Annotated in this window: 103 protein-coding genes and 3 pseudogenes (1 of these 106 running past the window's edge); 43 read left to right on the top strand and 63 right to left on the bottom strand. The window is 38.2% G+C overall.

The genetic code is table 11. From position 1 onward, the window contains the following. Together ilvN and ilvB are read right to left on the bottom strand one after the other, a co-directional pair. Window positions 1-130: the 5' portion of an acetolactate synthase small subunit gene (gene ilvN, locus J2Z32_RS09105; RefSeq protein ID WP_210088943.1), read on the bottom strand. It extends 353 nt beyond the left edge of the window; the window shows 130 of its 483 coding nt (coding positions 1-130); it begins with the start codon at window positions 128-130; its stop codon lies off the left edge, out of view. Next, window positions 130-1,875: a biosynthetic-type acetolactate synthase large subunit gene (gene ilvB / locus J2Z32_RS09100; RefSeq protein WP_210088848.1), complete on the bottom strand. Its 1,746-nt coding sequence runs from the start codon at window positions 1,873-1,875 to the stop codon at window positions 130-132. Before ilvB ends, ilvN begins: the two co-directional genes overlap by 1 nt. A 633-nt stretch (window positions 1,876-2,508) precedes the next feature. Between ilvB and J2Z32_RS09095 the strand changes: the two genes are divergently transcribed. Next, window positions 2,509-2,964 carry a GNAT family N-acetyltransferase gene (locus J2Z32_RS09095; protein ID WP_210088847.1) on the top strand — a complete coding sequence of 152 codons (456 nt, stop codon included), beginning with the start codon at window positions 2,509-2,511 and terminating at the stop codon, window positions 2,962-2,964. A gap of 110 nt (window positions 2,965-3,074) precedes the next feature. Here the strand turns inward: J2Z32_RS09095 and J2Z32_RS09090 are convergent, their stop codons facing one another. The 5 genes from J2Z32_RS09090 to J2Z32_RS09070 all read right to left on the bottom strand — a co-directional run bounded on the left by J2Z32_RS09090 (window position 3,075) and on the right by J2Z32_RS09070 (window position 6,940). After that, complete coding sequence (locus tag J2Z32_RS09090; protein WP_210088846.1) at window positions 3,075-4,112, bottom strand: serine hydrolase domain-containing protein; 1,038 nt, start codon at window positions 4,110-4,112, stop codon at window positions 3,075-3,077. Window positions 4,113-4,258: 146 nt separating this feature from the next. Next, window positions 4,259-4,618, bottom strand: coding sequence for a 50S ribosomal protein L20 (gene rplT, locus J2Z32_RS09085; RefSeq protein ID WP_210088845.1), 360 nt, complete (start codon window positions 4,616-4,618; stop codon window positions 4,259-4,261). A 43-nt stretch (window positions 4,619-4,661) separates the two neighbouring features. Continuing rightward, window positions 4,662-4,862 carry a 50S ribosomal protein L35 gene (rpmI, locus tag J2Z32_RS09080; protein WP_210088844.1) on the bottom strand — a complete coding sequence of 67 codons (201 nt, stop codon included), beginning with the start codon at window positions 4,860-4,862 and terminating at the stop codon, window positions 4,662-4,664. Between the two features lie 44 nt (window positions 4,863-4,906). Continuing rightward, window positions 4,907-5,401, bottom strand: a complete 495-nt coding sequence (gene infC / locus J2Z32_RS09075) for a translation initiation factor IF-3 (protein ID WP_210088942.1) — start codon at window positions 5,399-5,401, stop codon at window positions 4,907-4,909. 300 nt (window positions 5,402-5,701) lie between these two features. Continuing rightward, on the bottom strand, window positions 5,702-6,940 hold the full coding sequence (locus tag J2Z32_RS09070; RefSeq protein WP_210088843.1) for a glycosyltransferase family 2 protein: 1,239 nt from the start codon (window positions 6,938-6,940) through the stop codon (window positions 5,702-5,704). A gap of 590 nt (window positions 6,941-7,530) precedes the next feature. Between J2Z32_RS09070 and J2Z32_RS09065 the strand changes: the two genes are divergently transcribed. Together J2Z32_RS09065 and J2Z32_RS09060 are read left to right on the top strand one after the other, a co-directional pair. Continuing rightward, window positions 7,531-8,058, top strand: a complete 528-nt coding sequence (locus J2Z32_RS09065) for a phosphatase PAP2 family protein (RefSeq protein WP_210088842.1) — start codon at window positions 7,531-7,533, stop codon at window positions 8,056-8,058. Between the two features lie 51 nt (window positions 8,059-8,109). Continuing rightward, complete coding sequence (locus tag J2Z32_RS09060; RefSeq protein ID WP_210088841.1) at window positions 8,110-9,249, top strand: MGDG synthase family glycosyltransferase; 1,140 nt, start codon at window positions 8,110-8,112, stop codon at window positions 9,247-9,249. Between the two features lie 63 nt (window positions 9,250-9,312). On the opposite strand, the gene J2Z32_RS09055 is transcribed toward J2Z32_RS09060, so the two are convergent. Next, window positions 9,313-9,915 (bottom strand): TetR/AcrR family transcriptional regulator, encoded by a 603-nt coding sequence (locus J2Z32_RS09055; protein WP_210088840.1) that lies wholly within the window; start codon window positions 9,913-9,915, stop codon window positions 9,313-9,315. A 202-nt stretch (window positions 9,916-10,117) separates the two neighbouring features. Between J2Z32_RS09055 and J2Z32_RS09050 the strand changes: the two genes are divergently transcribed. Beyond that, window positions 10,118-11,329, top strand: a complete 1,212-nt coding sequence (locus J2Z32_RS09050) for an MFS transporter (RefSeq protein WP_210088941.1) — start codon at window positions 10,118-10,120, stop codon at window positions 11,327-11,329. 104 nt (window positions 11,330-11,433) lie between these two features. Here the strand turns inward: J2Z32_RS09050 and trmB are convergent, their stop codons facing one another. Beyond that, on the bottom strand, window positions 11,434-12,138 hold the full coding sequence (gene trmB, locus J2Z32_RS09045) for a tRNA (guanosine(46)-N7)-methyltransferase TrmB (RefSeq protein WP_210088839.1): 705 nt from the start codon (window positions 12,136-12,138) through the stop codon (window positions 11,434-11,436). A 486-nt stretch (window positions 12,139-12,624) separates the two neighbouring features. Between trmB and mnmL the strand changes: the two genes are divergently transcribed. The 4 genes from mnmL to J2Z32_RS09025 all read left to right on the top strand — a co-directional run bounded on the left by mnmL (window position 12,625) and on the right by J2Z32_RS09025 (window position 15,737). Further along, window positions 12,625-13,578 carry a tRNA modification radical SAM protein MnmL/YtqA gene (mnmL, locus tag J2Z32_RS09040; RefSeq protein WP_210088838.1) on the top strand — a complete coding sequence of 318 codons (954 nt, stop codon included), beginning with the start codon at window positions 12,625-12,627 and terminating at the stop codon, window positions 13,576-13,578. Then, window positions 13,578-14,159, top strand: a complete 582-nt coding sequence (gene mnmM / locus J2Z32_RS09035; protein ID WP_210088837.1) for a tRNA 5-(aminomethyl)-2-thiouridylate-methyltransferase MnmM — start codon at window positions 13,578-13,580, stop codon at window positions 14,157-14,159. The genes mnmL and mnmM overlap by 1 nt, the downstream gene beginning before the upstream one ends. Before the next feature lie 29 nt (window positions 14,160-14,188). After that, window positions 14,189-14,587: a VOC family protein gene (locus J2Z32_RS09030; RefSeq protein ID WP_342453939.1), complete on the top strand. Its 399-nt coding sequence runs from the start codon at window positions 14,189-14,191 to the stop codon at window positions 14,585-14,587. A gap of 220 nt (window positions 14,588-14,807) precedes the next feature. After that, on the top strand, window positions 14,808-15,737 hold the full coding sequence (locus tag J2Z32_RS09025; RefSeq protein WP_210088835.1) for an alpha/beta fold hydrolase: 930 nt from the start codon (window positions 14,808-14,810) through the stop codon (window positions 15,735-15,737). 120 nt (window positions 15,738-15,857) lie between these two features. On the opposite strand, the gene recQ is transcribed toward J2Z32_RS09025, so the two are convergent. Further along, window positions 15,858-17,684: a DNA helicase RecQ gene (gene recQ, locus J2Z32_RS09020; protein ID WP_210088834.1), complete on the bottom strand. Its 1,827-nt coding sequence runs from the start codon at window positions 17,682-17,684 to the stop codon at window positions 15,858-15,860. 180 nt (window positions 17,685-17,864) lie between these two features. On the opposite strand from recQ, the gene rlmD reads away from it, so the two are divergent. After that, entirely contained in the window at window positions 17,865-19,391 is a 1,527-nt protein-coding gene (gene rlmD, locus J2Z32_RS09015) for a 23S rRNA (uracil(1939)-C(5))-methyltransferase RlmD (protein ID WP_245251339.1), read from the top strand. 15 nt (window positions 19,392-19,406) lie between these two features. Here rlmD and J2Z32_RS09010 read toward each other — a convergent pair whose 3' ends face one another. Then, window positions 19,407-20,252, bottom strand: coding sequence for an ornithine carbamoyltransferase (locus tag J2Z32_RS09010; protein WP_210088832.1), 846 nt, complete (start codon window positions 20,250-20,252; stop codon window positions 19,407-19,409). 293 nt (window positions 20,253-20,545) lie between these two features. Between J2Z32_RS09010 and J2Z32_RS09005 the strand changes: the two genes are divergently transcribed. Then, window positions 20,546-20,893: a TIGR04076 family protein gene (locus J2Z32_RS09005; protein WP_210088831.1), complete on the top strand. Its 348-nt coding sequence runs from the start codon at window positions 20,546-20,548 to the stop codon at window positions 20,891-20,893. Window positions 20,894-20,989: 96 nt separating this feature from the next. Next, on the top strand, window positions 20,990-21,619 hold the full coding sequence (locus tag J2Z32_RS09000) for a hypothetical protein (protein WP_210088830.1): 630 nt from the start codon (window positions 20,990-20,992) through the stop codon (window positions 21,617-21,619). Window positions 21,620-21,692: 73 nt separating this feature from the next. Here J2Z32_RS09000 and J2Z32_RS08995 read toward each other — a convergent pair whose 3' ends face one another. Next, a complete protein-coding gene (locus tag J2Z32_RS08995) occupies window positions 21,693-22,322 on the bottom strand; it encodes a flavin reductase family protein (RefSeq protein WP_245251338.1) in 630 nt (209 codons plus the stop codon). Window positions 22,323-22,464: 142 nt separating this feature from the next. On the opposite strand from J2Z32_RS08995, the gene J2Z32_RS08990 reads away from it, so the two are divergent. Continuing rightward, on the top strand, window positions 22,465-22,785 hold the full coding sequence (locus J2Z32_RS08990) for a winged helix-turn-helix transcriptional regulator (RefSeq protein WP_210088829.1): 321 nt from the start codon (window positions 22,465-22,467) through the stop codon (window positions 22,783-22,785). Between the two features lie 37 nt (window positions 22,786-22,822). Here the strand turns inward: J2Z32_RS08990 and J2Z32_RS08985 are convergent, their stop codons facing one another. Next, window positions 22,823-23,674: a helix-turn-helix transcriptional regulator gene (locus tag J2Z32_RS08985; protein WP_210088828.1), complete on the bottom strand. Its 852-nt coding sequence runs from the start codon at window positions 23,672-23,674 to the stop codon at window positions 22,823-22,825. 162 nt (window positions 23,675-23,836) lie between these two features. Between J2Z32_RS08985 and J2Z32_RS08980 the strand changes: the two genes are divergently transcribed. Together J2Z32_RS08980 and J2Z32_RS08975 are read left to right on the top strand one after the other, a co-directional pair. Beyond that, window positions 23,837-24,970 carry a Gfo/Idh/MocA family protein gene (locus tag J2Z32_RS08980; protein ID WP_210088827.1) on the top strand — a complete coding sequence of 378 codons (1,134 nt, stop codon included), beginning with the start codon at window positions 23,837-23,839 and terminating at the stop codon, window positions 24,968-24,970. Beyond that, window positions 24,970-25,933: pseudogene (locus J2Z32_RS08975) on the top strand (Gfo/Idh/MocA family protein). The gene J2Z32_RS08980 and the pseudogene J2Z32_RS08975 overlap by 1 nt, the downstream one beginning before the upstream one ends. A gap of 103 nt (window positions 25,934-26,036) precedes the next feature. Here the strand turns inward: J2Z32_RS08975 and J2Z32_RS08970 are convergent. Next, window positions 26,037-26,909 (bottom strand): SPL family radical SAM protein, encoded by an 873-nt coding sequence (locus J2Z32_RS08970; RefSeq protein ID WP_210088826.1) that lies wholly within the window; start codon window positions 26,907-26,909, stop codon window positions 26,037-26,039. A 111-nt stretch (window positions 26,910-27,020) separates the two neighbouring features. Here J2Z32_RS08970 and J2Z32_RS08965 point away from each other — a divergent pair, with 111 nt between their 5' ends. Further along, window positions 27,021-27,668 carry a Vat family streptogramin A O-acetyltransferase gene (locus tag J2Z32_RS08965; protein WP_210088825.1) on the top strand — a complete coding sequence of 216 codons (648 nt, stop codon included), beginning with the start codon at window positions 27,021-27,023 and terminating at the stop codon, window positions 27,666-27,668. A gap of 30 nt (window positions 27,669-27,698) precedes the next feature. On the opposite strand, the gene J2Z32_RS08960 is transcribed toward J2Z32_RS08965, so the two are convergent. Together J2Z32_RS08960 and J2Z32_RS08955 are read right to left on the bottom strand one after the other, a co-directional pair. Continuing rightward, window positions 27,699-28,157: a DinB family protein gene (locus J2Z32_RS08960; protein ID WP_210088824.1), complete on the bottom strand. Its 459-nt coding sequence runs from the start codon at window positions 28,155-28,157 to the stop codon at window positions 27,699-27,701. Then, window positions 28,135-29,064, bottom strand: a complete 930-nt coding sequence (locus tag J2Z32_RS08955; RefSeq protein WP_210088823.1) for a LysR family transcriptional regulator — start codon at window positions 29,062-29,064, stop codon at window positions 28,135-28,137. The genes J2Z32_RS08960 and J2Z32_RS08955 overlap by 23 nt, the downstream gene beginning before the upstream one ends. 145 nt (window positions 29,065-29,209) lie before the next feature. Here J2Z32_RS08955 and J2Z32_RS08950 point away from each other — a divergent pair, with 145 nt between their 5' ends. Continuing rightward, window positions 29,210-30,097: an alpha/beta hydrolase fold domain-containing protein gene (locus tag J2Z32_RS08950; RefSeq protein WP_210088822.1), complete on the top strand. Its 888-nt coding sequence runs from the start codon at window positions 29,210-29,212 to the stop codon at window positions 30,095-30,097. 83 nt (window positions 30,098-30,180) lie between these two features. On the opposite strand, the gene J2Z32_RS08945 is transcribed toward J2Z32_RS08950, so the two are convergent. The 6 genes and pseudogenes from J2Z32_RS08945 to J2Z32_RS08925 form a co-directional block, all read right to left on the bottom strand. Beyond that, window positions 30,181-32,790, bottom strand: coding sequence for an ABC transporter permease (locus J2Z32_RS08945; protein ID WP_210088821.1), 2,610 nt, complete (start codon window positions 32,788-32,790; stop codon window positions 30,181-30,183). Further along, entirely contained in the window at window positions 32,787-33,470 is a 684-nt protein-coding gene (locus tag J2Z32_RS08940) for an ABC transporter ATP-binding protein (RefSeq protein ID WP_210088820.1), read from the bottom strand. Before J2Z32_RS08940 ends, J2Z32_RS08945 begins: the two co-directional genes overlap by 4 nt. A 101-nt stretch (window positions 33,471-33,571) precedes the next feature. After that, entirely contained in the window at window positions 33,572-34,561 is a 990-nt protein-coding gene (locus J2Z32_RS08935; protein ID WP_210088819.1) for a sensor histidine kinase, read from the bottom strand. A gap of 3 nt (window positions 34,562-34,564) precedes the next feature. Then, the gene (locus tag J2Z32_RS08930; protein WP_210088818.1) at window positions 34,565-35,239 is read right to left on the bottom strand and encodes a response regulator transcription factor; all 675 of its coding nucleotides are present in this window, start codon (window positions 35,237-35,239) and stop codon (window positions 34,565-34,567) included. A 107-nt stretch (window positions 35,240-35,346) separates the two neighbouring features. Then, a pseudogene (locus tag J2Z32_RS22705) lies at window positions 35,347-35,502 on the bottom strand (Rrf2 family transcriptional regulator); the annotation flags it as partial. Beyond that, window positions 35,479-35,883 (bottom strand): annotated as a pseudogene (locus J2Z32_RS08925) (RrF2 family transcriptional regulator); the annotation flags it as partial. The pseudogenes J2Z32_RS22705 and J2Z32_RS08925, both read right to left, overlap by 24 nt. Window positions 35,884-36,122: 239 nt before the next feature. Between J2Z32_RS08925 and J2Z32_RS08920 the strand changes: the two are divergent. After that, a complete protein-coding gene (locus tag J2Z32_RS08920) occupies window positions 36,123-36,764 on the top strand; it encodes an FMN-dependent NADH-azoreductase (protein ID WP_210088816.1) in 642 nt (213 codons plus the stop codon). Window positions 36,765-36,900: 136 nt separating this feature from the next. Here the strand turns inward: J2Z32_RS08920 and J2Z32_RS08915 are convergent, their stop codons facing one another. Beyond that, window positions 36,901-37,401: a hypothetical protein gene (locus J2Z32_RS08915; protein ID WP_210088815.1), complete on the bottom strand. Its 501-nt coding sequence runs from the start codon at window positions 37,399-37,401 to the stop codon at window positions 36,901-36,903. A gap of 242 nt (window positions 37,402-37,643) precedes the next feature. Here J2Z32_RS08915 and J2Z32_RS08910 point away from each other — a divergent pair, with 242 nt between their 5' ends. Continuing rightward, on the top strand, window positions 37,644-38,003 hold the full coding sequence (locus J2Z32_RS08910; RefSeq protein WP_210088814.1) for a cupin domain-containing protein: 360 nt from the start codon (window positions 37,644-37,646) through the stop codon (window positions 38,001-38,003). Between the two features lie 85 nt (window positions 38,004-38,088). Here the strand turns inward: J2Z32_RS08910 and J2Z32_RS08905 are convergent, their stop codons facing one another. Genes J2Z32_RS08905 through J2Z32_RS08890 form a run of 4 tightly spaced genes read right to left on the bottom strand, consistent with a single transcriptional unit; the run spans window position 38,089 to window position 40,281 of the window. Continuing rightward, window positions 38,089-38,856, bottom strand: a complete 768-nt coding sequence (locus J2Z32_RS08905) for a class I SAM-dependent methyltransferase (RefSeq protein WP_210088813.1) — start codon at window positions 38,854-38,856, stop codon at window positions 38,089-38,091. Window positions 38,857-38,895: 39 nt separating this feature from the next. Further along, window positions 38,896-39,666 (bottom strand): prolipoprotein diacylglyceryl transferase, encoded by a 771-nt coding sequence (locus tag J2Z32_RS08900; RefSeq protein ID WP_210088812.1) that lies wholly within the window; start codon window positions 39,664-39,666, stop codon window positions 38,896-38,898. 56 nt (window positions 39,667-39,722) lie between these two features. Next, the gene (locus J2Z32_RS08895; protein WP_210088939.1) at window positions 39,723-40,052 is read right to left on the bottom strand and encodes a 6-aminohexanoate hydrolase; all 330 of its coding nucleotides are present in this window, start codon (window positions 40,050-40,052) and stop codon (window positions 39,723-39,725) included. Further along, complete coding sequence (locus J2Z32_RS08890; protein ID WP_210088811.1) at window positions 40,045-40,281, bottom strand: helix-turn-helix transcriptional regulator; 237 nt, start codon at window positions 40,279-40,281, stop codon at window positions 40,045-40,047. Before J2Z32_RS08890 ends, J2Z32_RS08895 begins: the two co-directional genes overlap by 8 nt. A gap of 222 nt (window positions 40,282-40,503) precedes the next feature. Here J2Z32_RS08890 and J2Z32_RS08885 point away from each other — a divergent pair, with 222 nt between their 5' ends. From J2Z32_RS08885 to J2Z32_RS08850, 8 genes are all read left to right on the top strand, one after another. Further along, complete coding sequence (locus J2Z32_RS08885) at window positions 40,504-41,082, top strand: DUF4256 domain-containing protein (protein ID WP_245251335.1); 579 nt, start codon at window positions 40,504-40,506, stop codon at window positions 41,080-41,082. Window positions 41,083-41,246: 164 nt separating this feature from the next. Further along, a complete protein-coding gene (locus tag J2Z32_RS08880; RefSeq protein ID WP_210088809.1) occupies window positions 41,247-42,152 on the top strand; it encodes an aminoglycoside phosphotransferase family protein in 906 nt (301 codons plus the stop codon). A 45-nt stretch (window positions 42,153-42,197) separates the two neighbouring features. Next, window positions 42,198-42,719 carry a hypothetical protein gene (locus J2Z32_RS08875; RefSeq protein WP_210088808.1) on the top strand — a complete coding sequence of 174 codons (522 nt, stop codon included), beginning with the start codon at window positions 42,198-42,200 and terminating at the stop codon, window positions 42,717-42,719. A 10-nt stretch (window positions 42,720-42,729) separates the two neighbouring features. Continuing rightward, window positions 42,730-43,545, top strand: a complete 816-nt coding sequence (locus J2Z32_RS08870) for a helix-turn-helix transcriptional regulator (RefSeq protein WP_210088807.1) — start codon at window positions 42,730-42,732, stop codon at window positions 43,543-43,545. Window positions 43,546-43,574: 29 nt separating this feature from the next. Next, complete coding sequence (locus J2Z32_RS08865) at window positions 43,575-44,273, top strand: transglutaminase-like domain-containing protein (protein WP_210088806.1); 699 nt, start codon at window positions 43,575-43,577, stop codon at window positions 44,271-44,273. A gap of 69 nt (window positions 44,274-44,342) precedes the next feature. Then, window positions 44,343-44,897: a cupin domain-containing protein gene (locus tag J2Z32_RS08860; RefSeq protein ID WP_210088805.1), complete on the top strand. Its 555-nt coding sequence runs from the start codon at window positions 44,343-44,345 to the stop codon at window positions 44,895-44,897. 487 nt (window positions 44,898-45,384) lie between these two features. Continuing rightward, window positions 45,385-46,089 (top strand): ABC transporter ATP-binding protein, encoded by a 705-nt coding sequence (locus J2Z32_RS08855; protein WP_210088804.1) that lies wholly within the window; start codon window positions 45,385-45,387, stop codon window positions 46,087-46,089. 1 nt (window position 46,090) lies between these two features. Then, complete coding sequence (locus tag J2Z32_RS08850) at window positions 46,091-47,905, top strand: ABC transporter permease (protein ID WP_210088803.1); 1,815 nt, start codon at window positions 46,091-46,093, stop codon at window positions 47,903-47,905. A gap of 193 nt (window positions 47,906-48,098) precedes the next feature. On the opposite strand, the gene J2Z32_RS08845 is transcribed toward J2Z32_RS08850, so the two are convergent. From J2Z32_RS08845 to J2Z32_RS08830, 4 genes are all read right to left on the bottom strand, one after another. Then, entirely contained in the window at window positions 48,099-50,015 is a 1,917-nt protein-coding gene (locus J2Z32_RS08845; RefSeq protein WP_210088802.1) for a beta-glucoside-specific PTS transporter subunit IIABC, read from the bottom strand. Between the two features lie 269 nt (window positions 50,016-50,284). After that, the gene (gene licT / locus J2Z32_RS08840) at window positions 50,285-51,115 is read right to left on the bottom strand and encodes a BglG family transcription antiterminator LicT (protein ID WP_210088801.1); all 831 of its coding nucleotides are present in this window, start codon (window positions 51,113-51,115) and stop codon (window positions 50,285-50,287) included. Between the two features lie 205 nt (window positions 51,116-51,320). Next, on the bottom strand, window positions 51,321-52,760 hold the full coding sequence (locus J2Z32_RS08835; RefSeq protein WP_210088800.1) for a 6-phospho-beta-glucosidase: 1,440 nt from the start codon (window positions 52,758-52,760) through the stop codon (window positions 51,321-51,323). Between the two features lie 187 nt (window positions 52,761-52,947). After that, window positions 52,948-53,613 (bottom strand): hypothetical protein, encoded by a 666-nt coding sequence (locus tag J2Z32_RS08830; RefSeq protein WP_210088799.1) that lies wholly within the window; start codon window positions 53,611-53,613, stop codon window positions 52,948-52,950. Window positions 53,614-53,678: 65 nt separating this feature from the next. Between J2Z32_RS08830 and J2Z32_RS08825 the strand changes: the two genes are divergently transcribed. Then, complete coding sequence (locus J2Z32_RS08825) at window positions 53,679-54,479, top strand: phosphotransferase family protein (protein WP_210088798.1); 801 nt, start codon at window positions 53,679-53,681, stop codon at window positions 54,477-54,479. Window positions 54,480-54,733: 254 nt separating this feature from the next. On the opposite strand, the gene J2Z32_RS08820 is transcribed toward J2Z32_RS08825, so the two are convergent. Continuing rightward, window positions 54,734-55,318: a GNAT family N-acetyltransferase gene (locus tag J2Z32_RS08820; protein WP_210088797.1), complete on the bottom strand. Its 585-nt coding sequence runs from the start codon at window positions 55,316-55,318 to the stop codon at window positions 54,734-54,736. 187 nt (window positions 55,319-55,505) lie between these two features. Between J2Z32_RS08820 and J2Z32_RS08815 the strand changes: the two genes are divergently transcribed. Next, window positions 55,506-56,057, top strand: a complete 552-nt coding sequence (locus tag J2Z32_RS08815) for a GNAT family N-acetyltransferase (protein ID WP_210088796.1) — start codon at window positions 55,506-55,508, stop codon at window positions 56,055-56,057. A 34-nt stretch (window positions 56,058-56,091) separates the two neighbouring features. On the opposite strand, the gene J2Z32_RS08810 is transcribed toward J2Z32_RS08815, so the two are convergent. Together J2Z32_RS08810 and J2Z32_RS08805 are read right to left on the bottom strand one after the other, a co-directional pair. Beyond that, window positions 56,092-56,511 (bottom strand): hypothetical protein, encoded by a 420-nt coding sequence (locus J2Z32_RS08810; protein WP_210088795.1) that lies wholly within the window; start codon window positions 56,509-56,511, stop codon window positions 56,092-56,094. After that, window positions 56,498-56,716, bottom strand: coding sequence for a helix-turn-helix transcriptional regulator (locus J2Z32_RS08805; protein ID WP_210088794.1), 219 nt, complete (start codon window positions 56,714-56,716; stop codon window positions 56,498-56,500). The genes J2Z32_RS08810 and J2Z32_RS08805 overlap by 14 nt, the downstream gene beginning before the upstream one ends. A 154-nt stretch (window positions 56,717-56,870) precedes the next feature. Between J2Z32_RS08805 and J2Z32_RS08800 the strand changes: the two genes are divergently transcribed. After that, a complete protein-coding gene (locus J2Z32_RS08800) occupies window positions 56,871-58,184 on the top strand; it encodes a hypothetical protein (protein ID WP_210088793.1) in 1,314 nt (437 codons plus the stop codon). Window positions 58,185-58,190: 6 nt separating this feature from the next. Here J2Z32_RS08800 and J2Z32_RS08795 read toward each other — a convergent pair whose 3' ends face one another. Next, window positions 58,191-58,742: an HXXEE domain-containing protein gene (locus J2Z32_RS08795; RefSeq protein ID WP_210088792.1), complete on the bottom strand. Its 552-nt coding sequence runs from the start codon at window positions 58,740-58,742 to the stop codon at window positions 58,191-58,193. A 27-nt stretch (window positions 58,743-58,769) separates the two neighbouring features. After that, window positions 58,770-59,342 (bottom strand): histidine phosphatase family protein, encoded by a 573-nt coding sequence (locus J2Z32_RS08790; protein ID WP_210088791.1) that lies wholly within the window; start codon window positions 59,340-59,342, stop codon window positions 58,770-58,772. Between the two features lie 238 nt (window positions 59,343-59,580). Here J2Z32_RS08790 and J2Z32_RS08785 point away from each other — a divergent pair, with 238 nt between their 5' ends. The 4 genes from J2Z32_RS08785 to J2Z32_RS08770 all read left to right on the top strand — a co-directional run bounded on the left by J2Z32_RS08785 (window position 59,581) and on the right by J2Z32_RS08770 (window position 62,754). Then, window positions 59,581-59,925: a PadR family transcriptional regulator gene (locus tag J2Z32_RS08785; protein WP_210088790.1), complete on the top strand. Its 345-nt coding sequence runs from the start codon at window positions 59,581-59,583 to the stop codon at window positions 59,923-59,925. Beyond that, complete coding sequence (locus J2Z32_RS08780; RefSeq protein WP_483414184.1) at window positions 59,925-60,947, top strand: HAAS signaling domain-containing protein; 1,023 nt, start codon at window positions 59,925-59,927, stop codon at window positions 60,945-60,947. Before J2Z32_RS08785 ends, J2Z32_RS08780 begins: the two co-directional genes overlap by 1 nt. Before the next feature lie 244 nt (window positions 60,948-61,191). Beyond that, the gene (locus J2Z32_RS08775) at window positions 61,192-61,797 is read left to right on the top strand and encodes a DUF2087 domain-containing protein (protein WP_210088788.1); all 606 of its coding nucleotides are present in this window, start codon (window positions 61,192-61,194) and stop codon (window positions 61,795-61,797) included. 117 nt (window positions 61,798-61,914) lie between these two features. Beyond that, window positions 61,915-62,754, top strand: coding sequence for an AraC family transcriptional regulator (locus J2Z32_RS08770; RefSeq protein ID WP_210088787.1), 840 nt, complete (start codon window positions 61,915-61,917; stop codon window positions 62,752-62,754). 255 nt (window positions 62,755-63,009) lie between these two features. Here J2Z32_RS08770 and J2Z32_RS08765 read toward each other — a convergent pair whose 3' ends face one another. Both J2Z32_RS08765 and J2Z32_RS08760 read right to left on the bottom strand, forming a co-directional pair. Further along, window positions 63,010-64,149 carry an SMI1/KNR4 family protein gene (locus J2Z32_RS08765; protein WP_210088786.1) on the bottom strand — a complete coding sequence of 380 codons (1,140 nt, stop codon included), beginning with the start codon at window positions 64,147-64,149 and terminating at the stop codon, window positions 63,010-63,012. A gap of 32 nt (window positions 64,150-64,181) precedes the next feature. Continuing rightward, complete coding sequence (locus J2Z32_RS08760) at window positions 64,182-65,027, bottom strand: AraC family transcriptional regulator (protein WP_342453938.1); 846 nt, start codon at window positions 65,025-65,027, stop codon at window positions 64,182-64,184. 147 nt (window positions 65,028-65,174) lie between these two features. Here J2Z32_RS08760 and J2Z32_RS08755 point away from each other — a divergent pair, with 147 nt between their 5' ends. Together J2Z32_RS08755 and J2Z32_RS08750 are read left to right on the top strand one after the other, a co-directional pair. Beyond that, complete coding sequence (locus tag J2Z32_RS08755; RefSeq protein ID WP_210088785.1) at window positions 65,175-66,635, top strand: alpha-L-fucosidase; 1,461 nt, start codon at window positions 65,175-65,177, stop codon at window positions 66,633-66,635. A gap of 106 nt (window positions 66,636-66,741) precedes the next feature. Further along, window positions 66,742-67,521, top strand: a complete 780-nt coding sequence (locus J2Z32_RS08750; RefSeq protein ID WP_210088784.1) for a sulfite exporter TauE/SafE family protein — start codon at window positions 66,742-66,744, stop codon at window positions 67,519-67,521. A gap of 174 nt (window positions 67,522-67,695) precedes the next feature. Here the strand turns inward: J2Z32_RS08750 and J2Z32_RS08745 are convergent, their stop codons facing one another. From J2Z32_RS08745 to J2Z32_RS08725, 5 genes are all read right to left on the bottom strand, one after another. Continuing rightward, window positions 67,696-68,616 (bottom strand): carbohydrate ABC transporter permease, encoded by a 921-nt coding sequence (locus J2Z32_RS08745; protein ID WP_210088783.1) that lies wholly within the window; start codon window positions 68,614-68,616, stop codon window positions 67,696-67,698. A gap of 17 nt (window positions 68,617-68,633) precedes the next feature. Further along, a complete protein-coding gene (locus tag J2Z32_RS08740) occupies window positions 68,634-69,605 on the bottom strand; it encodes an ABC transporter permease (RefSeq protein WP_210088782.1) in 972 nt (323 codons plus the stop codon). Between the two features lie 33 nt (window positions 69,606-69,638). Next, a complete protein-coding gene (locus J2Z32_RS08735; protein WP_210088781.1) occupies window positions 69,639-71,306 on the bottom strand; it encodes an ABC transporter substrate-binding protein in 1,668 nt (555 codons plus the stop codon). A 119-nt stretch (window positions 71,307-71,425) separates the two neighbouring features. Next, window positions 71,426-73,168 (bottom strand): sensor histidine kinase, encoded by a 1,743-nt coding sequence (locus J2Z32_RS08730; RefSeq protein ID WP_210088780.1) that lies wholly within the window; start codon window positions 73,166-73,168, stop codon window positions 71,426-71,428. A 9-nt stretch (window positions 73,169-73,177) separates the two neighbouring features. Next, entirely contained in the window at window positions 73,178-74,767 is a 1,590-nt protein-coding gene (locus tag J2Z32_RS08725; protein WP_210088779.1) for a response regulator transcription factor, read from the bottom strand. 151 nt (window positions 74,768-74,918) lie between these two features. Between J2Z32_RS08725 and J2Z32_RS08720 the strand changes: the two genes are divergently transcribed. Then, window positions 74,919-76,187, top strand: coding sequence for a mechanosensitive ion channel family protein (locus tag J2Z32_RS08720; RefSeq protein ID WP_210088778.1), 1,269 nt, complete (start codon window positions 74,919-74,921; stop codon window positions 76,185-76,187). 156 nt (window positions 76,188-76,343) lie between these two features. Here the strand turns inward: J2Z32_RS08720 and asd are convergent, their stop codons facing one another. After that, window positions 76,344-77,432, bottom strand: a complete 1,089-nt coding sequence (asd, locus tag J2Z32_RS08715; protein WP_210088777.1) for an aspartate-semialdehyde dehydrogenase — start codon at window positions 77,430-77,432, stop codon at window positions 76,344-76,346. Between the two features lie 652 nt (window positions 77,433-78,084). On the opposite strand from asd, the gene htpG reads away from it, so the two are divergent. From htpG to J2Z32_RS08700, 3 genes are all read left to right on the top strand, one after another. After that, complete coding sequence (gene htpG, locus J2Z32_RS08710; protein WP_210088776.1) at window positions 78,085-79,965, top strand: molecular chaperone HtpG; 1,881 nt, start codon at window positions 78,085-78,087, stop codon at window positions 79,963-79,965. Window positions 79,966-80,468: 503 nt separating this feature from the next. Beyond that, the gene (locus J2Z32_RS08705; protein ID WP_210088775.1) at window positions 80,469-83,201 is read left to right on the top strand and encodes a glycoside hydrolase family 9 protein; all 2,733 of its coding nucleotides are present in this window, start codon (window positions 80,469-80,471) and stop codon (window positions 83,199-83,201) included. A gap of 27 nt (window positions 83,202-83,228) precedes the next feature. After that, complete coding sequence (locus J2Z32_RS08700) at window positions 83,229-86,213, top strand: glycoside hydrolase family 48 protein (RefSeq protein ID WP_210088774.1); 2,985 nt, start codon at window positions 83,229-83,231, stop codon at window positions 86,211-86,213. Between the two features lie 115 nt (window positions 86,214-86,328). Here the strand turns inward: J2Z32_RS08700 and J2Z32_RS08695 are convergent, their stop codons facing one another. The 7 genes from J2Z32_RS08695 to J2Z32_RS08665 form a co-directional block, all read right to left on the bottom strand. Continuing rightward, complete coding sequence (locus tag J2Z32_RS08695) at window positions 86,329-88,059, bottom strand: ABC transporter ATP-binding protein (protein WP_210088773.1); 1,731 nt, start codon at window positions 88,057-88,059, stop codon at window positions 86,329-86,331. Continuing rightward, entirely contained in the window at window positions 88,052-89,818 is a 1,767-nt protein-coding gene (locus J2Z32_RS08690) for an ABC transporter ATP-binding protein (RefSeq protein ID WP_245251333.1), read from the bottom strand. The genes J2Z32_RS08695 and J2Z32_RS08690 overlap by 8 nt, the downstream gene beginning before the upstream one ends. Before the next feature lie 54 nt (window positions 89,819-89,872). Next, the gene (locus tag J2Z32_RS08685; RefSeq protein WP_210088772.1) at window positions 89,873-90,844 is read right to left on the bottom strand and encodes an ABC transporter substrate-binding protein; all 972 of its coding nucleotides are present in this window, start codon (window positions 90,842-90,844) and stop codon (window positions 89,873-89,875) included. Window positions 90,845-91,081: 237 nt separating this feature from the next. Then, complete coding sequence (locus J2Z32_RS08680) at window positions 91,082-92,080, bottom strand: helix-turn-helix transcriptional regulator (RefSeq protein WP_210088771.1); 999 nt, start codon at window positions 92,078-92,080, stop codon at window positions 91,082-91,084. A gap of 45 nt (window positions 92,081-92,125) precedes the next feature. After that, a complete protein-coding gene (locus J2Z32_RS08675; protein ID WP_210088770.1) occupies window positions 92,126-93,124 on the bottom strand; it encodes an ABC transporter substrate-binding protein in 999 nt (332 codons plus the stop codon). A 150-nt stretch (window positions 93,125-93,274) separates the two neighbouring features. Then, window positions 93,275-94,255, bottom strand: a complete 981-nt coding sequence (locus J2Z32_RS08670; RefSeq protein WP_210088769.1) for a helix-turn-helix domain-containing protein — start codon at window positions 94,253-94,255, stop codon at window positions 93,275-93,277. 388 nt (window positions 94,256-94,643) lie between these two features. Then, window positions 94,644-95,060, bottom strand: a complete 417-nt coding sequence (locus J2Z32_RS08665) for a NusG domain II-containing protein (RefSeq protein WP_210088768.1) — start codon at window positions 95,058-95,060, stop codon at window positions 94,644-94,646. Between the two features lie 288 nt (window positions 95,061-95,348). Here J2Z32_RS08665 and J2Z32_RS08660 point away from each other — a divergent pair, with 288 nt between their 5' ends. Beyond that, window positions 95,349-95,873: a shikimate kinase gene (locus J2Z32_RS08660; protein ID WP_210088767.1), complete on the top strand. Its 525-nt coding sequence runs from the start codon at window positions 95,349-95,351 to the stop codon at window positions 95,871-95,873. A 73-nt stretch (window positions 95,874-95,946) separates the two neighbouring features. Here J2Z32_RS08660 and rpmG read toward each other — a convergent pair whose 3' ends face one another. Beyond that, complete coding sequence (rpmG, locus tag J2Z32_RS08655; protein WP_210088766.1) at window positions 95,947-96,096, bottom strand: 50S ribosomal protein L33; 150 nt, start codon at window positions 96,094-96,096, stop codon at window positions 95,947-95,949. 185 nt (window positions 96,097-96,281) lie between these two features. After that, window positions 96,282-97,778, bottom strand: a complete 1,497-nt coding sequence (locus tag J2Z32_RS08650) for a copper amine oxidase N-terminal domain-containing protein (protein WP_210088765.1) — start codon at window positions 97,776-97,778, stop codon at window positions 96,282-96,284. Between the two features lie 282 nt (window positions 97,779-98,060). On the opposite strand from J2Z32_RS08650, the gene J2Z32_RS08645 reads away from it, so the two are divergent. Beyond that, window positions 98,061-99,047 carry a 2-hydroxyacid dehydrogenase gene (locus J2Z32_RS08645; protein ID WP_210088764.1) on the top strand — a complete coding sequence of 329 codons (987 nt, stop codon included), beginning with the start codon at window positions 98,061-98,063 and terminating at the stop codon, window positions 99,045-99,047. A gap of 70 nt (window positions 99,048-99,117) precedes the next feature. Continuing rightward, a complete protein-coding gene (locus J2Z32_RS08640; protein WP_210088763.1) occupies window positions 99,118-100,203 on the top strand; it encodes a M24 family metallopeptidase in 1,086 nt (361 codons plus the stop codon). A gap of 102 nt (window positions 100,204-100,305) precedes the next feature. Here J2Z32_RS08640 and J2Z32_RS08635 read toward each other — a convergent pair whose 3' ends face one another. Next, window positions 100,306-100,998, bottom strand: coding sequence for a queuosine precursor transporter (locus J2Z32_RS08635; RefSeq protein WP_210088762.1), 693 nt, complete (start codon window positions 100,996-100,998; stop codon window positions 100,306-100,308). Between the two features lie 229 nt (window positions 100,999-101,227). Between J2Z32_RS08635 and J2Z32_RS08630 the strand changes: the two genes are divergently transcribed. Then, complete coding sequence (locus J2Z32_RS08630) at window positions 101,228-102,964, top strand: methyl-accepting chemotaxis protein (RefSeq protein ID WP_210088761.1); 1,737 nt, start codon at window positions 101,228-101,230, stop codon at window positions 102,962-102,964. A gap of 102 nt (window positions 102,965-103,066) precedes the next feature. Here J2Z32_RS08630 and J2Z32_RS08625 read toward each other — a convergent pair whose 3' ends face one another. From J2Z32_RS08625 to J2Z32_RS08585, 9 genes are all read right to left on the bottom strand, one after another. Beyond that, window positions 103,067-103,894, bottom strand: a complete 828-nt coding sequence (locus tag J2Z32_RS08625; RefSeq protein WP_210088760.1) for an ABC transporter ATP-binding protein — start codon at window positions 103,892-103,894, stop codon at window positions 103,067-103,069. 2 nt (window positions 103,895-103,896) lie between these two features. Continuing rightward, on the bottom strand, window positions 103,897-104,937 hold the full coding sequence (locus J2Z32_RS08620; RefSeq protein WP_210088936.1) for a FecCD family ABC transporter permease: 1,041 nt from the start codon (window positions 104,935-104,937) through the stop codon (window positions 103,897-103,899). 44 nt (window positions 104,938-104,981) lie between these two features. Then, window positions 104,982-106,004 (bottom strand): ABC transporter substrate-binding protein, encoded by a 1,023-nt coding sequence (locus J2Z32_RS08615; RefSeq protein WP_210088759.1) that lies wholly within the window; start codon window positions 106,002-106,004, stop codon window positions 104,982-104,984. Between the two features lie 81 nt (window positions 106,005-106,085). Then, the gene (locus tag J2Z32_RS08610; RefSeq protein ID WP_210088758.1) at window positions 106,086-107,090 is read right to left on the bottom strand and encodes a TRM11 family SAM-dependent methyltransferase; all 1,005 of its coding nucleotides are present in this window, start codon (window positions 107,088-107,090) and stop codon (window positions 106,086-106,088) included. Next, a complete protein-coding gene (locus J2Z32_RS08605) occupies window positions 107,056-108,462 on the bottom strand; it encodes an MFS transporter (RefSeq protein ID WP_210088757.1) in 1,407 nt (468 codons plus the stop codon). The genes J2Z32_RS08610 and J2Z32_RS08605 overlap by 35 nt, the downstream gene beginning before the upstream one ends. A gap of 69 nt (window positions 108,463-108,531) precedes the next feature. Continuing rightward, entirely contained in the window at window positions 108,532-109,689 is a 1,158-nt protein-coding gene (locus tag J2Z32_RS08600) for a winged helix-turn-helix domain-containing protein (protein ID WP_210088756.1), read from the bottom strand. Between the two features lie 241 nt (window positions 109,690-109,930). Next, entirely contained in the window at window positions 109,931-113,275 is a 3,345-nt protein-coding gene (locus J2Z32_RS08595) for a DUF5704 domain-containing protein (RefSeq protein WP_210088755.1), read from the bottom strand. Between the two features lie 35 nt (window positions 113,276-113,310). Further along, window positions 113,311-114,636 carry an S-layer homology domain-containing protein gene (locus J2Z32_RS08590; protein ID WP_210088754.1) on the bottom strand — a complete coding sequence of 442 codons (1,326 nt, stop codon included), beginning with the start codon at window positions 114,634-114,636 and terminating at the stop codon, window positions 113,311-113,313. Between the two features lie 326 nt (window positions 114,637-114,962). Then, a complete protein-coding gene (locus tag J2Z32_RS08585; protein ID WP_210088753.1) occupies window positions 114,963-115,172 on the bottom strand; it encodes a hypothetical protein in 210 nt (69 codons plus the stop codon). Between the last annotated feature and the right edge of the window lie 171 nt (window positions 115,173-115,343).

Below are 115,343 nucleotides of genomic sequence, written 5' to 3'. Positions count from 1 at the left end.
ATCCCTTTTCTTCAGATTGCCCAACGGTAATACTTTCAATGTTGTACCCACGTCGACCAAACATACCTGATACTCGCTGTAAAACACCTGGCTGATCATTTACCAATACTGCAATCGCATGACTTTTCATCACTCATCGTCCCCCATCAACATTTGATCAATGGTAGAACCTTGGGTAACCATTGGATATACATTTTCTTCCTTGCTGACTATGAATTCTACCAGCACAGGACCTGGTGTGTCCAAGGCTTCCTGCCAAACTTTTTTAGCGTCCTCTTTGTTAGTTGCTCTTAAACCTTTTACACCATATGCTTCAGCCAGCTTGACGAAATCAGGGCTTCCCGCAAGATCAACGTGGCTATATCGCTTGTCATAAATAAGCTCTTGCCACTGTTTTACCATCCCTAACACTTGGTTATTAATAACTACCACTTTAACAGGAATGTTATTAATGGCACAGATCGCTAACTCCTGTGCACACATTTGCATACCGCCGTCGCCATTTATTGAAATAACAAGGCGATCAGGATGTGCCATTTGAGCACCTATTGCAGAAGGAAAACCAAATCCCATTGTACCAAGACCACCTGAAGTGATCCATGAACGAGGGTGGTTAAACTTATAATATTGAGCTGCCCACATTTGATGTTGACCTACATCTGTAGATACAATGGCATCCCCATTTGTCGTTTCATTTAATAACTCAATTACCCATTGTGGCTTAAGTACGGTATCTGAGTCCTTGTACTTCAGAGGCTTATCTTGCTTCATTTGCACAATTTCCTTGCGCCAAGCATCTGCCAATTCTGCACTTGAAATCATTGGGTTTAGCTGCTGTAGTACAGTTTTCACATCACCTACGATTGGAATATCTGTTTTTACGTTTTTACCAATCTCCGCAGGATCAATATCAATATGAACAATTTTGGCATGTGGCGCAAATCCGTCTAGCTTTCCAGTTACTCGGTCATCAAACCGAGCGCCAATGCTGATCAACAAATCTGCACGTTGGATTGCTTGGTTGGCTGTGTACGTACCATGCATACCAGGCATGCCCATCCATAAATCATTACCTGTTGGGAAAGCGCCTAATCCAAGCAAGGTTGTAGTTACTGGAATTTGTGCTTTTGTAATAAATTCATATAACTCCTCATGTGCACCGGAGTATATTACACCGCCACCTGCAATTACGACGGGTTGCTTCGCTTCCTTAATTGCTGCTGCCAGCTTATCCAACTGTAACCGATTCGGAACAACGGTTGGGTTATACCCTCTTAAACTGACGGATTGCACGGGGTTAAATAAAGTTGTCTGATTCGATACATCCTTCGGAATGTCAATTAATACTGGACCTTTACGTCCGGTATTTGCAATATGAAACGCTTCGTGAATAATACGTGGTAAATCCGCTACATCACGTACAAGATAACTATGCTTTGTAATTGGCATCGTAATTCCTGTAATATCTGCTTCTTGGAATGCATCTGTCCCAATTAAGCTTGAAGCAACATTCCCTGTAATAATTACCAACGGTACTGAATCCATAAATGCAGTTGCAATTCCTGTCACCGTATTGGTTGCTCCAGGTCCTGAGGTTACAATACACACGCCAACTTTTCCACTTGCTCTTGCATATCCGTCAGCAGCATGAATTGCACCTTGCTCATGTCTCGTTAATAAATGGTTAAAGTCACTAAATCCATGCATAGCATCATAAATGTATAATACTGCACCGCCAGGATAACCAAAGACGCATTCAGCACCTTCCAAAAGCAAACTTCGAAGTAAAATTTCAGAACCAGTAATGACCTCTGGCTTCATCCATTTCTCACGCAACTGTTCTTTAGACTTTTCTACTGGAATTTGTGTACTCATCAGTTATCCTCCCTCCAAAATTAGGTGGTTTATTTTAACCACACTATCCTTAACCTTGTTAATTGGCGATAAACAAAAAAACCTTCCATCCCGATCAGAGCAGACTTCTGCTACTGAGGGACGAAAGGTTATTATCTTCCGTGGTACCACCCATATTTACCTAGTATCTCACAATACTAAGCCTTAACGAGTAAAATGAAAGTCAAGCGAACAAAAAACACCTATTCACAATACTCGTGGTCTTATAACGTAGACCTAACGATTTCCCCTAATACGCTAACACCATACTTCTTAAACGTGTTAAAGCTTTTCAGGAAAACAGCTCCGAGGTGAGCTCGTAATTAAGGGATTATGGTGATTGGTCTCAGCTATTCCATCACTCTCTGAACAAAGAGCCCTTAAAACTTCGTCCTCATCATCGCCGATGAACTATAACGTAAAATGTTTAGGAACATTATATGATTAGTTTACATGGAGAGTCAATACCTAATCTAAACAATTTAATTTACCACTGTTTGATTGTCACTCCATTGCCCATACTTTCATAGAATAATAAATAATTATTATTTTATGCATAATGCAACAAAATGCTTTTAAAAAAATGAATTTAGGCTAGGAAGGACTCTGAGTCATATGATTCGTTATCGAAGACCCAAACAGGATGATCCCATTATTTATCAATTAATTAAACAAGAACTTGTACCTTACTCTCATCTGTCTCCACAAGAATTAAATCAGGTTATATCAGATCTCCCTAAACGAATGTCCCGTGGTACTACGCTAGTCAGCTCTCTTCAATACGAAAGTGATCCTATTGCGTTTATTCATTTTATGATTCATGACCAACTGTTATACATTGATATGATCGCTGTATCAGCCCAACACCGTAGACGGCAAATCGGAAAGGCACTTATCGCACATGCCGAGCATTTTGCTGCTTCAAGAGGGTGCACATCATCTAAATTAACCGTAGAGCAAGGAAATACAAGAGCAGAGCGTTTTTATACCAATTTCGGCTATAGTCGGACGAAAAACTTACCTCACATACAATGCTTTGAGATGAAAAAAAAATTAGATTATCGTTTTTAAAATTGTTCATATTGTTCATGCTAGATAAAATGGAACTTAAATAATGCCAAAAAACTAGTTATTCTTAGCTAACTTTTGTAGCACTGTTATACTAGTTATTTAAATGTGTTCTATTCTATAGTACCATTTTTCACTAAATGGTCTTTAATCTTTCTGTGCATATCCCACACATCATTCCCTGTATTACTTACGATCGTAATGCTGATATCGTTAGCAATATCGTAGCTTGATTTAAAGCTTACTCCTGGATCACAGCCCTCAAAATGAGGGATAAAAGTAACCTCTTCTACCTTCGCATTACTGAAATCACGCTTAGTTAGCCATACGCCATACCCATAGCAGCTATGTTCATCCTCACCTTGCAATGACAACATCTGTTGTAGCATATCTAAAGAAATTAGATCACCTGCAAGTAGCTTCCCCCAAAACTTATCAATATCTAAAACGGTTGTAAACACTCCCCCTGCACCCGTTCCCTTTACATCAATACTATAAATGTTCGTATAATACTCGTCATGCTCCTCATCATAAATGTATGCATTAGCAGTACGTGCAGGAAGGCGATCTAGCTCAAAATATCCGGTATCATTCATACCTGAGGGTTGAAATACGTTATCTTTTAAGTATTCATCAAATGGCTTTCCTGACACTTGTTCAATGATTAGACCTAACACAACATAACCGGTGTTGTTATATTGGAACTTCTCACCTCGTGGATACATCATTTCTTTATTTATAAACAGTGGGAGCAAATCGGCTGAAGTTCTTATTTTATAGTTCGGATAATCCCTCCACAATTCAGCATATTCCTCCATCACACTTTCATCAAAATAATCCGGTATACCTGAGGTATGATTAAGTAATTGTCTAACTGTAATGTCTGTATCAATGAGCTTCCAATCAATATGGGATAGAAGTTGTCCAAGCGTATGTTCAAAGCTCAATTTTTGTTGTTCTATTAACTGTAAAATAGCTGTAGCCACAAACACCTTCCCTGCTGATGCCGTCGGAAACTTTGTTTCTAATGAATTAGGTACCTTATTTGGCATATCTGCATAACCAAATGCTTCTTGGAAAATGATATCCTTTGATGTTCTTATAGATATACAACCAGAAAAGTCTGTATCTATCCACTTTTTTATTGTCAAAGTAAACCCTCCTCAAAATTCATTAGTTCTAGGTCGTTTCTCCCTAATATAACATAAAAATACACCCTTAAAATATGTAAAAAACAAATTAAAAAAGAGATTACCATGACTAATGTCAATAGTAATCTCTTTTAAAGTTATTAATTCTATGCGTTCAATTTTTCTTTAGCAACGTTAGCCAAAGAATTGAATGCTTGAATGTCATTTACAGCTAAGTCAGCAAGGATTTTACGGTTGATGTTAATCTCAGCCAATCTCAAGCCATGTACCAATTTGCTGTAAGACAAACCGTTCATACGAGCCGCAGCGTTAATACGTACGATCCACAATTTGCGGAAATCACGTTTTTTCTGACGACGGTCACGGTATGCATAAAGCATAGATTTCATTACTTGCTCATTTGCAGTTTTGAAAATACGGTGTTTAGAACCAAAATAACCTTTAGCAAGCTTTAATACTTTTTTATGACGACGACGAACAACGAATCCGCCTTTTACTCTTGCCATATCAATAGACCTCCTAATAATTCAAAAAATAATGTGTGATTAATTACTTCAAGTTAGCTAATTGTTGTTTCAAACGTCTTACATCACCAGCATACATTACAGGACTATTCGCTAATACACGTTTAGCACGTTTAGTTCTGTGGGAAAGCAAGTGGTTACGGTTAGCTTTGTAACGTCTTACTTTACCTGTTCCAGTAATTTTGAAGCGGCCTTTTAGACTGCTGTGAGTTTTCATTTTAGGCATTGTACTTCCTCCTCAATGTTTATGAGCAATACTTGAAACTTGACTTAGTTTTTAGGCGCAAGAATCATAATCATACTGCGACCTTCCAACTTAGGAATTCGTTCCACTGTACAAAGATCAGCAACTTCATCTTTTACGCGGTCCAGAATTTTTTTCCCGATGTCGGCGTGTGTAATCTCACGTCCACGGAAACGGACAGAGCATTTTACTTTGTCGCCATCCTTCAAAAATTTGATCACGTTACGAAGTTTCGTCTGGAAATCATGCTCCTCAATATTTGCACGGAACCATACTTCCTTGATGTCCACTATCTTTTGATTTTTACGAGCTTCTTTTTCTTTCTTCTGGTTTTCGTAACGGAATTTACCGTAGTCCATAATACGACACACTGGCGGTTTTGCCGTTGGCGCAACATTGACTAAATCCAGATTCAGATCAATCGCCATCTGTAGTGCTTCACGTATAGGTTTAATTCCTATTTGTTCACCTTCAGCGCCTACTAAACGAACTTCTTTTGCTCGTATTTCATCATTGATCAAATGTTCCTTACTGATAATTATCCACCTCCAAAAAAGTTTAAACCACATTATAAAAGCAAATTAAAAAGGGATGCAGATTATCGGCTGCATCCCAAATTGATCAATTCATCATGAACTTACATTCATAAATCATTGGATCAAAACCAGTCAACTAAAAGCTGAACAGGTGAGAAGTCAACGCCTTCTACTTACAATCCATTTTTCGTTAAAACATCACCAAAACAATATATCACATATAAAACATTTTTGTCAAACTATTCTTAAAATTAATTTTAGATCTAGTTTTTATGTTTAAAGTGATTATCCTTGTTTGCTTTGAACCTCATCTAAACGTACAACACGTGTATGCTTGGTGTGGCTCCATTGCTTGTTGTTTTGTGTGAAAAATGCATAAAACGTAATTGGCCACCATGAAATAAGGTAAATCGGAAACAAAACAAGGTAAGCATATACTTTCTTATAAGTAACTTTTTCAAGTGCCATCGCCGCTAAGAAAATAAATACGTTGGCAGCTATTGCAATAAAGGAAATCCATAACGGGAAGTAACTATACAACGTACTGAAGTGAGGGCCTTCCAAAATGGACTGATCCACCCAAATAAATGCACTCAGTAAAAATGTAATCAATACGATATATACGTTAACACCATATAAAGCCATGTCTAACTTAATAAAGTTACGTTCCTTAATACTTTGCCATAGCAATTTAAAAAAGTAACGACGTGCGACGGTAAAGTGTCCTTGCATCCAACGTAGACGTTGACGTGCAGAAGCCTTAAACGTTAATGGCTTCTCATCAAATAACTTAGCATCATAGTTAAAAACAGGGTTAATTCCTTTTTCTACACAACGCATCGTAAACTCAAGGTCTTCTACAAGACTAGTAGCTCCCCAACCAATTTCCTTAAGAAGCTCGGTTTCAAAGCACATGCCTGTGCCTCCAAGGAAGTTAGCCATCTTCAAGTTGTGACGAGAAAGCTGCCACAAACGGTTGCAATACCAATAGGAAATACCATAGGCTGCAGTGATCCAAGAGTCCTCTGGATTTTTTGTATCGATGTAGCCTTGAATAACACGAGCCCCTTCACAAAGATCATTATTCATCTCACGAAGGAAATCAGGATGTGCCAAGTTATCAGCATCAAACATAACAACAGCATCATATTGTCTAGGCATTTTCCATAGCTCTTTAAGCATCCATTCAATCGCATAACCTTTACCACGAAGGTTAGGATTCGTACGTACACAAGCATTCATCCCATGACTACGCACGATTTCTACTGTACGGTCGGTACAGTTGTCACAGATAACAAATACATCGTACAGCTCCTTCGGATAATTTAGGTGCTTAAGGTTCTCCATCAGCGCACCTACAACTTCTTCCTCATTGTGTGCTGCAACTAGAACAGCAAATGATTTATTTGGTTCATATTGTTTTTTATTTTTCTTTTTATACATGCCAAATAAAGCTAATCCAAATTGATACACACCAACCACTGCTAAAATAATTTGCAGAGATATCAGTATAGTGTCGACCATAATTCACTGCCCCCCTTTAAACCTCATTTTATTTTTTCTCTAACAGCTGAGGTTTTAATAATGACCCTGTTTTTGTTTTACATTTGATTTTACATTAGCGATGAACTGCCAACACTAAGATATTGTAAACAAAATTACTGGCTAAGTAAAATTTCTCTATTTTTAGCACAGTAATATTATTAATGCATTACGATTTTCCACGACTTTGACAACTTTGTCAAAGGGGATTTTAGGCTCTATTCTTCAAAAAAAGCGCAAACATAGTGTTTTCCGAGCGTAACTTGGGGTCACCTCCTGCTTTTTTATAAGTATAGGTCTTATTTTCATCAGTTTAGTCACTTTTTATTTCATTCTCGTTAACAAAACTATGTCGCTTATCTATACAAACGTAAAAAAAGCAAAAAAGTTTACCAAATCGCACAGTTTCCTTTAAACTAATTTGATATCATTTGAATCAGATGTTCTTTGATTTATTGATATATAATTGTTGAAAACACCCACAAATCAAAATATGATAAATGTAAGGGGATTATGAAATACTTATAATAAAGAAGCTTATTCGTTGGTGAAAATAGAAGTGGAGGCATTCAATGCGTCATTGGCTGCAAAGTTTAGTGGATCTTGATCGAAAATTATTTATTGCTATTAATGTAAAGTTTCATCGCAAATTTTTGAATTTTTGGGTGTTTAATCTTACGCGCTTAGGTGGTGCAACATTTACCATTGCCATCACATTATTGATCTGGAGATTGGCTTCTCCAGCATGGAGCAAAGTTGGACTACAAGCTTTTACAGCCTTGGCATTAAGTCATATCCCAGTTGCTATTGCTAAAAAGCTGTATCCCAGAATACGTCCTTATTTGAGCTTGCCTGGAATAAATACGTTTAAAAACCCGTTAAAGGACCATTCCTTTCCGTCTGGGCATACAACAGCTATTTTTTCGGTGACAATACCGTTTATGATTGCTCAGCCTAGTTTAATTATAATATTAGCACCGTTGGCACTATTGGTTGGGACTTCACGTATATATTTAGGTCTGCATTATCCTTCTGATGTACTTGCTGGACTAATTATTGGTACATCCGTTGCAGTGGGTACGGTTGCATTCTGGACATAAAGGTTATATTGTTAAGTTCAGGAAAACCTTGCGGGAAAAGGTGAAACTAAAGTGAACAAACAAAGAGTCTTACTTTTATCTGAAGGGTTCGGGGCTGGTCATACTCAAGCTGCCTATGCATTGTCAAGCAGTTTACGTAAGCTATCGCCAAATGTACAAACAAGGGTACTGGAGTTAGGTAGTTTTCTTAACCCAAGAGTAGCACCACTTATTCTTACAGCTTATAAAAAGACGGTTTCTTCTCAACCTCGTCTTGTCAGTATGATGTATCGTAGCAACTATAAAAAACCATTAAATCGTTTAACAACATTGGCACTTCATAAACTTTTTTATACACATACGAAGCTAGTTATAGATCAACTTCATCCTGACGTCATCGTATGCACGCATCCTATTCCGAGCGCCGTTATTTCTCGGATGAAGCGACATGGCTTAGAGGTTCCTTTATGCACTGTCATTACCGATTATGATGCACATGGAACATGGATCAGTGATGAGGTTAATCGATATCTTGTATCCACTGACCAAGTCAAGACCATCTTGCTTGAACGTGGGGTTAGTGAATCTAAAATTGAAACTACGGGTATTCCCGTCCACCCTAACTTTTGGGAAAGACACAGCAAGCAGGATATTCGAGATCGTTTTGGTTTAAATGACATACCAACCATACTTATTATGGGCGGAGGCTGGGGATTAACGAAGGATGAAGCTGTAAACAATCTACTTGTAAAACATAAAGAACACCTTCAGCTTATTTTTTGTCTTGGTAGCAATATAAAATTAATGGAGAAAATGAGCAATGATCCTAGGTTCCAGCATCAAAATATAAAGCTGCTAGGGTTTACTAAGGAAATTGATAAGCTTATGGAGGTCTCTGACCTTTTAATTACGAAGCCTGGGGGCATGACCTGCTCTGAAGGGTTAGCGAAGGCGATACCGATGTTATTCCACAAGCCTTATCCGGGACAGGAAGAAGAAAATTTGCAATATTTTTCTACGCAGGGCTGGGGTACACCCATTCATTCGCTAGATGACATCACAGCATGGGTTGAAAAGCTTATTCATCATTATGATGAGGTGAGTGCAACCAGAGAGCAGATGCTTGCGGATATCGAACGCTTCCATCCGACTCAAAGTGCAAAAGTCATTGTTGAGTTATTGGAAAGTAAAAATAATACCATATTTATTTAGCTCTTATCTAATTTATATCGTTAATTACAGTGATTAAATTTTAAAAAAACGTCGTCCATGTTATTAAGTGGATGACGTTTTTGTATTTAACAATGATAATGCTGCCTCAATACTTTGTTTAATAAAAGTAGGATCAGGTCTTGACTTCATTAGGACAGTCAAACCAATCATGGAAACAACAAGCGAATGTGCTAGTTCTTCACTTTGTAGCACTTCTGAAAGCTCCCCCGTCCCTTGCCCTCTCTCAATCGTCTCTTTAAATATAGCTGCTAAATACATTTGGTGCTCACGAGTAAGTACTGCAAATTTAGAGTGGTGAGGTGCAAGCTCCACCATTGTATTTATACAAAAGCATCCTCGCCTAATTGATGCATTCGTTGTATCTTCTGTACCTATTTGTTCGAATAGCTTTCTAAATGCTGTCTTTACAGAAGGCGCATGTTGAAGCAATGATCTTATATAACCAGCATGCCAAGTGTTATAGCGACGTAAAGTGGCCTCAAACAACTCATTTTTATCCCCGAAAGCTGCATAAAGACTAGGACGTTGAATGCCCATCGCATTTGTAAGATCGACTAGCGAGGCAGATTCAAATCCTTTTTCCCAAAAAACCTCCATTGCTGCCTCAAGCGCTTTATCCGTATCAAACTCCCGTTTTCTGACCATTTATAATCACCTTTTTGTATCAATCAGTATTTTATAATTTAGTTAATAATAAGTTTATGCATTGCAAAGTCTTCTGTCAAATCAAAGTATGAGATTAGAGAAAATCAAAATAAGTTATTTATGGTCATTGACATAAAATTATAAATTGGGCTATGATGATCAAAATATTTTGTATCGATCGGTACAAAAAAGAAAGGATGGTTTGCTTGTGAATTCCCTCAGCTACTCAAGTAAAGCCTCACAGATAAAATTATCTCGATCTGTTGTGGTTTTGTTAGCTTTCTGTAGTGGACTTTCTGTAGCTAATATTTATTTTGCTCAGCCTTTATTAGATTCGATCTCTATGGATGTAGGAATTTCTTATTCCTCCATTGGCATTGTTATTATGATCACTCAAATATTTTATGCATTAGGATTGCTGTTTCTTGTTCCATTAGGAGATTTACTTCATCGTCGCAAGCTGATTTCTGTCCAGATGTTATTATCTGTTATTGCATTACTTATCGTTGCCTTTTCGTCATCAAGCGTATTTCTGTTTATTGGGATTGCAATGGTAGGTTTATTGGCAGTCGTTGCGCAGACCATCGTTGCCACAGCGGCATCACTTAGCTCAGACAAGGACCGTGGGCATACGGTAGGCTTTGTAACTAGTGGGATTGTGATTGGCATTTTGCTTGCTCGCACTGTTGCGGGTACGCTGAATGATCACTTGGGCTGGAGGTCAGTGTACATTTTTTCGGCGTGTCTTACTCTTTTAGGGAGTATAGCTATATTTGTGTTTTTACCTAAACAAGATACACCTAAAGTAAAGCTTAGCTATACTAAAATGATTACATCTTTATTTCGTTTATATAAAGAGTTGCCTATTTTAATAATTCGCTCGCTATTAGGCATGTTCATTTTTATCGCTTTTAGTAGCTTGTGGACCGCGATGATATTGCCATTAAGTAGTGCCCCATTATCGATGTCACATACTGAAATTGGTGCTTTGGGACTTGTAGGCGTTGCGGGAGCGCTTGCGGCTACTTCTGCTGGAAAACTAGCTGATTTAGGTTATGCTCGTCTAACCACTGGTACCTCCTTATTTTTACTACTATTGTCATGGCTGCTTATACATCTACTGTATCAATCCGTATGGTATCTCATTATTGGCATCATCTTACTTGACCTAGCTGTTCAAGCGGTGCATGTTACAAATCAAGGTTTAATTTATAAAGCTCGTCCTGAGGCACAAAGTCGATTAACCGCTGCATATATGATTTTTTATTCGATTGGGAGCGCTATTGGCTCTATTCTCTCTACACAGGCTTATGTCTGGTGGGGGTGGAGTGGTGTATGCTTGTTAGGTGCATCTGCAAGCCTACTCGCGTTTATAATTTGGGGATGGGATAGTTATGTAAATAAAAAAGAATAAACGAAAAAACTCTACCTATCGAAAGGAAAAAAGGGACTAACCCCAATCTCCTACTATAGTGTAGAGTCTTTTAAAATTAGTAGTGGTCAACTACTGATTTTATTTTAAAATTGATCCATTTTATACTTATGATAACGAACTAGCGCTTTTTCTCCAATCACAACTTCTACGCGATGAATCGGCATCCCTTGCCCCACAAATTTACCCTCATATTCAGTCATCACATTATTTTCTGCAATTCCTTTTCCATGCAAGCTCAAGGAAATATTGTTCATCTGTAAGCCTTTAGCTGCAAAGGCGTTTAATGAAAATTGGAATAAATCCCGTGAGTCTGTCTTAAAATGAATTTCACCCTCATCATTAAGCACATGTTTATATTTATCTAAAAACCGTGGGTGTGTTAATCTTCTACGCCCATGTTTTGCTTTTGGCCAAGGATCACTAAAGTTAAGATAAATCCGCTCGATTTCATTTTCATCAAAAAAATCTTCTAATGACTCAATATTCCCAAGCGCTAAACGAACACTATCCGGCTTGCCACCCTGCTCTTCCCAAATGGCACGTACCTTTTCACTAGAGCGACGTACTAATTCATCGTACATATCCATCCCAATAAAGTTCACATCTGGATATTTGACACTCATGCCACTAATAAATTGACCTTTTCCCATCCCAAGCTCGATATAAATCGGACGATCATTACCAAAAACCTCTGCCCAACGTCCTTTATAATTACTAGGATCTAAAATTACAAGATCATTTTGCATTTCCAAATTTTCTCGTATGCCTTTTCTACCGCGTAAACGCATGTCATTCCTCCGCCTTCTATTATTCCATACTACTGTTAGTTCATTACTACTGTGAGTCATTATTGCTATTAGTCAGCGCATTGCTACTATTAGTCCATTACTGCAATATTGTGCCTTAAACCACCCTACTTGTAAAGACTCAGCTTGTATTGTTTATCTTAGTTTTCCCTTTTATTTCCTGAAAATGAAAAAGGAATCTTAAATATCTGCCGGGGAACAGGTATTCAAAACTCCTTTTTCTATATTTGGAATTGGGGTCCAACAAAATTGGGTGAGGATTTTGCCTCATACTATTTTTTTCATCTAAATCATTCTAAGTTATATGTACATTATCCATGTACATTAAAACAAGCAAAATCCTTTGTTACATTCAAAATAACATAATCTGTATGACACTGCAACAAAGTGCACACTCATATTTCCCTAATCTTATATTTTTTTGTTACAATAGTGGAATAAATCTGTTCTTATCATAAAGGAGCTAACATGAGTATTCAATCTAACACTACACCTAAGCTGTGGAGTGACAAACGTTTTCATACATGGAACACAGAAATGAGAGAAACCTTTGGATCAAAAGTATTTAAGGTTATGCTTGATGCTGGATTTACTTGTCCTAACCGAGATGGTTCTATTGCAAAAGGTGGCTGTACATTTTGTAGCGCACGAGGCTCAGGAGATTTTGCTGGTAGCAGACGTGACGACCTCGTAACCCAGTTTAATAAAATTCGTGATCGCCAACATATCAAATGGCCTGAAGCTAAATATATTGGATATTTCCAAGCTTACACTAACACCTATGCACCAGTAGAAGAGCTACGTGAATATTACGAAGCGATTTTAGAGCAACCAGGGGTTGTTGGTTTATCGATTGCAACAAGACCTGACTGTCTCCCTGATGATGTTGTCGAGTATTTAGCAGAGTTAAATGAACGCACTTACTTATGGGTGGAAATGGGTTTACAAACGATTCACGAATCTACATCAGAGTTAATTAATCGCGCACATGATACTGCGTGTTATATTGAGGCTGTTGAGAAGCTACGCAAGCATAACATACGAGTATGTACGCATATCATTTATGGCTTACCCCAAGAAAGTCATGAAATGATGCTTGATACAGGTCGTGCTGTTGCGCAAATGGATGTTCAAGGTATTAAAATTCATTTATTGCATTTGATGCGCAAAACACCAATGGTACGTCAATATGAAGCAGGCTTGTTACGATTCTTAGAGCAAGATGAATATGTGAAGCTGATTGTGGATACGTTAGAATTTCTCCCTCCAGAAATGATTGTGCACCGACTAACAGGAGATGCGCCAAGAGATTTACTGATTGGACCGATGTGGAGTCTTAAAAAATGGGAAGTGCTAAATGCAATTGATGATGAGCTAAAGCAACGGGATACGTGGCAAGGTAAAATGTGGAGGGGTCGTTAATGGGCTTTATTTCTGTTTTAAGCTTTGCTCAAAAACAAATTAGCGAACGACTTCAGCCTGGAGATATTGCAGTAGATGCCACAGCAGGAACGGGTGCAGATACATTATTTTTAGCTAAGATTTGTGGCAAAAGGGGTAAAGTATTTGCATTCGATATTCAACAATCTGCCCTGGAACAAACTGGGGCACGCCTACAGCAAGCAGAGGCATCTATCGCAGAAGTACAACTTATTCTTGGCAGTCACGCAGAGATGCAGATGTCTTTGCCAAGTGAGGTAATTGGCAAGGTTAGTGCTATTATGTTTAACTTGGGATATTTGCCTTCACAAGAGGCCGATCAATCCATCATTACGCTGACGGAGTCAACATTGACTGCATTAGAGACATCCTTAAATATATTAAAGCCACGAGGAATTATAACGATTGTATTATACCCGGGCCATGCAGGCGGAGATCAGGAGGCGGTAAGTGTAGAGACTTGGGCTGCCTCCCTTCCTCCCTCTAAAGGTCAAGCAATTATGTATAAGCAACTCCAACGTCCAACTGCGCCTTATTTAATTGCAATCGAAAAAAAGTGTTAAGTTTAATGATATAAGTGGGGTTATGAATGATGATTAGAAAAATTGAGCATATTGGAATTCGTGTATCTGCCTTAGAGGATTCGATTGAATTTTATGAGCGGATTATTGGCTTAAAATTATTACATACTATTGGAGAAATCGAAGATACGTTACGTCTTGCTTTTATGGCATTCCCTGGACAAGACGATGTTGAAATCGAGCTTATTTCTAAAAAGCATGCGGAACCATTGGCGAATGAAGGCAAAGTGCATCATATTGCTTTTACCGTTAGTCATATCGAACGAGAATATGAACGGATTGCTTCGTTAGGTCTAGCTGGACTTAGTCCCACAATACGAGAACTTCCGAATGGAAATCGTTTCTTTTTCTTTAGTGGTCCCGATGGGGAAGTAATTGAATTTGTTGAACCGGTGCATTTAGCACAATAAAGTAAAATCAGTAGTTGACAATGACATGAGGCATACGATTGTGTTAAAATCATATTCCTTTTAATTGAAGTAAATGTATTGGTGGAATTTGATTTAAAAAAACAATCTTTAGAATCGCTCTGTCTCTTCGCTAGTTTGGGGTGGCTGTCAAGCACTGATTTCAAGATTGAGCCATATTTATTAAATTTTTATAATATCATGATGAAGGGAGTGCAAGCTTTTGACAGAAGAAACCTATACGTTGTTAAACGATGTTGGTCATTTTGTTCATATTTATCATTGGTTCCCTTCTACATCTGACACTAAATTTAAAGGTGTTGTACATATCGCACATGGCATGGCGGAATCAGCAGAGCGTTACGCTCCTTTTGCACAAAGGCTTACAGATGAAGGCTTCATTGTTTATGCTCACGATCATCGTGGTCATGGTAAAACTGCACCTACAATGGATGACCTAGGTTACCTGGGAAATAATGGGCTAGAAGGTATGCTTGACGATATGAAATTAATTCGGGAATGGATTAGTGACCGCCATCCAAATTTACCTTTATTTTTGTTTGGACATAGTATGGGGTCGTTCCTTACTCAAAAAATGATGTGTATTGATCATGATCCTTATGCTGGATTTTTATTAAGCGGAACAAATGGTCCACGTGCATTCACTGGAATTGCACTCAATATAGCCAAACTCGAATGTAAATGGTATGGGGACAGACATCCTAGTAAAGTGCTAAACGCCCTTTCCTTTGGTAGCTTCAATCACAACTTCAGACCTGTACGCACACCGTTTGATTGGTTATCGAGAGATGAGCAAGTGGTCGACGCCTATATGGAAAACCCGTATTGTGGTTTTTTATGTAGTGCTGGATTTTTTGCAGGTTTATTTGCTTTATTACATGAGTTACACAAACCAGCAATGGTTCAGCAACTTGACCCTGATAAGCCTGTTTATATTGTGAGTGGCTCACAAGATCCTGTTAGCCATTTTGGTGTGGGCATACGAAGACTTGTGCAGTTGTATCACTCTGCTGGGTTACGAGATGTTGAGGTTAAGGTGTATGAAGGCGGAAGACATGAAATATTAAATGAAATTAACCGAGATGAGGTTATAGGTGATATTTTGACTTGGCTCAACAAAAAAGTGCAATAGTAACAAACGATCCATAAAAATTAAGTACTATTTTAAATAATGAAATGTAAAAAAGAGTGATTGACTTTGAAGTCAGCCACTCTTTTTTGTTTATTTGGCTATTGTTTTATTATTTATGCGCTATTCCATTTCTTGAAAAAAGTCTAGGAACGGCTTACCGTACTTGCGGAATTTCACTTCCCCTACTCCCTTTATTTTCAGCATCGCTGCTTCGCTAGTTGGACAAATGACACTCATCTCACGCAAGGTCGCATCGTTAAAAATAATATAGGATGGAACACGATCACGTTCAGCTAGTTCTCGGCGAATGAGACGTAATTGTTCAAAGACGACTTCATTAACTGCTGAAGGACCCGCATCATAAGATTTTTTCCTTTTAGAATCACTGACGTTCTTATCAGCTTCAGGCGCACGCATCATTACAGTATGATTACCTTTTAAAACATCTACTGCTAATGGTTCTAATTGAACTATCGGATATTGCCCTTCTGACAGACGTAAATACCCTTCTGCAATAAATAAATTGATAAGTTCAGAAATTTGTTTTTCGGTTAACGCTCTAAGCATCGCATAGGTGGGAAGCTGATCAAAGCCATATTGCAGCACCTTTTTATTTCGGGAGCCTTTTAACACCGCGGCAATTAACGCCACACCAAAACGCTCTCTCATTCTATGAATACAGGAAAATACGATCTGTGCATCTCTCGTACGATCTACTAGCTCTCGCTCATCTCGACATGAGCTGCAAATGCCACAAGGCTTGTTATCATGATCTTCTCCAAAGTAATCTAGCATTTCCCATTTTAAACAGCTCGTAGAATAGCAATATTGCACCATTTGCTGCAATTTTCGATATTCGTTATGCTTGCGGGTCTCATCCTGTGGATTTTGCTCAATAAGAAACTTTTGCGTCATAATGTCCTGCGCACTAAATAACAATATACATTCACTTGGGTCTCCGTCACGACCTGCACGGCCGGCCTCTTGGACATATGCCTCCATATTTTTAGGCATATTGTAATGGATCACATAACGAACGTTGGATTTATCTATCCCCATTCCAAACGCATTCGTTGCCACCATGACGCGTATGTCATCATACAGGAAGCTCTCCTGACTTTTCTCGCGCTCTTGATCAGACAAGCCTGCATGATATCTGCCTGCCTTTACCCCGCTGTCATTTAAGCGTTGATATAGGTCATCTACATCCTTACGAGTTGCAGCATAAATAATCCCTGGCTGGTGAGCGTGTGTATGGGCATAATTTAAAATAAATTCACGTTTGTTTTCCCCACGTAATACAGACATCGCCAAATTATCTCGCCCAAGCCCTGTAACGAAAATAGAGGGCTGTGACAGCCTCAGTAAGCTAGTCATGTCATCCATAACCTGAGGTGTAGCTGTCGCCGTAAACGCAGCCACAATCGGTCTGACAGGCAGTTCATCTACAAATGGAGATACAGCTAAATAGCTTGTACGAAAATCGTGTCCCCACTGGGATACACAATGGGCTTCATCGACCGCAACACACGAAATTTGTAGCTGCTTCATTTCCTCACGGAACCAATCTAATTCTAAGCGCTCAGGCGCCACATAGAGTAGCTTAATTTGGGAGCGACGCGCAGCACGAATAACCTCATTCACTTCTTTGCCACTTAACGTGCTATTAATATACGCCGCAGGAATGCCCATCGCAGTTAAAGCATCCACTTGGTCCTTCATCAAAGAAATAAGTGGAGATACGACGAGGGTTAACCCTGAAAACATCAAGGCAGGAATTTGATAACATACTGACTTCCCGCCCCCTGTAGGCATAATGCCAAGCGTATCCGCTCCCGCTAATACACTTTCGACAATACGACGTTGTCCTTCTCTAAAATCAGGATATCCATAATATTTTTGTAGATAGAAGCGTGCTTGCTCCATATCAACCGTTTGCGTATTCATAAACCAAGCTCCTATTACAACTTTTTTAATACCTAATAAATTAAGTTTACCTAAGTACAGCTGAAATCGGCAACCTTTTTAATATAAAAGTAACAAGTGCCTTAATTTAAGATGGTTTTACTTTCATTTCAAATCACATGGTACTCTCACGTTGGACATGGTATAGTGGTGGGTGAAGAAATGATGAAGGATGGAGAAATGAAAAATATGAACACAAAAGGCAAGGCCAAATCAAGCTCAAATTTTAAAAACAACAAATTTAATCATAAATTTCCTAAAGGTAAAAAAGATAAGGTTCAAAGTCAAAATGACAAAGTTCAAAACAAGGAAACGGCAGAAGCACTCTCAATTGGTGATAATATCATCGTTACGATTAAAAGAATTGGGATTAATGGCGAGGGTGTGGGCTATTATCGTCGTAAAGCCGTTTTTATTAACGGTGCACTTCCAGGTGAGGTCGTTAAAGCAAAGGTAACACGCTCTGAAAATAAGTTTATTGAAGCATTAATTCAGCATGTGGAAAAAAAATCAGCAGAACGTATTCAACCTCCCTGCCCCGTTTATGATCAATGTGGGGGATGTCAAATTCAGCACCTATCCTCAAAGGGACAAGCGTTAGCCAAGGAGGAAATTGTTAAGGAAGCTTTTGCTCGTTATGCGAATTTACCAAATATTAAAATTAAACCAATTTTAAGCATGGAGCATCCTTGGGGATATCGAAATAAAGCGCAGCTTCAGCTCGGTTTAGAAAAAGGTAAAGTAATTGCTGGACTATACGCACCTGAATCTCATCAGTTAATTGATATAGCAGGTTGCCCAATTCAACACCCTAAACTCAATGAAACAATCGCTGCAACAACAGCTATTATACAAAAGCTAAAAATACCTGTAACTAAAGCTCAGGCTCGTGGATCAAATGGCTACGTTCGTACCGTTGTTGTACGTTATGGTTTTCAATCCAATGAGCTACAGCTCACGTTAGTCACTTCTAATGAAAACATCCCACAGTTAGATAAAATTGTAGCTGAGCTACGCATCAACATTGTAGGACTTACAGGCATATCTATGAATATTAATGCAAAAAACACTTCACTTGTATTTGGTCCAAAAACGGTATTACTATGGGGAACACAGCATATGGAGGAATCCCTTGGGGAGGTTAAATTCAACCTATCTCCAAGAGCCTTTTTCCAGCTTAATCCGATGCAAACTGTATCATTATATGAGACGGTACGGGCCTATGCAGGCTTGACTGGTCAAGAGTCAGTTGTTGATGCCTATTGCGGAACAGGAACAATTGGATTATGGCTCGCCCCTTACGCGAAGGAAATCCGTGGGATCGAGTCAATTCCTGAAGCGGTCATAGATGCAAAAAATAATGCAAAAAATAACGACATGAATAATGTGAGCTTTTATGAGGGGTATGCCGAGGAGTTGCTTCCTCGCTGGGTTAAAAAGGGCTACAAGCCTGATGTTATAATTGCCGATCCCCCGCGTACTGGACTGGATTCACGTTTTATTGACGCTGTTCTGTATACGAAGCCTGAGAAGTTTATTTATGTATCCTGTAACCCTTCTACGTTAGCTAAGGATTGTAAGTTGCTACTAGAGGGTGGATATAAGATTGAATCGGTTCAACCTGTGGATATGTTTCCACAGACGAGTCAGGTGGAGTGCTGTGTGTTACTTAAATTGGCGGGGGAGTAACTTCCCCCGCTTGTTTTAGTTGGAGAGACAATATAAAATGATCGCTTGTTGTACATAAACTAAATTTTTTTTAAATGAATGACCAACAAAATAATCTGAATTTATTACATCTTCGCTTACTTCTTCATTTCGGAAAAAGGGCGGACATGGATTCAATATTGAATTTTTTTTCGTTAACAACATTCTATCTAAGGTTATTTGATACTTGCTGAAATAATCATCTGTTCGAAATTGATTGGGCAATGAGTCCGTAAGAATCACATCACTATGCTTCAAGACCTCTTCAAGCTCTGTATGGAACTTATAGTTATGAGATTGCTCTGTAATCTCATTACCAACTAAGCTGACGTGGTTAAAGTCCAGATTCATTATTTTCGCCACGTTCGTCCACGACTTAGAGATATTACTTGCGGGACCAACGAAAGTATACACTAGCTGCCTATAGTTGTTTTCCTTCTCACTTATTGAGTATAAGTCCGCTAATATTTCGCATGGATGGTTAACCGAAGTCATTGCGTTGACAATGGGAATGGATGAATACCTTGCCATTTCCGTAATTTTCGTAAAATCTGAATGCCTAACAACTATACCATCCGCCCAATTCTCTATGTATTTGACGGTATCAATAAGTTGCTCCCTGCGGTCTAGTGCTTCTGGGGGGAACAGTATACACTCTCCTCCCAAATCTTTGATTCCTTTTTCAAATGTAATTCTTGTTCTTAGGCTATTCTCAGGAAAAAACAGAATAAAGGTCTTACCTTGCAATAATCGCTCTACTTTATGTTCCTTTAGTCTTTTGCTTAAATTAAAAATCTCTAATATTTGTAAAGAAGATAGTCCATTAACATCCAATAAATGCAAATCAAACAACCTCCTTCAAACAGGAATAAAGTGCAATTAATTGTATGATTATACGATAATGTGTGTATTCATTCAATACTGAAAATTCAAGACATTACATTTGGAAAAGAATTTTTGTTAGATCATTTCTAATCCTTTCCACATTTGTAGTTGATAAATTGTTCAAAATTATGATTGTAATCTTGTCATCCACAATAAATTACAGCAAGTAAAATCAAGATGTAATTACTCTATTCCTTTACCATAATAATTGTTCTGATATAAAAGTGTTAGATGAGGCTAGGAGGTCAATCATGAAAAAATGGTATGCTGAGGAATATGAATGGGAAACTGAGGTAATAGGCTTTCTGCGTAGTGAGCACACAGAGCGATATTGCCGAAACGGCGAGGAAATCGGTGATAAGTATACTTGTACCTATGGTTGTCCTGTAAATGCAGATGGACAAGGGATTTGCTCAAAAGTAATGATGACAATGTTTCCAATCATGGAGGCTGTCAGAAGTGGTGGAGATTTAGAGAACATCGGTGGTACTAGCAAATATAGCAAGGAAATTGTATGCCCAGATGGTTGCGTTATGTTTAGAATGACGGCGAAAAAACTTGATAATGAGAATTTTTATAAGGGGAAGTTTTTTGATTAGTTATAGAATTTTATCATTTCATCTTGACTTATCATCTTTTTTTACAATTACAAAATAATGATGAAGTGATAGAGCTTATTGGTGGAGGACACGATTATGGCAAACCCATCTTCAAACAAAAAGAAAATCCGTGGTTGGCGGCGTAGAATTAAGCAAATTGACCAATGGAAACAACGATTCATTGATTTAGACATGGAAGAAATGTTTCGTAGCAATAGAGATTATGTAAAGTTATGGATTGATCCATTTTTCAGGTTAACTAGACGGAATCCTCCAATCTGGTATTCTCGTTTACTACTTGAGGCGATGATCGAAGTGTATCAATCTTGGTATCAGCAAATGAAAAGATTAGATGAACCATTTTACTTGAAAATATGGCTCTATCATCCCAATTTTATAAATTCCCAAATTGTGGTTGCTTTTCGTGATTGCTTGCATTTTTATGATAATACATTTGAAAAAAGTAATGACAAAAGAGACTTCCCCTCACAGCTGTATGGGAAAATAGCGAGTCTTCAAGATTTTAAATGGGAGCTTGCCCTAGAGTCAGAATATTATCGTCTTACTGAATTACAAGAGGATGTAACTATGGGACTTAGAACCGATAAGAGTATCGAAGCAATCAAAAACAAAGCCTACAAAGACGAAACTGTAAAATTAAGTACCGGTGAGGATACTGTGTATAGTGTTAAGCTCGGAGATGTTTGGTTAGGCGAGTTGATCTAGCATACGAAAAGATTTTCCTCAGAGACAATGCCCTGAGGTTTTTTTGTGTAGAAGACTCAGTTAGCATAATAATTTATGTACCGTTTGACTTAGACTCATATGCAAATGAAGGCGATAGACTAGCAAAGTCTCCTGCCAAACTAGCAAGGGGCTTCAGCTTATCAACGTCTATTTTATAGTTTCCTGCATAAACGGCTTTATCTATTTGAATGCATACCACTTTTCCAAGCACGAGATGATCTACGCCAACAGGAATGATCTGGTCTAATTTAAGCTCTATGGAGATCGGTGCTTCCTCTACTCTCTGCACATTCAAAAGTTGTCCATTCTCGGCAGTCACTTCTGCAAGCTCGAACTCATTTTTCTCAGGTTCTACATTAGCGGAGGAACGATACATTGCTTCCCCAAGTGACTCTGGTACAATATTAATAATATATTCTTTAACATCACGAATATTGGTTAAGGTATCTTTAATGCTTCCCTTTCGTTCATTAACACCTGGTCCTATAGAGATCAATAATGTAGGCGGATTTCTAGAAACTACAGTAAAAAAGCTAAATGGTGCTAAGTTTAAAGTCCCCTTCTTACTTATTGATGAAACCCATGCAATCGGTCTAGGAACAACAGAGCCAGTTAACAATTTATACATCTCATCTTCGCTCAAATCATTTGTATTAAATGTGAGGTTACGTTCATTAGCCAACAATTTTACCTCCTTTTAGCTATAATTGATTAAGTGATAAGTGGTTTTTATAATTAGTTGTGAATTCATTTTAAATTATAAGCTTGAAAATAAATAAAACTAGTATGCACTTTCTTGTTAGATACTTACTTAAAGGAGAGTAATGGAGTTGTCAGAATTAGAATTAAAGCCATTTGACTTCACACTATCGCTCATCGGAGGTAAATGGAAAATGAAAATTATGTATGAATTATGTTCCGATACGACCCTACGTTATGGCGAGCTCAAACGGAAAATCCCTGCTATTACTCACAAAATGTTAAGCTCACAGTTAAGCGACCTAGAGAACTCTGGAATTGTTCATAGAAAAGAATACCCTCAAATTCCGCCAAAAGTAGAATATTCTTTAACAGCAAAAGGGTTAAGTTTAATGCCAATATTAGAGGAAATGTGTAAATGGGGCGTTGCCAATCAATTTGTTTAAAACGAGGAAAAATACAGCTAAGGAGTACTTTGTTTACTTAAAAGAGATCATTTAATTGATGTTGTTTACGGTATTGCTCCGCTGTAAGCCCCGTATTAATTTTGAAGGAGCGACTGAAGTGAGATGGATGTTTGAACCCAACCTCATAGCCGATATCGGTTATGCTGACGTCCTGCTGAATAAGCATCAATTTGGCCTCATAGATGCGCCGATGCATCAAATATTGAAAAATGGTCATGCCAGTCACTTCTTTAAAGGTTTTAGCTAAATAATATTTGTTTAAATGCAAACCCTCCTGCAGTCTATCCAAGCTGATATCCTCTTTAAAACTCGACTCCAAAATACTTATAATGGCCTGCGCATGTTGTTCTTTTAAAGAAGGATACGTAGGTATATCCTTTAGTGGGTTTTGGCATAGCTGTCCTATAATCAGTAATAAATCCAACAATCCAGCCTGAAAGCGCTGATGGCCATACGTTGTTCCTTGATTGTACAAGCCCTCCAACCTTGCAAGGTTTCGCTCCATCTCTATCTTATCATCGCCTTTTAATTGTAGACGAATGTTACGCAGCTTAACAAACGGCTCAAGCAGGTTTCCAGCAAATCCAGGCTGAATCAATTGACTAAAAAAGCGGGGATCAAAATGGATGATGGTGCGTTTGTACTCTACTTTAGGATCAACATGCGCTTTATGAAGTGTCATGCCATGCATCAGCATCAAATCACCAGGCTCAAGTACATAGACGCGATCATTAATTAAATAATTGGCTTTACCCTCGTGAAAATAATAGATTTCATAATGCAGATGAGCATGATACGAATGGATTGCATTATAGGTAGCAGAAGTGATAATGCTGTATGGCGTAGAGATCGAATAGATGACACCCATGAGTTTCCCCTCCTAATACTACTTAAATTATACACCAATCAGAGTCAAATAAAATAGAAGAATCCATTAACCTTGTAGAAGCCGTTTATGGATTCTTTTATTAATATGAATAGTGTGTAGCGTCTGAGTGAAATTAGGAAAAATAAAGGGGAGATTTTCAGAATGGACATTGTAAGGCTCGGTATTATCGGGTTGGGAAACATGGGCAAAGGACATATTGACTATTTAAAAAGAGGCGAGGTTAAAAACATCCAGTTGACTGCTGTAAGCGATTCCGATGCTGCACGGTTAGAATGGGCTAAGGAAAATGCTGGAGAACATGTTATCCTGTTCTCTGATCCTTATGAAATGATGGCCTCTGGACTGGTGGATGGGGTTATGATCGTAACCCCACATTATTCTCATCCCGAGTTGGCCATCGCCGCTTTTAAAAAAGGGCTACATGTGCTATGCGAAAAACCGGCAGGAGTTTATACCAAGCAAGTGCGCGAAATGAATGATGCGGCTGCCCTTAGCAATACCAAATTCAGCATGATGTATAATCAGCGTACCAACCCGCTTTACCAGAAGCTAAAGGAATTGAATGATAGCGGTGAGCTTGGCGAAATCAGGCGTACGAACTGGATTATAACCAATTGGTATCGTTCGCAATCTTATTATAACTCTGGAACTTGGAGAGCAACATGGGCTGGAGAAGGCGGAGGCGTACTGTTAAATCAGGACCCACATCAGCTAGACTTATGGCAGTGGACCATTAATTTAATGCCCAAACGAGTCCGTGCCTTTTGCTATTTTGGCAAGCATCGCAACATTGAGGTTGAGGACGATGTAACTGCTTTTGTAGAGTATGAAAATGGAGCAACTGGCGTGTTCGTAACAACGACAGGGGAAGCACCCGGTACTAATCGATTAGAAATTAGTGGAGATCGAGGCAAAGTAGTCATTGAAGACGGCCAATTAACCTTCTGGAGACTAAGAACGTCGGAACGGGAATTTAATGCTACCTTCAATGGTGGATTTGGCCAGCCGGAATGCTGGAAATGTGAAATTCCGATACATGGGAAAAATCCTGATCATAAAGGCATTACGCAAAATTGGGTCAATAGCATATTGTTCGAAGAACCATTAATCGCGCCTGGCGAAGAGGGAATAAAGGGCCTTATGTTGTCGAATGCCATGCTGCTTTCCACTTGGCTAGATGATTGGGTTTCTTTACCAATGGATGAGGATATGTATTATTCATATTTGCAGAAACAAATTGCGGCATCACAAAATGAAGGAAAGGGTGTTTTATAATGAACAAAAACGATGGTATGAATTACGCACCGACAGGAGAAGTGAAGCCTGTTGTTGAGCCGGGACAATTTATATTTGCCGCCATGAGTCTGGATCATGGACATATCTATGGTATGTGCAATGGATTGATTGAAGCCGGAGCCAAGCTCAAATGGGTATATGACAAAGATCGAGCTAAGGCGGAAGCCTTCCAGCAAAAATATCCCGAGGTAGAAATTGCGGAATATGAGGAACAGCTTTTGGAAGATCCTGAGGTGGTAATGGTTGCTGCTGCTGCTGTGCCTAATCTTCGTGGTCCACTTGGGGTACGTGTGATGCGAAGTGGGAAGCATTATTTTACGGACAAAACACCATTTACGACGTTGGAGCAATTAGAGGAAGCGCGGACAACAGCCCGTGAAACTGGAAAAAAATACGCTATATATTACAGCGAGCGACTACATGTAGAAAGTGCCGTACATGCAGGAAATCTCATTAAGCAAGGTGCAATCGGGCGTGTCGTGCAGGTTATTGGATTTGGCCCCCATCGCCTAAATGCATCATCACGCCCTGACTGGTTTTTTGATAAGGAAAAATACGGCGGTATCCTATGCGATATTGGCTCACATCAATTAGAGCAATTTCTTTATTTTACCGGTAACAGGGACGGGAAGATCGTAAACAGCAAGGTCGCCAATTACGCCAACAAAAATTATCCTGAGCTTGAGGATTTTGGTGATTTGACGGTGGTGGGGGAAAACGGAGCAACCGGTTATTTCCGCGTGGACTGGCTAACGCCAGACGGTTTAGGCACAAGGTGAATTTCATATGAAGGTCGGCGGCAAGGTCGGTTTTCCTTATTTTGGAGAATTAATTTTAGATTGCTTGAATGATACAGAAAATGCGATGAGTCAAGAGCATGCATTTAAAGCAGCTGAATTGTGCTTGATTGCCCAGCGCGATGCACTTGTTATTGAACTATAAAACATGAAGGATAGAAAAATAAAAATGTAAGGTTTACCACTACGATTAACTCATAAATATGGGTTAATCATTTTTTATTTCTTGTGACCTGAGCTATCAGCCCTCAATCAAAAAGACTCAACTGCTCATACATCTGCTTTTCTTCGAATGTATTTAAATATTCAAAGATGCCATTAACATCATGCGCAATCCCATTTTTCTTACATTTTTGCTGAAACATTTTCATTAAGCTGCGGTTGTTAGGACTCGCTATATAATATTGATTTCCATAGGTCCGTATATATTTTTCCTTCAAATGAGGAAACTGTAGGTCTAACTGCTTGTAAAAATACTCCCTATTCCCCTCTCGCAATGTAAGCCCCATACCAAAACAAAGAATTCCATAAACTTTGGCTTCAATGCATAAGTCTAAGATGCCTGCAATATTTTCCGCCGTATCATTAATAAAGGGTAAAATCGGAGACAACCAGACTACGGTAGGTATACCTGCATCACGCATTTGTAGCAATACCTCAAAGCGCTCCTTTGTTGTGCTTACATTTGGCTCTATTTTACGACATAAATCTTCATCCACAGTCGTCAATGTCATTTGCACAACGCATTTAGTTTTTTCATTGATCTTCTGTAATAAGTCCATGTCCCGCAAAATACGATTTGATTTTGTAATCATTGAAACTCCAAAACCATATTTATGTATCAACTGTAGTGATTTACGAGTATTTTCTATTTTTAACTCCAAAGGCATATAAGGGTCTGTCATTGAACCTGTACTGATCATACACTTTTTCCGTTTACGCTTGAGCGTAGCTTCTAGCAGTTCGATTGCATTTTCTTTGATGGCAATATCCTCAAAATCATGATCCATTTGATAGCAACTACTTCTAGAGTCACAATAAATGCAGCCATGCGTACAGCCGCGATATAGATTCATCACATTTTTGGAAGACAATATTCCTTTAACTTGAGTATAGTGCATCGTATCCCCCTATAATTAGACATATTTTCTTTCAGGTGATATCTTCTGATATAGTATACAAGGTAGTCTATCATGAACATGATTAATATACATATGAGAGGAAGTGTAAGTATGTCGATAGCTCCTGACAAAAATAAGCTTTATCCAAATGAAAATATTAAAACCGTGTGTTACATAAATAATTTACCAAGTAGACCCAACGTTGAGATTGGTGATTATACCTATTATAGCGATAACACAAGCTCACCTGAACTTTTTTATAACAATATTCAGCATCATTATGACTTTATAGGTGATAAGCTGGTAATTGGCAAGTTTTGCGCCTTAGCTGAAGGGGTTACTTTCATTATGAATGGCGCTAATCACCGGATGGATGGCTTCACAACGTATCCCTTCAATATTTTTGCTGGAGGTTGGGAAAAGGTCACACCAACGATGGAGCAATTACCTTTTAAAGGAGATACTGTAATTGGCAATGATGTATGGCTGGGACAACATGTCACAATAATGCCAGGTGTAAAAATTGGTGACGGCGCCATTGTTGCTAGTAACTCCACTGTTGTAAAAAATGTTGAGCCTTATACGATCGTTGGCGGTAATCCTGCTAAAATGATAAAAAAGCGTTTTAGTGATGAAATAATTAATTTGTTGTTGGAGCTTCAATGGTGGAATTGGGATGAGCAAAAAATATTTGAGCATCTCGAGCAATTGGTTTCGGCAAATGATATAGACACACTAAAGAGACTACTTATTAAGTAAAAGAAAGTCGTCTACTTAATAAGTCTTTATCTATAAATTTCTTCCAATTACATTTGCCGATACGGGCTGTAACCCAAGTTCTTTTATCCAAATGGATAACTGACCTATATGATGTATTTCATGTGCAATTAGATGACGCAGGATTTCGCCTTTGGTATAATGTTGATCTGTCCATGGAACGGTAACGGTTTCATTTTCAAATTTGCTTGTCCATGTATTTAAGAAATCCTGCGGTTCATTTCTCCAACCATCTGAAAGATTTTTTATCTGCTCAAGAGACTGATAGTCTGCATATTGAATTTGGATATCGGGCTTACCCTGTATTCCGCGAATCCAACTATATTCTACATCTATGATGTGGAAAAATGTATATAGGATGCTACCTACTCCTCCAACTCGTTGACGCAACAATTCTTCCCTTGAAATTTGACTGCATAATTCTAACCATTCATCTCTTACGCTCCAGTTATATCGAAATAAAGTTTTCAATTTTACTTCCTCCTACCTTACATAATTCCATCAGTCTAGCAGTAAATTCATTTATCATTCTTGATGGCTGCTCATTTTTTCTAGTAATTCGTCCCAAAATAACGTCCTCTGTCTGATACTTTTGTAATGGGATCGTTACCAACTGTTCCTGATCAGTCTCACGTAAAAACTTAGTAATAAAATCAGGTGCAATCGTGATTGTGTTTCCTCTAACAACCATTTGATATATAGCCTCGATATTATTCGTTGAAAGGGCAATGCGGTTTGATGGCTGTTCATCTAGAAATTGCTGAGCTAATTGTTCAACATCTTCATCCTTATAAAGAACAAACACTTCGTTTTTGATATCTTCTGCACTTATTGTGTTCAAAACGCATAGTGATGAATTTTTGCTCACGATCAGTGCCGCCTTACCTTTGATGATAGACAACCATTCCAATGAATTATCCTGTTGCTGGTTAGAGCTATAAGAAAGAAATCCCATACTTGCATACCCTTCATTGACGTGATTCATCACCGTCTGTGTATCACCTTCGATCATTTGTACATTAAGTAAAGGATATTTTTGAGCAAATTCAATTGTAGCTTGTACAACTAACGGAACCAGTCCTGGAATCGTTGAAATAATAATATTTTCACAATATTCTTCTTTAAGCTGCGAAAGCTCATGTTTCATCATATCGACACTTCTAAGGATAGAAGCTGCATGTTGAAGGATCAGTTCACCTTCCTTCGTTGCGACAATTCCTTTTTTCGTTCGATGAAAAATAGCCGTATCCAATTCTCCCTCTAGCTGTTTTATGGATTGACTAATCGTGGGCACTGTCATGTGATGGATACTAGCCGCCTTAGTAAAGGAGCCATAGGTTGCAGCCGTAATCAAGTATTGTAGCTGTATTATATTCATGGAACTTCATCCTTAAATAAATATTTATGATCATTAAATTTAATTAAATATATTTTATCACAATACATTGGTATCATAAAATATATCAAAGGAAAATCTAAAGTTATGTGAATCTTATATCATTCTCAGCAAGGGGGAGCCTAAAATGAGAAGCTGGCAAAGCGCTCTTGTCGAACTTTTATTAAAATTAACTAAAAAACCATTCGATCCAACTACCTATCTAGAGAAAAAAAGGAGAGAACATGAGTCTCCCTATGTACTTCCGTCTAAGCTACAACGTAAATACAGCATTGTAAAAACAAACGCCTATTCGATAGATACCTATATGATGAAATCCCCATGGCAACCAGATGAAAGACAAATCTTATTTTTGCCTGGTGGAGGATATATTGAGCAGCCGCTGGTATGGCATTGGCGTTTTCTATATCAATTAACTCAAAAACTAAATGGAACAATAACCATCCCCATCTATCCAAAAGCACCTAATTATCAATATCACGAGGCGTTAGCTAGCGTTCTACCTATTTATAAAGATTTATTAACTAAAACCTCACCTGAAAACATTGTAATTATGGGTGATTCTGCGGGTGGTGGTCTAACACTTGCATTATCACAATTAATATTGAGGGAAGGACTGCCTCAGCCAGGTAATATTATCTTGCTTTCCCCATGGCTAGACATCAATCTAGACCATCCTGAAATTCCATCACTTTTAAAAGTAGAGCCCATGCTTGATTTACCGCTATTGATCGAGGCAGGTAAAACCTATGCTGGTGATACACCAACCAATGATTACTTAATTAGTCCAATTAACGGACCAATACATGGTTTAGGTAAAATCACATTATTTATAGGCACACACGAAATATTTTTGCCTGATGCTCGTAAATTTAAAGCCTTAGCCGAAAAAGAAAAAGTAGACATCAATTATTTTGAGTATCCTAAAATGAACCATGTATTCCCTGTCTTCCCGATTCCAGAAGCAAAGAAAGCAATGGAACAAATCATAGATATTATTAAGTCCAAACAATAAGCTTAAACCCTTCGGATAAAAGAACATACTAAATCTTCTTTCCGAAGGGCTATTTTTTAAGGGTATTTTTTGTCTATATTATTTTAAGTCATATCATCCCGCAACGCATCGATAATATTTTCTTTTTTTATTTTACTAATCGCATATAACATCGTTATAAAGACGATAAAGAGTACACTAAAGACGCTAATTCCGATACTTTCCCAAGGGAAAATATAATCAATATTATCCGCACCTGCCACAAACAATCCTTTGTAAATGAGCCAAGAGCATAATATCGCGACGGGAAGACCGATAAGTAACGCCCGTAATCCATAAAAGGCACACTCAAAATTCATCATCTTCTGAAAGCTACGTTCAGACATCCCTACAGAGCGAAGCATGGCAAGCTCACGCCGGCGTAGCTTAATATTCGTCGAAATTGTATTGAACACATTCGCAATAGCAATTAGCGAAATCATAATGATAAACGTATATGCAAATACGTTAGTAATAAATATAAAGTTGCGACTTTCATCCAGCATTTGATGCATATTGTAAAGCTTGTATTCTCCTGTCATTGCCGCTCCCTTAATGATTGGTTCCATCTTGTTTACAGATTTTGTAGCCTCTTTTGAAAGAAAGGTCATCCCCTTAACAGCCACATGGCTACTAGGCGTTTCAAATCTCTCCTTCAGAGAATAAGGCGCTAAAATCGTTAAGGTATATGGAACCTTAGACAGCTTAGCATCTACAATGGGTAAGGAATCGGGAGGAACGGTATTTACAAAGGTCAGATTGATAACCTGCTCCTCTTCTACTTTGGCCTTCCCCTCCACCTCTGGAGCAACAGATACACTTATGGAAGATGGCTTAAACAAGTCGGGAATTTCCCCTACCTCCATTGTGCGATTTTCTTGCTCAGGGATTTCTACTTTGGCAACTGCAATTAGCTTCGCTTTTTCTCCACTATATTCTTTTTCAGGTAAACCTACCTTTTTCACTATAGCTGCATAAGTATTGTCATCAATAAATTGAATACTCGTAGAAAGGTTAACCTTATCCTTATTTTGATTTTCACCCGTTTCTTGCCAGCAGTAGTCAGAAAGGTCGCTGGGCTTAGCAAATAGGGAATACTTCATAAGTACGTGATAAGAGCTTTCGTATACACCCTCCACCGTTTTTAATTTGTCAAAAAGCGCCAGCATCTCGTTATCTTTTATATCTGGTGTAGCAACACCAATATCATAGGTCGTAAACACAGTGGCTCGCTCAGAAGTCATTTTCATATCCGTTACAAATGAACTTGCGGATATAAATAACACTACACTTAAAATAAGCGATAATACAATGCTTCGATAACGTTTTTTATTTCTTTTAAAATTTTTGAGAGCAAGCGTCCCTTCTAAGCCATATATTCGTTGTGCCAGCTTAGACGTTCTGACAGCCTTTGATTCCACCTTAACCTCATTGGTTTGGCGAATACTTTCCATGACTGGCGTGTTTGCTGCCTTTCTTGCAGGGATATAAGCAGAAATCAGTATCGTCACCATAGACACGACCGCAGCAACAACAATCGCAGGGAGAGAGATCTTTAATGTTAAGGGTACATTTTCATAGAGCATATTACCAAAATTGCTAGTAACCGCAGAAATGACCAGCCCCATGCTACCGATTCCGACAATTATGCCAAGCGGGATGCCAATCACACCAATGCAAAATCCCTCAAACAACACCGAATTTCGTAATTGCTTAGGCGTAGCTCCTACCGATGAGAGAATTCCAAATTGGCGTGTACGTTCATTTAATGAAATCGTAAAGGAGTTATAAATCATAAAAATGGAGCCAACCATAATGATCGCAAGCACAATCGCACCTAGCATATACAAAAGCATTTTAAACAAGCTATCGTTGTTCGTAATTCCCATAAAACGTAATACATTTTCGTTATAGACATAAGCTTTTCCATACGCTACATCACTAACATAACCTTTAACATCACGAGGATTTTTTAATGTTACAAATAGGCTATGGCTTTCCACCTTTTCCTGTGAGTCAGCTTGCGTAATTACGGTATAACCTGGTGCAGAGGTTTCCTCGAATTTAGTTCTTTGAAATATTCCAACAACAGTGTATCTTTTTTCAGTATTTGGCTTGAGGATTTCTTTCGTTGTGCCTTCCTTTTTGCCAGAAATATAAGGATCGTGTTGATTCAGCCTTTTATTTCCTTCCATACGATTTCCAACCTCAAGTGATAACGTCTCTCCTACCGACAGTTTAACACCAGCATTCGTTGAAAGATGCGCAGGCACAATAATTTCCCCACTGTTTTGAGGCATTCTTCCTGATAGAAGATTAATCGGTACATGAGCAAAAGTTTTCGGACTAAATCCTGCGATAAACAAATAGGGTTTATTGGCATTTTTTCCCCCTTCAAGCTGGGCATAACCAACATTGTCAAAGGTAGCGGTACTTTCAATCCTGTTATTAAGTCCCTGCTGCTGTATAAAGGATGTATCCACATCTACCAACTGAACATGCCAATTACCATAATTAATAATTGCGCCTTTTACCATATAGTCTTGAAGAGAAGTGGCAAAGGTGGCAACACCTGTGATCATCGCTGCTGCTAGCATAACCCCAATAATCGTAACAATCGTTCTTGTACGACTTTTTTTCATGCCTTGCAGGGTAACTTTATTGAAAATATTCATGATCGCACCCGCTCGTCTCTCACAACTTTACCGTCCGATATGCCAATAATCCGATCTGCTTGTAAAGCGATATTTTCGTCATGAGTTACGAGAAGCAGGGTTTGCCGATATTTTTGATTACTTAATTTCAATAAATTAATAATCTCATGTCCATTTTTACTATCCAAGCTCCCAGTAGGTTCGTCCGCAAGCATGACCGCTGGCGCATTCATCAAGGCACGCCCGATCGAAACACGTTGCTGCTGACCACCTGATAGCTGATTAGGCAAATGATTTTTCCGTTCCTTTAAGCCAAGAAGCTCTAACAGGTCATTAAGTCGTTCCTCGTTCACCTTGCGCTTGTCCATGAGTACGGGTAAAGTGATATTTTCCACTACATTTAAAGTGGGTATGAGATTATGAAACTGATAAATCAATCCCACCTGTCGTCTACGAAAAATGGCTAGCTTGTCATTGCTTTGACCATATACATCCATGCCATTCAAAAATATTTTTCCATTGGTTGGTACATCTACGCCACCAATCATGTGAAGCAATGTAGATTTCCCAGAGCCGGACGAACCGATGATGGCGGTAAACTCCCCCTTTTCAATACTTAACGAAACATTGTCCAGTGCGGTAACTTGATTTTCTCCTTTACCATATACCTTACATAAATTTTCAACCTTTAAAAACTCCATGATGTGAGTCTCCTTTCTCTTGCTCTACTCACTCATATCATAAAACCTGTAGCTTACAGCTCAGTGACTTTCAGGTGAGAGATTCGTCACTTAGCGTTTTCCTACTTCGGAAAACGAATCGTAAATATCGCCCCACCTTGTGGGTGGTTTTTCGCGGTAATGCTTCCCCCTTGGCGGGTTACAATCATCCTGCAAAGCGCCAAGCCAATCCCATATCCAGTGGTATTGGGGTTTTTACCACGATAAAACCGATCAAATATATAAGGTAAATCTTCTGTTGCAAAACCTTCACCGTTATCATGGATCATGATCTCAGTAAACAAAGGGTTATCCGTGCATGTAACCTCAATCCTTCCGCAATCTCCCGTACTTTCCATGCAATTTTTGAGGATATTTTGAAGCGCTTCTGATAGCCATCCTGAATCACCTTGAATGACTACTCCTTTTGGTACATCAATATATAGATCAACATTATGCAGCTCCATTGAGATCAAGAGCGGACGAATCGATGCACTGATTAAATCCTTAACATCGATTTTTTCCCTTTGAAACAACACAATGCCAGCATCCAAGCGGGAAATTTTTAAGAGGGAGGTGAGAAGCCAGTCCATGCGTACAAGCAATTCCTCCGCTTCTCGCAAAAAGTCTTTTCTTTCTTCTTCGTCAGGGTTGTTCCCTAATAACGTTAAAATGAGATTAGCAGAGGTTAGTGGCGTTCGAAGCTGATGAGCAATATCGGCAAGGGAATCGGCAAGATGCTCCTTTTCTTTTTTTAACGCTTCATTTTGCTCCCGAATACGCAACGTCATTTTTGTAATTTCACTATGTAAAATGGATAGTTCCCCTTCTTCTGAATCTCCAATGTATATGTGGTCAGCATTATGCAGCAAAAGATCAATTTGATTGGAAATGTCTGCAATGCTTTGATATCGAGCTTTAGTAAAGCTAAAAAAGAGCACACCAATGACAACGGAAAAAGTAACGATAACAATTCCCGCCATCTCATTAATTGTAAACCCCAGCGTGACAGCAGCTACCGACAGCAGCGAAAATACAATCATTAACTGCCTAATTTCTTTATTGCGAAGCATTCTCTAGTCACCCCCTAATCTGTACCCCGTCCCACGAACGGTTAAAATGATCTCAGGGGTAGTTGGATCAACCTCTATCTTCTCTCGCAAACGTTTGATGTAGACGGTTAAGGTATTGTCATTCACAAATTCGCCTGCCGCATCCCACAGCTCATCTAGTAATCTTCCCCGCGTAATAATGACTTTGGGGTTGCTAATAAACACTAATAACAAACGATATTCTAATGCAGAAAGGAAAACCTCATTCCCGTTTTTTTTCACCACACCGCTTGCTGTATCGACATGAAGTCCATGAATATCAAAATGTGAAGCAGAACGTCCACTTTTCCGCAGGGCATTTCCAATTCGTGCAATGAATTCACGGGGACGAAAAGGCTTAGTAATATAATCATCAGCACCGAGATTTAATCCAGTCACCACACTTGCCTCATCCCCAGAGGCGGTCAGAAAAATAACGGGTATATTTAACGTTTCTTTGATTTCTGTACAGACTGTAAATCCATTTCCGTCAGGCAAAGAAATATCTATAAGTGCCAAATCAAATTTATTACTGGCAAGTAAGGCAAGGGCTTCTCTACGCGTAGCGGCATGAGTAACTGAAAATCCTTCTGAATGGAGCAAAAGCGTCAGGTTTTTAGCAATTGCCTTATCATCCTCAACCAAAAATATGTGTGTCATCTACTTTGACCATCCTTTATTTTACTGACCCTATTTCTAAATGATTAAAGAAGGACATTGTGCCCTTCTCTAGTTGAAATCTATTGTTAAAAAGTTTAAACCAATCATTATTTTTTCTTAAAAAAGTATTCTCGTGTACCCTTTTGCACATGTTCAGGTAAGGTGTGAGTGAGCTCCTTATTTAACCAAGCGAGTGTTTTCTTACGAAGGAAGTCGCGCATGTGAGCTTCTGCCTCCAGCATAGTCAAGTTAATCAGACAAGTGGTATTGCCTGAAGTGCAGGCACAGGAAGACTCCTCCTGAGCTTCTTGATCCATTTTGTTTTCTTTATCTAATTTATGTCCTTTATCTACATACATCATGTTTCTCTTTAATATGTTTTTACATTGAAAAATCGGCTTTACTCCTTCAACTGCTTCGATTACATCCCAAAAAGAAACCTCTTCCGGAGCCTTAGCTAATCTGTACCCTCCCTTTACCCCAGGAGTAGAACTGACAATACCTGCTTTAGCTAATTTCGCTAATACCTTCGAAAGATAGGTTTCTGAAAGGCCTTGAAATTCTGAAAGGTCTTTAATCCCAATACTTTCTTCTTCAGGAATATCTATTAAATAAACAAGGCTATGCAAGGCATATTCAACCATAACACTATATTGCATTTAGAAAAATCCCCTACTTCCATATTAAAAAGTGTTTATTCAAATAGTATAGCACCAAATTTATCTTTGCCAATTTATATAAGTGACTACACGAAATCAATTGACATTTAATGAAAGTGATTATATTATGGACTTACTCAATCCACGATTAATTAAGTCCACAATTAATGATCAACTTAAAATTTGTAATAGCTCTATCAAAATTATTTAGGGGGAAATTGTCCATGAGTAAACTACTTGTTATTAATGCACATCCAGAATTTGATTCACAAACCTCAGCAAGTTTAAATGTATTAAATTATTTTTTGAAAGTATATAAGGAAAAGCACTCCCATGAAGAGTCAATTGAGCAAATAAATCTATATGAAAATGAAGTCCCTATGTTAGATAAAACTGTCTTAGGTGCATGGAAAAAACAAGGCAAAGGCGAACCATTAACTTCACAGGAACGGGAAGTAACGGATCGTATGAATGAAATATTAAAGCAGTTTAAAAGTGCAAATAAATATATCATTGTTTATCCAGTCCACAACTTTAATGTCCCATCCAAATTAAAGGATTATATGGACAATATTATGATTGCAAAAGAAACATTTAAATATACGGAAAATGGCTCAGTAGGTCTATTAAAGGACGGAAGAAGTATGGTTGTTATTCAAGGGAGTGGTGCTATTTATACCAACAACGATTGGTATACTGAGATTGAATATAGCCATAAATATCTTAAATCTATGTTTAACTTCTTTGGTATCGAGGATTATGAGATAATTAGAGTACAAGGTACTGATTTATTGGATCGAAATGAAGTATTAGAAAAAGGCTACAAAGAGGCACAGGAATTGGCTACACAACTTGCTTTAAAGTAAAGCAAAAAAAGTAGCAGAGAACGCAATCAATTCTGATTCTATATTTTGTAATACTAAAAATACTAAAAACTGCACCCAAAGCGATAGTTTGCGTAATCGTCCCTATCATTGGTGTGCAGTTTAATCTTTTATATAATTAAAGCTTCGAAATTGCCTCTGTAAATAATTCAAATTGCTTTTCCTCTGAAAATTCCTCCGTTACACGTCCTTCTAAAGTAAAAGAAATATTTTTATGCTCGGTGAAAGCAATTAATCGGTTGTTAATATTTTTATAATAAAGTTGGAACCCATTTATTGTTTTTTGCTGAAGGCCTTCTTGAAGCTCTGCATTTTTATTGGACATTTCAATTTTCATAATTTGCTCACCATCGTATGGTCCATAAATGTAGTTGACAGCTTGATCTGTTTTTACATCTTTTATTTCTTGTCCTCTATTATTGGTATAAGTGATAATGACCGTACCTTGATGAGCTGTAGATTCGTGCTCAATACCTTCGTCTAGTTTAACCGCGATTTCCTTAACTTGAAGTCCTTGAACAGAAGGAATTCTGGATATATTTATATAATTTTTTACTTGCTTCGTTTCTTTAGTAAGTTCATTTCCATCCTTTATAGCACACCCTAATAACATTACCATCAGAAGCATGCCACATGAAAAAACACTTGAAAGCTTTCTATACACAATCATCCTCTTTTCCCTAATTTTGTGTGATATTAACTTATATTTTATCATGTATTACAGGGATCAGATCATGAATTACAGCATTCTATTTTCTGTATTGACTGACTCCCTTCTCCCTATATATTTTAAATATGCTATAATAGTATCCTTTTAGGTTTGTATAATTAAAGATCACTTTAAATCAAGGAGGTCAAAACATGCAAAAGGTAAACATTAAAGAAAAGTTGAGCAAATTTAATGAGCACTGGAGTCCAAAAATTATTGGTGAAATCAACGATTGTTATGTCAAGGTAGTTAAGCTGCAAGGTGAATTTGTGTGGCATAAGCATGATGATGAGGATGAAATGTTTTTAGTCATTAAGGGGACTTTGACGATAAAGCTACGGACCGAGGATATTACATTAGAAGAAGGTGAATTTTTCATTATCCCTAAAGGGATTGAACATATGCCAGTAGCTGAAAATGAGGTACATGTCTTGTTGTTTGAGCCTAAAACAACTTTAAATACGGGGAATGTTAGTAATGAAAGAACCGTCGAAGCTTTAGAAAAAATATAATCATTGATTTATATATAGGTCTGTCCAAATTACTGTAAAACAGTATGCTTTGGACAGATTTTTTGTTCATTGTAGGTTTTAATAGCTACTTTTTTGTTGCTTCATACACAAATATTTGCTGTGCATCACTTGGCGCTTTATTTTCATCATAATCAGCATACACTTGAATATCCTGAAACCCAATGTCCGCTAATAGCAGCTTGAACTCCTTCACACCATACCAACGCATTGCAAAACGCTGAAGCTCAGTTTGAAGCAGATTTCCATTACGCCATTTTTCATACTTCAAATAATAAACTTTATATTGTTCTAAGAAATTAACTTCTACTAGCTTACGTTCCATTGTAATGAGATCCCCCTCAGGTAAATGAAAAGTAGATACCTCCCCACCTTTACTTACATCAAAGTCAGGTTCAGGCAAAAAGAGATCTAAAATCAGTTTTCCACCTGGTTGTAAATGTGCATACAATTTTCTTAAAGCTTCAATAGATTGATTTCGCTCTTCAATTAACAAAAAAGAACCACCCGGAATGATGATTGCTTCATATTGCTGGGGTAAAGATAACTCTTGTAAGTTAGATTCGTATAAATTAGTGCTTAATCCTCTCTCCGCACAATGCTTACGACACGCCGCTAACATTTCGGCTGAATAATCAGCTCCATCAATCTTGATACCGGCTTCTAAAAGGGGAATTAAAACTCGTCCAGAACCCACCATCCCCTCAAGCACTTTTCCATTATAAGATTTCAGCTTATTTTGATAAAATTCAATATCTCCACTCAATGAGTGTCCAATTTCTTTCGTAAGCTCATATACCTCTGTACATAGCTCACCGTAATTGCTAAACGACATGCTAATCACTCCTCCTTATTTTTGGGTGACTTCATCAGTTTACACATTTTTGCCTGTCAAATGGTTTTGGTATCTGAAAAGGAATAGCACTAGACTAGTTGCTAAAACAACCATGAGTGAGATGAGTTGTGAGGTTGAAAGCAATCCCACTTGGCCTCGAATCATATCCCCTCTATAAAATTCAATGACAAATCTTCCTAGACTATACAAGATCAAATAGGTTGCGGCAACGACTCCAGCTTTATTGACCCTTTTAGCTAGAAGAATCAACATGAGACAGAGGGCAAAGTTAAACAAGCTCTCCATAATTTGTGTAGGTACTAGTGCGACATCATTTGGTGCGATCTCAGAGTGGTGAAAAGTAATTGCAAACCAACCGTGTGTTTCTTTGCCATAACAGCAGCCTGCGAGCAAACAACCGATTCTTCCAAATCCTTGCGCTAACGCAACAGAGGGGACAAATAGGTCCAAGTGCTTCAGAAAATTAATTTTTTTGACCCTGCAATACACTAAACCAACACCAATTCCGCTAATTATCCCACCGTAAACGACAAACCCATCAGAAAAGTTCAGAAGGATCTTCGGGTCATTTATAATATTTGGAATTTGGGTCATCCAATACAATAGTTTTGCACCAATAAATCCACCCACAAGGCACCAAGCAGTCAAAGAATAAACATGAGATAATTCGAATTGGCGGTTTTCTGCCCGAGAAGCAACAAGCCGATAAGCCAATAAAACACCTACCGCGATCATTAAGCCATATCCATAAATCGTTACTGGCCCGATCTTGAGTAACTCATTATACATATTTTCTCCTCCTCTTTTATGTTAACATTTATTCATCACTACAATCTGGTATAAAATCATTTAAAATCTTTTTTATATAGTCTAAATGCATAAATTGCACCAACTAAAAATACAACTGCTTGAAATAAAATATAGAACTGACGGAAATATTGTATATCCCTATCAACAAATGTAATAAAAACGGTACTCATAATGAGCTGTGTACTGAACATGCAGGAAATAATTTTAAGATAAATCGCATTGGTTCTTTCGTCCGGTTTGCCAAATTTATTAACAATATACAAAAGCACAGTTAGTGATCCTACATATAAAGCCATTGTTAGCCCAACAATAATATTGAAGTTCTGTGTGCTTTCTGACATCCAACGATTTAATACATCAATCATGATGATCATCCTTCCTCACGTAAGTAAAAATTTCATTAATATTCACTCCAAAATAGTCTGCAATTCTATAAGCTAAAACAAGTGATGGGGAGTAATTGTTCTTTTCCATTACGAAAATGGTTTGTTTGGAAACCCCAACAGCATCGGCTAATTCCTTTTGGGACATTCTCCTTAAAACTCTATGTTCATAAACCTTATTATTAATGGAATCTCCAAAATCTTCTTTCAAAACAAACACCTCCCTTTGCTCAAATAAAGTGTATACTATACTTTGTCAAAAGTAAAGTAAACTTATACAATATATAAATAAAATTATCTAAATTAAAAATATAGTATGCTTCTATTGTCATTTTTTATTACTTCATGGTTAAATTTAAATATCAAATTTAATGTTAATGAAGTATTAATGACTGCCTATTCTGGAAAGCTATTAAGTAAAGGAGTGACAAATTTGACGAATTATAATATCAATACTAGTAAACAGCTCCAGCCAGAGCAACAAGAGGAATTTCTACAATTGTTAAAAAAACGGTTTGAAGAAAATAAGAATCGACATGAACATATTGAATGGATAAGTCTACAACAAAGACTTGAAGAAAACATGCACAAGCTATGGTCGCTTTATGAAATGGAGAAAACAGGAGGCGAACCAGACGTAGTTGGCTATGACACAGCAACAGATCAATATATTTTTTACGATTGCTCTCCTGAAAGTCCAAAGGGCCGAAGAAGTGTGTGCTATGATCAACAAGCGCTTGATTCCAGAAAAAATAATAAACCAGAAAATAGTGCAATAGGGATGGCTTCAGAGATGGGCATTGAAATTTTAACGGAGGCTGAGTATCGCGAGTTACAGCAGCTTGGTCAATTTGATTTAAAAACATCGAGCTGGATAGAAACGCCTCAAGAAATTAGGAGCCTTGGTGGCGCTATTTTTGGAGATCGTCGTTATGACACTGTATTTGTATACCATAATGGAGCCGAATCCTATTATGCTGCTCGAGGCTTCCGTGGTGCATTACGGGTGTAAAAATTAATCAATGCTCTAATCAAGACGCTTTTTCCCCTTATTTTTGGGAATAGGAGCGTCTTTTTTATCCGGATTTTTACCACTATGGCCCGTATTCATGTTATAATCTATCTCCAATATAATTACAAAACGAGTCCAAATCTCTTAAAAAGGAGCGTAAAGCTATGTTACAAGACATTCCAAATTATGATACTTGGCTTACTATTGAAGAAATTAATAAAGGTTATTCTAATGACACTAAATATTTCATTAAAACGAAAAATAACGAAAAACAACTATTGCGAATTTCAGACATAAGCAAATATAGTGATAAGGAAAAAGAGTATGCGATCATTTCCAAATATAGTAAATTAGGTTTTACAATGTCTAAGCCGATTGACTTTGGTAGGTGTAACAACAATCAGCAGGTCTATATGCTGTTAACATGGGTTGAGGGCGTAGATTTGGAAGATGTATTACCACAGCTAGATGTAGCTACACAATACAAATTAGGTCGGGAAGCAGGACATATACTAAAAAAAATACATAATCTCGACCTACCTATGGATGAGATGCCAACAGAAACTAAGATCCCTAAAAAAAGAAAACAGCTCCAAAGCTATATAGATTCAAATGTGAGAATCGAAAATGATGAAGCTATCATTCAATATGTGAATGAAAATTTACACAAAATGTGGTTACAGCCTCCTGTGTATCAGCATGGCGATTTTCATCCTAGTAATCTAATTTATACACCTGAAGGAGGAATTGGTGTTATCGATCTTGAACGTTGGGAAATTGGTGATCCGTATGAGGAATTTTATAAGCTTGAAAGCTTTGCAAATGAGCTAAGTATTCCGTATTGCCAAGGGCAAATCGATGCTTATTTTGATGATGCTGTACCTGACGAATTCTGGGAAACCCTTGCTGTGTATGCCGCACACTCCTCTCTTTACTCCATTAAATGGGCAGAACCATTTGGACAAGAGGAAGTTAAGGGTATGACCATTAGATGTAAAAAAACATTAAAGCATTATAATAACTTTAAAAACGTAATTCCAAGCTGGTATGATGAGAAGGTAATAAGGTAAAGTAACACATAAAAGTCTCATTTCAAACTTAAGGGGTACTCTATTATGGATATGAATCATTTATTACTTGTCACTGCTCAGTTAGAGTCATCCAACATCATGTATGCATTAGGTGGAAGTGGGATGCTACTTAGCCTAGGCTTAACAGACACAGTGAACGATTGGGATATTATGACAGACACACCCAAGGAACAAATTCTAAAAGCATTACAGCATTTTACGATTAAAGAAACTACAGGTGCGGAATATCCATTTGGTACGGAATATAAGCTAGCTATTCACGGAGATGATCCACAAGTCGAAATTCTTGGAAAGTTCGCAATCTATAATGACCAGCAACTTTGTAATATTCCAACCATACCTGCAACCATTTGGCAGGGTGTTCAGGTTAGCGCTCCCGAAGTATGGTACGTTGCTTATGCGCTAATGGAGCGAACAGCTAAAGCTGATTTACTATTAGAATACTTAAAGGGTAAACCTGCCAATAAAGATGTTATTAATCAATTGATGAAGGAACCTCTACCCGAATTTATCGCAAAACAATTAGAATGCATTTCACGAACATAAAAAGAAATAAATGATTGATACAGGGGGTAAAAGCTGCTTGATGAATTTATATGGCGCAGAGCATCATATTTTGGTGCTCTCCGATACGATTGATGCTGATTTCCATCAGCATTCTTTTATTCAAGTGACAATTGGTATAGAAGCTCCCTTTGAGATTGAGGTGGATGGTCACTTATTAAATACAGAAGGCATCATTATTAATTCAAATGTAAGCCATCGCTTGCAGGAATCAGGGCGACCGTTACTGCTACTTCTTATGGACAGCACTTCAAATATAGCAAATGCCTTTAAACAATTTTTAGGTGAACATGCCTATACGGTATTTCCTTCTGAGCAGTCAAATCATATCGGGCCCATTAATATTAAAGCCATCGCTCAATTTATTAAAACCCAGCTCCCCCTAGTCCAAAATAGTGAAAGCTATCATCTCTTTTTGGAGCAGCTTATGAATTTGTTTAACTTAGATTATACGCAACCTGATGTGACTGATCCCCGTATCCAAGAGCTTATCCAGTCCATTAAGGATTGTACAGATTCTGATCACTCCATCGGTTATTATGCTAAACAAATCGGTTTATCCAACAGCAGATTGTCACATCTATTTAAGGAAAACACTGGAATCTCGCTAAGTGGCTATATTTTGTTACATAAGCTCCAAAAGGCATCCTATATCATTTTTAACGGACATAGTATTACAGATGCTTCAATGATAGCTGGCTTTGATACCCCCTCCCATTTCGCTAACGCAAGTAAAAAATTACTTGGCATGACGGCAAAGGATATTCGGAAAGATAGCGTATTTTTGCAAGTTTCCTCCTTACATTAACGATACAATGTTGGCAGGAGGTGTCGATCATGCAAAATTATTTAGCACAAACAGAACTTTTAAACTACAATCACCCAAAAATTCAAAATTTAATTCATAGTCGTAAGTGGGCTACACTACCTGTGAAGGAGCAAATTCTTCATGTATATAATTACGTTCGTGATGAGATCGAATTTGGCTATAATCGCAGTGATTATATCTCTGCTTCAGAGGTGCTGACAGATGGTTATGGCCAATGTAATACGAAAGGTATTTTATTTATGGCATTGCTACGAGCACTAAATATCCCTTGCCGAATCCATGGGTTTACGATCGATAAGCAGCTACAAAAAGGTGCTATGACTGGTTGGTACTACAAGCTATCCCCTCAGGAAATTATCCATAGCTGGATTGAAGTGTTATATGATGGAAAGTGGTTAAATATAGAAGGCTTCATCATAGACATTCCTTATTTAACAAAGCTTCAGCAAAAGTTTAATCAATGTAAGGGTTCATTTTGTGGTTATGGTGTTGCAACTGATAATTTTCAAAGCCCAGCTATTTTTTGGGATGAAAATGATACGTATGTACAAAAAGAAGGCATCGTTCAGGATTTTGGCATCTTTGATAGTTCAGATGAGTTTTTCTCCTTACATCAACAAAATTTAAACCCAATTAAAAAACTAATATTTAGTAAAATCGTTCGCCATTTGATGAATAAAAATGTTAGAGCTATTCGGCAAGGATAATGGTGATTGTATCCCTTTAGTAGGCAAATGCATAGGATAAAAAATCATCATACTAAAGGAGCGTTTAAGATGTACAACAATATTGGCAACCGCCAAGAGAAGCTTCACCCTGCTCAGTATCCTTGTAACCTCACATGGAGTCAGGATTGGCAACATCATTGCTATTACTGGAGTAGTCAGCCGATGACACCTTGTTCTGGGACCGTACAGGGAACGGGATATATACACGATTATGGTGGTAAACCACTTGTAATTAATATTGACGCAGCCACAAAGCAAAATAACAATTATCGAACTGCTTTATGGACAGGAGAACACCTTCAGGTCACCTTAATGAGTATCCCAGTTGGTGGAGATATTGGCCTAGAGGTTCACCCTGTAACGGATCAGTTTTTAAGGATTGAAGAAGGTCAAGGTTTTGTTCAAATGGGGCAATGTAAGGAAAATTTAGATTTTCAAGCGATGGCTTATGATGGTTATGCTATTATGGTTCCCGCTGGAACGTGGCACAATGTGACCAATACAGGGAATCGCCCACTAAAAATATATTCCATTTATGCCCCACCTAAACATCCCTTTGGTATTATAGAAGCAACAAAGCCGATGAACCACGGAATAGAATAAACGGTTTTTAACACAAAGCATAGGAGAACCTCTCTCCAATGCTTTTTTTGTTTTTCGTTCTGTTTTCACCTACTTTTTCACATTATATAGATTGTATTTTCCATGGGTGCTAGCTCCTATCGGCCTAGATGAAAATCCGCCCTAAGGCGGAAGCAAACTTACATCGGGTGCACGATGTTATTTTCATCATTTGGTTTAATATGGAAACTAATGAGATATGGAATAATAAAACTTTTAAAAATTTTAAATTAAGGGACTCAACCTTAAAATCAGTGCTTGACAATACGCAAACTAAGCGGAGGAGCAGAGAGATGGTGGAAAAGCGATAGCGTCCGCCTTTAAAGTCCTATTTTTATCATTTTAAGACAAGTTATAAAAAAAGTGGGACTTTAACAGCGGTTGAAACCACTCTCTGCTACGTAGCCTCCCACCCCAAAGATTGTCAAGCACTGATTAATATGTTGAGCCAAATAAGGAGCTAAATTTGATGGAAAATCTAATTGAGTTTAAAAATGTAACGAAGCAATACAACATTGGTGAGGTTACGATTCACGCATTAAATGGGATTGATTTTTCAATTCAAGAAGGTGAGTTTGTCGTTATATTAGGGGCAAGTGGTGCAGGGAAAAGTACGATATTAAATATTCTTGGTGGGATGGATACGGCAACCTCTGGTCAAGTCATCGTTGGGTCTCAAAATATTACGAAGTTCAATGAAAAAAAATTAACGACCTATCGTGCAGAAAAGATCGGATTTGTATTTCAATTTTACAATTTAATTCCGAATTTAAATGCACTTGAAAATGTAGAATTTGCTACTGAAGTATGCAAGTATCATTTAGATCCACAACAAATTTTGAATCAGGTTGGATTAGATAACAGACTGCATAACTTTCCTTCCCAGCTCTCAGGGGGCGAGCAACAACGGGTTGCGATCGCAAGAGCCGTCGCTAAAAATCCGTTGTTACTGCTTTGTGATGAACCAACAGGTGCACTTGATTATGTCACAGGGAAAGCCGTCTTAAAGCTATTACAGGATTTGAATCGTGAAACGAAAAAATGCGTCGTATTAGTTACCCATAATACAGCGATTGCCCCAATGGCAGACAAAATTATTAAAGTAAAAAGCGGTAAAATCGAAAGCATCATTCTAAATGATAACAAACAAAGCATTGAAGGGATTGAGTGGTAATATGAAATTATTCAAAAAGCTCATAAGAGAAATTAAACAAGCTCCCCTTCAGTTTATTGCGTTGATGTTAGTCATCGCTATTGGTGCCTTTTTCTACTCTGGATTAAGTACCTATAGCAGTAAACAACGTGCTTATGTACAACACTACTTTCAGGCGCATAATTTAAGTGACCTTACTGTTTTATATAACGATATTTCTATGGATGACATAGCTAACTTAAGTAAACTTGAGGGCATCAGCAAAATTGAGGCTCGTAAAACATTTGAAGCCACACAACTTTTTCAAGACGATAAAGCTTCACTACACATTCATTCCTTACCACAGGAGAATACGATTAATACCCCCACAGTCACCCAAGGTAAGCTGCCCACCACTAGCAATGAAATCTTGTTAGACTCACACTATGCTAAGGAACATCAATTTAAGGTTGGCGATAAGTTTTCCTTAACGATAAATAAAAATGTCAAATACCCTGAGAAAACAGTGAATTTTACGATAAGTGGATTAGGCGAAAATGTAGAATATGTCAAGAAAAATGCGACTCAGAATCATAAAAATGAAGGCTTTGGTTATGTAACAGAAACTACTATTATGAATACTTTTAATACCCTTTCACATAATGAAATACTTCTCAAGGTGAAACAAGACTTTGATATTGATGGGGTGGGTAAGCGCATCGAAGCATTCTCGAAAGCCAATACACTTTCGTATGTGGATCAAGTAAGTAAACAACGTTCCTTTGGCTACACTCAAATTACTCAGACCATCTATAACAATGGCATGATGAGCAAAGTTATCCCCCTTGTCCTCTTTCTCATTTCAGCTATTATATTATTTCTGACGATGTCTAGAACGATAGATTCGCAGCGTAACCAGATTGGAGTCATGAAAGCCTTAGGCATAAAGGATTCAAAAATTATGTTTCATTATATGGGCTATCCTTTACTTGTAAGTATGTTTGGGTCAATTTTAGGTTGTGTGCTTTCTAGTATTGTATTTATTCCAATGGTGACTGCTTCAAGTTCAAAATCCTATGCACTGCCTGGCATCACCTATGCCCTTTCATGGTTTTCGGTTGTGCCACCGATGATCATCGCCAGTATATTTGGGATCATCTCTGTTTATTTAAGCGGAAAATCTATTTTAAGAGAATGTGCTGCCCAAGCGATGCGACCAAAACCACCTAAAAAAATGAAAAAGCTGTTAATAGAAAAATTAACTAGACTATGGAAATCCCTTTCTTATAGCAATAAGCTCATACTTAGAAATATATTTCTCAACAAGCAAAAGGCAGTTGCAAGCTCAATTGGCGTACTTGTTAGTACAACTTTATTAATTACTGCTTTAGGCACTCAAGCCTCTATGCTTAAAATAGCTAATCAAATTAATGAAGTATATACGTATGATTTAAAGGTGGATTATAAGCCTGGAATAAATCCAGATTCGCTCTCCTTACCTGCAGGTATAGGAAGTCGTTATTCATTTTCCAACTTGCCTATTGAGTTGCAAACAGAAAATAATAGAGAAAATGCCACCTTAATTGTGACGCCAAAAGAAAACAAGCTGATCTTTTGGGAAAACATCATTTTAACCACATTTGCGATTATGATCGCGATCCCAATCGGCGGCAAATTTTATGCCCTCGTTGTAAATGCGCTTGCCAGCACGCATCAACAGATTCCAGATTCTTTAAATATGATCATTATTACCATCGCAATTGCGGCTGCGTATGTGCTAACGATATTATCTAGTCTGGTATTACGAAAAAAAGTTAAAAATATAAACATGATCGAATCATTAAAAAGTTTGGAGTAAATTTAAATCAGTCTTGACAACTAACCCAAACTAGCGAAGAGACAGAGAGTTCTTACGATTGTTGTTAAAATCAAATTCCGTTTATTGAAGTATTTATTGATGGAATTTTGATTTTAAAACACAATCTCCAGAATCTCTCTGTCTCGTAGCTACAAGCCTCTAGTCGTTGTCAAGACTGATTTATTTTTATCGCTTAATTATTATCTTTGCCTACAATTTGCAGCAATTCATCTTGCATCTTAATGTCTCCCTTTTGAAGCGCGTATACATCCTCATAATCGGTACTGTTTGTCACGATGACAGGTGTAACCGTTTCGTATCCAGCTGCGGCAATCTGCTCCACATCAAACTCAAGTAACAATTGACCAGCAGTAACCACATCGCCTTCCTTGACATGAGAAGTAAAATATTGACCATCCAGCTTCACGGTATCTATACCGACGTGGATTAACATTTCAGCACCACTATCCGAAACAACTGCCAATGCATGTTTTTTCTTAAATGCAACCGTTACTTTACCATCAAAAGGTGCAACAACACGACCTTCAGAAGGCTTAATCGCAATCCCTTTTCCCATTGCTTCAGAAGAAAACGCTGGATCAGGTACATCAGATAAAAGGTGAATCGTTCCACTTAATGGGCTTAATACCTTTTGGCTAGCTTTGACAACTTCATTGCCTTTAAGTGCATCACTTACATCTGTATTATTGGAGCCTGCAACCTGCTTGCTTCCATCTTCAGTTTCGTCAACAGGATCTTTAAAGCCCATCACATAAGTTAAAATTGCGGAAACTAGGAATGAAGCGGTAATGCCTATAATCAAACCTGGGAAACCTTGTCCACCTGGTCCGTAAAAGATCGGCAATGTGAGCAAGCCTGGTGCACCAGAAGCAAATGCTTGTGTACCTGCTTGACCAATAATTGCACCCCCAACTGCACCACCAATAACTCCCGCAATAAATGGACGTTTAAGCGGCAATGTCACCCCGTACACTGCTGGTTCTGTAATTCCGAATAAAGCGGTCACGGTAGCTGAACCTGCCAGTGTTTTAAGCTTTTTATTTTTAGTACGAAGCATAACGCCAAATGCAGCACCGGTTTGCGCAAATACAGAAGCGGTAGCCGCTGGCTTAATTCCGTCTTTACCAAATACCGCAATGTTGTTAATAAATACAGGAACAAGACCCCAGTGAACCCCAAAAATAACGAGGATTTGCCAGCTTGCACCTAGAATTGCACCTGCAATTAATGGACTAAATGAAAACGCTGATAATAAACCATCTGCAATTGCGTTACCTACATAGACCCCAAACGGTCCAAATACGATCAATGTGACTGGTAACATAATAACCAATGAAATTAATGGGGTTAAAAAGTTTTTAACACTATCATGAATAAAACGATTGCAAACCTTTTCTAATTGACTCATCACAATAACCGACAAAATAATTGGGATGACTGTAGATGAATAGCTCATCATCACGACTGGAATACCAAAGAAATGTGTTGCAACACCATCCGTTTTAAGCTGGATAATCGTTGGATACAGTAATGCGCCTGCCATCGTTAGTGCGGTAAACGTATTTCCGCCAAATTTTCTAGCCGTTGTCACCGCTAATAGCATTGGGAGGAAATAAAATAATGCATCTGCTGCTGCATATAAAATGATATACGTCGTATCGGTTTTTTGTAGCCATTCAAAGTTGCTAGCAATAAGCAGCAACCCCTTCAGAATACCAGCACCTGCCATGACCCCAAGTAAAGGTGCAAATATACTAGAAATGACATCAATAACGCTACCAATTCCTTTTTTAGCACCTTGACCACCACCGCTAGATTTACTTGCGGATTTAGATTCATTTAAAATACCTGAAACATTACCAATCGCATTGTATACTTCGGGTACTGTATTTCCGATGACAACCTGCAATTGTCCTCCGCTTTCCTTGACGGTAATAACTCCATCATTTTTCTGTAATGCTGCCTTGTCTGCCTTGCTATTATCCTTTAGCGTAAACCGAAGACGTGTAGCACAATGAATAAGTGAGACAACGTTTTTTTCTCCCCCTACACCTTGAATAATCTCTTTAGCTAATTTTTCATAACTCATAGGAAGACCCCCTTTTTTTTGAATAAAAGTAAACTTTTAGATTATGAAGGCAAAATAAAAACCCAAGCCTTATAAAATAGTAGACCATGTGTCCACTACTTTGTAAGACTCAGGTTTTGCCTGCATCACCAGTAACAATCCCAGAAACGATGTTATTTAATTAAATACTTAATTTTTAATATAGGCTTATAGTATAACGCTTTCATTCCATTGTCAACAGCTTATTTCAAATTTAATACATAAATTATAGGTTTATTTTATCACTTAAATTAACGATTAACTACTCGCTCAATATGCACGGTTAGATACAACATTTCTTCATTGGTCAGCTTATGATCATATTCTGACTCAACAAAAACCTTAATTTTTTCAGTACATGCTGCGGCATCCCTATGTTGCTCTTTTATCATGTTATATAAGTGATCATAGTTATCCTCATAATGCGTACCCTTAAGAACACGTTGGGCAAAAAACTTTAAATGGGTAATAAACCGAAAATAGCTCAGCGATTCCTCCTCAAATTCCGTACCAAAATGATATTTGACGATATTAATAATCCGTTGCATAAACCGGGTAATGTCCATCGTCGTATTAACTTCTTCGTTCATCTCAGCATTAATAATATGAATCGCAATAAACGCGGCTTCATCCTCAGGTAGATCAATCTTTAGCTTTTGATTAATTTGCGCTAACATTTTGAGTCCAACCTTAAACTCTTCTTTATACAATTGCTTGATTTCCCACAAAAGGGCATTTTTAATAACAATCCCTTTATGATGCCGTTCTACAGCGAAGTTAATATGATCCGTTAAAGAAACATAAATAATTTCATTAAGCTGCTTGCCTAAGTTTTGCTTCGCATCCTTAACGATCTCTTCTACGATTTCAACCAACTCAATCGGAACCTCACGCAATAACATTTTAAAATTATCAGAGGTTTGTCTATTTTTAAGCGCAAATACCTTCTGAATTAGGGTCTTATCTACGTTATCCCCTGGTTTTTTCTTAAAGGCTATCCCTCGCCCCATAATAACGAGTTCGGTTTTATCCTCTTGATATACACTAATTACGTTGTTATTAATGACCTTCGCTATTTTCATAACAACACCCCCAACCTAATAAATGACATCTTAATTATGCTACATTTCCTCTTCAAAAACTATGTACACAAAATGTGATCTAAGTTTAGCCGTAAGCCTCCGATATGTCAACGCTTTCACTCCATCCGGGGTTTATGAATATGTTAGACAAGAGAAAGAAAGCTCTGATCACTCAGAACTTTACTTTCTGGTCTCTTGCTAAGTCTTACCCTTCTAAATCTACACCATTAGTCGAAATTACCCTTTGATACCATGCAAAGCTCTTTTTCTTGCTGCGTTTTAAGGTACCGTTGCCTTCATTGTCACGGTCTACATAAATATATCCGTAACGTTTTTTCATTTCACCCGTTGAGGCACTCACAATGTCGATAGGTCCCCAGCTAGTATAGCCAATAATGTTAACTCCATCCTCAATCGCCTCACCCATCTCAGCGATATGGCGTTTCAAATAGTCAATACGATAATCATCATTGATTTCTCCGTTAGCGTCAGGAACATCATTTGCACCGTAACCATTTTCCACCACAAATAATGGCTTTTGATAACGATCATGAAGCTGATTAGCTGTAATTCTCATTCCTTTAGGATCAATGGTCCAGCCCCACTCTGATTTAGCCAAATAAGGATTAGCGATTGAGCCAAAGACGTTGCCACTCGTCATATTTTTTTGCACTTCTGGATCTGTGCTTGTTGTTCGACTGGAATAGTAGCTAAAGCCAATATAATCTACAGTATTGTTTTTAAGGAGCTCCGCATCGCCCGACTCCATTACAATATTTAAATTGTGATCTTTAAAGAAACGCTTCGCATAACCAGGGTATTCCCCACGTGACTGTACATCAATAAAGAAGTAGGATTCACGATCCTTCTCCATCCCTTGAAAAATATCATCAGGATTACACGTATACGGATAAAAGCTTCCCGCTGCTAACATACAACCGATCATAGCGTCAGGAATCAATTCATGGCACGCTTTGACTGCTAATGCGCTTGCAACAAGCTGATGATGTGCTGCCTGATATTGAATTTCCTTCACATTATCGCCTTCCTTAAATACAAGACCTGCGCCAAGGAACGGTAAATGAAGCAACATGTTAATTTCGTTAAAGGTCATCCAATATTTCACTTTATCTTTGTAACGTTTTAACACTGTTTGAGCATACACTTCGAATAGCTCAACCATTTTACGGTTTCTCCAGCTTCCGTATTTCTCGATCAACGCAACAGGTACATCAAAGTGGGCAAGCGTTACAACTGGCTCAATATTATGCTTCAATAATTCGTCGAATAAATCATCATAAAACTGCAAACCTTCCTCATTTGGCAAAACTTCTTCACCTGTTGGGAAAATCCGTGCCCAAGCAATGGAAACACGAAGTGCCTTAAAACCCATTTCTGCAAATAAAGCGATGTCCTCCTTGTAACGGTTGTAAAAGTCAATCGCTTCATGGGAAGGATAAAATTCCCCTTCAAGTGGTGTAAACGCAGGCACATCGCCTTTCATAATATTTCTTCGCTTATCGCCTGTTGGTAGTAAATCTACAGAGCTTAGCCCTTTACCTCCTGCTAAATAAGCCCCTTCACATTGGTTCGCTGCTAGCGCTCCGCCCCACAGAAAATCGTTTGGAAATTGAGATTTTGTCATTGTAATACTCCTCTCGGTTAGATATTAGATATAGTAAAAAGTGTAAATAAAAAACCTGAACACACCGCCCGCACAAAAATTGTACAGTGGCGTACTCAGGTTATGCCCAAATGGTAACATTCCCAGAAATACTTTATATTACGTTACTAAAAACTTTAGCAACAAATTTGAATACTGTCAACTTGGTTTAAAGCTGAAAATCATCTAGATTCAGCTTCCTACTTACGTTTCCGGTATTTTTCTTGTTAGGTGAAACGAGGCGAAAAGCTTTCGTATCTAGCTTCTTAAAGGGTAAATACGGACCTATTTTAAGTAAATAGCTCTTTAAATCCTCTACTTGAGCAAAAGGAAACCAAAATTCAGGCATTACGCTGCTATTTCTCTGTAAAATTATACTAAGACACGAGGTATCCTGTTGCTCCACTAATTTACTTTGTAATGTAGGTTCTATAAAATAAAACTCATAGTGTATTCTAAGCTGTATATACGGTCTAACCGCCTGTGGATAAGGTTCATGCTTGATCATAAAATGGATGACTTGATTTAATTTCGATTGGGGTAATTGCCAGCGACTTAAATCATAAGAGCCATCAAAGCGTTGTTCACATGTACCAAAAGCTTCGGTTGCCGCTTGGATTAGCTCATTAACCTCACGATCCTCACGCCCATTAATTGTTAGCCTGATCCACTTTGGATGATCCACATTTGCTGTCGTACAATAAGTAAGAAATCGCTGAACAACATTCCATGAATTTTCAATTTTATTGTTGTGTTTTATTGCTTGAACGACTTTTGATAACGGTAGCTCATATCTAATTTGCGGTTTGGATAACACTTTTACATCATTAAGCATCATGACATGCTCCCTTACAAGTATTGGTATAATAAATTAAAAATAAAGATAAGGAGAACAGTATCTTGGACCCCTTTCAACTAAATGAAATTCCACAATCAATTAAAAAGGAACTTGGGACCATCCACAATATTACCTTCCCAAGACAAGGATCTACATCAAATGTAGGGATTGTTCAATGTGACAAAGGAGTAGTTGTGCTTAAAAGAGCAACTGGACAGCAATATAGTGAATGGTTAAAAAAAGAAATGACAGTCCTACAAATTTTAGCACATACTGAGCTTCCTGCTCCTGGCGTTTATCAATTTTTAGAGCAAGCGAATTCTGCTTATGGAACACAGTCATGGCTTTGTATGGAATTTTTACAAGGAGAAACGATTCGTGAAGTACTTACAGATGAAAAAGATTCTTCCATAAGAAATGAAATATTGTCAAGCTTTGGAGAGGAGCTGCGCCGAATACATAATACATCTTGTCCTCCAGAATTGAAGCGTCAGACACCATGGCTTGAAAAGATGCTACAACAAGCTGAATATAATTTGAACTTTGAAGCGACCGAAGGCAATCCAGAGTTATTAGAACATTTAAAGTTAAATCAACCTTCTTTACACCCACAAAGTCTGATTCATGGAGACTGTACCATCGATAATTTCTTAGTGGCACAAGGAAAAATCGTCGGCATTATTGATTGGGGTGGCGGTGCCTATGGTGATCCTCGTTATGACGTTGCTTTAGCGACTAGACCTAAACCTAATCTTTTTCAAGCTGCAAGCGATTATCAAGCCTTCTTTGATGGTTATGGTGAAAAAATTATTACAGAGGAGCAATATGTTTATTTTGCGGATGGATTATACGAATTTTTCTAACTCAGAGCCTCAACAGATACGACCTAGTTTGCATTTAAACAATTTGAACACAAACAGATTAACATTAATTCCATTAACATTGGAGATCACAAAATCATTATTAAGTGGAAAAAGCCTTCGGCTGTAATATTAGAAAAGGCCGGTTTAAAAGAGGTTACTAGAGATGATGAATTCATTTACTGGAAACTGGTGAAGTAGTCATCTATATTAACAAGGGGGATTTCGGGGGAGCTTTGAATTCCCCCTCTGCTTACCTAAAACTCATATCCACGAACCTTGGCAAATAGCATGGTACTTGCAAGTTCCCCTTTAACATCCTTAGAATCATTGCGCAAAATACCTTCTAATGTAAAGCCACATCTTCTAGCCACATTTGCACTTTTTTCATTACGTGAATCACAACGAATCTCAAGGCGGTTTGCGTCAAGATGCTTGATTGCAAACTCAGTGATGGCATGAACTGCTTCGGTAACATAACCTTGCTTCTCATAGCAGGTGCGGAGCCAATATCCGATTTCAAATTGTCGCACCTCCCAATTCAGGCGATGAAGACCGCTACAACCAATCAGTTCTCCAGTTTCTTTATGAATTAATACCAGTCTTAGGTCTTTACGCTCTAAATAATTAATTCTTGCTTTTCGTGAAGTAAGCTCATGCTCCTCTACGGTGGTTCCCTTTTTTAGCCATGGCATCCACGGCTCTAAGGCATCATAACTTTCATGGATGGCCTCTCTAATGAGCTTTCCATCCCCCCACTGCAAGGCACGTATAATTAAACGTTCACTTTCAAAGCTTTCTGGGAAATCTAATAAAATAGGTTCAAAATTAGATTCACTCATTTCTTCAGCTCCTAGAAAATATTTCCGCTAATTATATACCTGTATTACTAGTATTACAATAAAGTTTTTTAAAAAATATATTTAACCTTGAAAAATAATGTATCTTATTGATAAAATACTTAATACTCATTAATAGCGTAAAATGAACCTTTTGTGTCAATTAAAAAGAAAGTGACGTGATCACATTATGCAAAGAGTATATGAAACAGAGAGATTGTTGTTAAAAATATTAGACAAATCTCACGCACAAATTGTCACCGATTATTATTTAAGAAATAAATCATTTTTAGCAGAATGGGAACCTGTAAGAGAATCAGTGTTTTATACAACACAGTTTCGTGAACAGGAGCTAGACAAAGAGTTCAATAACATCGTAGATGGGACCTCTTTAAAAATGTGGATTGTTAAAAAGGAAGATGATAGCAAGGTCATTGGTGCATTTTCATTTAATAACATCATCCGCGGTGCCTTTTTGTCCTGTTATCTTGGTTATAACTTGGATGAGCATGAAATTAATCGAGGCTATATGACGGAAGCACTTCGTAAGGGAATTGAAATTATTTTTGATGAATACAAGCTTCATCGAATTGAAGCCAGTATTTTACCACGAAACGTGCGCTCCGCAGCTGTATTAGAAAAACTAGGGTTTGTAAATGAAGGGTTATCTCGTGACTATTTAAAAATTAATGGGAAATGGGAAGACCACTATCATATGGTTTTATTAAATGATAAAGTGTGACGGATAGTGGCACCCTAGGCTTCTACTCAGGTAGTTAGTCTTCATGTTGTTTCGTGCGTAAGTTATACATGTATATTACCGGAATGAGTATGCAGATAAATAGGCTCCCCCCCATTATAATCCCTTGAGCTATATCACCTGCTTCACTTCGTGTCACTAAATACCCTATTAATATGCAAATTAACCCTGAAGTCACCAATGAAATGACTAAGCTTTTTTTAGGGTTTTTAGACTGACGCTCATAGTCAGAGCTAATACTCATGGATAAATATGCTAAAATAATCATCGATATTGTAAACAAGAACCACAGTGGATTATTACGCATTTCCTCCATACCTTTACTAAAATAATCATAAGCTAAAATACCAATGATCCCCAAATTTTGCACGATGAATATAATACGAATATTTTTTAGGCTTTGTAGCTGTAAACGTTCATCTTTAATTTTTTTCATGTTCATGACTCTCCTTCTCCACCCAAAACACCTCATCTAGTGTTTTATTCACGGCATAACAAATATCAAGGCATAACCTTAGGGTGGGGTTATATTTTCCTTTTTCAATTAAGCTAATCGTTTGACGTGTTACACCAATCTTTTCAGCTAACTGTTGTTGAGATAAGTTCACTCCAACTCGAGAAAGCTTCACCTTATTTTCCAAGTCCTTCTCTCCTTTCATCATAATTGTAACATATATATTGCATTGTGCAATATATATATTACATTAAGTGTGTGATTATATACTTGAAATTTGGGTTAATATTACTAAGTTAAGTAGAGGAAATGATCTATTTTTTAAAAGAAGGGGGTCCATCATGGACGTTCTAAATCAGCTTTGGCTATTAAAACAAATTTATAATCAAGCAACAAATTATGATGCTGATCAAGATGCTTCAGTACATGCCATCCCCTCCACAATAACCAAAGCAGAGCTTGAGCAGCTTGCTGCTTGTGGACATGCACCTAATCATTTTGTTAGACCAAATCATGATGAGGTGATCAGCGAGCTAAAACAATTGGCAAAGCATTGGACGTTAGAGGAAGTAGCCCAAGCTTTTGTTGCCTCGTTGTGGTCTGCACCTATCATTTGGCGTTCCCTGTTAGCAGGAAAACTCCTTGCAATGAGCATGCCAGAACATGAATATACCCCTTACCCTTCTTCTGCAACATGTCAAATCTGCGGATTAAGTACAGGTAGCAGTGTGGATACAAGTTTACAGTGGTATTGGCGGATGACAAGTGGCACTCCACTTGACGGGAACCCATTTGGTTGTGTGCTTGCATTGAGGGAACTCGCTTATGAGGAAAAGGTTCCGACTCCAACTGAATATGATAGGTGGACCTTTCGTGCGATACTTACTGTTTTACGTGGATTACCACTAGACACACGCTACAGCAAAGTAACACCAATATTAAAAAAAGCATCACTACTCCCTACTAAAAATAAATATGCATATACAGGTTTACTAGAGACATTAGCATTAATCGGCATATTGGATACGGAAGATTATCCTGGGATGGCAACTTCGTTTACTTCATATAAGAAAAGAGATGAACGTCCAAATACAAGAGTTGAGGTGCAAGCTCCACTTGCTTGGTGGAACTCCTCCATTGGAATTAATAACAGTACACTAACCTCTATTTTTAAGCAATTTGATTCCTCCGATATTGTGCTAGAGGACAGACCCCAGCCACAGCCTGAGCTGAAACAAACCTTAATTGGCGCATTAGAGCAAAAAAGACTGCCTACGGTCAAGGCGCCTAAAACCTCACCAGATGCTGGTAAAGGTCCTGCTGAAGCGGGGGATGTTTATGCGATACGTATCCGTGAAGGTGTTTGGATAACGGTGTATTGCCACGAAACAAAAAATAATCGTGTTATAGTTGAGTTTCTGGATGGCGTTACAGAAGAAATGCCTACAAAGGAAAACTTAAAGATGCAGTTTCGTCCATGTGAAAATGAACGCAGGCACACTAGCGTTGCTTCTATTGATTCGACAAGTTGGGTCAGACGTGTAGCCAGAAATATGACTTGCCCATCCTCATCATTACCTGCGCCTAATGCAGTTTCGTTTGCAAATGCAAAGGATTTGAAGTATTTAGCGGGCTGGAGCTTTCCTGAAATTTAGGTTACCTTACATTTTGCTAGATTGAAATTTAGCAAGCCATTTATCAAAAATCACCATGCCTTTATGAATAACAAAAACATTTGCGACAATGATAAGGACAGCTATACTACTGCTTAACAATAGTTGTCCCCCTGTCATTGGGTTTAATCTGATAAAGGTAACAATGATATAACAACAAATTGGAAGACAAATGATACTTGTGATCAGCACAGGAACATAACGTCTAATTACAAGCGCCTGAACACAATGAACAACAAGATGAAGTGTAAAACCAATAAATGCACCAATCCAAACATAATACCAATTAAATAGGTAGGCGTGAATCGTAATAAAAGTAGCAAGGGCAAACTCCTCTAATACCCCTAATGCAAACGCTGAGGTACTTATTCCCTCAAAATGTGGCATTAGCTTCTGTGCTAGCTTGGGATATTTTTTTCTTAAATGCTCCTTATTTTTCTCAACCCATGGCTTAACAAAAATAATCTCTTCAAAATCATGAAATATAAACAAAATTGGAAAAAACCAAATTAAAATAAATGTCTCATTTAAAGTATTCATCTTGCTCAATCCCTCCCCAAATCTTGATTATCTTAGCGACTTCTCCCTACTCCATACAGATGTTATTTCTATTAACTCCACATCGTTAAAGCTTAATTTATATATATCTGGCATATCTAGTTGCTGCCATGCTGTAAAGTCAAAAGACGGATCAAAGTAGTTCATGATCAAAATCATGATATTGCCATGTGTACCAATTACAATATTTTCTCCTGCATGTGCCTTTATTACATTATGAAGCGCCCCCACTCCCCTTTCCTGCGCCACAAGATTAGATTCTCCCCCTTCAAGACAAAAAGAAGGGTTCTCCCATACTTTGTTCATTGCCGAGGCAAAATCCTCCACAGGAATCCCGGATAATAATCTTTCTCTAAAGTCCTCTTCAATTATAATTTTAAGATTCTTAACCTGACTAATTCCCTCAATCGTCTGGATTGCTCTTTGATATGGACTTGATATACATACAGTAATCCCTTCACCTTTCAGTTGTTCCGTCACCTTCTTAGCATCACTTACGCCACGTTCTGATAGCGGTCTATGTAATTCATCAGGTGTATATACAGAGTGAGCATGTCGAACAAGAAATACATTGGTTTTCACTAATAACACCAACCTATCTATTTCATATTTATGACATTATATAACTTACTTTAGATTTATGCTGGCTTTAAAGTCAATGACAAATAGATTATTAATGGACTTTTATGTTCAGTAAAAATTATCATGCACCATATTATTTTCAACATTAGGCAACATACTATTTATCAATAAAATTATTATTGTGTTATTGACAATAGTGTACGACATACACTATGATTGAAATCAAGGAGATGATGTATTGAGTCAGGCAGAAGAATTAATTAAAACCTTCACCGTTGAGCTAAAGCGTGGTTCTTTGGTATTACTCGTGTTAAGTCAACTTCGTGAGCAAGAATATGGATATTCCCTGATTCAGAAATTAGAGGATAAAGGGGCTCCGATTGAAGCTGGAACATTATATCCCCTCTTACGAAGGCTAGAGAAGCAGCAACTACTTATCAGTGAATGGGACACAACGGAAAGCAGACCACGTAAGTTTTATGTTCTTAGTGAGTTAGGCAAGGAAGTGTATATAGAGTTGAAACGAGAATGGAATTTGCTTTCAAGTCAGTTAGAACGGATGCTACAGGAGGAGAATGAGTGATGGAATTAATCGAACGTTACATTTACGCGGTGACAAAGGAATTACCCGAAAGTTCCAAGGAGGATGTTGCTAAGGAATTAAGAGCGAACATTGAGGATATGCTTACTGACCATTATGAGGAAAACGATGTGATCAACGTATTACAGGAGCTAGGTAATCCTTGGAAGCTGGCCGAGGAATATCAACCTAACCAACGTTATTTAATCGGCCCAGCCTATTATGGAAAATATATTTCGGTCTTAAAGCTTGTGTTAAGCATTGTTTTACCAATTATGGTTCTTGTCACCTTCCTTGGCTTATTATTTTCTAATCCTGAGCTTAATGTAACCACTGATCTATCTGTCATCATTCAACAAGTGATTACCAACGGCATTGGGGTTGTAATTGAAGCTGGTCTTCAAGTTGCCTTGTGGGTCACGCTTGTATTTGTAGTATTGGAGCGTAGGTTACTAGAAAAGTCTCCAGTTAAGGGACTTATAAAATCCAATGAAGGGAACTGGTCCATTAAAGATTTACCTCACTTAGTCCCTGACAACAAAAAAATAAAAAGAAGCAGCACGATTTCTTCAATGTGTTGGATGATCTTAACAGCTTCTGTCTTATATTTTCAACCACAATTAATTGCGATTTATATTAATTTAGGTTCTGAAGGAACTTCTCAGGTTATTCCTTTATTAAATACAGAACGATTACAGCATTTTATGCCATTCTTTTTAATTCTTGTCCTATTCCAAATGATTATTTTTATATGGAAATACATTGTTCAATATTGGAATAAAGCATTAATCCGTGTCCAACTGGTTTTTAACATACTTATGGGTGGACTACTGGTATGGATGCTTAATGATTCAGCACTAATTAGTGCGGATTTTAGAAACGGCAACGCATTTATTAATAACCTTAGAAATCTACCTGAGTCTGTTAGAAACGGGAACAATATGATTATAATTTTAACTATACTCGTCATTGTAATTACGGTATGGGAATGTGTGAGTCTTTTCATCAAAGAGAAAAAGAAATAAAAATTGAATCATTTGCATGAACAGCTTACTTCAGCCATATTACACGCTATAAATCGTGATTAACTAAGTGAAAAAATAGTCTTTTAAACTCATTTTCTCAGGGTTTAAAAGGCTATTTTTATTTTGACTAATTGACAAAGTTCACTTAACCCTTTAGAATCTAATTTAACAATCATCTAATTAGATATTTATTAAATTAGATATGTACTAAATTAACTTCATGTTATTGAAAGGAATCAGATCAATGCAATTAGATAAAATCGTCAATTATCATAAAGCACTAGCTGATCCTACTAGAGTCAAAATTTTGATTTTGCTAGCTGATGGAGAGCTTAATGGGCAGCGAATAGCAGAAAAGCTAGGTGTTACACCCGCAACAATTACGCATCACGTTGCAAAGCTAGCGGGAGCAAGTCTTATTAATCAACGCCGTGAGAAAAATACAATTTATTTCTCATTAAATCACTACTTTATTAACAATAGTGCAGATGCCACAGCAAACTTAATATACCGAAGCACCCACAAGAATGGAGGAAAAATAATGTTAACTGAGGAGCAAATCAAACAACGCGATTCCGTTATACGCAATTTCTTTACCCCTGATGAGAAGCTTAAAAATATTCCATCAAGTCAAAAGAAAAAGCTGATTGTACTTGAATACCTTGTGTCTAAATTGGATGATACTCAAAAGTACACTGAGCAAGAAATTAATGCTTTTATTCAAAATTACCATGACGATTATGCTACAATCCGTAGAGAATTTATTATTCACCATTTTATGTATAGAGAAAATGAGATTTATGAGATAAATCCAATTGAAATGTGGCATCACTGGTCACAACTAAAGTAAACAATTTTAAGTTTATAGCTAGCCTCACTTTGCTCAATACTGACAAATCCAAGCAAGCTAGGACAGGAACATGACTGTGCATTCCAGTAAGCTATTTATAGAAGGAAGGTGGTTCACATGAATTGGATTAAAGACCTCAATCAAGCGATAGATTACATCGAGGCGCATTTACTTATGGAGCTTACATGTGAGGACGTTGCCAAGCATATTTATATTTCCAACTATCAATTTCAACGTGCCTTTAGCCTGTTAACAGGGATGACGATGTATGAATACGTTCGCAATCGGCGGTTATCCCTTGCGGGGCAAGAGTTGATCATGTCCAAGCTAAAAATTATTGATGTGGCATTAAAGTATGGATACGATACGCCTGAGAGCTTTACTAAAGCCTTCACCCGCTTCCATGGTATAGCGCCTAGTCAAGCAAAGATCGCAGGCTCTAATCTAAAATCATTTAATCGCCTTCTCATAAAAATTAAGCTGGAAGGTGGAATTCCAATGGAATACCGAATTGAGCAAAAAGAGTCGTTTGAGGTATTAGCAAAAACAAAAATATTTACATTAGATACAAGTGAACAAGAAATTCCAAAGTTTTGGTCACAATATTTTGCTGATGGTTCATTTAAACAAGTACCTGGAGCGCTAGGCATTTGCGAGGAAACGAAAACAGGACGTAATGAGTTTCGCTACGGAATTGGTTGCTTTTATGAACAAGACAAAGAGATTCCTACAGGGTTTCAGATACTAAGTGTTCCTGCTTACACATGGGCGGTCTTTAAATGTGTGGGAAAAGTACCATTTGCGATTCAAGATACATGGGAGCGTATTTATCGTGAGTGGCTACCACAATCAGACTACGAATTAGTTTCTGATTATGATTTTGAGTATTACACCGATGGGGATACTGAAAGCGATGATTATGTAAGTGAGATTTGGTTACCTGTTCAGAAAAAATAAACAAAATAATTCTGGCTCTATTCATAAATCAGTACTTGACAGCGACTAGAGGGTGGTAGCTACGATTCAGAGCGTTCTTGCGATTGTGTTAAAATCATATTCCTTTTATTGAAGTAGATGTATTGGTGAAATATGATTTTAAAAGACAATCTTCAGAATCCCTCTGTCTCTTTGCTAGTTTGGGTTAGCGGTCAAGCACTGATTTCAAGATTGAGGTATATTTCTGAGGCGAAACTTGGGTTTCGCCTAGTTTATTTATCTGATACATTTATAAATTTCGCCGTTAAGTCGTCCTTTTATCTTCAACCATACCCCAACCTGATAATCTATTTCTTCATCTACGATAATTAAAATTTCCTGCTGTAATGATTCAATAAATACAGGAAGGGTACGACTCTGTAATCTACCATATTCAAGGCGTCGATTAACTCTTCCAATGATGATATGCTCAGAGCGCTCACCTACTAACAGAAAATCGGAGGAAGTATTCGCTTCCTCTAATGCAGAAGTCAAGGAATTAGCTAATAATGGGGTAATAATTACGCTACTATATGACTTATCCTCCATAAATAAGGAGATTGTAATTACATCGTTCACTTGATTAAGCTTAGATGTCTCGCCTTCACGAAGAAACTCCTGTGGCGCAAAATATTCAAATTGAAAGGTTTTTTTATTCTTCTTGGTAGTTACAATAAGATCGCGAACGTTACCACCTGGTATAACCTCTTTAATGTCGCTTTCAAATTTATCATTATGCTCATTATGTGCACGTCGTTCTTCAATTTGGAAATTGATAAAATTCATAAAATAGGCTTCAAAGGAATCGGCGATTTCTCTAATCCCTTGACCAGCACAAGTATCAAGGGCATATACTTTACCTTTTTGTTCCCCTGCAACAACTAATAAATCATAATAACCGCATCCATCATTATATAATGTTATTGTGCCATGAAATGCTTCAACTACCATCTTATCATGCTCATAGTCCTCTATCTCATCATCAATTGCATCTAAACCTTCATCGAAGCAAAGCCTACATTTGTGTGGATCAAAGGGCAAACCAATATACGTTTCATCTACAGGTTCAGACTGTAAACAAGAACGGAGTGCATCACTCGCATGAGACAAAGCAACAGGGAATGGTCGATGATGTGTACCACCATTGCCAATATATATAAGAAAATCGCGATAATCCACAGGTAAGTCTACCTTTGTCTTACGCTCAAATTGTTCTACTTGCCCAGTTGTGATAGGCTTATTTAACGTATAGGGACTTTTACCATCATGCAAAGCACTAAATTCCTCTAATCGTAAACCTACTTGCTTCACAAATGGACTAGGTGAATCAGCCCCACATTGTGTATTTATAAATTCACTCCAAATTTTTTTAATCATATCTTATCCCTTTCAAGTGAGTTTGAATGAAATTAATATAAGTTCTGTCCATATTTACGATACTCCGTAGGCGCCATCCCCACAAGCTTTTTAAATTGCTTGGAGAAATGAAAATAATCCTGAAAGCCTACTTGGCATGCTACTTCGCTTATACTTCCCTCTGTTTGCATCAGCAACTCCTTAGCTCTCTCCATTTTAACACGGGTAATATACTGAATCGGTGGTACACCCATCTGCTCCTTAAACATGCGAATAAAATAATTGGGGTGTAGGCAAACTTGAGTGGCTAATTCCTGTATGGTCAAATCCTGATCCAAATGATCGCGAATATATTGAAGGAGCGGTTCCAACCAAGTTGTGGCGGTACGATTTCTTATAGTAATTTGCTCCTTACCCATCTGTCCCTCTGCAAGCTCCAGCAAGTAATAGGAAAGTAGCTCCATTAGCTTAACTTTGGCTAACAGTCCAGAGCACACCTCTTCCGAATTTGCATATTGCACTAGTTCAGCAAAAACTTTTTCAGTACGTCCATAATCCACCACTGTGCAAATATACGGAATACGAAGCTGTCGAAATGCCTCCAGATGGCCAATCCTCGCATTAAAATGACACCAATACTTTTGGTACGGTTGCCCTTCAGCAACAGAATAGGATTGCACAACATCCTCAGGCATCAGCACAAGCTGACCCGGTTCAGGATAATATTCCTCTCCATTAATTCTAATCCATCCCGTTCCTTCTGTTATAAAGTAAAGCTTACTGTAGTCGGGACAATAATCTATATCTCTCCACTGGGGTGTCACTTGACTGTAATGCGCCACTAGCAAATCCAATTCTAGGTTTGAAAGCATATTGCGCAACGCAGGGGACTTATTCACAGGTTCACCTCACTGTTAGCACAGTTAATACAGTTAATAATGCACATACAAAAGTTAATGTCCTCCATATGGACTCCTTCGTTTCATTGATACAATAAACATACAACATTATAAAGGTAAAAAAAAGCAATGAACGGAGATGTAATCATGAATAGATCAGCCTATTTAGAAAAGATTGACGCAGTCATTGCCCAAGGCCCCTTTCAAGATAATTGGGAATCCTTGAGCCAATTTCAGCTTCCTGAATGGTATACTCAGGCTAAGTTTGGCATCTTCATCCATTGGGGCGTTTATTCGGTTCCCGCCTTCATGAATGAATGGTATCCTCGTAATATGTACATTCAAGACACTAAGGAATACAAGCATCATTTAGAAACGTATGGCCCTCATACCAGCTTTGGCTACAAGGATTTTATTCCTATGTTTCAAGCTGAAAACTTTCAGCCTAAAGAATGGGCAGAGCTATTCAAGCAGGCGGGGGCCCACTATGTAATGCCAGTTGCGGAGCATCATGACGGCTTTCAGATGTACAAAAGTGAGGTATCGCGCTTTAATGCCTATGAAATGGGGCCAAGACGAGACCTTTTGGGGGAAATGAAAGAGGCATTTGAAGAGCAAGGTTTGGTGTTCACCACCTCTAACCATCGTGCGGAGCATTGGTTTTTCTTATCGCATGGCAAGGAATTTGAATCTGACATTCAGGAGCCGCTTGCCCTTGGCGATTTTTATTGGCCGTCCATGCCTGAGCCTGACCATCAGGACTTGTATTCCACGCCGGCCCCTAACGAGGAATATCTTGAAGACTGGCTCATTCGTTGTTGCGAGCTAATCGACAACTACCAGCCTAAAGTGCTATATTTTGACTGGTGGATTGAGCATACCGCCTTTAAGCCTTATCTGAAAAAGCTGGCGGCTTATTATTATAATCAATCCCTTGCTCATGGATATAAGGGAATTATTAATTACAAGCATGATGCCTTTATGTTTGGCTGTGCCGTTCCTGACGTAGAGCGTGGACAATTTGCGGATATGAAAACCTATTATTGGCAGACTGACACCGCTTTGGCACGCAATTCATGGTGTTATACGCCTGAAAATGAATACAAGTCCTCACGTGAGCTGATTCAGGACTTGGTTGACATTGTAAGCAAAAACGGCAACCTCCTGCTTAACGTTGGCCCTCGTGCCGATGGTACCCTTCCCGATGAAGAACGTGAATTACTGCTATCAATAGGGAAATGGCTTGAAGTGAACGGTGAGGCTATATACAGCACATCCTGCTGGCGCATCTTTGGTGAAGGACCAACTCAGGTTGAGGAAGGGCAGTTTACGGATGGCAAGCCAAAAACCTTTACCCCTCAAGATATCCGGTTTACCGTTAAGGGTAGCACGCTTTACGCAACAGTGTTAGTTTTCCCAGAGGATGGCAGGATTGCAATTAAATCGTTGAGGGAGCATTCCCCACACTTTCATGGGGTAATCAAAGATATTGAAGTGCTTGGCTCCGGCTCACAAACCCATTGGGAGAGAAATGCGCAAGCCTTGACCATCCATGTTGCGGAGCATCAAAGCGCTTTGCCTGTAGTATTAAAAATATTAGTAGATTAATTATTATAGATATATTCAGAGAATGTACAAAAGGGAGCAATGCAGACGTAATCACTGCCTGCTCTTTTACATATAACATATTGCAGCTAGTAAAGGGGATTGCAATTTGATTGGCATCTTATATTTTATCGTAATCGTATTAGCTAACACTGTAGGCGCCATTTCAGGGATGGGCGGTGGCGTCATCATCAAGCCTGTATTTGACTTCATTGGCGCACACTCTGTCGCTGCCATTTCCTTTTACTCCACTGTCGCTGTATTTACAATGTCAATCGTATCTACCTCACGCCAAATAAAAAGTGGTACGAAATTAAACTGGACAAAAATCATTTGGATTTCCATAGGAGCTTTAGCTGGTGGGGTGTTAGGGAATATCGTCTTTGAATTTTTATTATGGGGATTTAACAATGCATCTACGGTACAGCTTATCCAAATTATAATCACAATCCTTACGTTACTGTTTGCATTTTTGTACAGTAAATATGAGTGGAACAGCTATCACCTTAATACGATCATTTGGTATGTGTTATGTGGACTAATTTTAGGATTTTTAGCAAGTTTGCTAGGCATAGGTGGTGGGCCCATTAATGTTTCACTTATGATGCTCATGTTTGCGATGCCAATTAAAGAAGCTACCGTATACTCCATTTGCACGATTTTCTTTTCCCAACTATCTAAATTAGTGACGATCTGGCTTTCTACAGGATTCCATCGTTATGATCTGACGGTACTCCTATATATTATTCCAGCAGCAATTGTAGGTGGGTTATTAGGTGCAAAAAGCAGTATAATTCTTCCTGATCAAAAGGTTGCCTTCGTATTTCAATGTGTCGTTATCGTCGTATTAATGATTAATATTTATAATGGTTGGGCCTTATTATGGTAATCGATCTTATTATGGTAACCCATATCAGTAGCATTACTTCTAAAAAGCTACAAGAAGCAAACTTGGAGACATGGATTAACGCCCCTTCCTCTGCTTCTTGTAGCTCTTCATCTAATTTGTTAGTCCTCTGCACACTCGCAGCTAGCTTACTAAACTTCAACCGCGCTCATATTGTTACCCCTTCACGCCCCCAAGCGTCATCCCTTGAACAAAATACTTTTGCAGGAATGGGTACACCATTAAGATTGGCACACTCGCAATAATCGTCATGGTTGCTCGTATGGAGGTAGGTGTCACCATAACCGCTGTGTTATCTGCCGACTGATAAATATCACTGATCGAGGTAGTGGATGAGGTGGTGGTCGTCTGTAATATTTTCATTAACTCATATTGCAGTGTACTCAAATTCGTATTGGACGAGTTATACAAAAACACATCAAACCATGAGTTCCATTGCCCTACCGCGACGAATAAGGATACCGTTGCCATTGCTGGAATCGTTAAAGGTAATACCACCCGCACAAAGGTTGCAAATTCGCCTGCCCCATCAATCCGTGCAGATTCTAAAATCCCTTCTGGCAAGCCTTCGATAAAGGAGCGAATGACAATCATATTAAAGACACCAATTACACCTGGCACGATATACACCCAAAAGGAATCAATGAGATTCAAATTACGAATAAGCAAATAGCTTGGAATTAACCCTCCACTAAAGTACATCGTAAATACAAAAAATATCGTGACAGACTTTCGTAATACAAATTCCTGCCGACTTAACGTATACGCAAGCATTGCGGTACAAAATACAGATACTGCCGTCCCAATGAGCGTACGTAGTGCCGAAATCAGTGTTGCATGATAAATATCTGATTCGCCAAACACATACTTGTAATTATCAAAGGTCCACTGCCGAGGCCACAAGTAAATGCCCCCTCTAACCGCATCATTAGCATCATTAAACGAAACTGCAATCATATTAATAAAGGGATACAAGGTGACGATCATTAAGCAGATCATGGCAATCATATTGCAGGTATCAAATACACGATCCCCCAAGCTGACATGACGGGAACGTCTCTTTTTTGCTCCTTTCATTGTTCAGGGCCTCCTTGTTAAAATAATCTATTTTCACCCATTTTTTTAGCGATCGTATTGGCTGAGAATAGAAAAATAAAGCTGACTACCGTTTTAAATATACCTGCGGCGGTCCCCAAGGAATAATTGCCCATCCCCAAACCATACTTTAATACAAAAATATCTAGGTTTTCGGAGTAATCCAGATTCATGCCGTTCCCTAACAGGTATTGTGGTTCAAAGCCTGATTCCAAAATACTTCCCATATTCATAATTAACAAAATGATAATGACCGGCTTCAGCCCTGGCAAAGTAATTTTTAACATTCGCTGAAAACGATTTGCACCGTCAATTTCCGCTGCCTCGTATTGTGCAGGGTCAATAGATGTAATGGCCGCTAAATAAATGATCGTATTCCATCCTACATTTTTCCATACTTCAGTGAGTCCAAGTATCCCCCAGAAATATTCCCCTTTACCCATCCACAAAATCGGCTTATCCAAAATGCCAAACTTCATTAAAAGCAAATTAACAATACCGTCAGGAGATAATACCGTAAGCACGATGCTTGATGCGACTACCCAAGAAATAAAGTGAGGTAAATAACTGATTGTTTGTACCACACGCTTAAAAATAATATTTTTCAACTCATTTAACAGAAGCGCTAGCGTAATTGCAGTTACAAAGCCTAACACAAGGTTAATCATACTCATCACTAACGTATTTCTTAACACCCGATAAAACGTATTGTCTTCAAATAAAATGTTAAAATGCTGCCACCCTACCCATTCCTGTTCAAAAAAGCTTCTGGAGGGCTTAAATTTTTGAAAGGCCATGCTCCAGCCCCATAAAGGGAGATATTTAAAAACAAATGCCCAGATAACAAACGGAATACACATAAATGCTAATGCTTTTTGTCCTCTTAATCGTTTAAAAAACAGTTTTCTCTTCTCCGCTTTTGTTTTAGCATAGCTAACCTTCGTGCCCACAGGATTTAGTTGTTGTTTCATTTCACATGCTCATCCTCCTCTCCGACAACAAAATTACCATTTCCCTTGCACACGATCCTTCACTGCCTTTGTAATTGTATCCTCATACGTTTGTTTATCTAAGCGATTAAATTCAGCGATATACTGATCCCACACCTTTTCAAAATTAGCAGGGGGCTCCATAATCATTAAAGGTAAATATTTTCGTTGTAAATCGTCGGATTTGGTAATAAAAATTTGCTCTGGTGAACCTTGCTCTAACGCAATTGACCAAGCTGGGAACCATGGACGTGGATCAGGCTTACTAAAAAATTCACTAAACACGTTATGCTTATATTTTTCTAGTAAAATTTTATCGCCTTCGGTATAACCAAAGGTAGCAATTTCAGGCTGGTTACCAGGACCATAGGCATTCCCATCTGACAATAGCGATGAGCTACCATAGCGAGGCCAGCTATAGACAAAGTAATCAAACCCAAACTTCTTACTTAAATCGGGATCATCATGCATTTTCCGTTGGTCATCATTAGCATAATGAAACCGACCTTGCTCATTTACAGCATACGTCTTGTCCTTAATGCCCCACTGCACCAAAATTTGATTTTCTTCCTTAAGCAAGTTATCGATATATTTCACTATCCGCACAGGATCTTTGGCTTTTACGGTAATCCCTACGCCATAATTGTTAACAAAGCCTGGGGGATCGATGTATTGGTCTTTAATATCTTTATCAAATACGATTGGCATCGCAATATAACGCTTATCGTCGTTACCGGCTTTCTTTAAGTTGTTGGTGGCATCCCCAACCTGCCATGAATAGCTAAAATAACCTAACACACGCCCAGACGTTAATTTCGCTAAATATTGATCTCGATTCATTGTGAAGGATTCAGGATCAAGTAAGCCTTCGGCATTCACTTCATTTAGCTTTTGTACCCATCTTTTTTGATTGTCAGAGCCCGCGACCAATTTTGCCTCATGGGTATTCATATCCACCGTAACAGCACCATCATTCGGGTAACCTGCTAAATGCATCGCTGGGTTTTGTAACGTAAAGAAGCTACCTTGCTCACCTGCAAGCGTGGCAAAACCGATCGTATCTTTCCCGTCCACCTGAGGATATTTTTGTTTGTATTGCTTAATTAAATCAAAATATTCGTCGAGTGTTCTAATTTGCGGATAATTAAACTCCTTCAATACGGAGCGCTGAATATAAAAGCCTGTAGAGGCGTTAGGCTCTGGTGTATAACCTTGGTTGGCATCATAAGGCAGGAAGTAGATTTTCCCATCCTTTTGTCTGAATTTATCCATATAGGGACCATAAACCCGTTTAATATTAGGACCATATTTTTCGATATAATCGTCTAATGGGATAAAGGCATCCCCTTCTAACAGTTTTGCCATCTGACCACTAGAGTCAATAATGTCGGGATAATCGCCACTGGCAATCATTACACCTGCTTTGGTTGCACCATCTCCCACTAGAAATTCCATTTTCCAATCCACACCCGTTTGGCGTTGAAGCTCCTTCCCGATATCTGTATCGCTTGCAAGGATATCTTTTTTACCCCCACCAAATGTGAAGTATTTGAAGGTTACAGGTGAAGTATCGTTTTCATCTGCAGCTGAGTTTTTCTTTGCATCATCCCCTTTTCCACATCCCGCTAATGCCGCAATGAGCACAAAAACCATACCAAGCAATAACATCTTTCGTTTTAGCATTTTCATTTGTTCCCCCTTTAAAGTTGCTCAACTTATTTAGCAATTTCAATATATCAGGAAAACGCTTTCAACATTACCCAACAAAGCATACCTTTTACTTTGGAAAACATATTTCTTCTTTAATTATCTTCTAGTTTCCCTTGTGCTAATGGAATTGTAATTTGAATTGTTGTTCCTTCCCCCTCTTGGCTATGGATCGCAAAGGTAAAGCTTTGGTGATAACTTAATTTCAGCCGATTCAAGGCATTTTTCATCCCTACTTTTTCCCCCATATCATCATTTTCCTGTAAATAATGTTTTAGCTCCTCTAATTTTGGGGCTGTTATGCCGATCCCATTGTCCTCTACGGTAAAATGAAGCCGCTCCTGCTGCTGCGATACGTGGATGGTAATGATGCCCTTAGTTGGACTGGATTCTACTCCATGTATACTTGCATTTTCGATAAACGGTAAAAAGATCATTTTCGGAATCTTGTGCTGTAAAATTGCAGGATCTGCGACAATGCTATACTGTAGCTTATCCCCAAAACGATATTGCTGAATATCTAAAAAAGTGCTAATTAGCTCCAATTCCTCCTGAACGGTCACAACATTACGATTCCATGAAATCGACTTGCGAAAAACTGTCGCCATATTTTGAATAATTTTAGCCGTTTCCTTTTCCCCCTTGATGATACTTCGCATGCGTATAGATTCCAGCACGTTAAATAAAAAATGGGGATTAATTTGACTATACAAGGCATGAAGCTGTGCCTGCTGCTGCTTAAGCTCTAAATCCTTTTTTTGAATATCCGCGACATACACTTCGTTAATCAAATTTTTGATCGTTTCCGTCATCCGATTAAACTCGATCGTTAATTGACCAATTTCATCTCTAGCATCATCAGCAGGAATCACTTGAAAGTCCTGATTTTTCACTTTTTTCATATATTTCAAAATACGGACGAGCCGAACATTTAACGATCTAGATACATAAGCAATAATAAGAGTAGGAACGATAAAATTAATACAGGCAAGCCAAACGACAAAGGCACGTGATTTTTGTACCTCTTTTAGCACAATACTCTCATCCAAAATCCCTTGTAGCTTCCAGCCCTCTAAATAATTAATGTCAGTATAAGGAACTTCTAATAGCAACGCATTTCTAGGAAGATTTTGTGCGTCAAATTGCACGACAGGCTCTAGCTCTGCGCCCTCCATATTATTCACAAATTGAATTTTTCCCCTAGGGTCAACGAGATACACTTTACCGCTAAAGTTGCTGTTCCTCAATTTTTGTTCAATTAAATCCATATTCAGGTCAATTTTAATCAGTTGTTCAATGCCACTAGTCGGATAATTATTTAACCATTGAATCAAACTTAGTTTATGATCAGAGTACACAAATGTGGGGTAAGGTGCTAAGGATGCCTTTGATTGAAGATACCAATCTGCTTGGCGTATTTCATCACTTAAGCGATCGATATAACCTGAAGTGAGTAGCGTCGAATTGTCGCTATAAACTTGATACCAGCGTATCCCTTGCTCATTGGAATCTCTTAATGCACCTCGCAGATAAGAATTATATGTATCCACGTATTCTCTCTCACTGCCAAACCGTCTGGAAATCGTTTTATTGAAAACAGGATCGGCATAAAGAGAGTAGGATAAGCCAACCGCTTGATCGATCGTCACACGTAGATCATTTTTAATATTGTCTAATGCCATTTTTGCATCACGAATTTTTTGATTCCGGATATTGTCTGTAGTGACATTGTAGAAAATAATATTGGTCGCCACGATCGGGATAAATACTGAAAATATATACATAAATAGCAGCTTATCGCGAAGCTTCATATAATTAAGTCGGTTCTTCAGTTTCATCTAGTCCCCTCACTTTTCCTTATCGATTAGCATGTGTCGATATTCTGTTGGTGACTTGTGTTCAAGCTTTTCAAATTGCGTCACGAAATAATCTACGTTTTGAAACCCAATTTTCGCGGCAATCTCATACATTCGCAAATCTGTTTGCCTGAGCAGCTTTTTCGCTTCCTCCACCCTTATTTTTAGTAAATATTCATTGAAATACATGCCGTAGCTTTTACGAAACAATCGTCCAAGATAAACCGCATTCATATAAAAATGAGCCGCTATGCTTTTAAGGCTAATATTTTCTCCATAATGGACATCAATATATTTTTTGACTCGCTGAATCCCTCCCTTAAGCTGATCCCTCCGTAATGAAGTAATATATTGCTCCGCTTCACTCATTGACCCTAGAAACTGTTGTTTGAGCATTTTTAAGCTACAGTGGTCATAATCTTGTTCAACAAATGTCTTTAAGCTTTTAATTTCATCCTCCAACCCTTCCATATTTTTAATGACTTTGATCACCTCTGTCATACATCTAGTCAAGGAGCGAATCACAGCTTGAGGCGCAAAGCGTTGCGACTGAAACATATCAAATATACTGTCTACCGTTTGAACATAACCTGAATGCTTCCCCTCTTCTAATTGGAGGATCAAGGTGTTAATTAAAGCAGGGTCGATGTCAAATAAATATAGGGGTTTCTCTTTCATTTGTTCAAATAAAATAATGTTATTGCGTTCCGCATATTTATGCTTAGCAGCTTCATTTGCCTCCATATAAGATTGATGTAGAAGATGTAAGCTCTGGACTACATTTCCTGCATATAGACTAAATTCAAACTCTAAATGGCATGCAAGGGTTGTACGAATTTCTTCTATATGATGCAAAAAGCTCGCTGTCTTCTTTATCTCCTTTTCAGCACTAAGCAACATCCCAAACATACCTTGCGAATGCTCAAAAAATAAAACATCACAATCACCCTCATGTTTACAATCAAAAATCTGCTGTAGCTGTTCAATATTAACTGGCTGTATGGGGTTGATTTGCTGTTCACGAATGCAGGTGTGAATTTCCAGCAGGACCAATAAAAAACTTGATTTTTGTTTAAGCTCTAGCTGATGCGCATATTGTTCTACATTGTCAAAGTGGAGATTTTGCTGTAGCAGTGTCTCAATCACTAGGCTATTTGATTGTTGTTTGTTTAATAGGGTTATCGCTTTGTTATCATTAAGCTTACATACTAAATTACGTAATGCCTCAGTCATTTCTTTCTCATCAATTGGTTTCAAAATATAATCATATACGCCATATCTTAATGCCTGCTGCGCATACTTAAAATCATGAAAACCGCTAATAACGACAAAAACGGGAGGGCTGTCACTATTTTCATTGACCACGCTTTGAATGAGTCCTAGTCCATCTAAAATCGGCATACGAATATCAGTAATAACGATATCTGGCTTAAGCTGCTTGATCATAGCTTGTGCTTCCTGTCCGTTGTCCGCTTCACCCACGATGGTCAAATTCAACTCAAACCAAGGGATAATTTCTAGCAACCCTTTACGCACAAAAATTTCATCATCTACAATTAACACTTTAAAACTGAAACTCATTGTTGTACCCACATCCTTCATTATAAAAATATCAAACTCTTATCTATCATTTTAAAACGCTTTCATATTTGGTTTATCATAGGTTACAACTTGACGATAAAACTGGATTTCGTTAACATATTGAGTTAAAGTCGCTATAAAGGAGATATTTATGGATTTTATTAAAAAGACACTAGAAGATTTTGGCGTAGAAGCATCAGTTGGAGATTATTTATCCACAATCATTTTTATTATATTCGTCATAGTTGTGAGTTTGGTTGCTAAATATATTGCAAAAAAGATTACACTCAAATTTGCTACCCGATATGTTAGTAAAAGTTCAAATCGGTGGAGTCGATATTTTTTAGAACGTAAAATATTTCAACGGCTTACCCACTATGTTCCTGCAATTATTCTTTATTATTTTTCTTATAGCTTCCCTTCCTATCAAGGGTTACTAATTAAGCTTGTTATTATGTATATGATTATCGTGACGATTATTATTTTAGATGCACTTCTTAATGTAGCCAATGACATTTATACAACCTTTGAAGTTTCAAAAGTGAGACCCATACGGGGATATATTCAGGTTATAAAAATTTTCATTTTCATGATAGGCGGCATCCTTGTTATTTCTAACTTAATGGGGCAAAGTCCTGTTATATTACTGAGTGGGATTGGCGCTTTATCCGCTGTAGTTATGTTAGTATTTAAGGATTCTATTTTAGGCTTAGTCGCAGGGATTCAGTTAACCTCAAATGACATGCTGCGGGTTGGGGATTGGATTGAGATGCCGAAATATGATGCAGATGGAAGCATCACTGATATCTCGCTAAATACGGTTAAAATTCAAAACTGGGATAAAACGATTACGACAATTCCAACTTACGCGATGATCTCAGACTCATTTAAAAATTGGCGAGGGATGCAAAATTCAGGCGGGCGGAGAATTAAACGTTCTATTTATATCGATACAAACAGCATAAGCTTCTGTACATCAGAAATGATCGAGGATTTTAAAAAAATTCAATATCTTCAAAGCTATATTTCAACAAAACAAAAAGAGATTGACGACTATAATGTTAGGTATGAAATTGATCGTTCTAGTCTTGTGAATGGTCGAGCGCTAACTAATATCGGAGTATTTCGTGCATATATTCAGGCCTATCTTGAAAAGCATCCAGGAATTCATAAAGAGATGACCTTAATGGTCAGACAGCTAGCCCCTCAAGAAACAGGCTTGCCTATAGAGATCTATGCCTTTACCAATAAAACCGAATGGGCCGTTTACGAGGGAATACAAGCGGATATTTTTGATCATATTATAGCGATTGCACCAAGCTTCGGATTACGAATATTCCAGAATCCAACTGGGCATGATTTTAGATCGGAACATAGAAGCGACAGTACTTCACCATCTATAAGGGGAGAGGCTACGTAGCAGAGAGTGGCTTCAACCGTTTCATGCTTACAATAAATATAAATGCATCTACACTTCTTTTAATGCAAAAACGACTTGTCACGATAAATAGCGTTTCCGAGCCATTTACGTACAAGTCGTTTTAATTTAATTACATTTTATACAATCAACACAGCATTATGCTTGTGACACAATATACCCTTCTGCTTTTAACAGTTCAGCAATTAAGACCGCACCACCCGCAGCACCTCTTAATGTATTGTGAGATAAACCAACAAATTTATAATCATATAAGGAATCCTCACGCAAACGACCTACAGATACGCCCATTCCTTTTTCCATATCGCGATCAAGTCTTGTTTGAGGTCTGTTTTCCTCTTCAAAATACGTAATGAATTGTTTAGGCGCACTTGGCAAATCAAGTTCTTGAGGACGGCCTTTAAAGTTACTCCATAATTCTAAAATTTCTTCCTTCGATGGCTTTTGCTCAAAGGAAACAAACACTGCAGCCATATGTCCATCCTTTACAGGGACACGAATACATTGTGTTGTAATGTGAGGTTCAGAAGCTTTCACGATTTTACCCTCTACAGCTTCTCCCCAAATACGAAGTGGCTCCTGCTCACTTTTTTCCTCTTCGCCACCAATGTAAGGAATCACGTTATCTAACATTTCAGGCCAATCATCAAAGTTTTTACCTGCGCCAGAAATCGCTTGATACGTAGTAGCTACAACCGTTTTAGGCTTGAATTTTAACAAAGGATGAAGCGCTGGAACATAACTTTGAATAGAACAGTTTGGCTTTACTGCGATAAAGCCAGTAGATGTGCCAAGACGCTTACGTTGCTGTTCGATCACTTTAATATGATCTGGGTTTAATTCAGGCACAACCATAGGGATATCTGGCGTCCAACGATGCGCAGAGTTGTTAGAGATAACTGGGATCCCTGCTGAAGCATAAGCTTCCTCTAGAGCTTGGATTTCTTCCTTTTTCATATCTACGGCACAAAAAATTAAATCTACATTAGATGCAACTTCCTCTACCTTAGATGCATCTTGAACGATAATGGACTTCACACCTTCAGGCAGTGGAGTCTCTAGCTTCCATCTTCCTTTAACTGATTCCTCATAGGTTACACCTGCGGAACGTGAACTCGCTGCAATTGAAGTTACCTCAAACCAAGGATGGTTCTCCAAAAGCGCAATAAACCGCTGACCTACCATGCCGGTTCCACCGACAATTCCTGCTCTAAGCTTTCCTGACATTGCGATTCATTTCCTTTCACATCTCGAACCTTGCTAGGGCATGTTCTGACAGGTCTCCTGAGAAGCGGACCTTCTAACCAACCTCAGCAAGTCGATTTATATTATACCGATTATATAGGATATGTAAGTACCAAGCAATATGATTAAACAAGGTTTTTATCGTATTTGTGTTGCATGATATTGACAAACCCTAGGGAAATATATGAAAATATGTTTAGCACTCATTTAATCAGAGTGCTAACACTACCATTAATATAACTATATATGGTTTACAGACTCCAACTTCTAAATCGGTTTTCTCACTTCTATGAAATACAAAACGAAGGTCAGAGCAATAGTGGAACATTGAAATGGTCGCCTTAAAATTAGTGGTTGACAACCCACTCCGAATAGCGAAGGAACAGAGGGATGGTGGAAAAGCGAAAGCGCCCGCCTTTAAGGTCCCATTTCTATCACATATAAACATGTTAAATAAGAAAATGGGACCTTAACAGCGGTTGAAATCACCCTCTGTTTCGTAGCTTCCAGCCCCATCGTTGTCAACCACTAATTTTTATTTATACACAAGTGAACCAACGCTCTGAACCTAGTTTTAACAAACATCTATTTAGTTTGAGTCTTTAACCTACGCTCAACGAGGAGGATTATTTGTATGGCTAAGAAACAGTTTAAAGCTGAATCGAAACGATTGCTGGAGATGATGATTAACTCCATCTATACTCAAAAGGAAATCTTTTTAAGAGAGCTTATTTCTAATGCGAGTGATGCCATTGACAAAATTTACTATAAGGCATTAACCGATGATACACTCGTTTTTAACAAAGAAGATTATTACATTAAAGTAGCTGTAGATAAAGACAACAGAACCTTAACAATCACCGATACCGGAATCGGGATGTCCCAAGAGGATTTAGAGAACAACTTAGGTATTATTGCAAAAAGTGGCTCTTATGCTTTCAAAAATGAAAATGAAGCAAAAGATGGACACAACATTATTGGACAATTTGGTGTTGGCTTCTACTCTGCATTTATGGTTGCGGATACAGTAACCGTAGTTACAAAACCACTTGGAAGTGATGAAGCTTATAAATGGGAATCTACAGGTGCAGATGGCTATATCATTACACCTTGCCAAAAAGATAGTGTGGGTACAGAAATTACGCTTCATATTAAAGAGAATACAGAAGATGAGCAATACGATGACTATTTAAATGAATATACGCTTAGAACGATCATTAAAAAATATTCTGACTTTATTCGTTATCCGATCAAAATGGATGTAACAAGTCAACGTCCTAAGGAAGATAATGCGGAAGAGTTTGAATCCTACGTTGAGGAGCAAACGATTAACAGCATGGTTCCAATCTGGCGTAAAAATAAAAATGAGCTGACAGATGAAGACTATAAATCGTTTTACTTTGAAAAACGTTACGGCTTTGACGAACCATTAAAGCATATTCATATTAGTGCAGATGGTGCTGTTGTATACAACGCTATTTTGTATATCCCTGAAAAAACACCGTTTGACTACTACACGAAGGAATATGAAAAAGGGTTAGAGCTTTATTCCAATGGCGTTTTAATTATGAATAAATGTGGCGATCTTTTACCAGATTACTTTAGCTTTGTGAAAGGGCTAGTAGATTCTGAGGATCTATCTCTTAACATTTCAAGAGAGCTATTACAGCATGATCGCCAGCTTAAATTGATTGCAAAAAATATTAAAAATAAAATTAAGAGCCAATTGCAAGCACTTCTGAAAGATGAAAGAGAACAATATGAGAAGTTCTATGAATCCTTTGGCCGCCAATTAAAATATGGTGTGTATAGCGATTACGGTGCAAACAAAAATGATCTACAGGATTTACTTTTATTCCACTCCTCTACCGAAAACAAGCTTGTCACTCTGGACGAATATGTGTCTCGCATGAAGGAAGATCAGAAGTTCATTTATTATGCAACAGGCGAATCGATTGACCGTATTCAGAAATTACCACAAACTGAGCTTGTTGCGGATAAGGGTTATGAGATTTTGTACTTCACAGATGACATTGATGAATTTGCAATCAAAATGATTATGAATTACAAGGAAAAAGAATTCAAAAATGTATCTAGTGGCGACCTTGGTATTGAGGCTGATGAAAATGATAAAAATGCAGAAGCAGAGCAAAATGAGCACAAGGATTTATTTGACCATATGAATGAATTGCTTGCTGGCAAAGTGAAGCAGGTTAAAGCCTCCAAACGGTTAAAAACTCACCCTGTATGCTTATCTACAGAAGGTGAAGTTACGATCGAAATGGAAAAAATCTTAAATGCGATGCCTAACAATCAAGAGGTTAAAGCAGATAAGGTGCTTGAAATCAATGTGAATCATGACATCTTTGCTTCTCTACAGCAAGCGTTTGAACACGATAAGGAAAAATTAAACTTGTATACTAACCTGCTATACAATCAAGCATTACTAATTGAAGGCTTGCCAGTACAGGATCCCGTACAATTTACTAATGATATTTGTAAAATAATGAAATAATTTAGAACCTCGCTATGTATCAAGCTGGAGCAATTTAAGCTCAGTTTGATCCAGCGAGGTTTTTTTTCTCCCCCAAATTTCCAATTAATACCATTCAATTAACCTAATATTAACTCTTTGTAAAGGATAAATTCTTATTATTTTTTACTTCAAAATATTATTATTTCTCTATTTTTTCCAAAATATCTACTTTTTTTCGAAGAATCGACTGGTATATAATTAGTGACTTTGGTATATTATGGTTAGGACCAATTTTTAACATATTATGTAACAAAGTTGTCCTTATCTACTTTATAGAAATGAGGTGATTACATATAAATTGAGAAAAATGTAAGGAAACTAAGTGATTTTTTAAATTTACACCCAGAAAATGCTACTGTGATAACTTTCCACTAAGAATAGTTACTTACACGTTAAGAAGCCAGGGTCGTTTGTATTACAGTCTGACAACTCCTCTTGATAGACTCTTAAAATCTAATCTGTAAAGGAGCATCGTTACTGACATGAACAAATGGTTTAAAAGAAGCGGAATATTACTAATGAGTTTTATGTTGACGCTTACAAGCTATTCAGGACTGGTCTCCTCCCCCACTGCCGAAGCAGCATCAAACGATTTTAACTATGCTGAGGCACTGCAAAAATCAATTTATTTCTATGAAGCACAACGCTCTGGTAAGCTGCCTGATAATAATCGCGTAGAATGGCGTGGAGATTCAGGTCTACAGGACGGTGCCGATGTAGGACATGATTTAACAGGAGGTTGGTATGACGCTGGAGATCACGTCAAATTTGGCTTCCCTATGGCTGCCTCCGCAACGATGTTAGCATGGTCTGTTTATGAATACAAAGAAGGCTATGAGCAAGCTGGCCAATTAGATTACATTCTTGATAACCTTCGTTATGTTAATGACTACTTCATTAAGGCGCACACAGCACCTAATGAGCTATACGGTCAAGTGGGTAACGGGAATGCAGATCATAATTGGTGGGGCCCTGCCGAAGTAATGCCTATGGCAAGACCTGCTTATAAGATTGATGCACAAAACCCTGGATCTGATCTAGCGGGAGAAACTGCAGCTGCCCTAGCTTCTGCTTCGATCGTGTTTAAAGATGTTGATCCTGCCTACTCTACTAAATTGTTAACGCATGCGAAGCAATTATATGATTTTGCTGATAAATATCGTGGCAAATATAGTGATGTCATTACAGATGCACAAGCCTTCTATAACTCCTGGAGTGGTTATGCCGATGAGCTAAGCTGGGGTGGTATCTGGTTATACCTCGCTACAGAAGATGAGACTTATTTAGATAAAGCTATCGCTGCTACTGAGCTATGGGGCACAGAACAAGATGGAAGTTGGGGACATGGATGGACTCATGCTTGGGATGATAAGCATTATGGAGCTCAGCTTCTACTTGCTAGAATTACAGGAGAACAACGTTTCGTAGAATCTACCAAACGTAATATGGAATTCTGGACAACAGGTGTAAATGGTAGTGGTGATAGAGTAACGTACACACCTGGTGGCTTAGCTCACCTTGATCAATGGGGTGCACTTCGTTACGCCGCTAACCAATCCTTCCTTGCTTTTGTATATTCGGATTGGGTCACTGATCCTGTAATGAAACAAACTACAAAGGATTTTGCAGTCAGTCAAATTCGTTATATGTTAGGCGATAATCCACGCAACAGCAGTTACGTAGTTGGCTTTGGAAATAATGCTCCAGAACATCCTCACCATCGTACCTCACATGGTTCTTGGGCAGATAGTCAAACTGTACCAGCGAATCATCGTCATATCTTATATGGTGCATTAGTTGGGGGCCCTTCTAAGACAGATGCATATACAGACTCCATTGCTGACTATGTATCTAATGAGGTTGCTACTGATTACAATGCTGGATTTACGGGCGCTCTAGCAAAGATGAATATCCTTTTTGGAGAAGGTCAACAACCTCTAGCTAATTTCCCTGCTCCAGAAGTAAAGGATGATGAATTTTTTGTAGAAGCAGCTATCAATGCTAGTGGTAGCAACTTTGTTGAAATCAAAGCGGTTCTTAATAACCGTTCCGCTTGGCCAGCTCGTGCGACTAGCGATCTATCTTTCGATTATTATATCGATTTAAGTGAAGCGGTTGCAGCCGGTTATGGACCTGAGGATATTACGGTTAAAGCTGGTGGCTACAATCAAGGTGCTACTGTATCTCCTTTAAAAGTGCATGATGCAGCTAACCATATTTATTACACTACAATTGACTTCACAGGAACTAACATTTATCCAGGTGGTCAATCTGCTCACCGTAAAGAAATCCAATTCAGAATGTCAGGACCTGAAGCTACAAGCTTCTGGGATAACACCAATGACTTTTCGTTCCAAGGAATTGGTACTACAGGCTCTACTCCTTTGAAGGCGGTTAACATTCCAGTCTATGATAAAGGCGTTCATGTATTTGGTCAGTTACCAGATGGTGGAGGTCCAGTTGAACCAACCGTACCTGCTCAACCAAAAGGCTTAAAAGCGGTTACTGGAAATGAGAGCGTTACGTTGACATGGAATAAAGTTGCGGGTGCAACAAAATATGTTGTAGAACGCGCAGCTACAAGCGGTGGACCTTACACAGTTGTAGGCGAATCGACAGAAGCTAAATTCCAAGATACAGGGCTTGTTAACGATACAACCTATTATTATATCGTTACAGCAAGTAATGTCGTTGGAAATGGAGCTCCATCTGCTGAAATAAGTGCAAAACCAACTGAGCCATTAACTCCAGTAGAAGATGGACTCAAGGTACAATACAAGTCCAATGATTCTAGTTCAAACGATAATCAAATTCGCCCTAGCTTCAAATTAGTAAATACTTCAGATCAACCTATTTCTTTAAAAGATATTACACTACGTTATTACTATACGATTGATGGCGAGCAACCACAGCAATTTAATTGCGATTATGCTGCGGTTGGAAGCGCTAATATTATTGGTAATTTCGTGAAGCTTGCACAGCCTGTTGAAGGGGCAGATCATTATTTGGAAATCTCCTTCTCCTCTGCTGCTGGAGATCTTGCGCCAGGTGCGGATACAGGTGACATTCAAGTTCGAATTAATAAAGCGAACTGGACCAACTATAACAAAACTAATGACTACTCCTTTAGTGCAACCCAAACAAGCTACGCAGATTGGGGTAAAGTAACAGCTTACCATGGCGGTGTACTCTTGTATGGAATTGAACCAAACTAAAAAATACAATAAGGACGGTGCGAATGCATGAAACTAAAAACTGTGAAAAAGCGATTTTCGATTGTCATTACAATGGCATTGTTATTTTCACTAACCACTGGCTTCATTGGCTCTAACACCACCAAGGCAGCAACAACATCACCGGAGGAAACAAGGTTCCTGACGCTTTATAATCAGATTAAAGATCCTGCTAATGGATATTTTTCTCCAGAGGGAATTCCTTATCACTCTGTTGAAACATTAATCAGTGAAGCACCAGACTATGGGCATATGACAACCTCTGAAGCCTATAGCTACTGGATGTGGTTAGAAGCATTATACGGCCATTACACTGGTAATTGGAGTACACTTGAGGCAGCTTGGGATAACATGGAGAAATTCATCATCCCAGTGAACGAAGGCGACGGTAAAGAGGAACAACCTACGATGAGCTATTATAATCCTAATAGCCCTGCAACATATGCTGCTGAATACAATCAGCCGGATAAATATCCAAGCGAATTAAACGGAAAATATGCTGCGGGTAAAGACCCAATTGATGCAGAGCTTAAAGCGACGTATGGTAACAACCAAACGTATTTAATGCATTGGCTCGTTGACGTAGATAACTGGTATGGTTTTGGTAATTTACTCAATAGCAGCCATACTGCTACTTACGTTAATACTTTCCAACGTGGTGAGCAAGAATCTGTATGGGAAGCAGTACCACACCCATCTCAAGACGACAAATCCTTTGGTAAAACTGGCGAAGGCTTTATGAGCATTTTCACGAAGGAAGCACAAGCACCATCTGCACAATGGCGTTATACGAACGCTACAGATGCAGATGCTCGCGCGATCCAAGCGATGTTCTGGGCTAAAGAGCTAGGATACAACAATCAAGTTTATTTGCAAAAAGCGGAAAAGATGGGCGATTACCTCCGTTACGGTATGTATGATAAATACTTCCAAAAAATTGGAAGTGGGGCTAATGGCTCTCCAGCGACTGGAACAGGTAAAGACGCAGCACACTATTTGATGGGATGGTACACATCATGGGGCGGCGGTCTTGGTCAAACTGGGAACTGGGCTTGGAGAATTGGTGCTAGCCATGCACACCAAGGTTATCAAAACGTAATGGCTGCATATGCGTTATCTAATCCTGATGGCGGACTTATTCCTGCTTCTCCTACTGCACAGCAGGACTGGGATAAATCATTACAACGTCAGTTAGAATTCTATACTTGGCTTCAATCCGCTGAAGGTGCAATCGCTGGTGGTGCATCTAACAGCTTTAATGGTGACTACAGCGCTTATCCGGCTGGATCAAGCACATTCTATGGCATGGTTTATGATGATGCACCTGTATATCATGACCCACCATCCAACAACTGGTTTGGTATGCAAGCATGGGGCGTAGAGCGTATTGCTGAGTTATATTACACTCTGGCTCAAAAAGGAGATACAACTTCTAATAACTTTAAAATGGCAAAACAAGTTATCACTAATTGGGTAGACTGGTCTAAGGATTATGTATTTGCTAACGAACGCCCGGTTTCAGATGCAGATGGCTACTATTTGAATAGTCAAGGTCAACGTATTTTAGGCGGAAAAAATGCTCAAGTTGCTACTACAGCAGCGCCAGGTGAATTCTGGATTCCAGGTAATTTGGAATGGAGTGGCCAACCAAATACGTGGAGTGGCTTTGCAGGCTCAACAACAAATAGCAACTTAAAAGTAGTGACTAAAGACCCTACACAAGATACTGGTGTGTTAGGAAGCTACATTAAAGCATTAGCATTCTTTGCTGCAGGAACTAAGGCAGAAACAGGCAGCTACACTACACTTGGTGATCATGCAAAAACTTTATCTAAAGACTTGCTTGATACCGCTTGGAATTACAACAATGGTAAAGGTATTGTAACGAAGGAAGCACGGAATGACTATTTCCGTTACTTTGAAAAGGAAATTTTCTTCCCTGCAGGCTGGTCTGGTTTATTTGGTCAAGGTAACGTAATTCCTGGCAACAACGGTATCCCTTCTGATCCAGCTAAAGGTGGTAATGGGGTTTACATTGGCTATTCTGATTTACGTCCAAACATTACAAACGATCCTGATTGGCAATACCTTGTTGACAAATACAATGATTCTTGGAATCCTGTAACGAAGAAATGGGAAAATGGAGCTCCTGAGTTCACTTATCACCGTTTCTGGTCACAAGTAGATATTGCAACCGCTTATGCTGAATTTGATCGTTTAATTAACAATGGTGGTGAAACACCAATCGAGGTTGCTCCACTAGCTCCTACTAATGTTAAAGCTAAAGCAGGAGATGCTAAGGTAGAACTCTCTTGGAACAAATCTACTGGTGCAGATAGCTATGTTGTACACCGTAGCACTACAGACGGTGGTCCGTACACTGCTGTAGATACAGTAACTACGCTATCCTATACGGATACTGATGTTGTAAACGGAACCACTTACTATTATGTGATTACGGCTGTTAATTCAGTAGGATCTAGCCCGAACTCACTCCAAGTAAGCGCGACGCCAACAGCAGCACCGGAACCAGTACTTGGTGATCTTGTATTGAAATATCGTAGCAATGATTCAAGCGATAACGACAATCAGATTAGACCTGTGTTCCAACTTGTAAATACGGGCTCAGAAAGTATTGATTTAAAAGATGTTACCTTACGTTACTATTACACGATTGATGGGGAAGCAGCTCAAGAATTCCACATTGATTATGCAGTATTAGGTTCCAGCAATGTAAATGGTAAATTCGTTAAACTTACAACCCCAGTAAATGGAGCTGACTATTATTTAGAGGTTTCATTTACAGCAGGAGCAGGTTCACTTGCTCCGGGAGCAAGCACAGGCGAAATTCAAGCTCGCTTCAACAAAGCCAACTGGACTAACTACGATAAAACAGATGACTACTCATTTGATATCACAAAAACAAGCTTCACCGATTGGGAAAAGGTTCCTGTATACTTGAACGGAACATTAATTTCTGGACTTCAGCCTTAAGCTAAGTTTACAATAATTTAGGGATGCGAGTCACAGCAAACCCCCTTCTCCATTGATTCGGAGTAAGGGGGTTTTGTTCTTAACTAATTTCTTTGTGCGATTTTATGATAAATATTTATTTGGCCTTTATTCTCCATCCTCCTAGTCTTTGCTGTTCCCTCCATAATCTATAATATAAACCTCCCGCTGATAAGAGTTCCTGATGACTACCCGCTTCGATAATCCTTCCTTGATCGACAACTAAAATTTGGTCTGCCGTTTGAATTGTTTTTAGGCGATGAGCTATGACAAGTACCGTTTTATTGTTAGCCAGCTTGCTAATCGCTTTTTGTAAATACACTTCGTTTTCTGGATCAAGAGAAGCCGTTGCTTCGTCAAGTATAACGATAGGAGCATCTTTGAGAATAGCACGAGCAATTGAAATCCGTTGCTTCTCTCCACCTGATAATGCTGCTCCTCCCTCTCCAGCAATGCTGTCGTAACCATGGGGTAGATTCATTATAAATTCATGGCAATGTGCTGCTTTGGCAGCTTCCATGATCTCTTTAATCGTAGCCTTGGGTCTGCCTTTTCCGATATTAGCTGCAATCGTTTCGTTGAATAAATAAGGTTGCTGTTGAACCGTGCTTACCATGGCAAGGAGATCATCGCTTAGCATAGCTCTCACATCGATGCCACCAATCTTTATTGCCCCACCAGTCACATCCCAAAAACGTGAAACCAAACCAGCGATTGTCGACTTTCCAGCCCCAGATGGTCCAACCAGTGCGACAAGACTGTTTTCTGGAATCTGAGCATTAATTCCCTTCAAAATTTCTTTATCTCCATAGGAAAAATGTACGTCCTCCAACTCAATTTGATAGGAATTAGGACGCTGAGGATACTTCGGCTCAGCCAATACGGTTTCAGCGAATAGATCGCGAATACGCTCTCCTGCTGAAGCCATATAACGCATCTGCGTCAGGGCGACTCCTGCTGAACGCAAAGGCTGATAAAACTTCATGCTTACAACCAGGAAAATGAGAAATACGGAGACATCCAGGACACCGCCTTCCAATAAATAACTACCAATAAATAATAGAAACACAAATCCGATCTCCAGAATGATAGAGAACAGCATCACAACAGGTGAGGTCATTACTTCAACCCGAATGCTATCATCCCTAAGTCGTGCCATTGCCGAATCTAGGAGAGTAAATCGTTGTCCTGTCTGATTATGTGCTTTGATCAGCCGTATCGTTTGAACGTATTCAAGTAGTCTTGAGTGAACGGAAGCCGCTGCTTCCTGCCGTTTCTGACTCCTCCTGCTCATCAAAGTCTGTGACCAGAATAAGAGCGGAAGCGCCAAAGGAACAGACACTAGTACGGCTAGAGCTAGGCGCCAGTCAATGAACAATAGAAACAACGCACTGACGATAGGTAAAATGATCGAACCAATAACTTGATTAAATAGATGAGTTAATATCATTTCTACTTCATCAACATTTGCTAATAGAGTATGGCTGATGTCACCTTGGTCCCGCCTTGAGAAAAAGCCCATTGGAAGCTTCCGTAAATGCTCACCAAGGCGAAGACGAACATCTTTCATAATTGATGCTCCAGTGCTTTGAGCTTCGATTTGTCCACGACTGGCAAAAATGGCTTGAAGTGCAAACATAACAACCAACCAGACTGTCCACCAAAAAACTTGTTTGTAAGAAACTTCGCCTTGAAATACAGATGACAAAACAAAATATAAAAGCCCTGCGGGAGCTGCATTAGCAATCATCTCGAGCACTGTATACCAAGTAGCTCGAGTTAACAATTTGCCAGATTGTCCTGTAATTAAAGAGATGGTTTTAAACATAATCTTCCTCCTTTACTTCCAGCGACCAATCTCCAGCTTCACGGTGGGTCTGCCACATACTGGCATAAAGTGAACAATGCTGAATAAGCTCCTTATGAGTGCCCTGTGCAATGACATGTCCGTTGTCAAAGACGACGATGCAGTCCGCATCAATAATGGTAGACAGTCGATGTGCAATAACTATAACTGTCTTACCTTGCAATAAATTACTTAATGCCGTTTGTATTTTCGACTCATTCTCCGCATCAGCAAAAGCGAAAGCTTCATCAAGAATCAGCACTGGAGCATTTTTAAGAATAGCTCTGGCGATAGCAAGACGCTGTCGTTCTCCACCGCTTAATGGCACCCCCCCATCCCCAATCAGTGTATCGTAACCGTTCGGCAATGCGAGAATAAATTCATGTGCTTGTGCAGCTAATGCCGCTTGGATTAACTCGCTATCATCAGCATCATTTTTGCCCATCCGTAAATTAGCAGATACCGTATCACTTAACACCGGTACGTCTTGGAATACAAACGAAACCAGGTCCATTAATTGCTCCGGTGAGATCAAACGAAGATCGATTCCTCCGAGGGTTAATTTTCCATGGGCAGGATCAAAGAAACGAACAATCAGTTGGGCGGCGGTCGATTTACCCGCTCCGGATGGACCAACCAAAGCCGTTACCTTACCATGCCCAGCCATTAAATCGATCCCTTTTAATACTTCCCTGTCACCATAGGAGAAATGAACCTTGTGAAAATGAATATCAAATCGTTCTGGCATAATTGTGCATACTTGCTCAGGTACAGCTTGCTCTTCTTCATCAAGTACAGCTTTAATACGGCGAACACTTTCCAAATTATTTTGCATCATGTGACTTAACGTTGAAATTTGTCTTAATGGTGCCGTAAGTCCAACACCTAATAAGAGGAAGAGCAGCAATACAGAAAATTTAATATCATGTTGACCATATAACCAGAGCCCTGATGGCAGAATAAAGAGCAATCCTGATTCTAGTAGCAACAGAAATAACACATACAACGGTGTCTTTTTACGAGCAATTTGTGTCCATAGGTGGGCGTAATTCTCAACAGAATCATGATAACGGGCAAATGAATGTACCGTTTGATTAAATGACTTAATAACGGGCATAGCATGAACAAACTCTACAATGGCTCCATTCATATTTTCAGAAAGATCATGCATTCGTTTCATATCTTCGCTCCGCTTACCACGTGCTACCATCAGTCCTTGGACAGCAAATGCTGCCGGAATTGGTAGCAGTGCAGCTATCGCCAAGCGCCAATCAACGGTGAACAGATACCCAGCCGTTAGTAGTGGAGCTATGACGGACGCTGTCAGATCAGGCAGATGATGTGCGATAAATGACTCAATCCGTTCAACATCATCAGCGATGATCTTCTTCATCCCCCCGGAGTTCTGGGCACTGAAGAAGCCAAGGGGCAGCTTTCCTAGCTTGTCAATTAGAGTGACCCGCAAATCATATAACACATGAAAAGCAGCTGCATGAGCTAACATCGTAGATATCCCCATGAAGAAAAACCTAAGCAATATTGCAAATAATGCAATCCATATAAGCTTTTGAACAACTATAAAATCAATAGGTTTATCAAGTACAACATCTACTAATTGATACACAATGACAAACGGAATCAAAGAACATAAAGCGCTAACTGCGGAGCAGAGACAGGATATTATCAATTTACTGCGCTGTTGACCTGCTAATCTGAGCAAGAACTGCAATGAAGTCTGCAAAATATAACCTTCTTTCTCGATATATACAACATCGTATCTGTAAAGCAGCTTGTTCTACTGTTTCTTAAGTGCCTTCATGATTTCTTCAATCCCATCAATTTTTGCAAGAGCCATCGGTCCGGGAAGCGAAGGATCATCCAGTTCGTATATGTGATTATTTTTCATCGCATTAAGACTGTTCCACACCTTACTGTTTTTCATAGCCTCCTTAACTCCTCCTTGAATGGGATTCTGCCAGTTGTTAATAATAAACAGATGATCAGGGTTAAGTTCTGCTAGGCCTTCCAGTGATAAAGATCCCTCGGCTATGACACACTCAACCTTCTTTAGTCCAAGCCCTTCATAGAAGGGATCAAATCTGCCATCCGTCCATGTAATAAATTGCTCCTTACCGCTGTACATGACGAACAATACAGATTCCTCATTACGAAAATTCAATTGCTGTTTGTATTCAGCAGATGTACGATCGAAATCCGCAAGAATACGTTCGGCTTTATCCTCTTTACCTATCACCTTTGCGATTTTCTGCAGCGACTCTCTCCAGTTCCCTGCTTGAGGGAAAATAACGGTTGGTGCAATTTGGCTTAATTTTTCATACTGATCCTTCATGTCATCTGCAGCAATAATCAAATCTGTTTGCGCGGACATTAATTTCTCTAGGTCTACTTGCATCCCAAGATCCATCATTTCTTTCCCGTTCAGACGCTTACTGAGACTTGGAAAATTGCTTCTAATTATTTCCACACCTTGTGCGGCGATCGGATATTCATCCAATACAGCTAAATAATCAACAAAAGCAATATAGGGTGTGGCTATCTTCATTGGTTTTGCTTCAACAATAGTTTCACCGTTTAAATGTGTGATTGTTCTTGGAAATGTAGAAGAGTTGCTATTCTCCTTATTTTCAGTATGAATTGGTTTGTTCCTTTCCCCCACTAAAGATTGTGAATTTGTGCCGCCACAACCGGCTACCAATCCAAACAAGCCAACCATGATAACTATTGTTAATATTTTTGTTCCTCGCATATCTATGCCACTTCTCCTTGTAATTGTAATTTATGATCCAAACCTCTTCCAAACCCTACGTATCACAAATAATGAAAATGATATTCATTATCAACGAGGTAATAATACTATAGCTTCATAAAGCTCTTCTACCAGTAGCCGGAGTACTTTACTGGTTAGCCGGATCATTTGACAAAAAAGAACTGCTCCAAGGAGCAGTTCTAGAGGATATTTGTGTATCACCTAATTCTTTTTCAGCTATTGTTCCAAAGGAAGTCGTGTTGATTTTGCAAAATGCTTAACGAGTTTGCCAGGATTGATCCCATATTTCTCACGAAATACCTCCGAGAAGTAACTTGAATTAGAGTAACCTACAGCACACGAAGTCTCATTAACGTTCAAGTTCCCTTGCTGTAATAAATGCAAGGCTCTTTCCAGCCTTTTATCTCGCAAATAACCGAAGACAGTTGTTCCATACATTTCTTTAAATCCAGTCTTTAACTTAAAATCATTTAGCCCAATCAACCGTGAAAGTTCAATTAACGTTGGAGGATCTATCATGCGCTCTACCATAATGTCTCGTGCTTCTCTAATTTTTTGCATATCAGTCTTAGCTAATTTCGTCATCACAGAAGAGCCATCCATCAGGAAGGTTTGGAATGCCACAGACAATAGCTCCAATACACTACATTCAATTTCTAGATTTTTTGTATTACGATTTTTAAGGGATTCCAGCACTTGCTTAAGAATAATGGAGGCTGCCGGGTCCATAGCTTCTTGGAAAACACGGAACGGGGCTTGTCCAATAATTTGAGCAAAATCAGTTGATCTATTACCACCTCCGTCTTCCATAAAATGATGAAAGGTAGAAACGGGAATACCTATGCCTAGCATATGATACGGTTGATTTCTTGAAAACTCAAAACGAACTCCCACTTCATTGATGAATTGAAGAGTACAAGTGCCAGGAGCAAACTCATACTGAGCACCTGCAACCGAAATCTCTCTTCTTCCTTGCAAACAGTAATTCAGCTCAATCATCGCAGAAGTTGTAAAAAGCGGCAAACTGCAATCCTGACGAAATGTAAAATCGGACACCACTACATCGATATCAAACCGCGGCACAAAACGCTGTACGAGCCCCTTGCCCCTCTGCGCATGCAGTGACATCTGTTCCGTACGATCTTTATTTTCCCTCGGCAGTTCGAGTCCATCAAAAAAAAGATTGAAATTGTGATGAAAATCTCTTTCACTCATATTCCCGCACCCCGATCAATTGTATTTTAATTATGATGTTGATTACTAACGAATATGAGTCAAGATTTGACCTGCTATTTGCTCCATAACTGCCTTCTTACCTAATGCAAAGAAAGCCTCATTATAATTTTGTGTGCTTGTCATACGATATATATTTCCCGATTTTGCAGCTTTGAGATTACGCCACACCTTACTTTGTTCTAATATGTTCTGGTCATTGTCCGACAACAATATGACATGATCTGGATCAAAAGTAGATAGTTCCTCTAGACTTGTTACTTTGCCTCCCCATGCGTCTGGTTCAGGGGTACCTGGTGTTTGTGGTAATCCTAAATCATTGAAGATTAGATCAGCAATCCCTGTACGAGAATAAATCCGAATTTCCTTCTGAGTCGCTTCGATTACTGCAAATGTCTCTTGTTTTGTGATACCTGCCACCTCTACATGTAATTGCTGCGCTCGCTGTTCATATTCCTTCAGCCACTCATCCATTTCTAGCTGTTTATCAAAGATTTGTGCTACAAACGCAAAACGTTCTCTAAAAGCATTAAAGCCATGGGGAACCAGCACTGTCGGAGCAATCTTGCTCAATTGATCATATATTTTCTCTTGGGTGGGCCCCGCCAATATGAGGTCAGGACTCGCAGCAATAATCGCTTCTAGGTTAACTTCGGTCTGAAACCAGCCAGCTGTGCTGACATTAGGCAGTTGCTTCTTAAGAATCGGGGTTATTTCCGAAGGATTACCCATATCTGTATTACCAGTAAGAATAGGTTTATAGCCAAGAATAAGCAGTTCTTCTGTAGATCCTGATATATCCGCAATTCTCAACGGGTTAACTGGTATTTCAACATCCCCCCTTGCATCGGTAACAATTCTCGTCCCTTTCGTATCCGTATTACTAGATTCAGCTGATGTGTTAGGTTCTAACGAAGGTTCTGCACTTTCCTTTTGAGTAACGTTACCAGAGCTCCCACATCCGAATAACATAGCTACCATGAAGACTACAATCCCAAACACAGAAATTCTTTTTACGTTATGCATTTATTTCCCCACTCCGCTCTATCATTGATAATTATTCTCAATATAACAAGATTGATCATACACACTACTCGTAGAATGAAGCTACCAGATGAAGGTATGAATAACGGTTTCGCGGATAAATAATTCATTAAAATTAATTTTTTCGACACTTTAACGTTTTTTCAATATTTCCGAAGGATTAATTCCATATTGCTTACGAAAGGCCTCGGCAAAATGGCTAAAGTTATTGTAGCCTACTATTATTGCAGTCTGACTGACGCTAAAGGTACCAGAATGAAGCATTTCCCATGCTTTTTCTAAGCGCTTATTCCGTAAATAAGCAAATACACTCGTACCGAACTCTTGTTTGAACCCTATTTTCAATTTGTATTCATTAATCCCTGCCAACCTAGACAATTCTACAAGTGACGGTGGAGTTGACATGCGAAGCAGGATGATATCCCTTGCCTTCCATACCTTCTCCACATCACGGCGAGATAACATTGAATTTTTTCTTGCATCAAGGTGAGACTGCTCGAATAGAAAAGCTCCCACATATGCGGCTATGAGTTCTAATGCCTTCCCCTCTACGTATAACTGCCTCATGGAGGAATGATATGGGCAGTCTCGTATTTGAGCCAATAATGTAACTGTTTCCAATAGAATAGGCATACGAAACATTCGAAATGATTGTGAACCTAACAATCCGCTTAAATTACAAGCTTGGGTAGCTCCTTTGCCCATCATCCATGAATCAAACAGTGTAACTGGTATACCGATCGATAGCAAACGAATAGGCTTAGTATTACGATAAAGAAATTCTGCATGAAAATTGTGCATTAACTGCAAAGAGCAACTATCAGGCATAAGCTCATGACTACCATTCTTCACTTGAACTGTCCCGCTTCCTTGCATACAAAAGCTTAGCTCAATCATGGACGCTTCAGATTGGATACGAACTAGACGATCATCCTTGAAACGGTATTCACTATCAACAACGACAATGCCAGAGGGTGTAATAATTCTATCGATATATCCATCACTATTAGATTGAGTAAACTTCATTCGCTCAGCATTGCTCAGTTCACATCTAGATGTAGACAACGCATCGAAGTATGCATTGTAAATTTGATGAATAGAAGTTTTCGTCATGAACCTATACCAAAAGCAGCTATGTTATACTTTGTATTTACACGTATCATAAAAAAAATCTCTCCTATTCTCGTTTTAAATGATAATAATAATCATTTTCATTATTATATTAGAGGTATTGAACAACTTGCAACTAAGAACTAGATTCTTTCTTTCTCCTTTATCATGTTGTCTCTTTATTGATTTTGTACATACTAAAAATTACAAAAAAAGATTGTGCCTCAACAAGAGACACAATCTTTTTTTGTTTATTTATAATCAAGGTCGCGTAACTGTAAGCATACCTTAGCTATCAATTCACAGTTCTCCCCCAAGTGACTCTCCTTAGAACCTACATCGTCAAGTTGGGGGGTGATTATCAGCAAAAGATAAATCGAGTTCCTATCGATCAATTAACAAATCCAACATATCCATCAATATGATTATCTTGCTCCAATGACAGTTTATCCTCTACAACCTCCACAAAAACACGATTGGGCAAACAAATAATGACCTGATTGGGCTTTGAGATAAACCCCATTTGCATTGAAATTTGTTTAGGACAATCTGAATATACCATTTGGATACCATGATCAAAAACCTTTAAAATGTTATGACCATACTCTGTTTTAATCTCAATTTCTTTTTGTAGATCTTGGCTTAAAGGAACCTTCTCGTATTCCTTTCCATCAACAGTAATGATGGCGCTTAGCGTGGTTGTTGAATCTAAACTGTTTTGCTCCCACTGCTGGTACGCCATCCATCCTCCTGCGATGAGCAAAATAACACCAATAACGATGATGTCACCAATCTTTAATTTATTCATTATAGTTTTCACTCTTTATCATTTACATAGCTCCGATATCTAAAATTCCCCATAATAGCTGAGTTTTAAAGTATAATAAAATTTAACATTAATTTAGATTTTATTATAGGCTCAATCTTGAAATCAAATTCCATCCATAGATATACTTCAATAAAAGGAAGATGATTTTAACAACAATCGCAAGAACGCTCTGGATCGCGGCTACCAGCCTCCAGGTCGTTGTCAAGTACTAATTTCTAAATAGAGCTTCATTATATTCTAGAAATCTTTTTATAAGGAGTTTATAGCATGTCAAATATCATTTTAATTGGACCGATTGGAACTGGAAAATCAACGCTTGCTGATATTATCTCTACGAAGCTTTCTTATCCAAGATGCTGTGTTGATGATGTGCGCTGGCATTATTATCAAAAGCTTGGTTATAGTAAAGAAAAGGAACAAGCACTTCGAGCAATTAGCTTTGAAGAGGTGTATAAATATTGGAAGCCTTTTGAAGCACAAACTATAATTCAAATTTTAAAAGACTATCAAAACCATGTCATAGACTTTGGTGGGGGCCATTCTGTGTATGAAGATGAACAATTATTTTCAGAAGTAGCCAACGCAATGTTACATGAAAACAACGTATTTCTCATCCTGCCTTCAGAAGATAAGGAGGAATCTTTACGTATACTAGATGAACGCGAAAAGATAGCTATTAATGCCCATTTCATTGAACACAAATCTAACTATGAGCTTGCTAAACATATTGTGTATACGAAGGGCAAAACACCACTAGAAACAGCAGAAGAGATTATTCAACTTATCAAATAAAGTGTAAAATCACATTTGCACTCATTTCCTCGGAAATAGTTTGTTGATCAAACTATTTCTGTCTCCTTTTGCATTATCTTGTCTCTCTGTGAATCGTATATTTTTTTAATCTAGGACTGTATTTTCTTAACTCTAAGCGTTCAGGGTGATTTCGCTTGTTTTTAGTTGTTGTATAATTCCGATCCCCACATTCTGTACATGCCAAAGTAACCACTACTCGCATATAAATTCCTCCTTGAATTTTGAATTTTAATAGTAATATTTACGATTAAAGAAATAATATACTTTCTTTTTTTTATTGTCAAGTATTCAAGGCTTGTGTGGTGAATACTTGACAACAAAAAAAAGATTGTGCCTCTTCAAGAGACACAATCTTTCCCTACTACAATCCACTGTCATATATTACGCTTAATTACGCGTAATTGTAATCCAACCCTCACTATCAATATGCAAGCTTGCTCCAAGCGCCTCCGCTAAAAATCTTAAAGGCACATAGGTTGAGCCATCCTTGTGTACAAACACGGGTGCTGCTAATTGTACAGTTTCTCCTCCAACTACAGCCTCTTTAGAGCCTACAGTCAATACAATTTCTTTTTGTGTAATATCATCAATGATCGTGATGACTTTAGAGCCTTTAGTCCATTTCACTTCTGCATCGAGTGGACTCGTAACCTGACGTAAAGGTATAAATGCAGAGCCTTGCTTTTTAATGACATTGTAATAATCACTTTCAGAATCAATCATAAAGCTTTGTTGCGTAATTTTAAGTTGATTTTTTAGTAAGCCATATACATCTGAGTTAGGCTCGAAGTTACGCAAGACGGTTCCTGGTGTCATATTATTTTCAGAATCGTAACCTAAATTTACGACACCACCAGAGATATCTACCTTATCCGCCTTCACATCAGCACCAATATTCCATACCTCAACATCACTACTTATTTTAAATGATTTCACTGGAATATCATCATATTTAGGAAGCATAACCTTTAATTCAACATGCTGTTTACGGATTTTTAAGCTGCTGTCAAAGTAAAGGTCTGTTTTTAAAACAGTCTCCTTACCCAAAACCGTTTTTAATTCTGGTTCTTGTTTATATGCTTCAGCTAAATACTCATCATATTTTCCAACAAATTCAGAGAGCGCAGGCTGAATCATACCATAAGCCATCGCAATCGCAGCATCTCTACTGCCTAAATCAGGCACATTTATACTTGGGTCAACGTCATTCATGCTAGAAGCGAAATCATAAATTACACCAATTAACTCCTTTAATCCCACTTCGTCTTTAACAAGACTTGTTACAAATGGTTTAACTAAGCTTACAATTTCTTCTCCGTTTAGTTCAACATGTAGCTGTGTTAAGTTAGTTGATTGTCCGTTGATATTTTCTTGAACAGACTTTACGGAAATATTTTTGGGATTAGGTAAATGCTTGAAAATTACTTCATATAATTTTGCTGTTAATGTATTAATCTGCTCTTCATACTTTTTAAAATCTATGTTTGTTGTGGTGCTATCTTGTAAGAACAAGTAAAATGGTTTCTTAGCACCCTCAAATTGTACTGCCATTCCTTTTTCATCCATAGATAATTGCAGTGGCAGCTTTTTGCCGGAATAACTAATATCACCTTTAATAGAAATTTCTTTTGAGCTTTGTACCTTTGCACTGTCAATATGAAGCTCGGTAGAATTAATAAGTGCAATCATATCTTTATCTTCTTTAGTAAGCTTATCTGATGCTGGCTCCAGTTCGAATTTGATACTTTGCTTAGATTCGCTGGATGTTGTTTTTAGGTTTGCTTGAATTGCTTTCTGAATATCTAATCCTCCCACGGCAGTACATCCAGAAATGATTAGTAAAGCAATTAAAGGAAGTGCCAACCATTTAGCTACAGATTTCATTCAAAACAAGTCTCCTCTCAATTAAAAATTTGAATTTTACATATTACGAGACTATTGTAGCTCATGCTTACACCTTATACATATATGTAAAACCCCTTCTTATTATTATCTGTTATTGGATAATCTTTGTAAATGCATATATTGGTATAATTCGCTTGAAACCTAGTTGAATCTACAATCCGATTGTGTGTTTATCCCTCTTTTTTGATAAAATAATAAGTGAATTAAATAACCTGTTCTATTTTAGTCATAGTTTGTAATTAGACAAAGGAGTTATGCCCCATGAAACCCTATGTAGTGATAACAAAAAAAATTCCTCAGCATGTAGAGACATTTATTGCCGACCATTGTCGTTATATAAAGTGGGAGGATCAAGGCACTATGCCAATGGATATGATACTTGAGCATTTACCTAAAGCAGATGGACTGCTAACTGCAAGTCATACCATTAACGAACAATTGCTTGCTCACGCCCCTCAACTAAAGGTGGTTAGCACCTTAAGCGTAGGTTATAACCATTTTGATATCGAAGCAATGAGAGCAAGAAAAGTGTTAGGAACCAATACCCCTGGCGTTCTAAACGAAACTGTAGCCGACTTAATTTTTTCTCTTATGCTAGCAACCGCCCGCCGTATACCTGAGATAGATCAATACATCAGACAAGGTAAATGGACAAGCAGCTTGCCAGAATCCATGTTTGGACTTGATGTCCATCATAAAACTTTAGGTATAATTGGAATGGGTGGCATTGGAGAAGCAGTAGCACATCGGGCAAAATGGGGATTTGATATGAATATTTTGTATCATAACCGAAGCCGTAAACCAGAACTTGAAGACAAACTAGATGCAAAATATTGTACATTAGAGAAGCTACTAGCTGAGGCAGATTTTATTGTAATAATGACACCTCTAACTAAACAGACTTATCATCTGATTGGCAAAAAACAATTTGCTTTAATGAAACCAACATCCATATTTATTAACGCTTCCCGTGGGGCGACGGTAGATGAAGACGCATTAGTGGAAGCGTTGCAAAACAAACAAATCTATGCAGCAGGACTTGATGTTTTCAAGCAAGAACCAATTGATCCGAATCATCCTTTGCTTACCCTACCTAATGTTGTCCTTTTACCCCATATCGGTTCGGCTACACAAGAAACTAGGGACGCTATGGCGCTACTAGCAGCACAAAACTTGGTTACTGCTTTACAAGGGGAATGTCCTCCTAATCTTGTAAAAGAGCTCTTTGATTTAATTGAACTTCAATAAGCTACTCTTACTTTACTTTATGTTTGATTACGATATTATTTAGGTAGAAATGGAAAGGATGGCGTAATAAATGGATTTTAAGTGGAACAAGTTAGAAAAGAAGATGTCTGAAATGGGGATACATACACTCCTCATAACTAATCCCAAGCATGTTTATTATTTAACTGGCTTTCTAAGCAACCCACATGAACGTTTTTTAGGTGTAATTCTTCAACCTGGCAATGATCCTTTTATGATGGTTCCAGCCCTAGACGAGACTGCAGCACGTGAGTCTTCTACCATTCGCGAGATTATTACACATCAAGATACAGATAACCCTTATCATTTACTCAAACAACGAATTAAAGGACCTTTAGGAACAATCGGACTGGAAAAGGAGCATATGACGTTAGCTGTATTTGAGCAACTTCAGTCTAGCCTTTCCTTCGCTAGATATCTTGACGTTGGTCCATGGCTGAGAGATTTACGTGTTCGTAAATGTGAAGATGAGGTTGCTAAAATTCGTTATGCGGTAGACTTGATTGAACAAGTGTTAGACAATGCAATCTCCCATATCGCTGAGGGTGTGACTGAAAATGAGCTAGTAGCCGAAGTAGAATACCAAATTCGTAAGCTTGGTGCGGATGGTCCCTCCTTTGACTCCATGGTCCTATCTGGTGAAAAAACAGCACTACCGCATGGTGTACCAGGAACTCGTAAGCTTCAGCAAGGCGATCTAGTCATGTTTGATATTGGTGTTTACGCTAATGGGTATGCTTCTGATATTACACGGACCTTTGCGTTAGGTGAGCCTTCAGCAGAATGCAAAAAAATTTATGACATTGTGTTAGCAGCTAATGAGGCTGCCATACAAGCCGTCAAGCCAGGCGTGACCTTTGCTTCGATTGATAAAGCAGCACGTGATGTTATTGAGCAAGCCGGTTATGGGCAATACTTTATTCACCGATTAGGGCATGGTTTAGGGATTGATGTACACGAATTCCCTTCTGTGCATGGTAATAATGAAGTTTTGCTAGCCGAAGGAAATGTTTTTACAATTGAGCCTGGCATCTACGTTCCAGGTGTAGGTGGCGTACGAATTGAAGATGATGTGCTTGTAACCAAAAATGGTGTAGAAGTATTAACTTCTTATCCAAAAGAGCTGATCCAATTGTAAACTTGAATTGAACAAAAAAAGAGAGTTATATCAGTTAAGCTGACTATAGCTCTCTTTTCCTATCATCTATTTTTCATTATTCTACTTTCCTTCTAATAACTTTTAATCCTTTGCTTGTACATCCTTATCATGAAAACCTCTTGCAATGTACAAGAAGGGTGTACCTACTGCGGTTAGCACAAATTTAATAATATAGGTTGTAAACAAAATTTCTAACCAAACTGAAAAGCTATACTCCCCAATAAATGCTATTGAACAAAATATTAATGTATCTACAAAAGCACTTAGCATCGAGCTACCATTATTTCTAATCCAGAGCTGGTGTGGCTTAGGATAAAATCGTCTGATCCACGAATACAATCTTACGTCTAAAAATTGACTAACAAAATACGCTGTTAAGCTACCTAATGCAAGCCTTGGCATTAATCCAAAAATCGACTTTAAAGAGGCTTGAGCTAAATCACCAGGCTGAGGCTGAAATACTAACACCATCTGCATTAACACCGTAGTCATAATTAACGTAAAAAAGCCAAACCATATTGCCTTCTTCGCTTCTTCACGACCATACTTTTCATTTAGTAAATCACTAGTTAAATATAAGCTAACGTAAAGCGTATTCCCTAGCGTCATAACAATACCAAACATATCTATCGTTTTAACCACTTGTATATTCGCAATGACTGTGGCAATACCAATCCACGCATATAATCCTTTTTTCCCAAACCACCAATAACACGCTAGAAAAAAGCAAAAATTAACGAATACAAATAAAATACCCCAACCAAAATTAAACAATTTTATGTCCTCCTAGTTTTGATTACGCGGGATGGTTACGAACCGCGGCTATCATAGCAAATCCTAGAATATCACACCATACGTCAGGAATCTACAGTTTATTTCATGAATCCTCACAAAAGTAATAGGCAAGATTGGTTTTTTCTTGTAAACTAGTGCTTATAAACCATTGGTAAAATAGAACAAGAGAGAAAAGAGAGAAATTTTTAGGGAGATTGGAGTGGATTTCATGTTCAAAATCAAGTCATTTAAGCCGTTTAAATTTTTAAAATTGAAGAGGCCTAGATTTAAACAGTCCATTAGTCACAAATTCATGACTACCTTCACCGTTGTTCTTGTATTATCTTCACTTTTATTTAGTATTAGCTTTTATTATGTTGCAATGGGGATTATTTCCGAAAATGTATTACCACAGTTTGATAATGTTCTCACAACTAGCTCCAAAGACATTTACAAAAATTTAGACACAACAGCCGCTCAGCAGCTTTCCAGTGGCAGTGAAAACTCTCGATTCAAAGTGGAATCCTATTTAACTAAAAGTGTTGAAAACTTTGGACTTGATACCGCTTATATAATTCAATATCAAGATGATATTGCCACCGTAATCGCAAAAGATGAAAAGTCTGCCATGAAGCCTGGGGACAAGCTCGAGATTCAAAATGCATTAAAAAGCTCACTCAAAGGCAAATTACAAATCAGTCCTTTATACAGGGATGATTTTGGCTCTCATAAAACATCATATACTGCAATTCCTGGCAGTTCTCTTATTTTAGCTGTAGGAATGGACGGTACCTTTATTGAAAAGAAACAGGATTTAATTTTTTCAATCTGCTTATGGATTACAATTTTAATTGTTGTCATTGGGATGGTTATTGCATATTTCAGCAGTAATCGAATTACAAAATCAATTAAAAAGCTAGTTACTGTAACGGAGCAAATGGCTACGGGGGATTTCAGCAATACAATCGAAGTCAAAGGAAAAGATGAAATCGCTCAGCTAGGCCAAAGCTTTATTGTCATGACGGAACAGCTTAAAAATATGATCGCACAAGTACGTAATACCTCTCATGCTGTAGCAGATGGCGCCCATGAATTAATTCAATCCACGAATACATTTACTACTACTTTAGAACACTCTAATGAATTAGCACAACGTGTCCAGCAAGGTAGTACTACGATTGCATCGGCTTCTGTGGACAACGCTAGGGCGATGGAGGAGATCTCTCAAGGTATTCAAAGCATCGCCGTGGCATGTACAGATGTTACTGAGCAAATCGCAATCGCTTCAAGCGAAGCAATAACAGGCAATGAATTATCCGCAACAGCCATTACACAAATGCAACATGTCAAGCAATCTGCGGATATCTCCCTAAACTTCATTTCTGTTTTAGGCGAGCGGGCAAATTCCATTGCTCAGGTTGTGTATAAGATCAGCGAAATTACAAAACAAATTAACATTTTAGCACTTAATGCGGCGATCGAAGCAGTGCGTGCCGGTGAGCATGGAAAAGGTTTTTCTGTTGTTGCAGAGGAAGTGCGAGTACTTGCAGCGCAATCTCGTCAAGCAACCAATGAAATTGGAGAATACCTCGCTAGCATTCAAGAGGAATCGTTACAAAGTGTTTCTGCGATGAAAAATGTAACCGAAGAGGTCGAAGAAGGTGCTCAGTTGGTTGAACAAGCAGGACATGCATTTGAAAAATTAGCCGGCCTGATTGAAAGCATAAATTCAGCTATACATGCTGTTTCGGCTTCCACGCAACAGGTCTCCGCAGGAAGTCAGGAGGTTACCGCTTCTGTAGAAGAATCTGCAACGATTACTTCACAATCCTTAGATGGGATGCAGGAAATTACTGAAAACTCTGATCGCCAATTGGCTGAAATGGAGCTACATGCAGAAACTGTAGTTATGCTGCAAAAACAAGCTGCTTCGTTAAATGAAGCAATTCTTAAATTTAAGGTTTAACTCTAGAAAAGGCTGAACTCAAAATTACTCAAGCACATGAGTCACGAATTTAATATATGTAGAACAAGAGGAGTCTACCCAGGCTCCTCTTACTTTTAATTTTCATGGTTTCCTATTTAACATAATCTGTGGTAATTGATATTTAGGATGAGTAGCAACAAGTGATGAGACATCAAAAATAGATTGAACAACTTCCGGCGAAAGGACTTCAGCTGGTGTGCCTTGCGCATAGATTTCACCTTGAGACAACAAGAGTAATTGTTCACAAAATAATGATGCCAAATTCAAATCATGCATGACAGCAATTACAGTCAATCCTTGCTCTTGCTGCCACTTAGCAACTAATTCCATAAACTGCATCTGGTAACGAAGATCCAAAAATGTAGTGGGTTCATCTAGGAGTACTAGCTTCGGCTCTTGTGCCATGACCTTTCCAAGTGCAACCCGCTGTCGCTGCCCTCCACTTAATTGGTGTAAGGGGACTGAAGCAAGCTCTTTCAAATCAAGCAAATGCAAAATTTCCTCAACGACGTCATTTTTTTGCTGTTGTTGCTCTTTTCCAAGCCAGCTTTGGAACGGAAACCTTCCCATTTCTATTACTTCTCTAACTGTATAGGACATAGGAGGAATCCCATCCTGCTTTAGCACTGCCAGTTTTTGCGCTAAGCTTTTCCTGCTATATTTATGAACCGATTGTCCTTCAAGCAAAATTTGACCCTCATCCAACTTTTCCACACCTGAAATTAGATGTAGCAATGTAGTTTTACCGCAGCCATTTGGCCCAATAATACCCCAAAACTGTCCACGCTCAACAGTCCAATTCAAATTACAAAATATTTTGTTTTGTGCATATGATTTACTTATGTGCTGAACATCAAGGATAGGCTTATCTTTATATTTAACTGTAGCTTTGTTACCTTTATCAGTCATGGCTAAGTCAACCTTTGTTGTTTTTTGTTAATGTATAATAAATAAGCAAAAAATGGCGCACCAAAAAAGGCAGTAACTACCCCTAAAGGAATTTCAGTTGGGGCCAGTAATGCGCGAGCAGCAAGGTCACTCCACATCATAAAGACTCCACCTCCTATTGCAGATAAAGGAATAATGAGCCTATAGTCTGGTCCAATCAGCAATCTTAGCATGTGTGGCACAACAAGGCCAACAAAACCGATAATACCAGATACAGAAACAGCCGCCGCTGTCAAAAGTGTTGCCGCAAATAAAATTTGCCATTTTGTTCGCTCCACATCCACACCTGTAAATGCAGCTTGTTGTTCCCCTAATGACAATACATTCATCGTACGTGCCTTACTCCATAAAAACAATCCACACACAATCAGATAGGGTAGCAAAATATAGACGTAAGACCAACCACGCAAACTTAAGCTTCCCATAGTCCAATATAATATTTCATTTACAGTTTTTTTGGACATGACCGTAAGGAAGGATACGATGGCTCCTAAAAAAGCCTGCATAACTACCCCTGCTAAAATTAAACTATGAATCGGTATTTTTCCGTTGTCTTTTGCTAACCACATAACGACCCACAAGGTGCCTGCTCCCATAACAAAAGCGACTAATGGCAATGAAAATATACCTGCAACAGAAAATTGCCAGCCAAAAAATATTAAGATAGCAGCACCCGCAGCTGAACCTGAGGATACCCCGAGTGTAAATGGATCAGCTAGTGGGTTTTGTAACACACCTTGAAAAGAGGCTCCCGCGATAGCAAGTGAAGCTCCTACAATTAATCCCAATATTACGCGGGGTAATCGTACTTGAAGCACAATTTGTTCTGATGCAATGTCCCAGTTAGGTGTGATATAAGATCCTAACCAAGCAATGCGATGCAGTAAAATAGAAATAATTTCACTTGCAGGCACATGTATTGTACCAAAAGCAACACATAGGGTAAAAGAAAAAAGGAGTATAACTACTCCAATTGTTCCGTAACCCGCAAATTTGTTTCTCATGTTCCTCATTTGTCTGTGACTCTTGTTCCCCATTAGCTTGTCACTCATGGCTGTAACAGTTGTGGATAAATGGCTTTTGTCATCTCAATTAAGCCTTGCGTAACACGTGGGCCTGGGCGACTAAGTAAATTATCATCTAAACCAACAATGCGATTTTCCTTGATAGCAGTAATAGCATTCCAGCCGCTACGGGCTTTAATAATATCAGCTAATGATTTGTTATTTTCATCCACTGAATTTTTAGCATATAAAATAACATCAGGATTCGCTTTAATAATACTTTCCTCATTAATCTCGGCCCAACCTTCAATATCCGACGCCACATTTTCACCGCCAGCTAGTGATAAAATTTCACTCATAAAGACACCTTTACCCACTGTCCAGCCTTTTGAAAATTCAATATACACCTTTTTGACTTCTTCTGGCTTGAGCGTTTTCACCGCAGCAACAACCTCATCACGTTCTTTTTCCATTTGCTTTACCACTTCGTTTGCCTGCTGCTGACGATCTGTAATTTCACCAACCGTCTTAATATTAGCCAACACCTCTGCTAATGAATTTGTACTGGATTGATATACTTTAATATTTAAATCAGTTAAGCTTTTTACCGTTGCTGGGTCAACCAAATCTCCTGCTAATACCAGGTCAGGTTGTGCAGCAACTACAGCCTCAACATTGACAGGAAAGCCTCCCATTTTAGGCTTGCTTTTCACAGCCTCTGGATAGTCATCGTTATCCGATACGCCCACAATTTTCTCATCTAATCCTAAAGCAAACAAGCCTTCCGTTTCCGAAGGAGCTAAAGAAACAATTTTTTGTGGTGCAGCATCAAAAGTAAAACTCGTGCCTTTTGCATCCTTGACGGTTAGTGGATACGTCGTTTTTATTTGATCGCCTTGGTTTGCTTCTTTATTTTGAGTCGCTTTATTTGAATTTTGTTGTTGCTCCTCAGCAGTTTTATTTTGGTTGTCTGGTTTGACCTCAGGCTTACTTGTCCCACAGCCTGCTATCACTGTAAGCACCATGATTACGAGCCAAATTCCCCATTTTTGTTTAAAACCTTTCATGATTCCTCTCCCTTTCTATTCCTCACTTATCCTACCGAAATTATAGGTCAAAAGCGACTGACTTACAACCTAGTCAAAGACTTACAACCTAGCCATAGCGTCACAACACAACCATACGGATCGAACAAACGACCCTTTTCTCACTGTACATTTTTTTTGAATATATCCTCCTGCTTCAACAATATCTTGCTCTAGCTGCTCAGAAGAAACAATCACAATACGATCACTAAAGCGAAACACCGCCTTTAGCATTTCCTGACGCGTTTCTAAGGACATGACAGAACATAGATTATAAGGCATATCTACAATCGCCGCATCATATTTCGCAGTAATATCACGCAAATCCCCAAGCTCGACTAATAATGAATCTCCATAACCAAAATGGTGCAAATTTGTTCTTGCTCCACGAATCGCAAGAGGGTTAATGTCCCTCCCCACAATATTTACGCCCATGGATAAACCTTCAATAACTACATTGCCCATACCACAACATGGATCAATCACTCTAGTCCCCTCAATCTGAGGTGCAACGATATTCACTAACGCTCTAGCTACTACTGTACTTAACCCTGTAGAATAATTTTGGGGCTTGTGCTTATGAGCAAGCCAAGGGGAAGTGGCTTCCACACATTTTCCAAAATACCAGCGTTCAGGCTGTGACGTAGAGAGTACTCCAAACAGGATATCCGGGGACTTCATGCTTGCTTTACCTTGAATAACAGCTCCAAGTCTGCGCTCTATATTACGCTTTTGCTCATAATCCTTGATTTCACCTTGCTTCAAATAATGAACCTTAAAGGTCTCATGCTTCGCAAACTCCAACGTCTGGATCACATTCAACAGTTCCTCTAATGAAGAGGTTTCATACAAGATTTCCATTTTTGCCGTAATAAAAGGACTACGGTTATCCTCAAGGTTGATATCAGACAAAATATAGGAACGATTTCCACTAGAATCCTTATTCATACCTAACTCAATTCCTAGCAAGCTTTCTAATTCCATACTACATAATTCCTGCTCCGTTTCATGACAAGCATACATATAAATAAATTTAGGTGCTATACTCCTTGACTTGATTGTTTTCATTGCTATGCTCCCTCTGTAGATGGTGAGGCCAAATCATTGTATTGAATACGACACCTAGCAGTCCAATACATAAAATAAGTAATCCTAACGCCACAAATATGTCTTGTGCTCCTTTAAGCTGAACTAAAACCCCACCTAATAAAGGTGCTAATAACATAACCATACTTAGTAAAGTACTTTGAATCCCAAATACACGACCAATCATCTTGGAATGGGTTTCCTTCTGTAGGCAATAGCTAAATGTAATAAAAAATATCCCATTTCCTATTCCCAACACTAGACCTAATAACAAAATAAATAATAAAGATTGTCCTACATTCAGCATACCTAAACCTACTATTGAAATGCCAATTAAAATATATCCCGTTCCTAATCGCCAGCCATAATTTAGCGCCGTATTCATCTTATTCATTTTATTCATCATCAAGATACTACCTATAGCACCTAGTCCTGAAGCAGCTATCATCCAGCCTAAAAATGACTCTTGTGATGGTGCAATTGTACGAAATAAGCTTGTAAACTGGTAATCAATCATCTGGATCGTAATTGTGCCTATGAACCCAAATAAAAGTGTATTTCTTAATAATTTATTGCCAAATATGAATGTCCAACCTTCCCGCCACATTAACCGAAAAGAGCTTTTTGGTTCAACCAAGGCATCACTATGATCACTTAGTTGTACCTCTGGATATGCTTGAGGGTTTACTTGTGGATCTAATTGTGAATATACTTCTTGCTCTGCTTCAGCTCTTGTTCTAGTTTCTATATGTGCGTTTGTTTCATTAACCTGCTTGTCTTTTACTAAAAATAACATCAAAAAGCAAACAAATCTTACACAGGCATTAAACAAAATACACCACTCTGGACTAAATAAAAGTAGGGCAAACCCACCAAGCAAGGGCCCTGCAATCTTTGAACCTTGATTGACTAGACCATTAAAGGAGGTAGCCTTTAATATTTGATTCTCTCTTACAATTACTCTCGTAAGTGCTTGTTGTGCAGGAACGTAAATCGTTGAGACAGCGGCACGAACAGCTATGAAGCAAAGCAGCCAAATCATATTAGGTGCTAAAAATATGGTTAAGGATAATACCGCAGTTAGCAGATTACAAACCCGCATTATTTTCACTTGAGAAAGTCGATCAGCAACAACACCAGCTACAGAACTAAGCAAAACTCCAGGCAGTGCTATTGCAATTGGAATCAACGCTAGCATTAAGGGGCTTACTCCCCAGCGATAACCTACAACAACCTGAATCGCTAAAGCATCAAACCAATCCCCAAAGGTAGTAAGCATGTACACAATAAAAACTTTTCTAAAGGTTTGATTGTTTAATAAACCTCTATTTTTGTATCCTCTCTTTTCATCCATTTCTTCTCCTCCATTACGACACTAAAATTTCTATCGTATGAAGTGTACTTATGGATTGTCAGAGTAATATCAGAGGGTTACCAGCATCTTGTGTATTTTATGTTCAAGTTGGGGTAAGAGCGCAGTGTAGTCCCTCTTATGCTTTGCGGCTTCATATAGTCCAATATACTTCTTTTGTAGGTTGCCTTTCACTGAAAATCTCATTGTGTAGTGATATACACGATATAATGCAAAGTAATATAAAGGAACAAAACCTGAAAGCTCCATAATCTGTAACCCTTTATCAACCAATAACTCTCCTGTTTCCCATTGCTTTTGCTTGAATAAGCTCAACCCTTTAATCACCTGAAAACTGCCTGTTTCTCGTAAGTATGGTTTTTCTAATAAAAGGTGCTCAATCTCTTCTGCTAGTTGGCTCAATCTTAGCTCATTTGGATGTTCAAATAATAAATGTACATACATTTCAGTAATTGCAGTCGATAAATAAAAGTTGCTCATCTCAGGTTGCTCACAATAGCTGTATGTAAGTTCAAGTCGTTTTAACGCTTGATCTTTCTTCCCTGTTAGTGCATACAAATCAATAATGTTTAAGATCTCCAGCTCCAAATGTTGGGAAGGCAATAATACATTCTTTTTCAAGGCAAGCTCACAATAATAAAGTGCTTTCTCGGGTTCACTTAGGTACATATAATTTAACAATAACCAATACAATCGCTCTTCAGTTGCGACATCCTTAGAATACAATAACCACTGCAAATCACCCTGTACAAAGTGAATATATACAGCATAAAATTTATCAACCTCATATCCTAATAAGTCCTGTTGATCCGCGAGCGCTAACATCGATTTTCCTTGACCATACTGATGATATTTCACAAAAACATCCCGCATCGCTGCATTTAACTCAGAATCTTGCAAAGTAGGCTTGAAATTTTGTTCGTTATGTAATCTATGAACACGTAAGGAATAGCCAAAGCTACGAATCGTTACAATTTCTACTCCAGACAAAGGATTCAATTTTTTCCGCAATCGATAAATATGATCATCCACTGTTCGATCTGTCGGATGTTCTCCTTGCCATACTTTATCTAACAATTGCTCCCGGCTAAAAGCCTGTCCTTGATTAAGGAAAAGAAATTGTAACAGTGCAAACTCTTTAGCAAACAACTGAATCGTCGTTCCCTCAGCAGTCAATGAAAATTCACTTTCGTTGAGCTTTAGATACATTATGGTGATTCCTTTCCTTAAATAAATCCTGAACAAAATACATGTTATTTTTATATTATCACAAATGTGGACGAGTTTATTTTAAAGAATAGATGAAAAAGTAACCCTTAACGATCAACTAATCTAATGAAATAGACGGTTTGAGTCGCTAAGGGTTATTTTAATGTGCTATTTATATGTGATTTACTGAGATTTTTAAATGATGTGAAGTCGATTCTTTTTGCAATATTATTGAACTAAATCAATGGGTGATATACGAACCAAAATCATCCCGACTTGATTTATTACCATGATAGAAAACAGTATCGCCCTCAATTAAGTTGAAATGGTTTCCATATGCATCTACAATTTTATTTTGGAAGCCTTCCATTAACCATTGATTTAGATATTTCTCTTTGTTTGCCCCTTCTCCCACTGTCTGATTCATCATCGGTGCATGAATATATTGCAAATGTGGTTCCTTTAGATTGCCGTCACGAATGGATTCAATATTAAAGTTAACGATAATAAAACCATCTGGCTCACTGTTTTGCAAAAAAACCGTTGATTTATCATCTAAAGTCCCGTAACGTCCAAGATTAGTTCCCTTTGTTACAATATACGGAGCAGTAGGTAAGCTATATTCCCCATACCATCGCTGCACAGCAACATTGGCTCTCATCTGATTAACAGAGGCAGGCATCGGTAAATTCAAATACCAATCTTTAGGACCCATCATCGTTCCAAGCTGTCTTGGTAATAACAACAAGCTATAGCTTCCAATTGGTGTTTTTTGTTTGCTTTGTTTATTAATAAAATTTTCAATATAGGCTTCTTGTGTTAACCCTGTTGCTTTACCTCCCTGCTTAATTTCAGTTTCATATTGATATTCATATCTAGCACTATCTATTAATTCTTGCACAGGAACATTTCTAAGTCGTTCATTTAAAATCGTATATCTTTGCACAACATCTTGCTTGGAGCCTATTTTTACAAAAGGATTGTCATCCGTTCTATAATATAAATCTACCTCACCATAGTCCTTCCCTGTTTTGCTCACATAGCGAAATTGTGGTGTGATCCGAATTCCATCCTGTTGTCCAAACATATTTCCTTTTGTTTTCAGATCAAATTTAAAGTGATACCCCGTTTTAATGACTGCATTTTTATACCCTTGTAATGGGTGACTACCAGGATAAATGGACAACATGTAAGGGCTACTATTTCCTCTAGGTGCACCGTCTATATTTTTATCACCAATCCAATAGGATACCCCTGTGGGTTGATTACTTCCTTCTGCGACTCGGAATACACGCTCCCAATTATAATCAGCAACATCTGTAATGTGAAAATCATATAGTCGCCCAATGACCTCAACCGCCACCTCATCTGCCGCAACATGGTTGTATAAATCAAGGTTAGCATCATATTGATAAGGTAAATCATCCGGTGCATTTTCTGCAATATTTCGGAAGTAAACCTGATAATCTCCTTCATCTACCCATACAGGTAAGAAAAAGGTGGTTTCAAGCTGCTCGACTGGAATATCAATCCATGTATTTTTAGGATAAAAGTTAGTTTGGGTTGCATCATACACATCAAAGGGAAATTTAACCTGCTTTGTTCTGAAATATTTTTCGTAATCACGATTCCCATAACCAGGATAACTACTTTCGGGTAGATGTTGCCCTGAGGTTGGGATTCTTACCACAAACGGTCGTTCTAAAATTAAAGCTGAGCGCTTTAAATTTGGACTACTTTTCTGATTATGACGTTGATCATCAGAAACCGCTGAATAATTGACAACTGGCGTATGCACTGTCACTGGATTTACATTTGGAATTGGAAAAGTTTTATCTTCCCCTCCCCCTACATTATCTGGTAACAACTCGTAATTAATTTCGCCTGTTGTCGGTTGATTTGCTTTATTAGTCAGCGTGTAACTAATAGTAAGTTGATCTTCATAAAGCACATCTTGATCTATGACAGACGGTCTTGGGATTGAACTTGGTGTAGGTCCTGTAGTTTCAGTTTCCTCATCATCCATAAGTAAATCACCATTAAAATTAACGTAATCATTTTTGACTGTATTTTCTTTAATCGACGCTTCGGCTTCTGCTTTAAATTCTGACATATAGTCGGGTAAGGAAGGTTCTGAAGTTTCTCCTTCTCCGCCTATGTCCTCTTCTCCTAAGTCGATTTCATCACAGGCTGACGGAATGACATGGTCTTCTACATCGTCACTATGCATTGAAGCTAATCTTGGTGGGTAATACCCATAAGGATTTAGTGTTACACTTCCACCCATCCCACCTAAAGCATAATTTGATAGAAACGCATTATTTATCCCGTATACTTCTAGATTATCAATTTGCCAATAAGCATAATCCCTTGTTACTGTAATCGTTTCTTTTACAGGTTCAGGGACTCTCATAGGTATATCTGGTGTTCCAGGGTCTGTGTCAGTAGCTTCTTCTCCTTCTATCGTCCACACTTTATTAAATGTTTTTATAACATCCACATCATACGTGACATTCCCTCTCATGTTTGCCCACTGTTGTTTAAACAAATATTCATTAGCAAGCACATTTGCATACAAATCCTCAGACGTGGGAATTCCCATAAGAACATTAAATCGTTCATTCCCTCGCATATCCGCTCTAAGCTTCCCACTAACAGAAGGGTCCATGACCTGGTCAGTCATGGTTTGTCCTTTGGAAGGGGAATGAATTTGGATTTGACACTTGCCTTCCGGTGGTAATGAGGAGCCTTCTAATAAATAGGTGATAACTAAATCAGCTCCACCTGGGGGAATCGTAAATTTCCAATTTCTATCGTCGTCTTTTTTAACTATAATTTTATCTTTTCCAAGTTTTGACTTAGGAATAAATGAAGATTGAAGTAATTTTGCCACTTGCCCCTTATAGTCTTTAGTTGCATCCACAGTATAATTAATTTCAACAAATAATTTATGCTTCTCTTCTTTCACAATGTCTTTTTTTATTATTTTTCCACTTCCATCTAAAACCTGAGTAATAATGGTCAGTGGGTGTGGAGAATCTGGAACCTTTATATCAAAATAATTTCTGAAATCACCCTTATGTTGCCATCCTTCAGATTCTCGAATTCCTTCTAATGTTTTAAAAGGTCCTTTTCTTGTTTTCCCTGTTTTAGCATCATAGGATTCAAGATAGCCATTAAAATAAAAATAGCCGCTGGTTCGATCTTCATTTTTAAAATCTTTAAATACATCATAAACATCTTTAGCTTCAAGTCTGAATACTGTTTTAAATGTGCTACCTGGGTCAGGATTTTTTGGGATCGTACTTAAAGTTCCCTTCGATTGATAACCAATCATTTTATAGTTTTTAGGAACACAATTATTCCCCTTACAAGATGATGTAGTAGTAACCATCCAATCTACTGTACGAAATCTAATTCCAGTTGATGCCTTATGTGAATCAACCTTGATAATTAAATCTCCTGTTCCACTTTCAAAATCAATTTCTGCCTTTGCTGCCTTCACTTCCACACTAAAAAGTTGACTAGCTAGTAGCACTATAATAAATACTATTAATATATAAAATGAATACCTTTTTATTTTCATAAGCTTCTCCTTAAAAGATAAGCCTTTAACTTTTTTTATCTAGGTCGATATGTTGCTTCTTCGAACAAAGATGCAAAAAGCGATACAACAGTATAAGAATAATCGCCTTCGGCAACACCAAAAGCAGGTGTGGAGAGTGCAATGTTAGAGTATCCAACATACTCTATATTTTTTTTGATATTAATCTTGGTTGAATCATAAAAAATTGCTTTGTTTGTATTCTTGAAATCAGTAACTTTAAAAGTAAAATATATCCGCATATAAGTAGATCCATCTATAAAAATAATCGAAGGCTCAGCTTTTACAGTTCCCTGTATTTTTACCTTATTCGCTTTGGCATTCTTAATATATTCGGCAACCTCTTCTTTTACAGCTCTTGCATTATTTGTGGTATTCATGACAGCAATTAACTTATCAGCCCAAGCCTGATTCAATGTTGTATAGTCTACATTTACAATTTGATTTACATATTGTTCTACATACTCTACAAGTCCATCAATACCAGCTTTATTGAAGCCATCTGATTCAAAAAATTGAACTGGAGTTTTAAATTTCTCAGGAAAGGCAGACTCATGCTTTAAGTCATACAACTCATTAGGTGCATCGGCTAATATATACGGGAAATCCTTATAGTTTTTAGGCAAATTAGTTGTTCTGATCGCCCTACCCCATGGGTCTTTTGGTGCATTTTTATGTTGCTCTGCTGCTGATAAGGCTTTATCATCAACAGGGAGTTTTTCTCCTTCATTAATCTTCAACACCCGCTCTATAATTGTAATCGCTTGGGCACGGGTTGTTTTTCCTTCTGGACTTAGCTTACCATCACCAGTTCCACTAATTAGCCCTTTTTGGACTGCAACATACATCTCATCGTTATCTTTGTCCTCAGCGCCAATTGCTCTAACCGCCATTCTAGCCATTTCTTGACGAGTAATCGGGCTTGTCCATTGCTCAGCCTTATATTCTCCTGATTTATAAATCCCTTTATTTTCACCTGCCGTAATATAAGGCTTATACCACGCTTCGCCTTGATTAAGGGACTCCACCGTTATGTTCTGCGCTACAATCAACATTTTCAAAAATTCAGCGCGTGTCACAAACTGATTGGGATTGAATTTCCCATTTGCTGAAGCACTTATGTATCCTTGTGTAAAAGCCTGTTTAATATTTACTTCTGCCCAGTGGCCTTGAATATCTGTAAAGGGAGACTCTAGCGTTTTAGATTCTTGCGTTTTAACACTCTCACTTGCTTCAGTGGTCTCTTGTTGATCTGTAACTGATTCAGCCAATGCGATAGGTATAGCTGTACTACTTAAGAGTAAAGAAGCTACGATAATAGCTGACAAACTACGTTTTTTCATTTTATTCTCTCCTATTCTCTGTATCATACTTTTGAACCATATATAGGAAAATATTATCATATTTAAAGTGTTAACTTTGTCGAAATTTGTAAGTCTTTATTAATTTCATAAAATTGTTCTAACTTTGCACAAAAAAAGATCGATTGCTAGTACTTTGTACTCTGCGTTCGACCTTTTAAAATTTTAAATAAGGAGCTTCTAAATTAGATGGTCTACTAGGACACAATTCTAATTCGTTAAGGGATAATTAGGAGTGATAACGATTTAAAAAGTTACTTATAAGTTAAGTTTCAGTTGAAATTAGTTAGTTATCGTATAATATTAAATTAGTGAGTAATATACGAACCAAAATCATCCCGACTTGATTTATTGCCATGATAGAAAACAGTATCGCCATCAATTAAGTTAAAATGGTTCCCATATGCATCTACTATTTTATTTTGGAAGCCTTCCATTAACCATTGATTTAGATATTTCTCCTTGTTTGCCCCTTCTCCCACTGTCTGATTCATCATCGGTGCATGAATATATTGCAAATGTGGTTCCTTTAGATTGCCATCTCGTATCGATTCAATATTAAAGTTAACGATAATAAAACCATCTGGATCACTGGGGACTGACCCCTTTATGTGAGACAGGGATCAAAACACCTTACAAGTTTAAGCAGCCAGACGCCGGTAATTCACTGGCGACTGGTTATTTAGTTT

Source organism: Paenibacillus turicensis, from assembly GCF_017873435.1.
GTDB lineage: Bacteria > Bacillota > Bacilli > Paenibacillales > Paenibacillaceae > Fontibacillus > Fontibacillus turicensis.
The sequence above is the reverse complement of the archived record's forward strand: the minus strand, read 5'-3'. Positions and strand labels throughout refer to the sequence as shown.

Coding starts and splice junctions, on each gene's coding strand:
- ilvB (WP_210088848.1), bottom strand. CDS start 1,875: ATGAGTACACAAATTCCAGTAGAAAAGTCTAAAGAACAGTTGCGTGAG.
- J2Z32_RS09095 (WP_210088847.1), top strand. CDS start 2,509: ATGATTCGTTATCGAAGACCCAAACAGGATGATCCCATTATTTATCAA.
- rplT (WP_210088845.1), bottom strand. CDS start 4,618: ATGGCAAGAGTAAAAGGCGGATTCGTTGTTCGTCGTCGTCATAAAAAA.
- rpmI (WP_210088844.1), bottom strand. CDS start 4,862: ATGCCTAAAATGAAAACTCACAGCAGTCTAAAAGGCCGCTTCAAAATT.
- J2Z32_RS09070 (WP_210088843.1), bottom strand. CDS start 6,940: ATGGTCGACACTATACTGATATCTCTGCAAATTATTTTAGCAGTGGTT.
- J2Z32_RS09065 (WP_210088842.1), top strand. CDS start 7,531: ATGCGTCATTGGCTGCAAAGTTTAGTGGATCTTGATCGAAAATTATTT.
- J2Z32_RS09055 (WP_210088840.1), bottom strand. CDS start 9,915: ATGGTCAGAAAACGGGAGTTTGATACGGATAAAGCGCTTGAGGCAGCA.
- trmB (WP_210088839.1), bottom strand. CDS start 12,138: ATGCGTTTACGCGGTAGAAAAGGCATACGAGAAAATTTGGAAATGCAA.
- mnmL (WP_210088838.1), top strand. CDS start 12,625: ATGAGTATTCAATCTAACACTACACCTAAGCTGTGGAGTGACAAACGT.
- mnmM (WP_210088837.1), top strand. CDS start 13,578: ATGGGCTTTATTTCTGTTTTAAGCTTTGCTCAAAAACAAATTAGCGAA.
- J2Z32_RS09030 (WP_342453939.1), top strand. CDS start 14,189: ATGATTAGAAAAATTGAGCATATTGGAATTCGTGTATCTGCCTTAGAG.
- recQ (WP_210088834.1), bottom strand. CDS start 17,684: ATGAATACGCAAACGGTTGATATGGAGCAAGCACGCTTCTATCTACAA.
- rlmD (WP_245251339.1), top strand. CDS start 17,865: ATGATGAAGGATGGAGAAATGAAAAATATGAACACAAAAGGCAAGGCC.
- J2Z32_RS09005 (WP_210088831.1), top strand. CDS start 20,546: ATGAAAAAATGGTATGCTGAGGAATATGAATGGGAAACTGAGGTAATA.
- J2Z32_RS09000 (WP_210088830.1), top strand. CDS start 20,990: ATGGCAAACCCATCTTCAAACAAAAAGAAAATCCGTGGTTGGCGGCGT.
- J2Z32_RS08990 (WP_210088829.1), top strand. CDS start 22,465: ATGGAGTTGTCAGAATTAGAATTAAAGCCATTTGACTTCACACTATCG.
- J2Z32_RS08985 (WP_210088828.1), bottom strand. CDS start 23,674: ATGGGTGTCATCTATTCGATCTCTACGCCATACAGCATTATCACTTCT.
- J2Z32_RS08980 (WP_210088827.1), top strand. CDS start 23,837: ATGGACATTGTAAGGCTCGGTATTATCGGGTTGGGAAACATGGGCAAA.
- J2Z32_RS08970 (WP_210088826.1), bottom strand. CDS start 26,909: ATGCACTATACTCAAGTTAAAGGAATATTGTCTTCCAAAAATGTGATG.
- J2Z32_RS08965 (WP_210088825.1), top strand. CDS start 27,021: ATGTCGATAGCTCCTGACAAAAATAAGCTTTATCCAAATGAAAATATT.
- J2Z32_RS08955 (WP_210088823.1), bottom strand. CDS start 29,064: ATGAATATAATACAGCTACAATACTTGATTACGGCTGCAACCTATGGC.
- J2Z32_RS08950 (WP_210088822.1), top strand. CDS start 29,210: ATGAGAAGCTGGCAAAGCGCTCTTGTCGAACTTTTATTAAAATTAACT.
- J2Z32_RS08945 (WP_210088821.1), bottom strand. CDS start 32,790: ATGAATATTTTCAATAAAGTTACCCTGCAAGGCATGAAAAAAAGTCGT.
- J2Z32_RS08940 (WP_210088820.1), bottom strand. CDS start 33,470: ATGGAGTTTTTAAAGGTTGAAAATTTATGTAAGGTATATGGTAAAGGA.
- J2Z32_RS08935 (WP_210088819.1), bottom strand. CDS start 34,561: ATGCTTCGCAATAAAGAAATTAGGCAGTTAATGATTGTATTTTCGCTG.
- J2Z32_RS08930 (WP_210088818.1), bottom strand. CDS start 35,239: ATGACACACATATTTTTGGTTGAGGATGATAAGGCAATTGCTAAAAAC.
- J2Z32_RS08920 (WP_210088816.1), top strand. CDS start 36,123: ATGAGTAAACTACTTGTTATTAATGCACATCCAGAATTTGATTCACAA.
- J2Z32_RS08915 (WP_210088815.1), bottom strand. CDS start 37,401: ATGGTAATGTTATTAGGGTGTGCTATAAAGGATGGAAATGAACTTACT.
- J2Z32_RS08910 (WP_210088814.1), top strand. CDS start 37,644: ATGCAAAAGGTAAACATTAAAGAAAAGTTGAGCAAATTTAATGAGCAC.
- J2Z32_RS08905 (WP_210088813.1), bottom strand. CDS start 38,856: ATGTCGTTTAGCAATTACGGTGAGCTATGTACAGAGGTATATGAGCTT.
- J2Z32_RS08900 (WP_210088812.1), bottom strand. CDS start 39,666: ATGTATAATGAGTTACTCAAGATCGGGCCAGTAACGATTTATGGATAT.
- J2Z32_RS08895 (WP_210088939.1), bottom strand. CDS start 40,052: ATGATTGATGTATTAAATCGTTGGATGTCAGAAAGCACACAGAACTTC.
- J2Z32_RS08880 (WP_210088809.1), top strand. CDS start 41,247: ATGTTACAAGACATTCCAAATTATGATACTTGGCTTACTATTGAAGAA.
- J2Z32_RS08875 (WP_210088808.1), top strand. CDS start 42,198: ATGGATATGAATCATTTATTACTTGTCACTGCTCAGTTAGAGTCATCC.
- J2Z32_RS08870 (WP_210088807.1), top strand. CDS start 42,730: ATGATTGATACAGGGGGTAAAAGCTGCTTGATGAATTTATATGGCGCA.
- J2Z32_RS08865 (WP_210088806.1), top strand. CDS start 43,575: ATGCAAAATTATTTAGCACAAACAGAACTTTTAAACTACAATCACCCA.
- J2Z32_RS08860 (WP_210088805.1), top strand. CDS start 44,343: ATGTACAACAATATTGGCAACCGCCAAGAGAAGCTTCACCCTGCTCAG.
- J2Z32_RS08855 (WP_210088804.1), top strand. CDS start 45,385: ATGGAAAATCTAATTGAGTTTAAAAATGTAACGAAGCAATACAACATT.
- J2Z32_RS08850 (WP_210088803.1), top strand. CDS start 46,091: ATGAAATTATTCAAAAAGCTCATAAGAGAAATTAAACAAGCTCCCCTT.
- J2Z32_RS08845 (WP_210088802.1), bottom strand. CDS start 50,015: ATGAGTTATGAAAAATTAGCTAAAGAGATTATTCAAGGTGTAGGGGGA.
- licT (WP_210088801.1), bottom strand. CDS start 51,115: ATGAAAATAGCGAAGGTCATTAATAACAACGTAATTAGTGTATATCAA.
- J2Z32_RS08835 (WP_210088800.1), bottom strand. CDS start 52,760: ATGACAAAATCTCAATTTCCAAACGATTTTCTGTGGGGCGGAGCGCTA.
- J2Z32_RS08830 (WP_210088799.1), bottom strand. CDS start 53,613: ATGCTTAATGATGTAAAAGTGTTATCCAAACCGCAAATTAGATATGAG.
- J2Z32_RS08820 (WP_210088797.1), bottom strand. CDS start 55,318: ATGAGTGAATCTAATTTTGAACCTATTTTATTAGATTTCCCAGAAAGC.
- J2Z32_RS08815 (WP_210088796.1), top strand. CDS start 55,506: ATGCAAAGAGTATATGAAACAGAGAGATTGTTGTTAAAAATATTAGAC.
- J2Z32_RS08810 (WP_210088795.1), bottom strand. CDS start 56,511: ATGAAAAAAATTAAAGATGAACGTTTACAGCTACAAAGCCTAAAAAAT.
- J2Z32_RS08800 (WP_210088793.1), top strand. CDS start 56,871: ATGGACGTTCTAAATCAGCTTTGGCTATTAAAACAAATTTATAATCAA.
- J2Z32_RS08795 (WP_210088792.1), bottom strand. CDS start 58,742: ATGAATACTTTAAATGAGACATTTATTTTAATTTGGTTTTTTCCAATT.
- J2Z32_RS08780 (WP_483414184.1), top strand. CDS start 59,925: ATGGAATTAATCGAACGTTACATTTACGCGGTGACAAAGGAATTACCC.
- J2Z32_RS08775 (WP_210088788.1), top strand. CDS start 61,192: ATGCAATTAGATAAAATCGTCAATTATCATAAAGCACTAGCTGATCCT.
- J2Z32_RS08770 (WP_210088787.1), top strand. CDS start 61,915: ATGAATTGGATTAAAGACCTCAATCAAGCGATAGATTACATCGAGGCG.
- J2Z32_RS08765 (WP_210088786.1), bottom strand. CDS start 64,149: ATGATTAAAAAAATTTGGAGTGAATTTATAAATACACAATGTGGGGCT.
- J2Z32_RS08755 (WP_210088785.1), top strand. CDS start 65,175: ATGAATAGATCAGCCTATTTAGAAAAGATTGACGCAGTCATTGCCCAA.
- J2Z32_RS08745 (WP_210088783.1), bottom strand. CDS start 68,616: ATGAAAGGAGCAAAAAAGAGACGTTCCCGTCATGTCAGCTTGGGGGAT.
- J2Z32_RS08740 (WP_210088782.1), bottom strand. CDS start 69,605: ATGAAACAACAACTAAATCCTGTGGGCACGAAGGTTAGCTATGCTAAA.
- J2Z32_RS08735 (WP_210088781.1), bottom strand. CDS start 71,306: ATGCTAAAACGAAAGATGTTATTGCTTGGTATGGTTTTTGTGCTCATT.
- J2Z32_RS08730 (WP_210088780.1), bottom strand. CDS start 73,168: ATGAAACTGAAGAACCGACTTAATTATATGAAGCTTCGCGATAAGCTG.
- J2Z32_RS08725 (WP_210088779.1), bottom strand. CDS start 74,767: ATGAGTTTCAGTTTTAAAGTGTTAATTGTAGATGATGAAATTTTTGTG.
- J2Z32_RS08720 (WP_210088778.1), top strand. CDS start 74,919: ATGGATTTTATTAAAAAGACACTAGAAGATTTTGGCGTAGAAGCATCA.
- asd (WP_210088777.1), bottom strand. CDS start 77,432: ATGTCAGGAAAGCTTAGAGCAGGAATTGTCGGTGGAACCGGCATGGTA.
- htpG (WP_210088776.1), top strand. CDS start 78,085: ATGGCTAAGAAACAGTTTAAAGCTGAATCGAAACGATTGCTGGAGATG.
- J2Z32_RS08705 (WP_210088775.1), top strand. CDS start 80,469: ATGAACAAATGGTTTAAAAGAAGCGGAATATTACTAATGAGTTTTATG.
- J2Z32_RS08700 (WP_210088774.1), top strand. CDS start 83,229: ATGAAACTAAAAACTGTGAAAAAGCGATTTTCGATTGTCATTACAATG.
- J2Z32_RS08695 (WP_210088773.1), bottom strand. CDS start 88,059: ATGTTTAAAACCATCTCTTTAATTACAGGACAATCTGGCAAATTGTTA.
- J2Z32_RS08685 (WP_210088772.1), bottom strand. CDS start 90,844: ATGCGAGGAACAAAAATATTAACAATAGTTATCATGGTTGGCTTGTTT.
- J2Z32_RS08680 (WP_210088771.1), bottom strand. CDS start 92,080: ATGAGTGAAAGAGATTTTCATCACAATTTCAATCTTTTTTTTGATGGA.
- J2Z32_RS08675 (WP_210088770.1), bottom strand. CDS start 93,124: ATGCATAACGTAAAAAGAATTTCTGTGTTTGGGATTGTAGTCTTCATG.
- J2Z32_RS08670 (WP_210088769.1), bottom strand. CDS start 94,255: ATGACGAAAACTTCTATTCATCAAATTTACAATGCATACTTCGATGCG.
- J2Z32_RS08665 (WP_210088768.1), bottom strand. CDS start 95,060: ATGAATAAATTAAAGATTGGTGACATCATCGTTATTGGTGTTATTTTG.
- J2Z32_RS08660 (WP_210088767.1), top strand. CDS start 95,349: ATGTCAAATATCATTTTAATTGGACCGATTGGAACTGGAAAATCAACG.
- rpmG (WP_210088766.1), bottom strand. CDS start 96,096: ATGCGAGTAGTGGTTACTTTGGCATGTACAGAATGTGGGGATCGGAAT.
- J2Z32_RS08650 (WP_210088765.1), bottom strand. CDS start 97,778: ATGAAATCTGTAGCTAAATGGTTGGCACTTCCTTTAATTGCTTTACTA.
- J2Z32_RS08645 (WP_210088764.1), top strand. CDS start 98,061: ATGAAACCCTATGTAGTGATAACAAAAAAAATTCCTCAGCATGTAGAG.
- J2Z32_RS08640 (WP_210088763.1), top strand. CDS start 99,118: ATGGATTTTAAGTGGAACAAGTTAGAAAAGAAGATGTCTGAAATGGGG.
- J2Z32_RS08630 (WP_210088761.1), top strand. CDS start 101,228: ATGTTCAAAATCAAGTCATTTAAGCCGTTTAAATTTTTAAAATTGAAG.
- J2Z32_RS08625 (WP_210088760.1), bottom strand. CDS start 103,894: ATGACTGATAAAGGTAACAAAGCTACAGTTAAATATAAAGATAAGCCT.
- J2Z32_RS08620 (WP_210088936.1), bottom strand. CDS start 104,937: ATGAGAAACAAATTTGCGGGTTACGGAACAATTGGAGTAGTTATACTC.
- J2Z32_RS08615 (WP_210088759.1), bottom strand. CDS start 106,004: ATGAAAGGTTTTAAACAAAAATGGGGAATTTGGCTCGTAATCATGGTG.
- J2Z32_RS08610 (WP_210088758.1), bottom strand. CDS start 107,090: ATGAAAACAATCAAGTCAAGGAGTATAGCACCTAAATTTATTTATATG.
- J2Z32_RS08605 (WP_210088757.1), bottom strand. CDS start 108,462: ATGGATGAAAAGAGAGGATACAAAAATAGAGGTTTATTAAACAATCAA.
- J2Z32_RS08600 (WP_210088756.1), bottom strand. CDS start 109,689: ATGTATCTAAAGCTCAACGAAAGTGAATTTTCATTGACTGCTGAGGGA.
- J2Z32_RS08595 (WP_210088755.1), bottom strand. CDS start 113,275: ATGAAAATAAAAAGGTATTCATTTTATATATTAATAGTATTTATTATA.
- J2Z32_RS08590 (WP_210088754.1), bottom strand. CDS start 114,636: ATGAAAAAACGTAGTTTGTCAGCTATTATCGTAGCTTCTTTACTCTTA.